Source organism: Citrobacter sp. GW821-FHT07H02 (assembly GCF_059418505.1).
Genome location: NZ_JBWKPZ010000014.1, coordinates 1 through 114,212, shown reverse-complemented (window position 1 = coordinate 114,212; position 114,212 = coordinate 1). Strand labels below are relative to the sequence as shown.

At 51.7% G+C, this 114,212-nt stretch carries 114 protein-coding genes, 2 tRNA genes, 1 other RNA gene and 1 pseudogene (1 of these 118 running past the window's edge); 61 read left to right on the top strand and 57 right to left on the bottom strand.

The window, feature by feature from the left end:
- Window positions 1–636, bottom strand: the 5' portion of a protein-coding gene (locus AC07NP_RS14965) for a methyl-accepting chemotaxis protein (RefSeq protein ID WP_494660930.1). Its footprint begins 885 nt before the window's first position; the window shows 636 of its 1,521 coding nt (coding positions 1–636); it begins with the start codon at window positions 634–636; its stop codon lies beyond the left edge, outside the window.
- A gap of 430 nt (window positions 637–1,066) precedes the next feature.
- On the opposite strand from AC07NP_RS14965, the gene ygjG reads away from it, so the two are divergent.
- On the top strand, window positions 1,067–2,446 hold the full coding sequence (ygjG, locus tag AC07NP_RS14960; RefSeq protein WP_192613541.1) for a putrescine aminotransferase: 1,380 nt from the start codon (window positions 1,067–1,069) through the stop codon (window positions 2,444–2,446).
- Window positions 2,447–2,548: 102 nt separating this feature from the next.
- Here the strand turns inward: ygjG and AC07NP_RS14955 are convergent, their stop codons facing one another.
- Complete coding sequence (locus AC07NP_RS14955; protein WP_301702343.1) at window positions 2,549–2,881, bottom strand: tRNA-binding protein; 333 nt, start codon at window positions 2,879–2,881, stop codon at window positions 2,549–2,551.
- A 217-nt stretch (window positions 2,882–3,098) separates the two neighbouring features.
- Between AC07NP_RS14955 and ebgR the strand changes: the two genes are divergently transcribed.
- From ebgR to AC07NP_RS14930, 5 genes are all read left to right on the top strand, one after another.
- A complete protein-coding gene (gene ebgR / locus AC07NP_RS14950) occupies window positions 3,099–4,082 on the top strand; it encodes a transcriptional regulator EbgR (RefSeq protein ID WP_276293822.1) in 984 nt (327 codons plus the stop codon).
- Window positions 4,083–4,289: 207 nt separating this feature from the next.
- Window positions 4,290–7,382 (top strand): beta-galactosidase subunit alpha, encoded by a 3,093-nt coding sequence (gene ebgA / locus AC07NP_RS14945; RefSeq protein ID WP_494660929.1) that lies wholly within the window; start codon window positions 4,290–4,292, stop codon window positions 7,380–7,382.
- Window positions 7,379–7,828, top strand: coding sequence for a beta-galactosidase subunit beta (locus AC07NP_RS14940; RefSeq protein WP_276293820.1), 450 nt, complete (start codon window positions 7,379–7,381; stop codon window positions 7,826–7,828). The genes ebgA and AC07NP_RS14940 overlap by 4 nt, the downstream gene beginning before the upstream one ends.
- Before the next feature lie 58 nt (window positions 7,829–7,886).
- The gene (locus AC07NP_RS14935) at window positions 7,887–9,320 is read left to right on the top strand and encodes an amino acid permease (RefSeq protein ID WP_203359911.1); all 1,434 of its coding nucleotides are present in this window, start codon (window positions 7,887–7,889) and stop codon (window positions 9,318–9,320) included.
- A gap of 171 nt (window positions 9,321–9,491) precedes the next feature.
- Window positions 9,492–11,510, top strand: coding sequence for an oxidoreductase (locus AC07NP_RS14930; RefSeq protein WP_494660928.1), 2,019 nt, complete (start codon window positions 9,492–9,494; stop codon window positions 11,508–11,510).
- A gap of 85 nt (window positions 11,511–11,595) precedes the next feature.
- On the opposite strand, the gene rlmG is transcribed toward AC07NP_RS14930, so the two are convergent.
- Window positions 11,596–12,732 carry a 23S rRNA (guanine(1835)-N(2))-methyltransferase RlmG gene (gene rlmG / locus AC07NP_RS14925; RefSeq protein WP_494660927.1) on the bottom strand — a complete coding sequence of 379 codons (1,137 nt, stop codon included), beginning with the start codon at window positions 12,730–12,732 and terminating at the stop codon, window positions 11,596–11,598.
- 86 nt (window positions 12,733–12,818) lie between these two features.
- On the opposite strand from rlmG, the gene AC07NP_RS14920 reads away from it, so the two are divergent.
- From AC07NP_RS14920 to sstT, 4 genes are all read left to right on the top strand, one after another.
- Window positions 12,819–13,319 carry a M48 metallopeptidase family protein gene (locus AC07NP_RS14920; protein WP_494660926.1) on the top strand — a complete coding sequence of 167 codons (501 nt, stop codon included), beginning with the start codon at window positions 12,819–12,821 and terminating at the stop codon, window positions 13,317–13,319.
- A gap of 72 nt (window positions 13,320–13,391) precedes the next feature.
- Window positions 13,392–14,390, top strand: a complete 999-nt coding sequence (locus AC07NP_RS14915; RefSeq protein ID WP_494660925.1) for a Gfo/Idh/MocA family protein — start codon at window positions 13,392–13,394, stop codon at window positions 14,388–14,390.
- Between the two features lie 272 nt (window positions 14,391–14,662).
- The gene (locus tag AC07NP_RS14910) at window positions 14,663–15,631 is read left to right on the top strand and encodes a TerC family protein (protein ID WP_276293814.1); all 969 of its coding nucleotides are present in this window, start codon (window positions 14,663–14,665) and stop codon (window positions 15,629–15,631) included.
- Between the two features lie 252 nt (window positions 15,632–15,883).
- On the top strand, window positions 15,884–17,125 hold the full coding sequence (sstT, locus tag AC07NP_RS14905; RefSeq protein ID WP_301702353.1) for a serine/threonine transporter SstT: 1,242 nt from the start codon (window positions 15,884–15,886) through the stop codon (window positions 17,123–17,125).
- 16 nt (window positions 17,126–17,141) lie between these two features.
- Here sstT and AC07NP_RS14900 read toward each other — a convergent pair whose 3' ends face one another.
- The 3 genes from AC07NP_RS14900 to uxaC all read right to left on the bottom strand — a co-directional run bounded on the left by AC07NP_RS14900 (window position 17,142) and on the right by uxaC (window position 20,687).
- The gene (locus tag AC07NP_RS14900; protein ID WP_494660924.1) at window positions 17,142–17,696 is read right to left on the bottom strand and encodes a YgjV family protein; all 555 of its coding nucleotides are present in this window, start codon (window positions 17,694–17,696) and stop codon (window positions 17,142–17,144) included.
- 77 nt (window positions 17,697–17,773) lie between these two features.
- Window positions 17,774–19,261, bottom strand: coding sequence for a UxaA family hydrolase (locus AC07NP_RS14895; RefSeq protein WP_494660923.1), 1,488 nt, complete (start codon window positions 19,259–19,261; stop codon window positions 17,774–17,776).
- Window positions 19,262–19,274: 13 nt separating this feature from the next.
- Window positions 19,275–20,687 (bottom strand): glucuronate isomerase, encoded by a 1,413-nt coding sequence (gene uxaC, locus AC07NP_RS14890; protein ID WP_494660922.1) that lies wholly within the window; start codon window positions 20,685–20,687, stop codon window positions 19,275–19,277.
- Between the two features lie 475 nt (window positions 20,688–21,162).
- Between uxaC and AC07NP_RS14885 the strand changes: the two genes are divergently transcribed.
- The 11 genes from AC07NP_RS14885 to AC07NP_RS14835 all read left to right on the top strand — a co-directional run bounded on the left by AC07NP_RS14885 (window position 21,163) and on the right by AC07NP_RS14835 (window position 28,490).
- The gene (locus tag AC07NP_RS14885) at window positions 21,163–22,464 is read left to right on the top strand and encodes an MFS transporter (protein ID WP_203359901.1); all 1,302 of its coding nucleotides are present in this window, start codon (window positions 21,163–21,165) and stop codon (window positions 22,462–22,464) included.
- Window positions 22,465–22,596: 132 nt separating this feature from the next.
- Entirely contained in the window at window positions 22,597–23,373 is a 777-nt protein-coding gene (gene exuR / locus AC07NP_RS14880; RefSeq protein WP_203359900.1) for a transcriptional regulator ExuR, read from the top strand.
- Between the two features lie 346 nt (window positions 23,374–23,719).
- Window positions 23,720–24,382, top strand: a complete 663-nt coding sequence (gene yqjA / locus AC07NP_RS14875) for a DedA family general envelope maintenance protein YqjA (RefSeq protein WP_203359899.1) — start codon at window positions 23,720–23,722, stop codon at window positions 24,380–24,382.
- Window positions 24,383–24,385: 3 nt separating this feature from the next.
- Complete coding sequence (gene mzrA, locus AC07NP_RS14870; RefSeq protein ID WP_494660921.1) at window positions 24,386–24,769, top strand: EnvZ/OmpR regulon moderator MzrA; 384 nt, start codon at window positions 24,386–24,388, stop codon at window positions 24,767–24,769.
- 147 nt (window positions 24,770–24,916) lie between these two features.
- Entirely contained in the window at window positions 24,917–25,285 is a 369-nt protein-coding gene (locus tag AC07NP_RS14865) for a DUF1090 domain-containing protein (RefSeq protein WP_203359897.1), read from the top strand.
- Between the two features lie 41 nt (window positions 25,286–25,326).
- A complete protein-coding gene (locus tag AC07NP_RS14860) occupies window positions 25,327–25,632 on the top strand; it encodes an ElaB/YgaM/YqjD family protein (protein ID WP_162379426.1) in 306 nt (101 codons plus the stop codon).
- Window positions 25,633–25,634: 2 nt separating this feature from the next.
- Window positions 25,635–26,033 (top strand): phage holin family protein, encoded by a 399-nt coding sequence (locus tag AC07NP_RS14855; protein WP_494660934.1) that lies wholly within the window; start codon window positions 25,635–25,637, stop codon window positions 26,031–26,033.
- Window positions 26,030–26,329, top strand: coding sequence for a YqjK-like family protein (locus AC07NP_RS14850; protein WP_494660920.1), 300 nt, complete (start codon window positions 26,030–26,032; stop codon window positions 26,327–26,329). The genes AC07NP_RS14855 and AC07NP_RS14850 overlap by 4 nt, the downstream gene beginning before the upstream one ends.
- 220 nt (window positions 26,330–26,549) lie before the next feature.
- Complete coding sequence (locus AC07NP_RS14845) at window positions 26,550–26,942, top strand: DoxX family protein (RefSeq protein ID WP_193568566.1); 393 nt, start codon at window positions 26,550–26,552, stop codon at window positions 26,940–26,942.
- A 71-nt stretch (window positions 26,943–27,013) separates the two neighbouring features.
- The gene (locus AC07NP_RS14840; protein WP_494660919.1) at window positions 27,014–28,000 is read left to right on the top strand and encodes a glutathione S-transferase family protein; all 987 of its coding nucleotides are present in this window, start codon (window positions 27,014–27,016) and stop codon (window positions 27,998–28,000) included.
- Window positions 28,001–28,124: 124 nt separating this feature from the next.
- A complete protein-coding gene (locus AC07NP_RS14835) occupies window positions 28,125–28,490 on the top strand; it encodes a DUF805 domain-containing protein (RefSeq protein ID WP_203359894.1) in 366 nt (121 codons plus the stop codon).
- 39 nt (window positions 28,491–28,529) lie between these two features.
- On the opposite strand, the gene yhaJ is transcribed toward AC07NP_RS14835, so the two are convergent.
- Window positions 28,530–29,426: a DNA-binding transcriptional regulator YhaJ gene (gene yhaJ / locus AC07NP_RS14830; RefSeq protein WP_192613565.1), complete on the bottom strand. Its 897-nt coding sequence runs from the start codon at window positions 29,424–29,426 to the stop codon at window positions 28,530–28,532.
- 104 nt (window positions 29,427–29,530) lie between these two features.
- On the opposite strand from yhaJ, the gene AC07NP_RS14825 reads away from it, so the two are divergent.
- Together AC07NP_RS14825 and AC07NP_RS14820 are read left to right on the top strand one after the other, a co-directional pair.
- On the top strand, window positions 29,531–30,232 hold the full coding sequence (locus AC07NP_RS14825) for a pirin family protein (RefSeq protein ID WP_494660918.1): 702 nt from the start codon (window positions 29,531–29,533) through the stop codon (window positions 30,230–30,232).
- Between the two features lie 25 nt (window positions 30,233–30,257).
- The gene (locus tag AC07NP_RS14820; protein ID WP_203359892.1) at window positions 30,258–30,419 is read left to right on the top strand and encodes a protein YhaL; all 162 of its coding nucleotides are present in this window, start codon (window positions 30,258–30,260) and stop codon (window positions 30,417–30,419) included.
- A gap of 84 nt (window positions 30,420–30,503) precedes the next feature.
- Here the strand turns inward: AC07NP_RS14820 and AC07NP_RS14815 are convergent, their stop codons facing one another.
- From AC07NP_RS14815 to tdcA, 9 genes are all read right to left on the bottom strand, one after another.
- The gene (locus AC07NP_RS14815; RefSeq protein WP_494660917.1) at window positions 30,504–31,814 is read right to left on the bottom strand and encodes an L-cysteine desulfidase family protein; all 1,311 of its coding nucleotides are present in this window, start codon (window positions 31,812–31,814) and stop codon (window positions 30,504–30,506) included.
- Window positions 31,815–31,841: 27 nt separating this feature from the next.
- Window positions 31,842–33,173, bottom strand: a complete 1,332-nt coding sequence (locus AC07NP_RS14810; RefSeq protein WP_494660916.1) for an SLC5/6 family protein — start codon at window positions 33,171–33,173, stop codon at window positions 31,842–31,844.
- A gap of 310 nt (window positions 33,174–33,483) precedes the next feature.
- On the bottom strand, window positions 33,484–34,848 hold the full coding sequence (gene tdcG / locus AC07NP_RS14805) for an L-serine ammonia-lyase (RefSeq protein WP_494660915.1): 1,365 nt from the start codon (window positions 34,846–34,848) through the stop codon (window positions 33,484–33,486).
- Between the two features lie 94 nt (window positions 34,849–34,942).
- Window positions 34,943–35,332: an enamine/imine deaminase gene (locus AC07NP_RS14800; RefSeq protein WP_494660914.1), complete on the bottom strand. Its 390-nt coding sequence runs from the start codon at window positions 35,330–35,332 to the stop codon at window positions 34,943–34,945.
- 13 nt (window positions 35,333–35,345) lie between these two features.
- Entirely contained in the window at window positions 35,346–37,640 is a 2,295-nt protein-coding gene (pflB, locus tag AC07NP_RS14795) for a formate C-acetyltransferase (RefSeq protein ID WP_203359888.1), read from the bottom strand.
- A 33-nt stretch (window positions 37,641–37,673) separates the two neighbouring features.
- Window positions 37,674–38,882 carry a propionate kinase gene (tdcD, locus tag AC07NP_RS14790; protein ID WP_494660913.1) on the bottom strand — a complete coding sequence of 403 codons (1,209 nt, stop codon included), beginning with the start codon at window positions 38,880–38,882 and terminating at the stop codon, window positions 37,674–37,676.
- A 26-nt stretch (window positions 38,883–38,908) separates the two neighbouring features.
- Entirely contained in the window at window positions 38,909–40,240 is a 1,332-nt protein-coding gene (gene tdcC, locus AC07NP_RS14785) for a threonine/serine transporter TdcC (RefSeq protein WP_203359886.1), read from the bottom strand.
- Between the two features lie 20 nt (window positions 40,241–40,260).
- Entirely contained in the window at window positions 40,261–41,250 is a 990-nt protein-coding gene (gene tdcB / locus AC07NP_RS14780; protein ID WP_203359885.1) for a bifunctional threonine ammonia-lyase/L-serine ammonia-lyase TdcB, read from the bottom strand.
- A 95-nt stretch (window positions 41,251–41,345) separates the two neighbouring features.
- Window positions 41,346–42,284, bottom strand: a complete 939-nt coding sequence (gene tdcA / locus AC07NP_RS14775; RefSeq protein ID WP_203359884.1) for a transcriptional regulator TdcA — start codon at window positions 42,282–42,284, stop codon at window positions 41,346–41,348.
- Window positions 42,285–43,360: 1,076 nt separating this feature from the next.
- On the opposite strand from tdcA, the gene AC07NP_RS14770 reads away from it, so the two are divergent.
- The 6 genes from AC07NP_RS14770 to AC07NP_RS14745 are packed head-to-tail and all read left to right on the top strand — an operon-like array spanning window position 43,361 to window position 47,269.
- A complete protein-coding gene (locus AC07NP_RS14770) occupies window positions 43,361–43,831 on the top strand; it encodes a PTS sugar transporter subunit IIB (protein ID WP_203359883.1) in 471 nt (156 codons plus the stop codon).
- Between the two features lie 5 nt (window positions 43,832–43,836).
- Window positions 43,837–44,616 carry a PTS sugar transporter subunit IIC gene (locus AC07NP_RS14765; protein ID WP_203359882.1) on the top strand — a complete coding sequence of 260 codons (780 nt, stop codon included), beginning with the start codon at window positions 43,837–43,839 and terminating at the stop codon, window positions 44,614–44,616.
- 1 nt (window position 44,617) lies between these two features.
- Entirely contained in the window at window positions 44,618–45,430 is an 813-nt protein-coding gene (locus AC07NP_RS14760) for a PTS system mannose/fructose/sorbose family transporter subunit IID (protein WP_203359881.1), read from the top strand.
- Window positions 45,430–45,867 carry a PTS sugar transporter subunit IIA gene (locus AC07NP_RS14755; RefSeq protein WP_494660912.1) on the top strand — a complete coding sequence of 146 codons (438 nt, stop codon included), beginning with the start codon at window positions 45,430–45,432 and terminating at the stop codon, window positions 45,865–45,867. The genes AC07NP_RS14760 and AC07NP_RS14755 overlap by 1 nt, the downstream gene beginning before the upstream one ends.
- On the top strand, window positions 45,857–46,570 hold the full coding sequence (locus AC07NP_RS14750; protein ID WP_494660911.1) for a GntR family transcriptional regulator: 714 nt from the start codon (window positions 45,857–45,859) through the stop codon (window positions 46,568–46,570). The genes AC07NP_RS14755 and AC07NP_RS14750 overlap by 11 nt, the downstream gene beginning before the upstream one ends.
- 3 nt (window positions 46,571–46,573) lie before the next feature.
- A complete protein-coding gene (locus tag AC07NP_RS14745; RefSeq protein ID WP_494660910.1) occupies window positions 46,574–47,269 on the top strand; it encodes a 6-phosphogluconolactonase in 696 nt (231 codons plus the stop codon).
- Window positions 47,270–47,547: 278 nt separating this feature from the next.
- Here the strand turns inward: AC07NP_RS14745 and rnpB are convergent.
- The 3 genes and pseudogenes from rnpB to AC07NP_RS14730 all read right to left on the bottom strand — a co-directional run bounded on the left by rnpB (window position 47,548) and on the right by AC07NP_RS14730 (window position 48,877).
- An RNA gene (gene rnpB, locus AC07NP_RS14740) (RNase P RNA component class A) lies at window positions 47,548–47,925 on the bottom strand.
- A 32-nt stretch (window positions 47,926–47,957) separates the two neighbouring features.
- Window positions 47,958–48,053 (bottom strand): annotated as a pseudogene (locus AC07NP_RS14735) (hypothetical protein); the annotation flags it as partial.
- A gap of 14 nt (window positions 48,054–48,067) precedes the next feature.
- Entirely contained in the window at window positions 48,068–48,877 is an 810-nt protein-coding gene (locus AC07NP_RS14730; protein WP_203359877.1) for a DeoR family transcriptional regulator, read from the bottom strand.
- 249 nt (window positions 48,878–49,126) lie between these two features.
- On the opposite strand from AC07NP_RS14730, the gene kbaZ reads away from it, so the two are divergent.
- From kbaZ to AC07NP_RS14700, 6 genes are all read left to right on the top strand, one after another.
- The gene (gene kbaZ / locus AC07NP_RS14725) at window positions 49,127–50,404 is read left to right on the top strand and encodes a tagatose-bisphosphate aldolase subunit KbaZ (protein ID WP_494660909.1); all 1,278 of its coding nucleotides are present in this window, start codon (window positions 49,127–49,129) and stop codon (window positions 50,402–50,404) included.
- 32 nt (window positions 50,405–50,436) lie between these two features.
- Window positions 50,437–51,570, top strand: coding sequence for an N-acetylglucosamine-6-phosphate deacetylase (gene nagA, locus AC07NP_RS14720; protein WP_494660908.1), 1,134 nt, complete (start codon window positions 50,437–50,439; stop codon window positions 51,568–51,570).
- A gap of 308 nt (window positions 51,571–51,878) precedes the next feature.
- Window positions 51,879–53,033, top strand: coding sequence for an AgaS family sugar isomerase (locus AC07NP_RS14715; protein WP_494660907.1), 1,155 nt, complete (start codon window positions 51,879–51,881; stop codon window positions 53,031–53,033).
- Between the two features lie 12 nt (window positions 53,034–53,045).
- Entirely contained in the window at window positions 53,046–53,918 is an 873-nt protein-coding gene (kbaY, locus tag AC07NP_RS14710) for a tagatose-bisphosphate aldolase subunit KbaY (RefSeq protein WP_494660906.1), read from the top strand.
- A gap of 121 nt (window positions 53,919–54,039) precedes the next feature.
- Window positions 54,040–55,611, top strand: coding sequence for a maltose/glucose-specific PTS transporter subunit IIBC (gene malX / locus AC07NP_RS14705; protein ID WP_494660905.1), 1,572 nt, complete (start codon window positions 54,040–54,042; stop codon window positions 55,609–55,611).
- A 12-nt stretch (window positions 55,612–55,623) separates the two neighbouring features.
- Entirely contained in the window at window positions 55,624–56,796 is a 1,173-nt protein-coding gene (locus AC07NP_RS14700) for a MalY/PatB family protein (protein WP_494660904.1), read from the top strand.
- A gap of 226 nt (window positions 56,797–57,022) precedes the next feature.
- Here the strand turns inward: AC07NP_RS14700 and AC07NP_RS14695 are convergent, their stop codons facing one another.
- Window positions 57,023–58,024, bottom strand: coding sequence for a Fic family protein (locus AC07NP_RS14695; protein WP_494660903.1), 1,002 nt, complete (start codon window positions 58,022–58,024; stop codon window positions 57,023–57,025).
- A 2-nt stretch (window positions 58,025–58,026) separates the two neighbouring features.
- Entirely contained in the window at window positions 58,027–58,890 is an 864-nt protein-coding gene (rsmI, locus tag AC07NP_RS14690; RefSeq protein WP_203359869.1) for a 16S rRNA (cytidine(1402)-2'-O)-methyltransferase, read from the bottom strand.
- 62 nt (window positions 58,891–58,952) lie between these two features.
- On the opposite strand from rsmI, the gene AC07NP_RS14685 reads away from it, so the two are divergent.
- Genes AC07NP_RS14685 through dolP form a run of 4 tightly spaced genes read left to right on the top strand, consistent with a single transcriptional unit; the run spans window position 58,953 to window position 62,553 of the window.
- Complete coding sequence (locus tag AC07NP_RS14685; protein WP_494660902.1) at window positions 58,953–61,004, top strand: penicillin-binding protein activator; 2,052 nt, start codon at window positions 58,953–58,955, stop codon at window positions 61,002–61,004.
- Window positions 60,962–61,357: a YraN family protein gene (locus AC07NP_RS14680; protein ID WP_494660901.1), complete on the top strand. Its 396-nt coding sequence runs from the start codon at window positions 60,962–60,964 to the stop codon at window positions 61,355–61,357. The genes AC07NP_RS14685 and AC07NP_RS14680 overlap by 43 nt, the downstream gene beginning before the upstream one ends.
- Window positions 61,358–61,377: 20 nt before the next feature.
- Complete coding sequence (gene diaA, locus AC07NP_RS14675; RefSeq protein WP_203359866.1) at window positions 61,378–61,968, top strand: DnaA initiator-associating protein DiaA; 591 nt, start codon at window positions 61,378–61,380, stop codon at window positions 61,966–61,968.
- 9 nt (window positions 61,969–61,977) lie between these two features.
- Window positions 61,978–62,553: a division/outer membrane stress-associated lipid-binding lipoprotein gene (dolP, locus tag AC07NP_RS14670; protein ID WP_203359865.1), complete on the top strand. Its 576-nt coding sequence runs from the start codon at window positions 61,978–61,980 to the stop codon at window positions 62,551–62,553.
- 49 nt (window positions 62,554–62,602) lie between these two features.
- Here the strand turns inward: dolP and AC07NP_RS14665 are convergent, their stop codons facing one another.
- Complete coding sequence (locus AC07NP_RS14665; RefSeq protein ID WP_192613599.1) at window positions 62,603–63,238, bottom strand: NAD(P)H-binding protein; 636 nt, start codon at window positions 63,236–63,238, stop codon at window positions 62,603–62,605.
- 37 nt (window positions 63,239–63,275) lie between these two features.
- Window positions 63,276–63,716 (bottom strand): YhbP family protein, encoded by a 441-nt coding sequence (locus AC07NP_RS14660; protein WP_203359863.1) that lies wholly within the window; start codon window positions 63,714–63,716, stop codon window positions 63,276–63,278.
- A 50-nt stretch (window positions 63,717–63,766) separates the two neighbouring features.
- On the opposite strand from AC07NP_RS14660, the gene AC07NP_RS14655 reads away from it, so the two are divergent.
- Window positions 63,767–64,069 (top strand): GIY-YIG nuclease family protein, encoded by a 303-nt coding sequence (locus AC07NP_RS14655; protein ID WP_494660900.1) that lies wholly within the window; start codon window positions 63,767–63,769, stop codon window positions 64,067–64,069.
- On the opposite strand, the gene AC07NP_RS14650 is transcribed toward AC07NP_RS14655, so the two are convergent.
- Window positions 64,056–64,559: a GNAT family N-acetyltransferase gene (locus AC07NP_RS14650; RefSeq protein WP_203359861.1), complete on the bottom strand. Its 504-nt coding sequence runs from the start codon at window positions 64,557–64,559 to the stop codon at window positions 64,056–64,058. The genes AC07NP_RS14655 and AC07NP_RS14650 overlap by 14 nt on opposite strands.
- The gene (gene ubiT, locus AC07NP_RS14645) at window positions 64,553–65,077 is read right to left on the bottom strand and encodes a ubiquinone anaerobic biosynthesis accessory factor UbiT (protein ID WP_203359860.1); all 525 of its coding nucleotides are present in this window, start codon (window positions 65,075–65,077) and stop codon (window positions 64,553–64,555) included. Before ubiT ends, AC07NP_RS14650 begins: the two co-directional genes overlap by 7 nt.
- 220 nt (window positions 65,078–65,297) lie before the next feature.
- Here ubiT and ubiU point away from each other — a divergent pair, with 220 nt between their 5' ends.
- The 3 genes from ubiU to AC07NP_RS14630 all read left to right on the top strand — a co-directional run bounded on the left by ubiU (window position 65,298) and on the right by AC07NP_RS14630 (window position 68,266).
- The gene (gene ubiU / locus AC07NP_RS14640) at window positions 65,298–66,293 is read left to right on the top strand and encodes a ubiquinone anaerobic biosynthesis protein UbiU (protein WP_203359859.1); all 996 of its coding nucleotides are present in this window, start codon (window positions 65,298–65,300) and stop codon (window positions 66,291–66,293) included.
- Window positions 66,294–66,301: 8 nt separating this feature from the next.
- Complete coding sequence (locus AC07NP_RS14635) at window positions 66,302–67,180, top strand: U32 family peptidase (protein ID WP_494660899.1); 879 nt, start codon at window positions 66,302–66,304, stop codon at window positions 67,178–67,180.
- Between the two features lie 78 nt (window positions 67,181–67,258).
- Window positions 67,259–68,266, top strand: a complete 1,008-nt coding sequence (locus AC07NP_RS14630) for a luciferase-like monooxygenase (RefSeq protein WP_494660898.1) — start codon at window positions 67,259–67,261, stop codon at window positions 68,264–68,266.
- 84 nt (window positions 68,267–68,350) lie between these two features.
- Here AC07NP_RS14630 and mtr read toward each other — a convergent pair whose 3' ends face one another.
- The 12 genes from mtr to AC07NP_RS14570 all read right to left on the bottom strand — a co-directional run bounded on the left by mtr (window position 68,351) and on the right by AC07NP_RS14570 (window position 82,128).
- Window positions 68,351–69,595, bottom strand: a complete 1,245-nt coding sequence (gene mtr, locus AC07NP_RS14625; protein ID WP_494660897.1) for a tryptophan permease — start codon at window positions 69,593–69,595, stop codon at window positions 68,351–68,353.
- A 153-nt stretch (window positions 69,596–69,748) separates the two neighbouring features.
- On the bottom strand, window positions 69,749–71,674 hold the full coding sequence (gene deaD / locus AC07NP_RS14620) for an ATP-dependent RNA helicase DeaD (RefSeq protein WP_203359855.1): 1,926 nt from the start codon (window positions 71,672–71,674) through the stop codon (window positions 69,749–69,751).
- Window positions 71,667–71,747 (bottom strand): protein YrbN, encoded by an 81-nt coding sequence (gene yrbN, locus AC07NP_RS14615; RefSeq protein ID WP_010723222.1) that lies wholly within the window; start codon window positions 71,745–71,747, stop codon window positions 71,667–71,669. The genes deaD and yrbN overlap by 8 nt, the downstream gene beginning before the upstream one ends.
- A 106-nt stretch (window positions 71,748–71,853) precedes the next feature.
- Entirely contained in the window at window positions 71,854–72,738 is an 885-nt protein-coding gene (nlpI, locus tag AC07NP_RS14610) for a lipoprotein NlpI (protein ID WP_003024982.1), read from the bottom strand.
- Between the two features lie 109 nt (window positions 72,739–72,847).
- A complete protein-coding gene (gene pnp, locus AC07NP_RS14605) occupies window positions 72,848–74,983 on the bottom strand; it encodes a polyribonucleotide nucleotidyltransferase (protein WP_494660896.1) in 2,136 nt (711 codons plus the stop codon).
- Between the two features lie 243 nt (window positions 74,984–75,226).
- Window positions 75,227–75,496, bottom strand: coding sequence for a 30S ribosomal protein S15 (gene rpsO / locus AC07NP_RS14600; protein ID WP_003861789.1), 270 nt, complete (start codon window positions 75,494–75,496; stop codon window positions 75,227–75,229).
- A gap of 151 nt (window positions 75,497–75,647) precedes the next feature.
- Window positions 75,648–76,592: a tRNA pseudouridine(55) synthase TruB gene (gene truB, locus AC07NP_RS14595; protein WP_494660895.1), complete on the bottom strand. Its 945-nt coding sequence runs from the start codon at window positions 76,590–76,592 to the stop codon at window positions 75,648–75,650.
- Window positions 76,592–76,993, bottom strand: a complete 402-nt coding sequence (rbfA, locus tag AC07NP_RS14590) for a 30S ribosome-binding factor RbfA (protein ID WP_203359852.1) — start codon at window positions 76,991–76,993, stop codon at window positions 76,592–76,594. Before rbfA ends, truB begins: the two co-directional genes overlap by 1 nt.
- 167 nt (window positions 76,994–77,160) lie before the next feature.
- The gene (gene infB, locus AC07NP_RS14585) at window positions 77,161–79,851 is read right to left on the bottom strand and encodes a translation initiation factor IF-2 (protein WP_494660894.1); all 2,691 of its coding nucleotides are present in this window, start codon (window positions 79,849–79,851) and stop codon (window positions 77,161–77,163) included.
- Window positions 79,852–79,875: 24 nt separating this feature from the next.
- On the bottom strand, window positions 79,876–81,363 hold the full coding sequence (gene nusA / locus AC07NP_RS14580) for a transcription termination factor NusA (RefSeq protein WP_192613612.1): 1,488 nt from the start codon (window positions 81,361–81,363) through the stop codon (window positions 79,876–79,878).
- Between the two features lie 28 nt (window positions 81,364–81,391).
- Window positions 81,392–81,844: a ribosome maturation factor RimP gene (gene rimP, locus AC07NP_RS14575; RefSeq protein ID WP_203359850.1), complete on the bottom strand. Its 453-nt coding sequence runs from the start codon at window positions 81,842–81,844 to the stop codon at window positions 81,392–81,394.
- Window positions 81,845–82,051: 207 nt separating this feature from the next.
- Window positions 82,052–82,128: transfer RNA gene (locus AC07NP_RS14570), tRNA-Met, on the bottom strand.
- A gap of 347 nt (window positions 82,129–82,475) precedes the next feature.
- On the opposite strand from AC07NP_RS14570, the gene argG reads away from it, so the two are divergent.
- Window positions 82,476–83,819: an argininosuccinate synthase gene (gene argG, locus AC07NP_RS14565; protein WP_494660893.1), complete on the top strand. Its 1,344-nt coding sequence runs from the start codon at window positions 82,476–82,478 to the stop codon at window positions 83,817–83,819.
- A gap of 224 nt (window positions 83,820–84,043) precedes the next feature.
- On the opposite strand, the gene AC07NP_RS14560 is transcribed toward argG, so the two are convergent.
- From AC07NP_RS14560 to rlmE, 6 genes are all read right to left on the bottom strand, one after another.
- Window positions 84,044–84,130 (bottom strand) — tRNA-Leu (locus tag AC07NP_RS14560).
- Between the two features lie 13 nt (window positions 84,131–84,143).
- Window positions 84,144–84,476 carry a preprotein translocase subunit SecG gene (gene secG / locus AC07NP_RS14555; RefSeq protein ID WP_494660892.1) on the bottom strand — a complete coding sequence of 111 codons (333 nt, stop codon included), beginning with the start codon at window positions 84,474–84,476 and terminating at the stop codon, window positions 84,144–84,146.
- Between the two features lie 227 nt (window positions 84,477–84,703).
- Window positions 84,704–86,041, bottom strand: a complete 1,338-nt coding sequence (gene glmM / locus AC07NP_RS14550; protein ID WP_494660891.1) for a phosphoglucosamine mutase — start codon at window positions 86,039–86,041, stop codon at window positions 84,704–84,706.
- Complete coding sequence (gene folP / locus AC07NP_RS14545; protein ID WP_494660890.1) at window positions 86,034–86,882, bottom strand: dihydropteroate synthase; 849 nt, start codon at window positions 86,880–86,882, stop codon at window positions 86,034–86,036. Before folP ends, glmM begins: the two co-directional genes overlap by 8 nt.
- 98 nt (window positions 86,883–86,980) lie before the next feature.
- Window positions 86,981–88,912 carry an ATP-dependent zinc metalloprotease FtsH gene (gene ftsH, locus AC07NP_RS14540; protein ID WP_203359846.1) on the bottom strand — a complete coding sequence of 644 codons (1,932 nt, stop codon included), beginning with the start codon at window positions 88,910–88,912 and terminating at the stop codon, window positions 86,981–86,983.
- A gap of 99 nt (window positions 88,913–89,011) precedes the next feature.
- Entirely contained in the window at window positions 89,012–89,641 is a 630-nt protein-coding gene (gene rlmE / locus AC07NP_RS14535) for a 23S rRNA (uridine(2552)-2'-O)-methyltransferase RlmE (RefSeq protein WP_192613617.1), read from the bottom strand.
- Between the two features lie 126 nt (window positions 89,642–89,767).
- Here rlmE and yhbY point away from each other — a divergent pair, with 126 nt between their 5' ends.
- Window positions 89,768–90,061: a ribosome assembly RNA-binding protein YhbY gene (gene yhbY / locus AC07NP_RS14530; protein WP_004139797.1), complete on the top strand. Its 294-nt coding sequence runs from the start codon at window positions 89,768–89,770 to the stop codon at window positions 90,059–90,061.
- 155 nt (window positions 90,062–90,216) lie between these two features.
- On the opposite strand, the gene greA is transcribed toward yhbY, so the two are convergent.
- Window positions 90,217–90,693: a transcription elongation factor GreA gene (greA, locus tag AC07NP_RS14525; protein WP_192613618.1), complete on the bottom strand. Its 477-nt coding sequence runs from the start codon at window positions 90,691–90,693 to the stop codon at window positions 90,217–90,219.
- A gap of 250 nt (window positions 90,694–90,943) precedes the next feature.
- Here greA and dacB point away from each other — a divergent pair, with 250 nt between their 5' ends.
- Window positions 90,944–92,377: a serine-type D-Ala-D-Ala carboxypeptidase gene (gene dacB / locus AC07NP_RS14520; protein ID WP_494660889.1), complete on the top strand. Its 1,434-nt coding sequence runs from the start codon at window positions 90,944–90,946 to the stop codon at window positions 92,375–92,377.
- An 81-nt stretch (window positions 92,378–92,458) separates the two neighbouring features.
- On the opposite strand, the gene cgtA is transcribed toward dacB, so the two are convergent.
- The 4 genes from cgtA to rplU form a co-directional block, all read right to left on the bottom strand.
- On the bottom strand, window positions 92,459–93,631 hold the full coding sequence (gene cgtA / locus AC07NP_RS14515) for an Obg family GTPase CgtA (protein ID WP_203359844.1): 1,173 nt from the start codon (window positions 93,629–93,631) through the stop codon (window positions 92,459–92,461).
- 15 nt (window positions 93,632–93,646) lie between these two features.
- Window positions 93,647–94,612 (bottom strand): DMT family transporter, encoded by a 966-nt coding sequence (locus tag AC07NP_RS14510; protein ID WP_192613621.1) that lies wholly within the window; start codon window positions 94,610–94,612, stop codon window positions 93,647–93,649.
- Window positions 94,613–94,740: 128 nt separating this feature from the next.
- The gene (gene rpmA / locus AC07NP_RS14505) at window positions 94,741–94,998 is read right to left on the bottom strand and encodes a 50S ribosomal protein L27 (RefSeq protein WP_003025030.1); all 258 of its coding nucleotides are present in this window, start codon (window positions 94,996–94,998) and stop codon (window positions 94,741–94,743) included.
- 19 nt (window positions 94,999–95,017) lie between these two features.
- Complete coding sequence (gene rplU / locus AC07NP_RS14500) at window positions 95,018–95,329, bottom strand: 50S ribosomal protein L21 (RefSeq protein WP_203359842.1); 312 nt, start codon at window positions 95,327–95,329, stop codon at window positions 95,018–95,020.
- A 257-nt stretch (window positions 95,330–95,586) separates the two neighbouring features.
- Here rplU and ispB point away from each other — a divergent pair, with 257 nt between their 5' ends.
- Both ispB and sfsB read left to right on the top strand, forming a co-directional pair.
- Entirely contained in the window at window positions 95,587–96,558 is a 972-nt protein-coding gene (gene ispB / locus AC07NP_RS14495; protein ID WP_192613622.1) for an octaprenyl diphosphate synthase, read from the top strand.
- A gap of 228 nt (window positions 96,559–96,786) precedes the next feature.
- Window positions 96,787–97,071 (top strand): DNA-binding transcriptional regulator SfsB, encoded by a 285-nt coding sequence (gene sfsB / locus AC07NP_RS14490; protein WP_203359841.1) that lies wholly within the window; start codon window positions 96,787–96,789, stop codon window positions 97,069–97,071.
- Window positions 97,072–97,129: 58 nt separating this feature from the next.
- Here sfsB and murA read toward each other — a convergent pair whose 3' ends face one another.
- The 7 genes from murA to mlaF all read right to left on the bottom strand — a co-directional run bounded on the left by murA (window position 97,130) and on the right by mlaF (window position 101,935).
- Window positions 97,130–98,389, bottom strand: a complete 1,260-nt coding sequence (murA, locus tag AC07NP_RS14485; protein ID WP_203359840.1) for a UDP-N-acetylglucosamine 1-carboxyvinyltransferase — start codon at window positions 98,387–98,389, stop codon at window positions 97,130–97,132.
- A 53-nt stretch (window positions 98,390–98,442) separates the two neighbouring features.
- Complete coding sequence (gene ibaG / locus AC07NP_RS14480; RefSeq protein WP_192613625.1) at window positions 98,443–98,697, bottom strand: BolA family iron metabolism protein IbaG; 255 nt, start codon at window positions 98,695–98,697, stop codon at window positions 98,443–98,445.
- A 126-nt stretch (window positions 98,698–98,823) separates the two neighbouring features.
- Window positions 98,824–99,117: a lipid asymmetry maintenance protein MlaB gene (mlaB, locus tag AC07NP_RS14475; RefSeq protein ID WP_203359839.1), complete on the bottom strand. Its 294-nt coding sequence runs from the start codon at window positions 99,115–99,117 to the stop codon at window positions 98,824–98,826.
- Window positions 99,117–99,752: a phospholipid-binding protein MlaC gene (gene mlaC / locus AC07NP_RS14470; RefSeq protein WP_494660888.1), complete on the bottom strand. Its 636-nt coding sequence runs from the start codon at window positions 99,750–99,752 to the stop codon at window positions 99,117–99,119. The genes mlaB and mlaC overlap by 1 nt, the downstream gene beginning before the upstream one ends.
- An 18-nt stretch (window positions 99,753–99,770) precedes the next feature.
- Entirely contained in the window at window positions 99,771–100,328 is a 558-nt protein-coding gene (gene mlaD / locus AC07NP_RS14465) for an outer membrane lipid asymmetry maintenance protein MlaD (RefSeq protein WP_203359837.1), read from the bottom strand.
- A gap of 4 nt (window positions 100,329–100,332) precedes the next feature.
- Window positions 100,333–101,115, bottom strand: coding sequence for a lipid asymmetry maintenance ABC transporter permease subunit MlaE (mlaE, locus tag AC07NP_RS14460; protein WP_045448070.1), 783 nt, complete (start codon window positions 101,113–101,115; stop codon window positions 100,333–100,335).
- Window positions 101,116–101,122: 7 nt separating this feature from the next.
- Entirely contained in the window at window positions 101,123–101,935 is an 813-nt protein-coding gene (gene mlaF, locus AC07NP_RS14455) for a phospholipid ABC transporter ATP-binding protein MlaF (protein WP_192613628.1), read from the bottom strand.
- 212 nt (window positions 101,936–102,147) lie between these two features.
- Here mlaF and AC07NP_RS14450 point away from each other — a divergent pair, with 212 nt between their 5' ends.
- From AC07NP_RS14450 to yrbL, 12 genes are all read left to right on the top strand, one after another.
- Entirely contained in the window at window positions 102,148–103,125 is a 978-nt protein-coding gene (locus AC07NP_RS14450) for a calcium/sodium antiporter (protein WP_203359835.1), read from the top strand.
- 13 nt (window positions 103,126–103,138) lie between these two features.
- Window positions 103,139–104,125 (top strand): arabinose-5-phosphate isomerase KdsD, encoded by a 987-nt coding sequence (kdsD, locus tag AC07NP_RS14445; protein ID WP_203359834.1) that lies wholly within the window; start codon window positions 103,139–103,141, stop codon window positions 104,123–104,125.
- A 19-nt stretch (window positions 104,126–104,144) separates the two neighbouring features.
- Window positions 104,145–104,711: a 3-deoxy-manno-octulosonate-8-phosphatase KdsC gene (gene kdsC, locus AC07NP_RS14440; RefSeq protein WP_192613631.1), complete on the top strand. Its 567-nt coding sequence runs from the start codon at window positions 104,145–104,147 to the stop codon at window positions 104,709–104,711.
- Entirely contained in the window at window positions 104,708–105,283 is a 576-nt protein-coding gene (gene lptC / locus AC07NP_RS14435) for an LPS export ABC transporter periplasmic protein LptC (protein ID WP_203359833.1), read from the top strand. The genes kdsC and lptC overlap by 4 nt, the downstream gene beginning before the upstream one ends.
- Window positions 105,252–105,806, top strand: coding sequence for a lipopolysaccharide ABC transporter substrate-binding protein LptA (lptA, locus tag AC07NP_RS14430; RefSeq protein WP_203359832.1), 555 nt, complete (start codon window positions 105,252–105,254; stop codon window positions 105,804–105,806). The genes lptC and lptA overlap by 32 nt, the downstream gene beginning before the upstream one ends.
- 6 nt (window positions 105,807–105,812) lie before the next feature.
- Window positions 105,813–106,538 (top strand): LPS export ABC transporter ATP-binding protein, encoded by a 726-nt coding sequence (gene lptB, locus AC07NP_RS14425; protein ID WP_203359831.1) that lies wholly within the window; start codon window positions 105,813–105,815, stop codon window positions 106,536–106,538.
- 47 nt (window positions 106,539–106,585) lie between these two features.
- The gene (rpoN, locus tag AC07NP_RS14420) at window positions 106,586–108,019 is read left to right on the top strand and encodes an RNA polymerase factor sigma-54 (protein ID WP_301702413.1); all 1,434 of its coding nucleotides are present in this window, start codon (window positions 106,586–106,588) and stop codon (window positions 108,017–108,019) included.
- 22 nt (window positions 108,020–108,041) lie between these two features.
- On the top strand, window positions 108,042–108,329 hold the full coding sequence (hpf, locus tag AC07NP_RS14415; protein ID WP_192613636.1) for a ribosome hibernation promoting factor: 288 nt from the start codon (window positions 108,042–108,044) through the stop codon (window positions 108,327–108,329).
- Between the two features lie 118 nt (window positions 108,330–108,447).
- Window positions 108,448–108,939, top strand: coding sequence for a PTS IIA-like nitrogen regulatory protein PtsN (gene ptsN, locus AC07NP_RS14410; RefSeq protein ID WP_162379339.1), 492 nt, complete (start codon window positions 108,448–108,450; stop codon window positions 108,937–108,939).
- Window positions 108,940–108,984: 45 nt separating this feature from the next.
- Complete coding sequence (rapZ, locus tag AC07NP_RS14405) at window positions 108,985–109,839, top strand: RNase adapter RapZ (RefSeq protein WP_162379338.1); 855 nt, start codon at window positions 108,985–108,987, stop codon at window positions 109,837–109,839.
- Complete coding sequence (gene npr / locus AC07NP_RS14400) at window positions 109,836–110,108, top strand: PTS phosphocarrier protein NPr (RefSeq protein ID WP_012135339.1); 273 nt, start codon at window positions 109,836–109,838, stop codon at window positions 110,106–110,108. The genes rapZ and npr overlap by 4 nt, the downstream gene beginning before the upstream one ends.
- A gap of 308 nt (window positions 110,109–110,416) precedes the next feature.
- Entirely contained in the window at window positions 110,417–111,049 is a 633-nt protein-coding gene (gene yrbL / locus AC07NP_RS14395; protein ID WP_203359829.1) for a PhoP regulatory network protein YrbL, read from the top strand.
- Between the two features lie 108 nt (window positions 111,050–111,157).
- Here the strand turns inward: yrbL and AC07NP_RS14390 are convergent, their stop codons facing one another.
- Both AC07NP_RS14390 and pgtP read right to left on the bottom strand, forming a co-directional pair.
- The gene (locus tag AC07NP_RS14390) at window positions 111,158–112,036 is read right to left on the bottom strand and encodes a hypothetical protein (RefSeq protein ID WP_494660887.1); all 879 of its coding nucleotides are present in this window, start codon (window positions 112,034–112,036) and stop codon (window positions 111,158–111,160) included.
- 66 nt (window positions 112,037–112,102) lie between these two features.
- A complete protein-coding gene (pgtP, locus tag AC07NP_RS14385; RefSeq protein WP_494660886.1) occupies window positions 112,103–113,491 on the bottom strand; it encodes a phosphoglycerate transporter PgtP in 1,389 nt (462 codons plus the stop codon).
- Window positions 113,492–113,957: 466 nt separating this feature from the next.
- Between pgtP and AC07NP_RS14380 the strand changes: the two genes are divergently transcribed.
- Window positions 113,958–114,152 (top strand): hypothetical protein, encoded by a 195-nt coding sequence (locus AC07NP_RS14380; RefSeq protein WP_494660885.1) that lies wholly within the window; start codon window positions 113,958–113,960, stop codon window positions 114,150–114,152.
- The last annotated feature ends 60 nt before the right edge of the window (window positions 114,153–114,212 follow it).

The window sequence follows — 114,212 nt, the reverse complement described above, 5'->3', positions numbered from 1 at the left end:
AATCGGACGCACAATTTGCCACTCAAACATCGCCGTCCCCAGCAGCATGACCAGCGCGCCGATCACGAGTGACGCCACAGGCGCATTTTGCTGCATCAGGCTCGCCGCCAGTACCGCGAAGATAAACGCCATCACACAACGTACCCGCCAGCGGATGGGGAGCGCCGGAAGTTTGCCTAACCAGCCCTTACGCACCACCAGCCCCTTGTGGAGGCGTTTACGGCAGCGCCCTTCCTTCAGAGCGTGATACAACGGCTCAACCGCCGCAATTTCATCTTCCGTCGCGCGGATACGAATGGACATATACCCGGTCACTTTTCCCTCGCGAACCATCGGCACCGCATTGGCGCGGATCCAGTAGTGATCGCCATTCTTGCAGCGATTTTTAACGATGCCGCTCCACGGTTCCCCTTGTTGCAGGGTGTACCACATATCCGCAAATGCCGCTTTCGGCATATCTGGATGACGCACAAGGTTATGTGGCTGCGCCTGGAGTTCGCTCAACGAATAGCCGCTCACCTGCACGAAGGTGTCATTCGCATGCGTGATATAGCTGTGTAAGTCAGTCGTGGACATGAGGGTCGTATCGTCGTCCAGTGGAATGCTTTTCTGGCTGACGTAGAGATGAGAAGACATGATCGCGTCCTATGCAGGTTATTTTGATGTTAACTTTTCTGTCAGATGTTATTTCGGCGCTAATCGATTTATCTTTAGTTGTTAAAATTGATTTAGATCGCAATTTGCGATTAAACCTCAATATTTGTACGCAATCTAATCCATTGATTTAAATTACTTTCATTGCGTAACTATCAAGCCGTGCTGAATCCTCCGCCCTATTTTTGGGCGTTTTTTGCACTTTTTCGGGGCGTTTTGCGGGTAAAAATGGGCGCATCTGCGTACGTAAAGTCGGTTATGCCGTCTCGATTGTTAACAAATAAGATTAAATGTTGCGTAAATGCGATTATTCCTGGTGTTTATCCCGATTTTCATGAACGCCTTCGGGATGGCGCAATCCCTGCAATACTTAAATCGGTATCATGTGATACGCGATCCCCGGGAGCACATTTTGAACAGGTTACCTTCCAGCGCCTCAGCCTTAGCCTGCAGCGCGCACGCACTGAATCTCATTGAGAAGCGAACGCTTGATCATGAGGAGATGAAAGCACTGAACCGAGAGGTGATTGAGTATTTCAAAGAGCACGTCAATCCGGGGTTTTTAGAGTACCGAAAATCTGTGACTGCAGGCGGGGATTACGGAGCCGTAGAGTGGCAAGCAGGAGGTCTGAATACGCTTGTCGACACTCAGGGACAGGAGTTTGTTGATTGCCTGGGTGGTTTTGGAATTTTCAACGTGGGGCACCGTAATCCAGTTGTGGTTTCCGCCGTACAGAATCAACTCGCGAAACAACCATTGCATAGTCAGGAATTACTTGACCCGCTTCGTGCCATGCTGGCGAAAACACTCGCCGCACTGGCGCCCGGTAAACTGAAATACAGCTTCTTCTGTAACAGTGGAACAGAGTCTGTGGAGGCCGCGCTGAAACTGGCGAAGGCGTATCAGTCACCGCGTGGCAAATATACCTTCATCGCCACCAGCGGCGCGTTCCACGGAAAATCGCTGGGCGCACTATCCGCTACGGCAAAATCCACCTTCCGTAAACCGTTTATGCCGCTGCTGCCGGGGTTCCGTCATGTGCCTTTTGGTAACGTTGAGGCCATGCGTACCGCGCTTAGCGAGTGTAAAAAAACCGGTGATGATGTGGCCGCCGTCATTCTGGAACCGATCCAGGGCGAAGGCGGGGTGATCCTGCCGCCGCCAGGTTATCTGACCGCCGTACGTAAACTCTGCGATGAGTTCGGCGCGTTGATGATTCTGGATGAAGTGCAGACCGGGATGGGACGCACCGGCAAAATGTTCGCCTGTGAGCATGAGAATGTGCAACCCGACATTCTGTGCCTGGCAAAAGCGCTGGGGGGCGGTGTGATGCCGATTGGCGCCACTATCGCAACCGAAGAAGTGTTTTCGGTGTTATTCGACAACCCCTTCCTGCATACCACGACGTTTGGCGGTAACCCGCTGGCCTGTGCGGCGGCGTTGGCCACCATTAACGTGCTGCTGGAGCAGAACTTACCGGCTCAGGCGGAACAGAAAGGCGACATTCTGCTGGACGGTTTCCGCCAGTTGGGTCGGGAATATCCGGATCTGATCCAGGAAGCGCGTGGGAAAGGGATGCTGATGGCGATTGAGTTTGTCGATAACGAGATCGGCTACAACTTTGCCAGCGAGATGTTCCGCCAGCGCGTACTGGTTGCCGGAACGCTCAACAACGCGAAAACGATTCGTATCGAACCGCCGCTCACGCTGACTATTGAGCAGTGTGAACTGGTACTCAAAGCGACTCGCAAAGCGTTGGCGGCCATGCGCGTCAGCGTGGAGCAAGTGTGACAGATGCCGGATGGCAGCGACGTTCTTAACCGGCCTACGCAGGCACCGCACCGTAGGCCGGATAAGATGCGTTAGCATCGCCATCCGGCCTGTTCACAGCACTCACACAATCCGCACACCGGCGGGCATCACACGTTCCGGCGTCAACAGGACGCTTTCGCTACCATCGTCGGTTTCGGCGCAAAGCAACATGCACTCCGAGGTTTCGCCGCGCATTTTGGCTTTGGCGAGATTACACAGCACCACCACCGTTTTCCCTGTCAGTTCCTCCTCACTGTAGTAAGGCACCAGGCTGGTGACGGTTTGCAACGTCCGCTCGCCAACATCGACCTGAACGATATAAAGCTTATCGGCGTTTTCATGGCGCTTAACCTGGACAATTTTTCCAACCCGTATTTCCAGTCGGGCGAACTCCTCAAATGCGACAGTATCCATTTTTCCTCCGTTAGTAAAAATTTACTAAATCATAGCAAAATGTTTTCCTTTCACTTCGCTGAAATAAGGGAAAATGACGCGCTGATCACACTCTTCAGGCAAGGATTTACCCCGTGCGAGTCAAATAAACACGCTTTATTTACTGAAAACAGATGAATAGATAAGCACTTCCTTTACAATGAAAACGCTACTCAGGGAAAAGTCGAAAAAGGTAATTATGGCAACACTTAAAGATATTGCACTCGAAGCTGGCGTATCCCTGGCGACCGTGTCGCGGGTTTTAAACGATGACCCCACGCTGAATGTCAAAGAAGAGACCAAACATCGCATTCTGGAGATTGCGGAGAAGCTGGAGTACAAAACCAGCAGCGCCCGTAAGAGCCAGTCTGCCACGGTGAGTCTGCAACATATTCTGGCGATCTACAGCTACCAGCAGGAGCTGGAGATTAACGATCCTTACTATCTCGCGATCCGTCACGGGATTGAAACGCAATGCGAAAAACTCGGGATCGAGCTGACCAACTGCTATGAGCACAGCGGACTGCCGGAAATCAGGAACATCACGGGCATTTTGATCGTCGGTAAACCCTCTACCGAACTGCGTGACGCGGCAACGGCGTTAACTGACAATATCTGCTTTATCGACTTTCATGAATCCAGCAGCGAATATGACGCCATTGATATCGACCTGGCGCGGATAAGCAAAGAAATTATCGACTTTTTCATCGCGCAGGGCATGAACCGTATCGGCTTTATTGGCGGAGAAGATGAACCCGGCAAAGCGGATATCCGCGAAGCGGCATTTGTGGAATATGGCCGCCTGAAGAAGGTTGTCCGTGAAGAGGATATCTGGCGCGGCGGCTTCTCCAGCTCATCGGGATATAAGTTGGCAAAACAGATGCTGGCCAAAGACGATTTCCCCAGCGCGCTGTTTGTCGCCTCCGACTCTATCGCCATTGGCGTGCTGCGTGCCATCCATGAACGCGGACTGGAGATTCCCCGCGACATTTCACTGATCAGCGTAAACGACATCCCAACCGCGCGGTTTACCTTTCCTCCGCTTTCCACCGTACGTATTCATTCCGAAATGATGGGCAGCCAGGGCGTCAACCTGTTGTATGAAAAAGCCCGCGACGGGCGCGCACTCCCGCTTTTAGTCTTCGTTCCCAGCAAGTTAAAGCTGCGCGGCACCACCCGCTAATCCCCCTTTTCTCCCGCCTGGCGACTCAGCACGCCGGGCGCGCATTTTCATTCATCCGCAGTCGGCTTACACGCTGGTTTTGTGATCAAGTTAAAGTTAATCATTTTTATTACTATATTTTAGTAAAACTTTTACTAAAATCACCTCCAATAACACTTACTCACCATCTACATGAATGGTTCCGATTTCTCTCCACCGGGAGGCCCTATGAATCGCTGGGAAAACATTCAGCTCACCCACGAAAATCGACTGGCGCCACGTGCGTACTTTTTTTCTTATGATTCGGTTGCCCAGGCTCGCTCATTTGTTCGCGAAACCAGCAGCTACTTTTTGCCGTTGAGCGGTCAGTGGAACTTCCAGTTCTTTGACCATCCGCTGCAGGTACCGGACGCGTTTACCACTGAGTATATGAATGACTGGGGGTCTATTACGGTTCCCGGCATGTGGCAGATGGAAGGCCACGGAAAGCTCCAGTACACCGACGAAGGGTTCCCGTTCCCGATCGATGTGCCTTATGTTCCCAGCGATAACCCCACTGGCGCATACCAGCGTATTTTTACCCTTAGCGAAGACTGGAAAGACAAGCAGACGATTATCAAGTTTGACGGTGTCGAAACCTATTTCGAAGTCTACGTTAACGGCCATTATGTTGGGTTCAGCAAAGGCAGTCGTCTGACAGCAGAGTTCGATATTAGCGCAGTCGCCACAACAGGCGACAACCTGCTGTGCGTGCGGGTCATGCAGTGGGCGGACTCCACCTATATTGAAGATCAGGATATGTGGTGGTCTGCGGGGATCTTCCGCGACGTTTATCTGGTCGGTAAGCATGCAACCCACATTCAGGATTTTACCGTCCGTACCGATTTTCACGACAACTACCGCGACGCCAAGCTGAGCTGTCAGATGACGCTGGAAAACCTGGCTTCCGTCCCTGCGCTCACCTCGCTGGAATATACGCTGTTTGACGGCGAGAGCGTCGTTCACACTGGCGTTATCGAAACGCTAAACGTAGACGAGCTCACCCACGCTGATTTTGCGATTGAAGTGAACGCGCCACAACAGTGGTCCGCAGAGTCGCCGTATCTCTACCATCTGGTGATGGTGCTGAAAGACGCCAACGGTAATATCCTGGAAGTGGTGCCACAGCGCGTCGGGTTCCGCGACATTAAAGTCCGCGACGGGCTGTTTTACATAAACAACCGCTATGTGATGCTGCACGGCGTCAACCGTCACGATAATGATCATCTCAAAGGCCGCGCGGTCGGGATGGATCGCGTCGAAAAAGATCTGCTGCTGATGAAGCAGCACAACATCAACTCGGTCCGTACCGCACATTATCCTAACGATCCCCGTTTTTACGAACTGTGCGATATCTATGGCCTGTTTGTGATGGCGGAAACCGATGTCGAATCGCATGGATTTGCCAACGTCGGCAATATCAGCCAGATCACCGACGATCCGGCCTGGGAGCACGTGTATGTCGAGCGCATTGTGCGCCACGTCCACGCGCAGAAAAACCACCCTTCGATCATCATCTGGTCACTCGGTAACGAGTCCGGATACGGCTGTAATATCCGCGCCATGTACCACGCCGCCAAAGCGCTGGACGACACACGACTGATTCATTACGAAGAAGATCGCGACGCGGAAATCGTGGATATCATCTCCACCATGTACACCCGTGTACCGCTGATGAACGAATTTGGTGAGTATCCTCATCCCAAGCCGCGCATTATCTGCGAATACGCCCACGCAATGGGCAACGGCCCTGGCGGACTGACGGAGTATCAAAACGTTTTTTACCAGCATGACTGCATCCAGGGCCACTATGTCTGGGAATGGTGCGATCACGGCATTCAGGCAAAAGATGACGACGGTAACGTCTGGTACAAATTCGGCGGTGATTACGGTGATTACCCGAACAACTACAACTTCTGTCTCGACGGTCTGATTTATTCCGATCAAACACCGGGGCCGGGTTTGAAAGAGTACAAACAGGTCATCGCGCCGGTGAAAATTCACGCGGTGGATCTGGCGCGCGGCGAACTGCGGGTGGAAAATAAGCTGTGGTTTACCCCCCTCGACGATTACACCCTGCACATTGATGTTCGCGCAGAAGGCGAAACGCTCTCCACACAGAGCATCAAACTGCACGGTGTCGCGCCAGACAGTGACGCGCTCGTGACATGCGCGCTGCCGACGCTGGACGCCTGCGAAGCGTTCCTCAATATCACCGTGACGAAAGATTCCCGCACGCTCTACAGCGACGCCGGACATCACATCGCCACTTACCAGTTCCCGCTGAAGGCCCGCACCACCGCACCGGTGCCGTTCAGCCAGAAAAATGCGCGTCCTCTGACTCTGGAGGAAGATCGACAGCACTGTACCGTTGGTGGTTTTAACTTCGCGCTGACCTTCTCAAAGCTGAATGGAAAACCCACCTCCTGGCAGGTTAACGGTGAGGAGCTGATCACCCGCGAGCCGAAGATTAACTTCTTCAAACCGATGATTGATAACCACAAACAGGAGTTTGAGGGTCTCTGGCAACCGAACCATCTGCAGATCATGCAGGAGCATCTGCGCGATTTCGCCATTGAACAGGCTGACGACGCAATTCTTATCACCAGTCGCACCATCATCGCGCCGCCGGTGTTTGATTTCGGGATGCGCTGCACCTATCGCTGGCGCATTGCGGCAGACGGCCAGGTGAATGTCGAGCTTTCGGGCGAGCGTTACGGCGAGTACCCGCACATTATTCCGTGCATCGGTTTCACGTTGGGCATCAACGGCGCGCTCGATCAGGTCGCCTGGTATGGCCGTGGGCCGGGTGAAAACTACGCCGACAGTCAGCAGGCCAATATCATCGACATCTGGCGTGCCACCGTGGATGAGATGTTCGAGAACTATCCCTTCCCGCAAAACAACGGCAACCGCCAGCATGTGCGCTGGGCTGCGCTGACCAATCGTCACGGCAATGGCCTGCTGGTTGTGCCGCAACAGCCGATCAACTTTAGCGCCTGGCACTACACGCCAGAGGATATTCATTCCGCACAGCATTGTAATGAGTTGCAGCGTCGCGATGACATCACGCTGAATCTGGACCACCAGCTGCTCGGGCTTGGCTCCAACTCCTGGGGAAGCGAAGTGCTTGATAGCTGGCGGGTCTGGTTCAGACCTTTCCACTACGGCTTTACATTGCTGCCGGTTTCTGGCGGAGAAACCACCGCTCAGACCTACGCTTGTCACGCCTTTGGCGCGGGTTTCTTTTCCACGAATTTGCACAGCGAGAATGAAAAATGAGAATCCTCGATAACTTAGAACAGTTCCGACAACTCTACGCCTCCGGTCGGAAATGGCAGCGCTGCGTCGAAGCGATCGAAAATATTGATAACATTCGACCCGGTGTCGCCCATTCCATCGGCGATTCGCTCAGTTATCGCGTGGAAACCGATTCAGCCACCGATGCGCTATTTACCGGGCATCGTCGTTATTTTGACGTGCATTATTACTTACAGGGACAGCAAAAAATTGAATTTGCGCCCAAGGATGAATTGCAAATTGTTGAATATTACCGTGATGAAACCGATCGCGAATACCTGAAAGGGTGTGGACAAACCGTTGAAGTGCATGAAGGCCAGATGGTTATTTGTGAAAACCATGAGGCTTACCGCTTTATTTGCAATAACGCAGTCAAGAAAGTTGTCCTCAGAGTAACCATCGAAGACGGTTACTTCCATAACAAATAAAAAAAACGGGCGATGTCAGAATGGCATCGCCTACCCTACAAATGTTCGGAGATGTGTTATGTCTGATACCAAACGTAATACAATCGGTAAATTCGGTTTACTGTCACTCACGTTTGCCGCCGTTTATAGTTTCAATAACGTCATCAATAATAATATTGAGCTTGGGCTGGCATCCGCACCGATGTTTTTCCTGGCCACGATTTTTTATTTTATTCCCTTCTGCTTAATCATCGCGGAATTTGTCTCGCTGAATAAGAACTCAGAGGCCGGGGTTTATGCGTGGGTAAAAAGTTCGTTGGGCGGTCGCTGGGCGTTTATTACCGCCTACACCTACTGGTTCGTCAATCTGTTCTTTTTCACTTCGCTGCTGCCGCGCGTTATTGCCTACGCCTCTTACGCGTTTCTCGGCTACGAATATATTCTGACGCCGATCGCGACCACCGTCCTGAGTATGGTGCTGTTCGCCTTCTCGACCTGGGTCTCCACTAACGGGGCGAAAATGCTGGGTCCCATCACTTCAGTCACGTCCACGCTGATGCTGTTGCTCACCTTGTCCTATATTTTACTGGCAGGCACCGCGCTGGTTGGTGGCGTCCAGCCTGCCGATCCGATTACCGTTGATGCGATGATCCCGAATTTCAACTGGGCATTCCTCGGCATTACCACCTGGATTTTCATGGCCGCAGGCGGTGCAGAATCCGTCGCCGTTTACGTTAACGACGTCAAAGGCGGTTCGAAATCGTTCGTAAAAGTGATCATTATTGCCGGGATCTTTATCGGCGTGCTGTATTCCATTTCATCGGTGCTGATCAACGTCTTTGTCAGCAGCAAAGAGCTGAAGTTTACCGGCGGCTCTGTGCAGGTATTCCACGGCCTGGCCGCGTATTTCGGTCTGCCGGAACTTATCGTCAATCGTTTTGTTGGTCTGGTCTCCTTTACCGCCATGTTCGGCTCCTTGCTGATGTGGACCGCAACGCCGGTGAAAATTTTCTTCTCTGAGATCCCGGAAGGTATTTTCGGCAAGAAAACCGTCTCGCTGAATGAAAACGGCGTACCGGCTCGAGCCGCCTGGATCCAGTATCTGATTGTTATTCCGCTGATGATCATCCCAATGCTCGGCTCCAATACCGTGCAGGATCTTATGAACACCATCATTAATATGACTGCCGCTGCCTCCATGCTGCCGCCGCTGTTTATTATGCTGGCTTATCTGAATCTGCGGGTAAAACTGGATCATTTACCGCGCGACTTCCGCATGGGATCACAACGCACCGGCATTATTGTGGTTTCCATGCTGATTGCGCTTTTTACCGTCGGATTTATCGCCTCTACGTTCCCTACCGGCGGGAACATCATGACCATTATTTTTTATAACGTGGGTGGCATTGTTATCTTCCTCGGTTTTGCCTGGTGGAAATACAGCAGGTACATAAAAGGGTTAACCAAAGAAGAGCAAGCAATCGAAGCCGCCCCCGCTTCAAACATTCAGTAACGACCAGCACACTAAAAAAAGCACCATCTCCGGTTCGCTCTCCCTTCGGGGGGAGCATCTTTTTTGAATCCCATCACAATCATTACATTCCTCTTTTCCCTTTTGCGCGCCGACAGCTAAATTAGAACTCATCCGACCACATAACAATAATTTTACATAATGGACACCCTTATGAGCTATCCGTCGCTGTTCGCCCCACTCGACCTGGGCTTTACCCAGCTTAAAAACCGCGTGCTAATGGGTTCAATGCATACCGGCCTTGAGGAGTATCCCGACGGCGCACAACGTCTGGCGGCCTTCTACGCCGAGCGCGCGAAGCATGGCGTCGCGCTGATTGTCAGCGGCGGTATCGCCCCTGCGCTCTCCGGCGTGGGAATGGAAGGCGGCGCAACGCTGAATGACGCCAGGCAATTACCATTCCATCGCACCATCACCGATGCGGTTCATGATGAAGGCGGTAAAATCGCCCTTCAGATCCTGCATACCGGGCGTTACAGCTACCAACCGCACCTGGTGGCGCCCTCCGCGCTACAGGCGCCGATAAACCGCTTTACGCCTCATGAGCTGACCCATGACGAGATCCTGCAACTGATTGACGACTTCGCGCGCTGCGCACAACTGGCGCGCGAAGCAGGATACGACGGCGTGGAGGTGATGGGCTCTGAAGGGTATCTGATTAACGAGTTTCTCACCGTACGCACCAACCAACGCCAGGACCAATGGGGCGGCGACTATGTCAACCGTATGCGTTTTGCTGTAGAAGTCGTGCGGGCAGTACGCCAGCGCGTCGGCAACGATTTCATCATTATCTATCGCCTGTCGATGCTGGATTTGGTGGAAAACGGCGGCACCTTTGAGGAAACCGTACAGCTGGCGCAGGCCATTGAAGCCGCAGGCGCAACGATCATTAACACGGGCATCGGCTGGCATGAAGCCCGCATTCCTACCATCGCCACGCCGGTCCCGCGCGGTGCATTTAGCTGGGTAACCCGCAAGCTGAAAGGTCTCGTGACAATCCCGCTGGTCACCACCAACCGCATCAACGATCCGCAGGTGGCCGACGATATTCTGGCCCGTGGCGATGCCGATATGGTGTCGATGGCGCGTCCGTTCCTCGCCGACGCCGAACTGCTTTCAAAGGCGGAGTCCGGGCGTGCCGATGAGATCAACACCTGCATCGGTTGTAACCAGGCGTGCCTGGATCAGATCTTCGTTGGCAAAGTCACTTCATGCCTGGTAAACCCACGCGCCTGCCACGAAACAAAAATGCCTGTCTTGCCGGCGGTGGTGAAGAAACAACTGGCGGTGGTAGGGGCCGGGCCAGCAGGTCTTGCTTTTGCGATCAACGCCGCCGCGCGTGGTCATGCTGTCACCCTGTTTGATGCCAACGCCGAGATCGGCGGGCAATTTAACATTGCCAAACAGATCCCCGGCAAAGAAGAATTTTATGAAACGCTGCGCTATTACCGCCGAATGATCGACGTCACTGGCGTCACGCTGAAACTGAATCAGTTCGTGAGCGCCGACGCCCTTCAGTCCTTTGATGAAGTGATCCTCGCCAGTGGGATCGAACCGCGTAAACCGCCGATCGCCGGTATCGATCATCCGAAAGTACTGACCTATCTTGACGTCTTGCGCGACAAAGCCCCGGTCGGGAAGCGCGTGGCCATTGTTGGTTGCGGCGGGATCGGTTTTGATACCGCCATGTACCTGAGTCAGCCAGGCGATCCCACCAGTCAGAGCATTGCCGAGTTTTGCGTGGAGTGGGGTATCGACACCAGCCTGCAACAGGCGGGCGGCCTGCGCCCGGAAGGCCCGCATTTATCACGCAGTCCGCGACAAATCGTGATGCTGCAACGTAAGGCCAGCAAACCCGGTCAGGGGTTGGGGAAAACAACGGGGTGGATCCACCGCACGACCCTGCTCTCTCGCGGGGTAAAAATGATCCCGGCGGTCAGTTATCAGAAGATCGATGATGAAGGGTTACACGTATTGATCAACGGCGAGCCGCAACTTCTGGCCGTCGACAACGTGGTGATTTGCGCCGGGCAGGATCCAAGACGCGAACTGGCCGATCCGTTGCACGCAGCAGGTAAAGTGGTGCATTTGATTGGTGGATGCGATGTGGCAATGGAGCTGGATGCCCGGCGAGCCATTGCGCAGGGCACAAAGCTAGCGCTGGAAATTTAACCTATTGCCCGGTGGCGCTACGCTTATCGGGCCTATAAAACCTCGTAGGCCGGAGCAAGCGAAGCGCCGCCCGGCATACAATAGTTTAGCGGCGACGCCCCAGCTTCACCGCTTTGAGCACCACAAATTTATTGTTGGTGGCGATGGTGGTGCAGTTGCCAAAAATCTTCTTCAGCTTGTGGAAGTAATCCAGGTGACGGTTCGCCACAATATACAGCTCGCCGTTGATCTTCAGGCAACGACGCGCGTGATGGAACATCTCCCACGCGACGTTATCCGTCAGGGCGTGCTTCTGGTGGAACGGCGGATTACAAATGACCGCGTTGAAGCGGAAAGGCTCCACGCCGGACAGCGCGTTGTTAATCATAAACTCGCAGCGATCCAACGCTTCCGGCATGTTGGTTTCTACGTTCAGACGACTGGACGCCACCGCCATCGGTGATTCATCGGTAAAGATGACGCTGGCTTCCGGGTTTTTCTCCAGCAGCGTCAGACCAATCACCCCGTTGCCACATCCGAGATCCACGATCTCCCCTTCCAGATTGTCGGGCAAATTCTCAATAAAGAAACGGGCACCGATATCCAGCCCCGTGCGCGAGAAGACGTTGGCATGGTTGTGAATGGTCCAGTTGGTTCCGTCCAGCTTCCAGCTCAGCGTCTCTGGTGCATCGGCAAGTTCGGGCTTCGTGAACGTTGGGTTGATCAGACGCGCCTTTTTCCAGGCCAGCGTGGTGGTCGTTGGGCCCAGCACTTTTTCGAACAGCTCAAGCGTGGAGTTGTGAATATCACGCGCTTTAGCACCCGCAATAATCCGCGTTTCTGGGGTGACCACCTGACGCAGTGCGCGCAGTTGCTGTTCCAGCAGGGCCAGCGTTTTAGGAATTTTAATCAGCACAACGCCCGGTGCCTGCGGATATTGTGCCGTGCTGTCGAGAAACTTGACGCTGGATTCCGCAATCTCGTTGTGACGCAGGTTTTCGCGCGTCGCGAGTTCGCTTAAATAGGAATCACCGATGCTGTAAGGCGTGTGTTCAGCCAGCGCGCAACCCAGTGCTCCGAAGGTATCATTCAGGATCAGAACCGGACCGACAATTTCAGTGTCATCCAACTGTTGCAGCAGATATTCATCCGCCGCTTCCCACGCCTGAAGCGGGTTAACGTCGTCCGTTTCCGGGAAACGTTTAAGATTGAGTGAACGGAAACCGTTGTCTAAGTGGCTCATCGGCCCTCCTGAGTGGTAAAATTTGGCGTTATCCCTGAAAAGGGTGCGTGAGTATACCTTTTTATTATTCAGTTGGGGCGTTGTTGATGAGCAATCTTAGTTATCTGCAGGGCTATCCGGAGAACTTACTTTCCCAGGTACGCACCTTAATTGCCGAAGAGCGGCTGGCCAGCGTTCTTGAAAAACGTTACCCAGGCACACACAGCTTCGCGACCGATAAGGCGCTCTGGCAGTACACCCAGGATCTGAAAAGCCAGTTTCTGCGTAATGCGCCACCGATCAATAAAGTGATGTATGACAATAAGATCCACGTGCTGAAAAACGCACTGGGTTTGCATACCGCCGTTTCACGCGTCCAGGGTGGAAAGCTGAAAGCGAAGGCGGAAATCCGCGTCGCCACGGTTTTTCGCAACGCGCCGGAGCCGTTCCTGCGGATGATCGTCGTCCATGAACTGGCGCATCTGAAGGAAAAAGAGCACGACAAAGCGTTCTACCAGTTGTGCTGTCATATGGAGCCGCAGTATCACCAGCTTGAGTTTGATACCCGCCTGTGGCTGACGCAGTTGTCGTTAAAGGAAACTGCGTAGTCGCGCACTGGCTTTGCCATAAAGGCGTGATACATTGGCGCGAGAATCCCTTTATGGAGCCTGAAGGCGTTTATGATACGTTTCGCTGTTATTGGCACAAACTGGATCACCCGCCAGTTTGTCGATGCCGCTCATGAAACCGGCAAATATAAGTTAACTGCAGTCTATTCCCGCAGCCTCGAACAGGCGCAAACGTTCGCTAACGACTATCCCGTCGAACATCTGTTTACCTCGCTGGACGCCATGGCAAAAAGCGAGGCGATTGATGCGGTCTATATTGCCAGCCCAAATTCACTGCATTTTTCCCAGACCCGGCTCTTTCTCAGTCACCAAAAACATGTGATTTGCGAGAAGCCGCTGGCATCGAATCTGGCTGAGGTTGAAGCGGCTATCGCCTGTGCCCGCGAAAATCAGGTCGTGCTCTTTGAAGCCTTTAAAACGGCCAGCCTGCCCAATTTCCTGCTGCTACAACAAGCCTTGCCGAAGGTGGGGAAAGTACGTAAGGCCTTTATCAATTACTGCCAGTACTCCTCGCGTTACCAGCGCTATCTGGACGGTGAAAACCCCAACACCTTTAATCCGGCGTTTTCAAATGGCTCGATCATGGATATCGGCTTTTATTGCCTGGCGTCCGCCATCGCACTCTGGGGTGAACCTTGCAGCGTGCAGGCTTCTGCCAGCCTGCTGGAAAGCGGCGTTGATGCCCACGGCGTCGTGGTGCTGAATTACGGTGATTTCAGCGTGACCTTGCAGCACTCCAAAGTCAGCGACTCTGTGCTGGCCAGCGAAATTCAGGGTGAAGCGGGTTCTCTGGTGATTGAGAAAATCGCCGAGTGTCAGAAAGTCTGCTTTATTCCACGCGGCGGCAAGACGCAGGATCTCACTGCGCCTCAGCATATTAATACTATGCTCTATGAGGCAGAGGTCTTTGCACATTTGGTTGAAACGCATGAGGTGAACCATCCCGCTCTGGAAGTCAGCCGCATTACCGCGAAACTGCAAACGGAAATTCGTCGCCAGACTGGGGTAGTATTCCCGGCGGATGATCAAAACCCCGCAGCCACTGCGTAAATCAATGTAAAACAGATGTAACAGGCCATTGACTGGAAGCATGGCCTGTCATATTTTGTTACCCGCAAAGGGGAGTAACTTCATTGCCGGTGGATCGTCATTACGATGTGTGAAAAACCACATCCGGTCACCGGGCAACAAAACAGGAATGCGTCGTCGTATTCCTGTTTTGTTGTAAGTGAGACCTTGCCGGAAGGCGAGGTCTATGCATATAAAAAGCAACGGCTGTCGTCTTCTGACGTCAGCCGTTTTTTTATGTGTAAGGAAATTTTATGAATACTGTCGGCACACCGTTGTTATGGGGTGGATTCGCTGTCGTTGTGGTGATTATGCTGGCTATTGATCTTCTGCTACAGGGGCGTCGTGGCGCACATACGATGTCAATGAAGCAGGCGGCAATCTGGTCCCTGGTCTGGGTAACGCTCTCATTATTGTTTAACGCCGTATTCTGGTGGTATCTGGCTCAAACGCAAGGACGTGCGGTTGCCGATCCGCAGGCGCTGGCGTTTCTGACCGGTTATTTGATCGAAAAATCACTGGCGGTGGATAACGTCTTTGTCTGGCTGATGCTCTTCAGCTACTTCTCTGTCCCGCCCGCGCTGCAACGTCGGGTGTTGGTCTATGGCGTACTGGGTGCGATCGTACTGCGTACCATCATGATCTTTACCGGAAGCTGGCTGATCGCGCAGTTCGAGTGGCTGCTGTATGTGTTCGGTGCCTTCCTGCTGTTTACCGGTGTAAAAATGGCGCTGGCGAAAGATGATGCGTCCGGCATCGGCGACAGACCGGTGGTTCGCTGGCTACGTGGGCATCTGCGCATGACCGACACCATCGAGAACGAGCATTTCTTCGTGCGTAAGAACGGCCTGCTGTTCGCAACGCCGCTGATGCTGGTACTGATTCTGGTTGAACTGAGCGACGTCATTTTCGCCGTCGACAGTATTCCGGCTATCTTTGCCGTGACGACCGACCCGTTCATTGTACTGACCTCTAACCTGTTCGCGATTCTGGGTCTGCGTGCGATGTACTTCCTGCTGGCGGGTGTCGCGGAGCGCTTCTCAATGCTCAAATATGGTTTGTCGATAATCCTGGTGTTCATTGGTATCAAGATGCTGATTGTCGACTTCTATCATATTCCTATCGCCATCTCGTTAGGTGTGGTGTTTGGCATCCTGATCGTCACACTGCTCGTTAACGCATGGGTAAACCATCAAAACGATAAGAAACAGCAAGCGCAGTAACCTCCATGGCCCGGCAGTATGCCTGCCGGGCCAGCAAAAATACGTTCCGCAGACCGACAAACGTAGCGCCCCCTGGCAATACGTAAACAAATAGTTAAAAAATATGATGTGACACGTAAATTTCAGCATTTTACGCTTCCCCAGAGCGCATCTTTCCTTATACTCACTCAGGCAAACATTTATTACATCCGGGCATAAACGTAACAAAGAGTACGTTCCAGGATGGACGCAATATCACTTAAGGAAATCTCCATGAAGTCATCAACTTCAGGCCTGCTTGCGCGCCTGTCGCAAGGTAGTCTCGTAAAACAAATCCTCGTAGGTTTAGTGCTCGGCGTTTTGCTGGCGCTGGTGTCTAAACCTGCGGCAGAAGCGTCGGGCCTGCTGGGAACGCTGTTTGTTGGCGCCCTGAAAGCCGTTGCCCCTGTCCTGGTGCTAACGCTGGTTATGGCGTCTATCGCCAATCACCAGCAGGGTCAGAAAACCAATATCCGTCCGATTCTGTTCCTGTATCTTCTGGGCACATTTTCTGCTGCCCTGGCGGCGGTAGTGTTCAGTTTTGCCTTTCCGTCAACGCTACATTTATCCACCAGCGCTGGGGATATCGTACCGCCCTCCGGCATTGTAGAAGTGTTACGCGGCCTGCTGATGAGCATGGTCACCAACCCGATTGATGCCCTGCTCAATGCGAACTACATTGGTATTCTGGTCTGGGCCGTGGGCTTAGGCTTTGCGTTTCGCCACGGTAATGAGACGACAAAAAATCTCGTTAATGACATGGCAAACGCCGTGACTTTCATGGTGAAACTGGTTATCCGTTTCGCCCCTATCGGTATCTTTGGGCTGGTTTCATCCACGCTCGCCACGACCGGTTTTGCAACGCTCTGGGGTTACGCTCAACTGCTGGTCGTACTGATTGGCTGTATGCTGCTGGTCGCGCTGGTCATTAACCCGCTGCTGGTATTCTGGAAGATTCGCCGTAACCCGTATCCCCTGGTCATGGCCTGTCTGCGTGAAAGCGGCGTTTATGCCTTCTTTACCCGCAGTTCAGCCGCCAATATCCCGGTAAACATGGCGTTATGCGAAAAGCTGAACCTGGACCGGGATACCTACTCCGTCTCTATCCCGCTGGGCGCGACCATCAATATGGCCGGAGCGGCGATCACCATTACCGTCCTGACGCTGGCCGCGGTTAACACGTTAGGCGTTCCGGTGGATCTCCCGACAGCGCTGTTACTAAGCGTGGTTGCCTCGCTGTGCGCGTGTGGTGCGTCGGGTGTGGCAGGTGGCTCCCTGCTGCTGATCCCGCTGGCGTGCAATATGTTCGGTATTCCTAACGATATTGCCATGCAGGTGGTTGCCGTCGGCTTCATCATCGGCGTACTGCAGGACTCCTGCGAAACGGCGCTGAACTCGTCGACTGACGTCCTGTTCACCGCGGCAGCATGCCAGGCAGAAGACGAACGTCTGGCTAACAACGCACTGCGCGGTTAATCTCTTCCCCCCTCCGTTAGCGTGCGGAGGGGTTTTCCTGCGACGCTGCATTCTCCATTCTGAAAGGATCAATACCGCGTTTTTGCATACGTCTGAAGCGGATGATATTGAGACCATTTATCACCAAAAAGCTGCCCTCAATAAGCGTACCGCCAATCGATCCCAACCAGAAGTTATGAATGACCCAACAGGCCGTGGCACACCACATCACGCAACGCACGGTTAATCCTTTGCAGCGAAACAGCGCCCAGGTGCTGGCGAGCGTGCCCATAATGGGCAACAGTTCCATCGCATGTTGCAGTTTTGCCATGCCGAGAACCAGCGTGAGCACGATGAAAACGGTCATCACCCAAAGCCGCCGGGTATACATCGAAATCAGCGTACGTACGGTGTTCAGTTCAGCACTCATCCCGGCTGGGGCGGCCCCCATCAAAAAGAAATGCACGCCAATGGTGGCGCTATAGACGGCAAGTTGCAGTTTGAAGCGACGTTCGTCGCGGTTGAAAAAGGTGGTAATACCAATCAGAAAGGCGATGACGCCAACGCCCTGAGCCAACCAATACGCGGTCATGAAGAGTCCCTGTAGACAGGCAAAAAGAAACGGCGCCTCATTATATGAAACGCCGTTTCAATTTTAAAGCGATCGTTTTATAACGTCACGCCGCTTTTAAAGATCGCCAGTTCCCGGAAGTCATTACGCTCATTGCAGGTCTGCTTACCATTGGCAAAATCAACGATCGTATCGACGAACTCATTGAGTAGCTGCGGCATCGCTTTACCGTGGATCAGTTGCCCGGCATCAAAATCGATCCAGTGCTTTTTCTTCGCCGCCAGCTCGCTGTTCGTGGCGATTTTCACCGTCGGTACAAAGCCGCCGTAAGGCGTGCCGCGACCGGTACTGAACAGCACCATGTGACAGCCAGCCCCCGCCAGCGCACTGGTGGCGACAGCATCATTACCCGGTGCGCTCAGCAGATTCAGGCCCGGCGTTTTCAGGCGCTCACCGTAGCGCAGCACGTCCACTACCTGACTGGCTCCCGCTTTCTGAGTGCAGCCCAGCGATTTATCCTCAAGCGTGGTGATACCGCCCGCTTTGTTGCCCGGCGAAGGGTTCTCGTAGATCGGCTGGTCATGGGCAATGAAGTACTGTTTGAAGTCATTAACCATGGTGACCAGTTTTTCAAACGTCTCTTCATCACGGCAATGCGTCATCAGCAATTGCTCTGCGCCAAACATTTCCGGCACTTCCGTCAATACGGTCGTTCCGCCATTGGCAATCACGTAATCGGAGAAGCGTCCCAGCATCGGGTTGGCAGTGATGCCGGACAGGCCATCTGAACCCCCGCACTCCAGACCGAACTTTAATTCGCCCAGTTTGCCCGGTTCGCGCTTGTCGTAACGCATCACGTTATACAACTGATGGAGATGCTCGAGGCCCGCTTCCACTTCGTCGTCCTGGTGCTGACAGATCATAAAGTGAACGCGATCGGCATCAAACTCACCCAGCGTTTCGCGGAAGGCATCCACCTGGTTGTTTTCACAGCCCAGGCCAATCACCAGCACCGCTCCGGCATTCGGATGGCGCACCATATTTTGCAGCATGGTGCGGGTATTGATGTGATCGTCACCCAGTTGAGAGCAGCCGTAAGTGTGGCTGAAGAGATGCACGCCGTCAGTACCTTCGGCGTCGTTGGTCTCCTTCAGGAAGCGAGTCTGGATCTGGCGTGCAATACCGTTCACGCAGCCGACCGTCGGCAAAATCCACAATTCGTTGCGCACACCCACCTCGCCGTTGGCGCGGCGATAGATCTGCACATTGCGATCGGCAGGCTGTGCTTCTTCGGCCTGAAAATCGGGTTGATAGCGATACGTATCCAGATCGCTCAGATTGGTACGGGTATTGTGGGCGTGAATGTGCTCCCCCGCCGCAATGTCCGCCAGAGCATGACCGATCGGCTGGCCATATTTAATAACGTTTTCGCCCTTTGCGATCTGGCTTAACGCAAATTTATGTCCGCGGACAATGTCCTGACCAAGCGTCACGATGTGGCTATCAATGCTGACTTCTGTGCCCTGCGCCAAATCGGCCAGGGCAACTGCAACGTTATCCAGCGAATGGATCCTGATGTATTGCATATCAACCCAGACCTTAGTTCAGTTCAATGGCGAAGTAGTCACGCGCATTGTTAAAGCAAATATTACGCACCATCTCACCCAACAGCTGGATATCCGCCGGTGCTTCGCCAGCCGCGACCCAGCGGCCAATCATCTGGCACAGGATGCGACGGAAATATTCATGGCGCGTATAGGACAGGAAGCTGCGGCTGTCGGTCAGCATACCTACAAAGCGGCTCAGCAGGCCGAGCTGCGCTAGTTGGGTCATCTGACGTTCCATGCCGTCTTTCTGGTCGTTGAACCACCAGCCGGAACCGAACTGCATTTTGCCCGGCATCCCTTCGCCCTGGAAGTTACCGATCATCGTGCCCAGCACTTCGTTATCGCGCGGATTCAGGCAGTAGAGGATGGTTTTCGGCAGCAGGTTCTGCTCGTTTTGCTTGCTCAGCAGTTTGGAGAGCTCTTCCGCCATCGGGCGGTCGTTGATGGAATCAAAGCCGACGTCTGCGCCCAGCAGTTTGAACTGACGCTGGTTGTTATTACGCAGCGCGCCAATGTGGTACTGCTGTACCCACTCGCGACGCGCGTATTCTGCGCCAAGGAACACCAGCACAGCCGTTTTGAACTGCGCGACTTCGTGCTCGCTCAGAGTTTCGCCAGCCAGACGACGCGCCAGGATGCTGTCCAGTTCCGCGTCGTTCGCGTCAGCAAACATCACGACATCCAGCGCATGGTCGGAGACTTTACACCCGTGTGCGGCGAAGTGATCCAGACGTTTGGTCAGTGCAGTTTGCAGGTCAGTGAAACGACGAATATCGGTATCGGAAACTTCACCCAGCTTCGCCATGTAATCGTTGAAGGTCGCCTGCTCAATGTTGAAGGCTTTATCCGGACGCCAGCTCGGCAGCACTTTAACGGAGAAGGTGCTGTCTTTGGCCACCGTTGCATGGTGTTCCAGAGTGTCGATCGGGTCATCGGTGGTACCGACCATTTTCACGTTCATCTGCTGCATGATACCGCGCGCGGAGAATTGATCCTGCGCCAGCAACTCGTTGCACTGGTTCCAGATTTCGTCGGCGGTAGACGGAGAAAGCAGTTTGCCAGTGATGCCAAACGGACGACGCAGCTCAAGGTGCGTCCAGTGGTATAACGGGTTGCCGATAGTGTGTGGAACGGTCGCTGCCCAGGCATCAAACTTTTCACGATCGGAAGCGTCGCCGGTACACAGACGTTCAGCGACGCCGTTGGTACGCATGGCACGCCACTTGTAGTGATCGCCTTTCAGCCAGATGTCATACAGGTTGTTGAAACGGTAGTTTTCGGCGATTTGCTGCGGCGGCAGATGGCAATGGTAGTCGAAGATGGGCTGGTCTTTGGCGTAATCATGGTACAGACGACGGGCAAATTCGGTATCCAGCAGAAAATCTTCAGTCATAAACGGAGTCATTTATCGTCTTCCTCTCAACGAGTGCGTCAGATTGCTTATGTTTAGATGCTGCAAAGTTATCACACCAATTTCCAGTCACTGAAGAATTTTTCGTGAGATAGATCAATAAACCTAAACAATTAAATTCCCCTTTACGGAGTAAACAGTGCTCCAGGCCGCACCAGCACTGGCTTCGTGGAATCAAAATAATACCCCTGCGAAGATTCATACTTTTGTGATGTCACTCACCTTTTGAAGTTGTATGACAAGTTATCTTTTTTTCGTCGCGATATATAAACCGACTGAATATAAAAATATCGAGGGTTCCCCCTCGAATTAAACGGTACGGAAACCGAATTAGCACGATGACTTAAATGGCAAGGTTCGGGGAGTATCTCATTTTACGGCTACCCCCCTTTCGTTAAAGAACATCCTCCGCCCCGAGCAGGAGGATAGCCGCATTTTTTGCGGAAATAACAAAACGATGAGGCTTTACATGCGTAAAATTAAAGGGTTACGTTGGTACATGATCGCACTGGTGACCTTAGGCACCGTGCTGGGTTACCTGACACGTAACACGGTTGCGGCCGCTGCGCCAACGCTGATGGAAGAGTTACACATCTCCACCCAACAGTACTCCTATATCATCGCAGCCTATTCTGCTGCTTACACCGTTATGCAACCTGTCGCGGGCTACGTCCTGGATATACTCGGTACGAAAGTGGGCTACGCGATGTTTGCCGTACTGTGGGCCATTTTCTGCGGTGCGACAGCGCTGGCAGGAAGCTGGGGCGGTCTGGCCCTGGCGCGTGGTGCTGTCGGCGCCGCTGAAGCTGCCATGATCCCGGCAGGTCTGAAAGCCAGTTCTGAATGGTTCCCGGCAAAAGAACGTTCCATTGCCGTGGGATATTTCAACGTCGGTTCCTCGATTGGCGCGATGATAGCTCCGCCTCTGGTGGTCTGGGCGATCGTCATGCACAGCTGGCAAATGGCGTTCATTATCTCCGGCGCGCTGAGCTTTATTTGGGCGATGTCATGGCTGGTTTTCTACAAACATCCTCGCGATCAGAAAAAACTGTCTGACGAAGAGCGTGACTACATCATTAATGGTCAGGAAGCACAGCACCAGGTCGGGGCGGCGAAGAAAATGTCCGTTGGCCAGATCCTGCGTAACCGCCAGTTCTGGGGTATTGCACTGCCGCGTTTCCTGGCTGAACCGGCCTGGGGTACCTTCAACGCATGGATCCCGCTGTTCATGTTTAAAGTCTACGGCTTTAACCTGAAAGAGATCGCCATGTTCGCCTGGATGCCAATGCTGTTTGCCGATCTGGGCTGTATCGTTGGGGGTTATCTGCCGCCGCTGTTCCAACGCTGGTTTGGCGTGAATCTGATCGTTTCCCGTAAAATGGTCGTCACCATGGGCGCATTCCTGATGATTGGCCCGGGAATGATCGGCCTGTTTACCAGCCCCTATGCCGCCATCGCGCTGCTTTGCGTCGGCGGCTTTGCCCACCAGGCGCTTTCCGGCGCACTGATTACGCTCTCTTCGGACGTCTTTGGTCGTAACGAAGTGGCGACGGCAAATGGCCTGACCGGGATGTCCGCCTGGATGGCGAGTACGATGTTTGCGCTGGTGGTTGGCGCATTGGCCGACACCATTGGCTTTAGCCCGCTGTTTGCGGTGCTGGCGGTGTTCGACTTGCTGGGCGCGCTGGTCATCTGGACCGTACTGCAAAACAAATCTGCGGACGATTCAGGTTCAGGCGAATCGCTCAACGAACCTGCCCCGCAAAATTGACCCGACACAATCTGTCATCAATTACCGCCACAGCCGCCTGTTCACAGGCGGCTTTTTCATCAGTACAAGTGGAGCCAGACTCGCAAAAGTGGTATAACAAATGTAGCCTGCCGTATCATGCCTGGAGCGCATATGGAAATCACCGAACCACGACGTTTGTATCAACAATTAGCTGCTGACCTTAAAGAGCGTATCGAAAAAGGCGCTTATCTCGTGGGCGAAAAACTGCCTGCAGAACGTTTTATTGCCGATGAAAAGAATGTCAGCCGCACTGTGGTTCGCGAAGCCATCATCATGCTGGAAGTTGAAGGCTATGTAGAAGTGCGTAAAGGTTCCGGTATTCACGTCGTTTCGAACCAGCCAAAACAATATGTTACGCCAGACGAAAACCTTGAGTTCGCCAGCTATGGTCCGTTTGAACTGCTCCAGGCTCGACAACTCATCGAAAGTAATATTGCCGAATTTGCTGCCACCCAGGTGACCAAACAAGACATCATGAAATTGATGCAAATTCAGGAGAATGCGCGTAACGAAAAATGTTTCCGCGACTCCGAGTGGGATCTCCAGTTTCATGTTCAGGTCGCACTGGCCACACAAAATACCGCACTGGCCGCTATCGTTGAGAAAATGTGGACTCAGCGCGTGCATAACCCCTACTGGAAGAAACTTCACGATCACATCGATCTCCGCACCGTGGATAACTGGTGCGATGACCATGATCAGATCCTGAAAGCGCTGATTCGCAAAGATCCCCACGCGGCCAAACTGGCGATGTGGCAGCATCTTGAGAATACAAAACAGATGCTATTCAATGAAACCAGCGACGATTTTGAGTTCAACGCCGACCGTTATCTTTTTGCGGAAAATCCCGTTGTTCATCTCGATACTGCGGCCAACGGCGCAAAATAAACACTCTGACTTCGGCAGGCGCGGCAATGCGCCTGTCTGCGGTATTCAGTAAGCGGAAGGTATAAAGTGTCAGCCTGTGTAAATCCTCTCGCCACCCTCCTTTGCGATAAGCAAAATCAGCGTGTATCAACGGCAATTTCTATAACGGACTACGTTGACCTTTGTTACACTTAGATGTTTTTTAAATTATGTGTGTTAGTGCTTGCTTACTTCATAACTTAACAATGAATTGTGCAAGCCCGTGACTTTGCACCCTACAGCGACCCATACAAAAAACGAAGAATGTCGCAATGTTGCAAACTCCAGAAAACCGGCATGACGACAACCGATTCTCCAGGAATACTGAATGGAACTTTTTACCCAATTGCTGCATGCCCTCTGGGCGCAGGACTTTGAAACACTGGCCAACCCTTCGATGATTGGCATGCTTTATTTAGTCTTGTTTATGATTTTGTTCCTGGAAAACGGGTTGCTTCCTGCTGCCTTTTTGCCTGGCGACAGCCTGTTGGTTTTGGTCGGCGTACTCATTGCAAAAGGCGCCATGGGATTCCCACAAACGATTCTGTTACTCACCACCGCCGCCAGCTTAGGCTGCTGGGTCAGCTATATACAGGGTCGATGGTTAGGCAACACCCGAATCGTACAGAACTGGCTGTCTCATTTACCGGCGCACTATCACCAACGCGCGCACCACCTTTTCCACAAGCATGGCTTATCGGCATTATTGGTCGGCCGCTTTATTGCCTTTGTGCGTACATTACTGCCCACCATCGCCGGTTTGTCCGGCCTCAATAATGCACGTTTTCAGTTCTTCAACTGGATGAGCGGCTTATTGTGGGTGCTGATACTGACCACCCTGGGCTACATGCTGGGCAAAACGCCCGTCTTCCTGAAGTACGAAGATCAGTTGATGTCGTGCTTGATGTTACTTCCCGTGGTCCTGCTGGTATTTGGGCTGGGAGGTTCGCTGGTCGTGGTGTGGAAAAAGAAATACGGTAATCGAGGGTAAGTGATGCTGAAACCACGCCTGACGCTTCGACAACTGGGCTGGACAACCTCATTTTTGGTGCTGCTGACCGTACTGATTCTGGTGTGGTCAGCGATTCGTCAACAAGAGTCGACGCTGGCTATCCGTGCAATTAATCAGGGTGCCAGCATGCCGGATGGCTTTTCAATTTGGCATCATCTGGATGCCAATGGCATTCGTTTCAAAAGCATCACCCCGCATAACGACACCTTACTGATCACATTCGACTCCCACGCGCAAAGCGCAGCAGCCCGGGCGGTGTTAGTCAGAACATTGCCCCATGGCTACATCATTGCCCAACAAGATGGCCAAAACTCAGCGGTGCAGTGGATTTCCCGTTTACGAGATACCCCGCTTCGCTTCGGATAATTTCAAACAATCCGAATCATATCACTCACTTTGGTGATTTCGCTGTTTACTGGCTATGATTAAGTGAGCGGGTACATTACCCGCCGCTTTGTTATTTGGATCATCGCGCCCGAAAAATGGGTACGAGTCACAATGGAAGGTTCAAGAATGAAATACCGCATTGCTTTAGCTATTACCCTTTTCACGCTCAGTGCAGGCAGCTACGCCAACACCCTCTGTCAGGAAAAAGAGCAGGATATTCAGCGGGAAATCAGCTATGCCGAGAAGCACAACAACCAGAACCGCATCAACGGTCTGAATAAAGCACTCAGTGAAGTCAGAGCAAACTGTAGCGACAGTCAGTTGCGTGCTGACCATGAGAAAAAAATCTCAGAACAGAAAAAAGAGATTTCTGAGCGTCAACGTGACTTAGCAGAGGCTAAGCAAAAAGGCGATGCGGATAAGATTGCAAAACGCGAACACAAGCTTGCGGAAGCTCAGGAAGACCTGAAAAAACTGGAAGCTCGCGACTACTGATTTATCTGTAACAATCACTACTCACTCACCTGGAGAAAACTATGTCGAATGATAACACTACGGAACATCTGCGCGCTGAGTTGAAATCCCTGGCCGATACGCTTGAAGAGGTGCTCAGTTCCTCTGGCGATAAGTCAAAAGAAGAGCTGAGTAAGATTCGTAGCAAAGCCGAGCGCGCGCTGAAAGAAAGCCGCCATCGTCTGGGAGAAACCGGAGACGCGATTGCAAAACAGACCCGTGAAGCTGCGGCCCGCGCCGATGACTATGTGCGTGAAAATCCGTGGACGGGCGTCGGCATCGGCGCTGCGGTAGGTGTCGTGCTGGGCGTACTGCTGACGCGTCGTTAATGATGGCGGATTCCCATCAAACACCAGGACCGGGTAAAAGCGTTCTGGGGATTGGCCAGCGAATTGTCACTATTCTCGTTGAGATGGTGGAGACCCGTTTGCGACTGGCGGTTGTTGAGCTGGAAGAAGAAAAAGCAAACCTCATCCAGCTTTTGCTGATGCTGGGTCTCACCATGCTGTTTGCCGCTTTCGGTCTGATGAGCCTGATGATTCTGATCATCTGGGCCGTTGATCCTCAGTATCGACTCAATGTCATGATCGCCACGACAGTGGTGCTGCTGGTGATGGCATTGATCGGCGGAATCTGGACGTTACGCAAGGCGCGTCGTTCTACCCTGTTGCGCCACACACGACGCGAACTGGCGAACGACAGACAAATCCTTGAGGATGATGCCCAATGAGCAGCAAAGTCGAACGCCAAAAGCGTAAGGCCATCCTGCTTAGTCAGATCCAGCAGCAAAGGCTGGATCTGTCTGTCTGTCGCCGGGACTGGCTTGAAACCACCCGTGCGTACGATCGCGGCTGGAACACGCTGCTCAATCTACGCTCATGGGCGCTAGTGGGCAGCAGCGTGATGGCCATCTGGACACTTCGTCACCCCAACAGGCTGGTGCGTTGGACGAAACGAGGATTCGGTCTCTGGAGTGCCTGGCGCTTGGTTAAGTCGACGCTACGGCAGCAGCATTTACGTAATTAACCTTGCCACACCTCAAGCCTGATAACGCTTCGTTTATCAGGCTACACACCCTTTCTTCTGCGCATCACTCAAATTTTTTGAAAAATACTGACAGTTTTCCTTGCTAACAATTGTCATTAGCCACGTTTATGATTCCCTCCATCGACAGCAACGACGCGCTTTACCGCGTAATAGCATAAAAAACATAATCAGCAGCCTGAGTGGTTTCCTGGAGAGTAAAATGAAAAAATTAGAAGATGTTGGTGTACTGGTAGCGCGCATTCTGATGCCAATCCTGTTTATTACCGCAGGATGGGGAAAAATCAGCGGATATGCGGGTACCCAACAATATATGGAAGCGATGGGCGTCCCTGGCTTTATGTTGCCGCTGGTGATTTTGCTTGAGTTTGGCGGCGGTCTGGCAATCCTGTTTGGTTTCCTGACCCGTACGACCGCGCTGTTCACTGCGGGCTTTACACTGTTAACGGCATTCCTGTTCCACAGCAACTTTGCTGAAGGCGTAAACTCGCTGATGTTCATGAAAAACCTGACCATTTCAGGCGGCTTCCTGCTGCTGGCTATCACGGGTCCGGGCGCATTCAGCATCGACCGTGTGCTGAATAAAAAGTGGTAAGCGCACTATAATTAAGAATCAAAAAACGAGGAGGTTTACTCCTCGTTTTTACTATCCGCAGGAGAGAAAAAATGGGACAACTGATTGACGGCGTCTGGCATGATGTCTGGTATGAAACCAAATCTACCGGAGGGAAATTTCAACGTTCCGTATCGGCTTTCCGCCACTGGCTCACTGCGGATGGCGCACCGGGTCCATCTGGCAACGGGGGTTTTGCCGCGGAAAAAGACCGCTATCATCTGTACGTCTCTCTTGCCTGCCCCTGGGCGCACCGCACACTGATTTTACGTAAACTCAAAGGTCTGGAACCGTTCATCTCGGTGTCGGTCGTCAATCCGCTGATGCTGGAAAACGGCTGGACGTTCGACGATGATTTTCCCGCGGCGACGGGCGATACACTCTATCAGCATGAATTTCTTTACCAACTCTACCTGCACGCCGACCCGCATTACAGCGGTCGCGTCACCGTGCCGGTGCTGTGGGATAAAAAGAATCACACCATCGTCAGTAACGAATCGGCGGAAATCATCCGTATGTTCAACACGGCGTTTGACGCGCTGGGCGCGAAAGCGGGCGATTACTACCCTCCGGAACTGCGCACTGAAATAGACGAACTGAACAGCTGGATTTATGACAATGTGAACAACGGTGTCTATAAAGCCGGTTTTGCCACCAGCCAACAGGCTTATGATGACGCCGTGACCCACGTCTTTGACTCGCTGGCGCGCCTGGAGCAGATTCTGGGGCAGCATCGCTATCTGACCGGAGATCGGTTAACAGAAGCAGACATCCGGCTGTGGACGACATTAGTGCGCTTCGACCCGGTGTACGTGACACATTTCAAGTGCGACAAGCACCGTATCAGCGACTACCTGAATCTGTACGGCTTTTTGCGCGATATTTATCAAATTCCGGGCATCGCGGAAACGGTCAATTTCGACCATATTCGCCACCACTATTTCCGCAGTCACAAAACCATCAACCCAACCGGCATTATTTCTGTCGGCCCGTGGCAGGATCTTAACGAGCCTCACGGACGCGATCTCCGTTTTCGCTAGTTTACAGGGCACCCTTCAGGGTGCTTTGTTTATTCACACCTCAAATATTTACCACTTTCCCATTCGCGGCTATTCTTGGTTTGATTACTTTAAAAACAAGTGATTGACCACGATTGAGGAAAAAATGGACTGGTATTTAAAAGTATTAAAGAACTACATCGGTTTTGGCGGTCGTGCGCGCCGCAAAGAGTACTGGATGTTTGTTCTGGTCAACGGCATCTTTACAGTGGTACTGGCGGTACTGGACAAGATGTTTGGCTGGGAGGGCACTGCGGGAGAAGGCATGCTGACCAGCATTTATGGGGTTCTGATCTTTTTACCCGGCTTAGCGGTACTGTTTCGCCGTCTGCATGACACCGACCGCACAGCATGGTGGCTATTGATATTACTCATCCCCATCATCGGCTGGCTGGTCATTTTTATCTTTACCTGCCAGAGCGGCGTGTCGGGCGAAAACCGTTTCGGAGCGGATCCGAAGCTTAACGCCTGATGTCATCTTCGCACCTCTCGTCAGAGGTGCGTTTCACTTTTACTTTCCGGCAAACAGCTTGGGGATCTCCCGCAGACACCAGGACTTCGCTTCTCCCATGCTGTCACGTCGCCACGCCATGATGATATCGATCTCGCTGGTCGATTCCGGGCTGACAACACGTAGCCGCCCTTCGGCGATATCCTGCTCCACCAGCGGATACGGCATCGTTGCGACACCAAGTCCGGCCAATAACGCCTGACGCTTATCCTCAATGGTGCTCACCGTCAGACGAGGCTGTTTATCCAGAAGCTGAACGGTTAACACCGGACGCTCACGGGCGGTATCCGCCACCGCAATCCCACGATATTTGACACGCGTAACTTCCGATAAAGGTTCAGGCTCCTGATGAATCGGGTGGTCAGGTGCCGCCACGTAGACGTTCATCAGGGTGTACAGCTTGCGGGAGTTAATTTCTGACGAGGAACGAAAATGCATATCCGGCGCGATGACAATATCGGCACGCCCCTGCTCCAGACGTTCCCATGCGCCCGCCAGCACTTCGGTAATAACCGAAAGCTGGGTATTCGCTTTACCGGCCAGCCTGTCGATAAGCGGGAAGAACGCCGACGTCGGCACCAGAGCTTCAGTCACTAACGTCAGATGCGTTTCCCAGCCACGCGCCAGCGCTTCCGCATCCGTCGTGAGCTTGTCAGCCGCTTCCAGCAGTACCCGCCCGCGCTCCAGCAACATACGCCCGACATTGGTGAACTTTGTCCGGTGGCCCGAACGGTCAAACAGCACCACATCCAGCTCTTCTTCCAGTTTTTGCATGGTGTAGCTGAGCGCAGACGGCACGCGCCCCAGCTCATCCGCCGCGGCAGCAAAGCTGCCACGCCTGTCAATCGCATCCATTACACGTAACGCTTCCAGCGTTAACGCCCTTTCTTTGGCCATAGCGTTCTCATTCAGGAAATTTGAACATACCGGGCAGAATATCTGGCTAACAATGCAGCGTCCAGCCCCTTAACATAAAAGGAAGTAAAGAGAGGTCAAGAATTATGATTACTACCCGAACAGCCAAACAATGCGGCCAGGCAGATTATGGATGGTTGCAGGCCCGTTACACCTTTTCTTTTGGACACTACTTTGACCCCAAACTGTTGGGATACGCCTCGCTGCGCGTCCTGAACCAGGAAGTCCTTGCGCCGGGCGCCTCTTTCCAGCCGCGCGCCTATCCGAAGGTGGACATTTTAAATCTGATTCTGGAAGGCGAAGCCGAGTATCGCGACAGCGAAGGAAACCATGTCCAGGCGAAAGCGGGAGAGGCATTACTGCTCGCCACCCAGCCGGGAATCAGCTACAGCGAACACAATCTCAGCAAAGAGAAGCCACTGACCCGGATGCAGCTGTGGCTGGACGCCTGCCCTGAAAGGGAAAATGCGCTGGTACAAAAAACCGCGCTAACCCTGGGCAAGCAGCAACTGATCGCGTCCCCGGACGGCGCGCAGGAAAGCCTGCAACTGCGTCAACAGGTGTGGGTGCATCACATCATGCTCAATCAGGGTGAATCCGTGAGTTTTCAACTGCATGGTCCACGCGCCTACCTGCAATCGATTCACGGTACGTTCCATGCGGTGACCCATAACGAAGAAAAAGAAGCGCTAACCTGCGGTGACGGCGCATTTATTCGTGATGAAGCTAACATAACGTTAGTGGCCGATACGCCATTGCGCGCATTGCTGATAGATTTGCCTATATAGTCTGGAAAAACAAGGGAGTATGACTATGAGCAAAAAGTCGGCTAAACAGCGTCAATCCGTATCAAAAAAAAGCGTGCAGGAAACCGTGAGCAAACCTGCTCCGTTTGGTTATGAAGAGATGTTGACCGAGCTGGAAGCGATTGTCGCGGATGCCGAAATCCGGCTGGCGGAAGAAGACGCCGCCTGACAACCCGATAAGCGCAACGCCATCGGGGAGTCAGACGGTAAATTGCCGGATAGTGACGCCAACGCATCTTATCCGGCCTGGCGATTAATGTGCCTTACTGGCCATAATCTCAATGATCTGCTTGTCCGTTTGCTGCATGGAACGAGACGCCAGCGCGCACAGGTTCGAGATAGACTGTTCGACGTTATGCGCCACAATCCCCTCATTACCGGTCACCGCCGTATCATCCAGTGCCATTAACACCGCTTTCCATGCCGACGATGCGCTGGTGGACACTTTCATTGCGCAGCTGTTCGACGCACCGTCGCAAATCATCCCACTGACGTCGCCGATCATACTGCCGATCGCCATCGCAATGGTGTTGTAACGCCCGTCAATCAGCCACGCCATTCCTGCTGCCGCGCCCATCGCCGCCGTGGTCGCCGCACACAGGGCAGACAAACGCGGCAACTGGTAATGGATGTAAATCGCGCTCAGGTGTGACAGCATCAACGCACGCGCGAGACGCTCCTCATCGGCGCCGAAATGCTCTGCAACCACCATCACCGGCACCGTCGCGGTAATCCCCTGATTACCCGAACCAGAGTTACTCATTGCAGGTAACGTTGCGCCCCCCATCCGCGCATCTGACGCCGCACTGGTGCGGATCAGAATGGCGGTGGACAGATCGTTTGCCAGCAGACCCCGTGCACACTGTTTCTCCATCGTCGCCCCGATATGCAACCCCCAGGCGCCACGCAGGCCTTCCTGAGACAGCGCGCCGTTGAGCTTCGCGGCGTCGAGAATAAAACAGATCGATTCGAACGGAACCGCGTTCACAAAGGCTAAAATCTCCTCCAGCGACGTCTCTGCAAGTACGTCCAGCGGCGACGCCTGATCTTCATGCTGACGGCATTCATCCTGCGTAAACACCACACCCTTGTTTGTTTCAACATGCACAATGTTGGTATGACCGCCGACGATCGTCACGCATGCCCATCCTGAGGCGCTATAAACTTTAGCGCGTGAGAACAGGATATCTTCGCAAGGCTCCTGCAACATCACCGAAACCTTTCCAGCCGCCAGCAGGTTTTTCGCCTCTGCAATCGTCTCAGCAGATGCGTCTTTCAGCACTTCAAGACCGGCATGAGCATCGCCCCCCAGCGCACCCAGCGCTGCCGCGACGGGCAACCCGACCATCCCCGTGCCCGGTACGGTAACTCCCATGCCGTTTTTCATCAGGTTTGGCGAGACCCACGCATCAATGCGTTCGACCGGGCCTTCAAGCTCAGAGACCGCAACGGCCGCCGCCAGGGCCAGTGAAATCGGTTCAGTACATCCCAGCGCCGGTTTGACTTCTTCCTGCACCGCCAGGATAAAACGCTGCCATAATGGATTTACTGTAGTCTCAAACATAACAATGACCTTAAAATTTCATCAATATCAAGAAAATGCCAGGAACGGAGAAACGCACAGCAACAGGCCAGTGAAGATAATCAGATATAACGACGCGCCTTTGTATTTGTGCAGTGCAGGAACTTTGTAGACCAGCCACGCGGGGATCAAACATCCCACCATGCCGAAGATTGGGCTACAGATTGAGGTAAAGCTAAGGACGGGCGCATTCAATACAATTGCGCTCCAGGCCAGTAAGATGGCGAACAGCATAATGCCGCGCTGGACGAGGGTTTCGTTGATCTTCTCGGCAGGCATTTTGCGACGCAGCAGGTTCATCACAATCCCTTGCGTGGCTTCACGAAAGCCCAGGTAAACCCCGAAGAACGCCGTCATCACAGCAAAGATGTTCAGAATAACGCTGACCACTTTGACCCAGCCGGCCCCTGCGCCACTGATAAACTGCGCGGCAATCGCGAGGGCGGAAATATTCTGCTCATACGCTTTCACCGCTTCATCGTGGCCCATCGCCAGTGTGAAAGAGACTGCATAGAAGAAGACCGTGACAAACAGGATCCCGAACGCAATATTCATGGCGCGCAGCGCTTTATGACGCGCCACTTCGATGGATTTTGCACGTGAACGGTAAGAGATCACCATCGGGCTTAAGGTTTGGATAAACAGAATTGAGGTCAGCGTAAAGGGCAACGTGATGATAGCGTTTTTTACCAACAGCGCCATCGGCGGCAGCGCGCCAATGTTATACAGACGCCACATCCCGACCATAGAAACCCCTAACGCCGCCACCACTAACAGCTTGGTCAGCACCATGCCGGTAGAGATTTTAAACAGGAGCTTTTCACCACGTGATGAGATGGCCACCAGAGCACAAATCAGCACCAGGCCATAGAACGGGCTGTCAGAGAGTAAACCTTCGGTGACGCCGAACGTGTGCAGGTATGACGCGCTGTCATTGGTTATGGCGGTGGAGTACACAAACATCCAGATAACCAACATCACAAAGTAAAGCGCGCCTAACAAGATCCCCCAGTTTTTACCCAGATAGCCACTGATGACGCTGGGGTAGTCTTTGCATTCAGGGGATTCCGCCAGGGTGTTAATAAACAAACGCTGAAACAGGTACATCGCCGGGTAGCCAATAACGGAGGAGAGCAAAAAGACCCACAGCCCCATTAATCCCACCTGGACGGGGAGAAAAACAATCCCCGCGCCAATCGCCATGCCGATACTCATAATGACCCAGCCAGTGTCCATGCTGTCGAATTTAATCGCTTCACGCCACTCACTTTCACTCATTCCAGCCCGGCGCGCTGGAGTCGATGCGTCGAGTATGACGCTATTATTCGTTGCCGTTTCCATAAGGTTCTCGCTTAATGTCCAGGTAGAGGTATTTTTTTATTTTTTTCGTGCCGCATCAAGGCGATACGCGGTACGTTTTCTGCAGGCGAGCTTTTGTAATGAAGAAATCATACGCGCAGGGTCAGAGAAAAACTTCACAATAAAACCCCTACAATTTCTAAAAGTTAAGAAATATTTTCTATTTAAAAAGCAATAAGTGAGTACAATTTCTCTATTTGAAGGGGATCACAACATGAATTTGACGGAGATCACAACATAAAAAAAGGCGCACCAGGATGCGCCTAAAGGGGGAAGAGAAGAAGGGGTTCTGTCAGGTACAAACGACTTTAATTGCCAGACCGCCACGTGAGGTTTCACGGTATTTATCGTTCATATCTTTACCGGTCTCATACATCGTCTCGATGACTTTATCGAGAGAAACCCGTGGTTCAGATGTCCGGCGCAACGCCATGCGCGCCGCATTCACCGCTTTTACAGCATTAATCGCGTTACGTTCAATGCACGGAATTTGTACCTGTCCGGCTACCGGATCACAGGTTAATCCCAGGTTGTGTTCCATCGCGATTTCCGCCGCAATACAGACCTGCGCCGGGCTACCGCCCAGCAATTCCGTGAGTCCTGCCGCGGCCATCGAACAGGCGACGCCTATCTCGCCCTGACAGCCGACTTCGGCCCCGGAGATGGAAGCATTCATCTTGTACAATGCGCCGATGGCGCCAGCCGCCAGTAAATAACGAGCAATTGAGTTTGCATTCACCGGACGGCGGAACTTGTCATAATAGGCCAGTACGGCAGGGATAATGCCACACGCACCGTTCGTGGGCGCAGTCACGACCCGTCCTCCCGCCGCGTTCTCTTCACTCACGGCTAAGGCGAACATGTTGATCCAGTCGATGACATTCATCGGATCGCTCGACAGGCTGTCGCTGGAGACCAGTAACCGACGCAGCGCGACCGCACGACGCGGCACATTAAGCGGCCCAGGCAACACGCCTTCGGTGTTCATGCCACGTTCTATCCCTGCATGCATCACCTCCCAGATACGCGCAAATCCCGCATCCACTTCGTCTTTACTGCGCATCGCCAGCTCATTTTGCATCATCAAGCCAGAGACGGAGAGGCCATTTCTTTCACACAGTTTCAGGAGTTCGCTGGCGGAGTGAAAGCCATAAGGAACCGACGTTTCAACGTCATGCGCCTGACCAAAACGCTCCTCTTCGACGATAAAGCCACCGCCAACGGAGTAATAGGTTTTGCTTAACAGTTTTTCCTGCCCGTTCCACGCAGTGATGCGCATCCCATTCTCATGGCGCGGGAGCGTTTCTTCATGGAAAAGAATACTGTCTGCGACGGGAAAATCGACCACGTGAGCGCCGTCCGCCACGAGCAGGCGTCCGGTACGGGTAGCTTCCTGAATAAACGCAGGAATACCATCAATATCAACATCCTGTGGGCTATTCCCAGCCAGTCCCATCATGATGGCGATATCGGTCGCATGCCCTTTACCGGTCAGCGATAACGATCCATACAGATCGACCACCATACGCGTTGTCTGCAGCAGTGCCCCAGAACGGGTCAGTTGATCAATAAAACATTTTCCAGCATTCATTGGCCCTACGGTATGCGAGCTGGAAGGTCCAATGCCAATCTTAAAAATTTCGAATGCGCTAATCATATCCACACCCTCGGATTGCCGTTCAGTGGAGACCAGGTTTCACACTCATTATTGGGATCGGGGCGATCCTGACGATCGCCCCGCAGAGGATGACTTACGCGCTGCGTACCGCGATAGCTTCAATCTCCAGTTTCACGTCCTTCGGCAGACGGGCAACCTGAACGCAACTGCGCGCGGGATAGATAGCCTGATGTTCGTCAAAGAACTGCTGGTAAACCTGATTGATGGTGGCAAAGTCATTCATATCGGTAATGAAGACAGTTGTTTTCACGATGCTGCCCACCTCTAACCCGGCTGCAATCACGATTGCCTTCACGTTCTCAAGGCTCTGACGTGCCTGATCGGCAACGTTTTCTGCGACCGCGCCCGTTTGTGGGCAAACCGGGATCTGACCCGACGTCAGCACCAAACTGCCTAAATCAACGCCCTGTACGTAGGGGCCGATGGCCCCCGGTGCACGTTGGGTCTCAATACTCTTTCTCATATCGCCTCCGGCGTTAAATCGCCTGGGTGAAAGTACGCGAAATGACATCCTGTTGCTGCTCGCGGGTCAGCGCATTGAAGCGCACAGCGTAACCGGAGACACGGATTGTCAGGTTTGGATAGTTTTCCGGGTGCTCAATGGCATCCAGCAGCATTTCACGGTTCATCACGTTCACGTTCAGGTGCTGTCCACCTTCAACGTGCGCTTCATGATGGAAGTAACCGTCCAACAGGCCAACCAGGTTGGTTTTGCGTACGCCGTCATCTTTACCCAGCGCCGCTGGCACAATGGAGAAGGTGTACGAAATACCGTCTTTGGCGTAGGTGAACGGCAGTTTTGCTACCGATGTCAGCGACGCCACTGCCCCTTTACGGTCACGGCCATGCATCGGGTTAGCCCCTGGTGCGAACGGCGTACCGGCGCGACGACCATCCGGGGTGTTCCCGGTTTTCTGGCCATACACCACGTTGGAGGTGATGGTCAGGATGGACTGCGTCGGCACTGCGTTACGGTAGGTTGGCAACACTTTAATTTTCTTCATAAAGCGTTCAACCAGATCGCAGGCAATGCTGTCTACACGTTCATCGTTATTCCCGTACTGCGGGTAGTCGCCTTCAATTTCAAAGTCGACAGCCAGTCCGTTTTCATCACGAATCGGTTTCACACGCGCATACTTGATGGCAGAGAGGGAATCCGCCGCGACGGACAGGCCCGCCATTCCGCACGCCATCGTCCGATAAACATCGCGATCGTGCAGTGCCATCAGTGACGCTTCGTAGCTGTACTTGTCATGCATGTAGTGGATGATGTTCAGGGCGCTGATGTACTGCACCGCCAGCCAGTCCATAAAGTGGTCCAGGCTCTCCATCACCGTGTCATATTCCAGCACGTCATCCATCAATGGCGCCGTTTTCGGTCCAACCTGGATTTTCAGCTTCTCATCAACACCGCCGTTAATTGCGTACAGCAGGGTTTTCGCGAGGTTGGCACGGGCACCAAAGAACTGCATTTGCTTGCCGATCACCATCGGGCTCACACAGCAGGCGATGGCATAATCGTCGCTGTCGAAGTCAGCACGCATCAGATCGTCATTTTCATACTGTAACGATGAAGTGACGATAGAAACCTGCGCAGCATACTTTTTAAACGCAATCGGCAACGCTTCCGACCACAGCACGGTCAGGTTTGGTTCTGGTGCTGGCCCCATGGTGTGCAGCGTATGCAGGTAACGGTAGGAGTTTTTGGTCACCAGGGTGCGACCATCCAGCCCCATCCCGCCGATCACTTCGGTCGCCCAGATAGGGTCGCCGGAGAACAGGGTGTCGAATTCCGGCGTACGCAGGAAGCGCACCATACGGATCTTCATGATGAAGTGGTCGATCAGTTCCTGTGCCTGCTGCTCCGTCAGGACGCCGGCTTTAAAGTCGCGTTCGATGTAGATATCAAGGAACGACGCGGTACGGCCCAGTGACATTGCACCGCCGTTCTGCGATTTCACCGCGGCCAGATAGGCGAAGTAAACCCACTGTACGGCTTCCTGCGCATTACGCGCCGGACGGGAGATGTCACAACCGTATTTGGCAGCCATTTCTTGCATTTGCAGCAGCGCGCGACGGTGTTCAGACAACTCTTCACGCAGGCGAATGGTCGCCTCAAGATTCTGCCCCCACTCCAGATTCGACTGGAGATCGGCAAATTGCTGTTCACGCTCACGCACCAGATAGCGGATACCGTACAGCGCGACGCGACGGTAATCGCCAATGATGCGACCACGACCATAGCCGTCTGGCAGACCGGTCAATACACCGGACTTACGGCAGCGCAGCATATCCGGGGAATAGGCGTCGAACACGCCCTGGTTATGGGTTTTACGCAGTTCAGTATATTGGTACTCAAAATCGGCATCCATCTCGCGACCATAAGCATCGAACGAGCTTTTGATCATATTGATGCCGCCAAACGGGTGCAGGGCGCGCTTCAGCGGTTTATCCGTTTGCAGACCGACGATCTTTTCCAGCTCTTGTTCAATATATCCCGCATCATGGGCGGTTATCGTTGTCGCGATATTGGTATCGAAATCAACCGGGGCATGGGTTGAGTTTTCAATACGAATTCCCGCCATGACTTTTTCCCACAATGCTGTGGTTGCCGGGGTCGCTTCTGCTAGGAAAGATTCATCCCCTTCATATGGCGTATAGTTGTGCTGAATAAAATCACGGACATTAATTTCTTCTTTCCAGTCCGTACCTTTAAAACCAAGCCAGGCGTCGGCATACAGCATATCGCTGGTATCGATATTTACCTTCATGAAAAATAATCTCTCTACAGAACAACAAATAAGTTATGCAAATTCCACGGGGGCGTTAACTTTGCCTAAATGAATAGCATCAAGTGCAATCATTTTTTCTTCATTCGTTGGAATGACGGCGCAAATAACACGGGCCTCTTTGCCTGAGATAATTCTTTCGCCATGGGAATTAGGCAGACTGTTCATATCGCTGTCTACACTCACGCCCAGTACGGCCAGATGTTCAATCACCAGGCGGCGAATTAACACGGAGTTCTCACCGATACCGCCAGTGAAAATAATGCCGTCCAGACGATGTAACGACGCAGCGTGACCAGCAATATGGCGTGCAATGCGATGCACAAACGTTTTGATCGCCAGCTGTGCGCGTTCATGGCCTTCGCTCCAGGCTTTTTCCAGCACGCGTAAATCAGAAGACAGACCCGAAATGCCCAGTAAGCCGGACTCTTTGTTGACCACTCGCTCAAGGTCGCTCAGCGTCTGGTTGGTTTCGCTGGCTACCCACGCCATGGCGCCAAAGTCCACGTCGCCGCTGCGCGTGCCCATCATCAGCCCTTCCAGCGGCGTCATCCCCATTGAGGTATCGGCGCTCTGTCCGTTACGGACCGCGCAGATTGACGCGCCATTGCCGAGATGAGCAATCACCAGACCGGAATCCTGCTCCTGCAGTTCAAGGAGATCGAATGCACGTTGTGAAACGTAGCGATGCGATGTGCCATGAAATCCATATCGGCGCACACCCAGCTCTTCAAAATATTTCCACGGTAAACCGTACAGGTAAGCTTCAGGTGCCAGCGTTTGATGGAAGCTGGTATCAAAAACGGCCACCTGCTGAACACCAGGGAACAACTGCTTTGCCGATTCAATTCCGCTTAAATTCGCGTAATTGTGTAATGGTGCTAAAGGAGAAACCCGGCGAATATTTTCAATAACCTCATCAGTGATAATGGCTGACTCAGTAAAGATATTTCCGCCGTGGGCGATACGGTGGCCAATTAAGGCCACGCTATCGATTAATTTACGTTTTTCCAGCTCAACGGCTATCGCCTGGAATGCACCTTCGTAGCTGTGGTGAGCCAGCTGCGCTGGCTCTCCCCCATTCACGACCAAAAAAGCATTTTCAGAATTAATTCCGTCCGCAATACCCGCCATCAAAACATCACAATGGGTTGCATCCAGCACTGAAAACTTAATTGAAGATGATCCACAGTTAATAACCAAAACTACCGGGAATTCATTCATTTCACTACTCATCCTGCGTTTAAGGATTAAAACAGTTTGTACACGATGTTCAGAATGGTCAGCAGACCAATGACGGTAACAAACACGTTATCCAGACGACCACGGTACTTCGCCAGAGACGGCGCTTTACGGATGGCGTACATCGGCAGCAGGCAGAGCAGCGATGCAATGATCGGCGCACCCATGGCTTCAATCAGGTCCAGAATGTTCGGGTTGGCGTAGGCCACAACCCAGGTGGAACCCATGATGAAGATCATGCTGATGGTGTTAAGTTTGCCGGAGGAAACTTTGGTTTTATCGCCTTTATAACCAAACTTCAGTACCAGACCGTTCAGACCTTCCAGGGTGCCCAGATAGTGGCCGAAGAAAGATTTGAAGATGGCAACCAGTGCGATAATAGAAGCACCGTACTCCAGAACCGTCGCGAAAGTCGATTTCGTGCCGGACAGTGAAGCAAAGTGGTTTGCCAGGTAAGAAAGCACCGGAATGTTCTGCGCTTTGGCTTCCGCCATGTTTGCCGGAGAGAGCGTGAACAGGCAGCTGAAGGCGAAGAACATCACCACGGCAACCATCAACATACTGGCGCGGGAGATGATCTTGGAACATTTCTGCTCAGTGAACTCACGACCAAAGTCTTTCTCATACTCTTCGCGTTTAGAGACCACGAAAGAAGAGACAATCGGCGAGAAGTTGAAAGAGAACACCATGATGGAAATACCCAGCCATACGGTAACCAGGATACCGTCATGCCCGGTCAACGCGATATTACTGAGATCCACCTGATCAATGACTGCAGAGTTCCAGTAAGGGATCAACGACATGGAGATCAGCACCAGGCTGGCAATGAACGGCCATACCAGGTAGCTCATCACTTTAACCATCAGATCTTTACCGAACCAGATGACGAATGCCATCAGCAGCAGCAGGAACAGTGCCACGAAGCCACGGTTAAGCGCTGGCATCTGCAACTGGTTTTCCCAGAAAGTCATAAAGGTGTTGGTGATGGTGACACCATAAATCCACAGCAGTGGACAAATCGCAAAGAAGTAGAGGAACGTGATAACCACGCCACCTGTTTTACCAAAATGCTCTTCAACCGTTTCTGTAATGTTCCCGGATGGATTAGAACCGGAAAGACACAGGCGTGCCAGTGCGCGGTGGCAATAGAACGCGATGGGGTATGCTAACACCAGCATCAACAAAATGGGGATCAGTCCGCCAAAACCTGCGCGGATAGGGAAGAACAATACCCCTGCGCCGATGGCTGTACCAAATAAACCCAGTGTCCAGGTGGTGTCCGATTTGCGCCAGGACGACTGTTTTGTCTGGCTGGATACAATGCTATCAGTAGTACTCATATCCTATCCTCAACGAAATATTAAGCGTCAACTAAACCAGTAATTTGAGATACACGAGAAAGATCGATATTACCGCCAGAAATAATGCAGACTGTTTTTCTGTTCTGGATATAGCTATCTAATTTCCCGCTTAATAATGCTGCACAAGCCAGAGCACCAGCGCCTTCGGTGACAACTTTATTACGCTGTATTAACGCAATCATACTGCTGCGAATTTCGTCCTCGCTGACCAGTACGATGTCGTCAACTAATTCACGAACAATTTCATAGGTCAAATTACCCGGGCGAGAGACATCACAACCATCCGCCAGGGTGCCGGTCGTTCGATGCGTGGTTATTTCACCGGCATGGTAAGATGCCGCCATACCGTGTACGTTTTCAGACTGTACGCCGATAATTTTAATGGTCGGGTTGATGGATTTAATTGCAATCGCAATACCTGCAATTAAGCCGCCGCCGCCGATTGGCACAATCACGTTATCGACATCATATAAATCTTCCATGATTTCCAGGCCAATTGTACCCTGACCGGCAATCACTTTCGGATCATCATAAGGTGGAATAAAAATACGCCCTTCGGTTTCAACAATTTCACTGACTTTGGCAATCGTGTCGTTGAAGTTGTCGCCGTGCAGGATCACTTCTGCAGAATAGTCACAGGTGGCTGCGACTTTAGACTTCGGCGCGCCCTTAGGCATGACAACCTTGCCGTCAATACCGAGCATGGCGCAGGAGAGAGAAACCCCTTGCGCGTGGTTACCCGCTGAACAGGCCACGACACCTTTGCGTCTTTCAGCTTCCGTTAAAGAGCTGAGTTTATTAAATGCGCCACGGATTTTAAATGAGCCGGTACGTTGCATATTTTCAAACTTCAGGAATATTTCACCTTTGCAACGTTCACTCAAATAATTGGAGCGAGGCATCCCCGTTTTATAGATTTTGCCCGCAAGTCTTTTTTTCGCTTCGATGACATCTTCAATAGCAACCGGGAGATCGTATGTAATGTGCATGAAAACCTCTTACCTGGGTATTAAACTAATATGAATAGCTGTTACCACTGCCTGATATTTAGACACATGGCGTCAATTGCGTATTAAAACTAAATTCAGTTAATTTCGATTAATTGCTTTCGTCTGCAACCATTATATGATGAATATTCTTTGGCTAATTCAACCAAAACCGATGCTGCCTTTTTAATTCGATAATTCTTAGACCATACCGCGGCATATCGCGCAACCGGTAAAGTCTCCTCAACTGGAATAGTAATAAACTGATTTGAACCAAAAGGTGTGGTCATATCGCAAGGAATGACTGTCAGAAAATCAGCATTGAGAACAAGATTATAAATGGTGACAACAGAATCTGTTTTAACGATGTTTTCACTGTTGATGCCATTTCTTTGTAACGTGGTGAGGAGTTCGCTGTAGTAGCCCATATTCGTTTGTGGCAACACCCACTGTTCGTTCTTTAACGATTCCAGCGTAGTGATGCCGGTGCATGTTCGGGACTTGCTGGCAACTAACACAAACTCGGATTCAAAGAGCGGCTCCACATGCAGATCTTGCAGTTTCATCTCATCGCTCAGCGTACCGATAGCGAAATCCAGTCGGCCATCACGAATCGCAGGTAGAAAAGAGGAAAGCTGCGCTTCGTACATCGAAACCTGCGCTTTCGGAAACACCTCTTTAAACTTGTGAATCATGTCTGACATGAACGTAAAGCCAATTAGCGAAGGAAAACCAAACGAGACGTCGACGACCGTATTGCAGGTCATGCTGTTCATCTCACTCACCATTTTTTTCATTTCGCGGGTGATTGTTTCGGACCAGGATAACAATACCTGACCCGCACTCGTCAACGTCACCCCCGTATTTTTACGAACAACTAACTCAACACCAAAATAGGCTTCAACATCACTAACAATTTTGCTGACCGCTGGCTGAGTTAATCCTAATTCTTTTGCAGCCGAGCCGATAGAACCGCTTCTAATGACTTCCTGAAAGACCACTAAGTGCTGTGTTTTAGGGAGAAGAATAGTATTCATATCGGCCTACACTAATTACTTTATTGACGGCAGGAAGTGTACCAAATAAAAGTTATGTGGTTATGTGCGACCACTCACAAATTACCTTACCTTACATTTGCCAGACCTATGATTTTCAAAATAAACACTTATAAATCATAGTCATATGCATTTCACCAGAGACTTTTGATGGGCTTTTATCAAGAAAAAACACAGGGGATAACGATATTTTATGGCGATAACATCTGCGTTTTAGAGGTTATTTTAAAAAGCCCACACAGACGATAATTCAAGCAATTACGGCGTAATTATCACGCAAATTTACATTTAAATTTATAAAGTAATTTATCAACTATCTGTATAAGCAGGACAAGATTGCCGTTAAAAATTGTGGCACATCACATTTTTCTACCTTGTTTGTGTGTGAATAAATATTATATTTATCATTTACTAAACTATTTCGCTCTTTTTATTATCATTTTAAACAATATTTTAACACTTTATTTGTTAGTTTTTGCAGCGCGTAATTTTGTGATTTTGATCATCAGCATTTCTTTTGTCTGGCAAAAATCCTCGGTGGTAGCGTTTTGTGTTAATCGTCACAAAACAAGAAATCTCTCCAGATGAATACTGCCCACGTTATTTCAAATATGCCGATTTATTACCCTGTCCTTCCCGTTTATTGCACTCCAGGAGCGCTAAATTCATGCAAGCAACGAGTACATTACCCGCTAATAAAACGTTTATCGGACGCAGTGCTGGCTTCCAAAGGTAAGCACGTCCCTCCCCCTGACTCATTTCTTTCACCACAAAACCGCAAAATGATCGGAAATTCTCGCCGATTATCCGTTGCCTTTACGCCACAAAGAAGGCCAGACAAGGTCCCCTGAGCAGCACAATTCACTGTGTTCATGTGCTATCAGCCCCTCCACACCTCACCACTGAATTTTTCAGCGATCTCCATCCTGGTCTGAAATGGTTTTTCATTTTGTTCTCTTTTTTGACCACGTTCTCATTTTTACTCTGGGTTATGGTTGATAATTGCACTTGTCCGGACATCCGGACAAATAATCACTCAACGGTCTGGAGAATGAACCATGGTGAATATCGTGCACACCCGCTTAGATGACCGCTACATTCACGGTCAGGTTGCGACGGGATGGATTCCGCATACACAGTCAAATCTGGTTGTTATCTGCAATGACGCTGTAGCCGGAGATGAATTGAGGAAACAGTTGATATCCATTGCCGCGCCAGAGGGAGTTGGGGTTCGCTATTTTTCAGTCCAAAAAACGATCGATGTCATTCACCAGGCCTCGCAGAAACAACACATTCTGCTGATGACGGACAACCCGCTGGATGCATTAAAGCTTGTTGAAAACGGCGTGCCGATCAAAGAGATCAACCTGGGGAATCGCGCCTGGTCCGCCGAGCACGACATTAAAGTTTACAAGTCCTATCACGTAAGCTCTGAAGAGAAAGCCGCCCTGGACACGTTGGTCAGCAAGGGAATTACTGTGTACTACGCGCTGACGCCTAATGACAGCAAACAAGTCTACAAAGGTTAAATTTCATGGAATTAACAACAGTTTTGCTCATTGCGCTTGTTGCCGCATTTACCGGTGCAGATTCGTTTGCTGAGCAGTTTCAAACCTATCGCCCGGTGGTTGTTGGCTTTTTGGTTGGCCTGGTGCTGGGTGACGTCAAAACAGGTTTGATGGTCGGTGCGATTCTGGAATTGGTCTTTCTGGGTCAGACTGCGGCATTTGGCGGCGCCCAACCCCCTAACATGGTGATCGGTACCGTTATCGGCGTAACGTTCACGATTGTGAGCGGGCTCGATCCAAAGGTATCTGTTGCGCTGGCGGTGCCATTCGCCATCCTGATGCAGGCGATCATGACCGCATTTTGTACTTTCCTTGCGGTGTACATGCATAAAAACGATCGCTATATCGAAACCATGAATTTCTCTGGTTTTGCCCGTACTCAATGGACGGGTCTTAGCCTCGCCTTCATCTTGTATTTTGTTGTCGCTTTTATTCCGATTTACTTTGGCGCCGAACAAGCTTCCGGTTTCATCAAATCGTTACCTGAGTTTGTCATCCACGGTCTGAGCGTCGCTGGCGGGATCCTGCCTGCCGTTGGTTTCGCCATGCTGCTTAAAATGATGTGGCAACGCCAGCATATCCTGTTCCTGATTGCCGGTTTCGCCGCAGTGAGTTACCTGAAGATGCCGATCCTTGCACTGGCTATCTTTGGGGGTTGTTTCGCCGCTTACGATTTCTTTTCTAATCAACATCGTCAGCAGACTATGACTAAAACGGCACCAGAAGCCGAAGAGGAAGGGATCTAAGATGAGCGATTTTATCGACCAAACTGAAGCGCCTGAGTTAACCAAAGCAGACTTAAATAAGGTGTGCTGGCGCTCAATGCTGTTGAATACCAGTTTTAACTACGAGCGTATGCAGGCAGGCGGTGTCATTTACTCAATGCTGCCCGCATTGAAGAAGATCCACACCAATCCTGACGATCTTAAAAAGTCGTTGAATTTGCACAGTGAGTTTTTCAACACCAACACCTTTGTGCCCACATTTGCTTTTGGCCTGGCGTTGGCCGCCGAACGTAAGAAAGCGGCGCCTGACGTTATCCGTAGCATTAAAATCAGCGCAATGGCGCCAATGGCAGGTTTAGGCGACTCGTTACTGTGGGCGACGGCGATCCCCATCATTGCCGGTATTGCCGCGAGTCTGGCAAGCCACGGTAATGTGTTCGCGCCGTTCTTTTATCTGATCAGCTTCTTCGTGATTCAGTTTTCGATCCGTTTTGGCCTGATGCACTTTGCCTACAGAAATGGCACAAAGGCCTTTGCCAACATCAAGACGGTTTCTGCACAGCTTTCACGCACCGCCACCATTCTTGGGATGACAGTAATAGGCGGTCTGATGGCCTCCTATATATCGATATCGACACCGCTAACGCTCGATGCCGGAGACATGGTGGTTAAGCTGCAAAGCGATCTGCTCGACGCAGTGATGCCTAACTTACTGCCTGCACTGGTCGCCATCGCTGTGTTCTATGCCGTTAAGGTGAAAAAAATCAAACCGCTGGTCATGATTGGCGCCATCACTGCACTTTCAATTCTTGGCGCAGCAGTGGGGATTGTGTAATGAACGTTGTGGTGATCATTAGCGGCCACGGAGAATTCTCTCAAGGGCTACAGAGTCTGATTAAAGGCGTATTGGGTGATATAGACAATTTTTATGCCGTTCCCTATGCCTACGATATGTCTTCCGCCGTGTTCAGGGATCAACTGGAATGTCTGGTGACATCTCAGGAACCGAACTCTGCATTTTTAGTCCTCACTGACATGAAGGGTGGTACCCCTTTTAATAAGTCAGTAGAGTTAAAACTAAAAGGTTATGACATTGAGGTTCTAACCGGTACAAATTTCAATATGGTGGTGGCCGCTATCGAGGCTCGAGATGACGTCGGTACCATGCCTGAGCTTGTTGAAATAGTGTTAGAGCAGGGGAAAGAATCAATATCTGCGTTTGTTATAGAAGATACGCAGATATCCTTTGAGGAAGAAGACGATGGAATCTAAACATTTATTGCCGAAGTATCTGCAGATTTCTGAACTGATTTTAGAAGAGATTCGCGGTTTACAGGAAGGTGATAAATTAACGTCAGAATTGATGCTAAAAGAAAAATATCAATGCAGCCGCTCAACCATACGTAGCGCTATTGCCTACCTGATTGAACGTGGCTACCTCGTCTCGAAACAGGGCATTGGTAATATTGTGACCATTCCGATGCTCCGTGAGGAAGTCGAACCTGAGTTGAGCTTTACTCAGGATGTCGATAAAAAAGGGCTGAAACATAAAACCATTATTGAGAAAGTTGATTTTCTAACGTCTGCGTTTGTCGCAAATATTTTTGGTGTTGCCGCAGATGAATGTTTTGCAGTCATATCCCGTCGTCGTTATGTCAACGACGCTCTGGCTGTGCTTGAAGATACCTATCTTCTGCAATCAACATTTAACTTGCTTAATATTGAACATGTTGAACAGGTTGGCTTGTACCGGGCCCTTGATGATATCGGCAAGAGCGGCGAAATGAGCATTAAAGAAAAGCTCACGCCCATTATTCTCAATGAAGAGCAGTGCAAAATTTTTGAGGTGAATGAACCCACTCCCATGATGAGCGTTATTCGCATCGGTTCAAATGAGAATGGCGTATTTGAATATACCGTCTCAATCACTGATTCAGGCATTCTTGAATTTACACGAAATATGAAAAGAGGTTAACTGATGCAATTGGTTAAATTAACGACCCAGGAAGATGTTGCGGCCCATGTAGCGCAACAGATTGCCGACACTATCGCGAGAAAAGAAGACGCTTCATTTATTCTTGCTTCAGGTGGAACACCGACTAAAGCATTTGATATGGTACCGTCAATGCTGTCCAGTCCTGCCAGCAACGCAAAAATCATTAAGTTAGATGAATGGGTGGGTCTCAGTAATTCGGATAAAGACTCGTGTGAACACTATTTAACTGAACATGTTGTTAAGCCATGGGGTATTCAACCCGAAAATTACATCGCGTTCGATGGCGGTGAATTACCGGAAACCGAAGTTGAACGTATTCAGGAAGTCATGGACTCCATGAAAAATCCTGACCTGTGCATTATTGGTCTGGGTATGAACGGGCATATTGGTTTTATCGAACCTAACGACGGCTTGCCAGTGAACGTCAGTAAAGTTACGCTGCACTCGGCTTCAAAAGCGCATCCGATGGTATCAGGTAAGAATAATATTGAATTTGGTATCTCATTAGGATTGCAGGAAATTATGTCAGCCAAAAAAGTCATTTTGATGGTGACTGGCGAGCATAAAAAGGAGATCTTTGACAAGTTACTTAAAAGTAACGTGACGACATCCCTACCTGCATCGCTGGTGAAAATACATCCTAATGCTGAAATAGTGTATTCCGAAGATGTAATTTGATTTCTACACCATCCCCTGAAAAGCAAAAACCCCGCCGAAGCGGGGTTTTTTAATAGGTGAAACGGACCGATAAGCCGCTTTCTTTTGAGTATAGCGTCGTGGACAGTCATTCATCTTCCCTGTCCCGTAAAAGTAAAAACCCGCCGAAGCGGGTTTTTACTTAATTAGGTGAAACTGACCGATAAGCCGCGTTCTTTTGGGTACAGCGTCGTGGACAGTCATTCATCTTCCCTGCCCCATAAAAGTAAAAACCCGCCGAAGCGGGTTTTTACATAATTAGGTGAAACTGACCGATAAGCCGGGTTCTGTCGTTGGACAGTCATTCATCTAGGCCAGCAATCGCTCACTGGCTCAAGCAGCCTACCCGGGTTCAGTACGGGCCGTACCTTATGAACCCCTATTTGGCCTTGCTCCGGGTGGAGTTTACCGTGCCACGGACTGTTACCAGCCGCGCGGTGCGCTCTTACCGCACCCTTTCACCCTTACCTGATCCCACTTGCGTGGGCCATCGGCGGTTTGCTCTCTGTTGCACTGGTCGTGGGTTTCCCCCCCAGGCGTTACCTGGCACCCTGCCCTATGGAGCCCGGACTTTCCTCCCCTCCGCCCGTCTCCCCCGAAAGGGACGACGACGAAGCGGCGACTGTCTGGTCAGCTTCGGCGCGAAGTATAGAGGGTTTGCGTGCCCTTGTCACCCCGCACTGTGCATCCCGACGGCCAGCGTGGCCGCAATATTGCGCGAGGCACGATAAATATTGTCAAATACGCCCCGGAAGGTCTCTTTCAGTGCAAGAGGGAGCTTTAATTCTCGACCAGAATCACATCAATACCCATTTTCCGTAATGCTTCCAGACACTCAACGGGAATGCCTTCATCAACAATAATCATATCAATACGCTGCATATCAATAATTTTGTGCAGGCTGGAGCGGTTAAATTTGCTGGAGTCTGTGACGACGATAATCCGTTCCGCCACTTCACTCATTCGGCGATTAAGTCTGGCCTCATCTTCGTTGTGCGTGCTGACGCCGCGATCTAAATCGATCGCATCGACGCCGAGAAACAGCATATCAAAGTGGTAATTTTGCAATGACTGTTCCGCCTGATCGCCGTAAAACGACTGCGACTGGCGACGCAAATGCCCGCCCGTCATCAGCAGTTCAACCCCTTCCGCTTCGAGTAACGCATTGGCAACGTTCATACCGTTGGTCATCGCAATCACATCGGTATGCTGGCGTAGCATGCGGGCAATTTCACAGGTGGTAGTACCGGAGTCAAGGATCACGCGATGCCCGGGTTTGATCAGTTCCGCGGCCGCTCGGGCAATACTGCGTTTCACCGCCGTATTAAGCGAACTTTTATCTTCAACAGAAGGTTCCGCGGCCGGCATATTGCTATCGCAAATCAGCGCACCGCCGTATGCTCGAACGGCAATGCCCTGTTTTTCCAGAAACGCCAGATCGTTGCGGATTGTAACCGTGGAAACCCCGAACAATGCTGAAAGATCGTTTACCTGCACACTTCCCTGCTGTCGCAACCGCTGAATAATCTGCTCACGCCTTTCGCTGGTACCCGTTACCCGCTTATCTGCAGAAGCGTCGGTATTACTCATAAAAAATCCTTTAGTAAATCTTTCGTTTCATTTCGTTTTTCTTATTAACGCCTTTCCTTTAGCGGAATGCAAGTCCCATAAGCCTGTCATGCCCCCGTCAACGCACCACTGAAACCTTTCATTATGTTTCTTTTGTGAAACAGATCGAAAAACCAGTATCTTTCGTTTTATTTTTACGACACCATAAAGCAGTATCAATCGAAACAAAACGAAAGATTAATGTCATAGATATCTGACCGGGAGAGGGAAGTGAAACATCTGACAGAAATGGTGGAACAGCATAAACGGGGAAAAACAAACGGGATTTATGCCGTTTGTTCCGCACATCCACTGGTGCTTGAAGCCGCAATACGCTATGCCCACGAACACCAGGCTCCGTTGCTGGTAGAGGCAACGTCGAACCAGGTTGATCAGTTCGGTGGCTACACCGGTATGACGCCCGCCGATTTTCGAGGTTTTATTTGCAGTCTTGCCGACTCACTTGGCTTCCCCCAGTCGCAGCTCATTCTGGGAGGCGATCATCTCGGCCCAAACCGCTGGCAAAATCTCCCCGCCGATCAGGCCATGGATAATGCAGACGTGCTGATCAAAAGCTATGTTGCCGCAGGATTCAAAAAGATCCACCTTGATTGCAGTATGTCCTGTGCCAACGATCCTGTTCCGTTGACTGACGAGATTGTCGCAGAGCGCGCCGCTCGCCTCGCGAGGATCGCGGAAGAAACCTGCTGCGAACATTTTGGCGAAGCCGATCTGGTTTATGTCATCGGAACCGAAGTCCCCGTCCCCGGCGGCGCTCATGAGACACTCACCGAACTTGAAATCACGACACCAGATGCGGCACGCGCGACACTGGAAGCCCATCGACACGCATTTGAAAAGCAAGGGTTAAATTCCATCTGGCCCCGCATCATTGGACTGGTGGTACAACCCGGCGTCGAGTTCGATCACACGCATGTTATTGACTACCAGCCGCAAAAAGCAGAAGCACTCAGCACGATGGTAGAAGCGTACGACACGCTGATCTTTGAAGCACATTCAACGGACTATCAAACACCTCAGTCGTTGCGCCAACTGGTGAAAGATCATTTCGCGATCCTAAAAGTAGGACCGGCTCTCACCTTCGCTTTGCGCGAGGCTCTTTTCTCGCTGGCGGCCATTGAAGAAGAATTACTCCCTGCAAAAGCAGGTTCCGGACTACGTCAGGTCCTTGAGAGCGTGATGATTGACCGCCCTGAGTACTGGCAAAGCCACTACCACGGCGATCGCAATGCGCGTCGGTTTGCTCGCGGTTACAGCTATTCCGACCGCATCCGCTATTACTGGCCGGATCAACACATTGATGACGCTTTTGCCCGTCTGGTGCGCAACCTGGCTGACGAACCGATTCCACTGCCGCTCATTAGCCAATATTTACCGCTGCAGTACGTCAAAGTCCGCGAGGGGGTTCTCAAGGCTGCGCCACGAGACCTCATCATCGACCATATCCAGGACATCCTGCGACAGTACCATGCAGCCTGTCAGGAATAGCATCCCGTCACAGACAGAGGATTAGGAAAAATATGGCCATGCTACTGCGCGCAAGACGCCTGCTCACTGAAGAGGGCTGGCTCGATGATTATCAGCTAAGGGTCGATAACGGCGTTATCACCGCCATTGAACCTATTCCTACGGGAATCAGTCAGCGCGATGCGGAATTACTCTGCCCTTCGTACATTGATACTCATGTTCATGGTGGTGCAGGTATCGATGTTATGGATGAGGCACCCGATACGCTCGACAAACTGGCGCTGTATAAGGCACGTGAAGGCGTGGGCGGCTGGTTGCCCACGACCGTTACGGCTCCGTTGAGTGCTATCCACAACACGCTGGCGCGTATCGCACAGCGTTGCCAAAACGGAGGACCTGGCGCGCAGGTGTTGGGTAGCTATCTGGAAGGTCCGTATTTCACGCCGCAGAACAAGGGCGCGCATCCGCCTGAGCTGTTTCGCGAACTGAATATCGCCGAGCTGGACGCACTGATTTCTGTCTCGCAACACACGTTACGCGTGGTGGCGCTGGCCCCGGAGAAGCCGGGGGCGCTGGCGGCTATTCAGCATCTCAGGCAACAAGGCATTCGGGTAATGCTTGGACACAGCGCAGCCACCTATGAGCAAACGCGTGAGGCATTTGATGCGGGGGCCGATGGGTTAGTGCACTGCTTTAACGGTATGACCGGACTGCATCATCGTGAACCTGGGATGGCCGGCGCCGGACTCATTGATTCGCGTGCCTGGCTGGAACTTATTGCAGACGGACATCATGTCCACCCGGGCGCTATGCAAGTTTGCTGCTGCTGTGCAAAAGAACGGGTGGTACTGATTACCGATGCAATGCAAGCCGCAGGGATGCCTGATGGGCGTTACTCGCTGTGTGGCGAGCAAGTAGAGATGCGTGATGGCATTGTGCGAACCGCCGCAGGCGGACTCGCTGGCAGCACACTCTCACTTGATGCGGCGGTACGTAATATCGTTGAACACACAGCTGTCTCGCCAGAAGATGCCATCCACATGGCCTCGCTTCACCCGGCCCGATTACTCGGCATAGAGCGCCAACTCGGATCGTTAAGAGCAGGCAAGTGCGCCAACATTATCGCCCTCGATAGTGGGCTCCATCTTCAGCAGATCTGGATTCAGGGTCACCCCCACTCTCTTTAGCCCTGATACGTTGTCTCACACAGGCCTTCGGTGTTTACCCGAAAGGCCTTTTCTTTCTTTTCCTTTCGTTTAATCAACTTTATCTGGGTCCAGAGTCCAAATTCAATAGATTAAATTTCAATGAGATAGATTTCACTTTCATTTCATTGATCACAATTTTCGTTTTATTCCTTTTTCTTTCATTGAAGTTTCGATTTCTTTCTTATAGATTTCATTCAATTGACCATGTGAACAAGTGAAATGAAACGAAAGGCCATGGTCTTTTGACCAGCGTCTGATGTGGAATTCACACGACTAAGGATTGAGTTATGCCCGAAACCTATACTTCCGCCACCGCCGCAACCGGCACCTGGACTGAAGAAGAGATCCGCCAGCAACCCGCAAGCTGGATCCGCTCGCTCAAGAACATCGACACTCTTCGAGCCGCTATCGACGATTTTCTTACGCCGCTGTTGCGTAAGGATGATCTGCGGATCATATTGACCGGTGCAGGCACCTCGGCTTTTATCGGCGACATCATCGCTCCCTGGCTCGCCAGTCATACCGGAAAAAACATCAGCTCCGTACCGACTACTGATTTGGTTACCAATCCGATGGATTACCTGAATCCTGCACACCCTCTGTTGCTGGTTTCTTTCGCCCGCTCTGGCAACAGTCCGGAGAGCGTTGCCGCCGTTGAACTGGCAAATCAATTCATCCCCGAGTGCTACCACCTTTCCATCACCTGCAATGAAGCCGGAAGCTTGTATCGAAATTCCGCCGAAAGCGATAACGCCTTCGCTCTGCTGATGCCTGCAGAAACCCACGATCGTGGGTTTGCAATGACCAGCAGCATCACCACCATGATGGCCAGTTGCCTGGCTGTTTTCGCCCCTGAAGCTATTAACAGCCAAACGTTTCGTGATGTGGCCGATCGTTGCCATGCGATCCTCACTTCCCTCGGCGATTTCAGTCACGGCGTGTTCGGCAATGCGCCATGGAAACGCATCGTTTATCTCGGTAGCGGTGGACTACAGGGTGCTGCGCGCGAATCGGCATTGAAAGTGCTGGAACTGACGGCGGGTAAACTGGTTGCGTTCTACGACTCCCCTACCGGTTTCCGCCACGGTCCAAAATCGCTGGTCGATGACGAAACACTGGTTGTGGTGTTTGTCTCCAGCCATCCATACACACGCCAGTACGATCTTGATCTGTTGGCTGAATTACGTCGCGACCAGCAGGCAATGCGCGTCATGGCGATTGCGGCTGAAAGCGACGCCATCATCGAGGCAGGTCCACATATCCTGCTGCCCCCTTCGCGCCCATTTATCGATATGGAGCAGGCATTTTGCTTCCTGATGTACGCGCAAGTGTTTGCCCTGACGCAATCCATCAGCGTCGGTAATACCCCAGATACACCTTCCGCCAGCGGCACGGTAAATCGTGTTGTGCAAGGCGTCGTTATTCACCCCTGGAATGCGTAAGAGGATCCCGCGATGAGCATTATTTCCACCAAATATCTTCTTCAGGATGCCCAGGCAAAAGGTTATGCGGTTCCCGCCTTCAACATCCATAACGCCGAAACGATCCAGGCGATCCTCGAGGTCTGCACTGAAATGCGATCGCCGGTGATCCTTGCCGGGACGCCGGGCACCTTCAAACATATCGCACTGGAAGAGATTTACGCGCTGTGCAACGCCTATTCCACGACCTATGACATGCCGCTGGCGCTGCATCTTGATCACCATGAATCGCTGGACGACATCCGCCGTAAAGTGAATGCAGGCGTTCGTAGCGCCATGATCGACGGCAGCCACTTCCCGTTCGAGGAAAACGTGAAACTGGTGAAATCGGTTGTCGATTTTTGCCACGCGCGTGACTGCAGCGTGGAGGCAGAACTGGGACGTCTGGGTGGTGTAGAAGATGACATGAGCGTTGATGCAGAAAGCGCCTTCCTGACCGATCCACACGAAGCGAAGCGTTTTGTTGAGCAGACCGGTGTCGACAGCCTTGCCGTTGCAATTGGTACTGCACACGGGCTCTACACCAAACGCCCCAAAATTGATTTTCAGCGCCTGGCGGAAATACGCGAAGTGGTTAATGTGCCGTTGGTTCTTCACGGCGCAAGCGATGTTCCAGACGAGTATGTGCGCCGCGCTATCGAACTGGGGGTATGTAAAGTCAATGTCGCGACAGAGCTGAAAATCGCCTTCGCCGACGCTGTCAAAGCATGGTTTGCTGAAAATCCGCAGGGTAACGACCCGCGCTACTACATGCGCGTCGGTATGGATGCCATGAAAGACGTGGTGAGAAGCAAAGTTAATGTCTGCGGCTCGGCTAACCGCCTGCTGCTCACTGCTGAAGCCTGAAAAATATCAGGTACCAGAATCACGACATAAAAAAATAATTCTAAACCTCTCAAATATGAAGGTGCGTTCTTAATACAAGGCGGACCTTCAATTAATATTATCGATTCCGAGGAGTCCCTACATGACGCAGGTAAAGTCGTTTAAATCGAAGGCGTGGGAGTTTTTTCAGAGTCTGGGAAAAACATTTATGTTCCCAGTATCCCTCCTTGCATTTATGGGTTTATTACTGGGCATTGGTAGCTCAGTCACCAGTCCTTCAACAATTAAAAGTTTCCCTTTTTTGGGAGGAGAGCTCACCCAATTAACCTTCGGCTTTATTGCTATGGTTGGTGGGTTCGCCTTCAGCTATCTTCCTATCATGTTTGCCATGGCTATCCCTATGGGTCTCGCCAAACGTAACAAAGCCGTAGGCGCCTTTGCCGGTTTTGTGGGTTACATGCTGATGAACATGAGCATTAACTACTATCTTAGCGTTACTCACCAACTTGCTGATCCTGCGGCAATGAAACAAGTGGGTCAGTCAATCGTGTTAGGTATCCAGACTCTTGAGATGGGGGTACTTGGCGGTATTGTGGTTGGTGTAATTACCTATTTTCTCCATGAGCGTTTTCAGGACACCGTGCTGCATGATGCTTTCGCATTTTTTAGCGGCATCCGTTTTGTCCCGATTATTACTGCATTAACGCTCTCGCTGGTGGGTCTGTTTATTCCTCTTCTGTGGGAGTACGTCGCGCTTGGCATTGCAGGGATTGGTCATCTCATTCAGGGTACCAGCGTCTTTGGGCCATTCTTGTACGGCGTGGGTGTACTGTTGCTCAAACCCTTTGGCCTGCACCACATTCTGCTCGCGATGGTGCGTTTCACCCCAGCGGGTGGCATGGAGATTGTTAACGGTCATGAGGTCGCTGGGGCACTGAATATCTTCTATGCGGAGCTTAAAGCGGGCTTACCGTTTAGCCCACATGTTACGGCATTTCTGTCACAAGGGTTTATGCCAACGTTCATTTTCGGCCTGCCTGCCGTGGCTTACGCCATTTATCGCACTGCTCGCCCGGAAAACCGCCCGGTGATTAAAGGTCTGTTACTTTCTGGCGTGCTGGTGTCAGTGGTAACGGGGATTTCTGAACCTATCGAATTCTTGTTCTTGTTTATTGCCCCAGCGTTGTATGTCTTCCACATTGTGATGTCAGGCCTGGCCTTGATGGTCATGGCGCTGTTAGGCGTCACAATCGGTAACACCGACGGCGGTATTCTTGATTTACTGATCTTCGGTGTCATGCAGGGCTTGTCAACAAAATGGTACCTGGTCTTCCCTGTTGGGATTGTATGGTTTGCCACCTACTTCTTTGTCTTCCGTTGGTACATCCTCAAACACGATATCAAAACACCAGGACGCGAGGAGGATCAACAAGGGGCATCGCAAGCGGTTGAAGCTAACACCAAAGCACGAGGGAAATCGAAATACGATCATGGTCTGATTCTCCGCGCCCTTGGCGGGAAAGAGAACATTGATTCGCTGGACAACTGCATTACTCGCCTGCGTCTGGTAGTGAAAGATATGAGCAAAATTGATCAGCAAACACTAAAGGATGCCGGTGCATTGTCAGTGGTTGTCCTTGATGCGCACAGCGTGCAGGTCATTATCGGACCACAAGTCCAGAGCGTAAAAACAGGCATTGAAGCGTTAATCTAACAGGAGGTTGTTGTGTTTGATTTTGATAAAATCATCGAACGAAAAAGCGATAAATGCCGGAAATGGGATCACGCTTTTGTCTGTTCTCGCTTTGGGGAGGTTCCTGCGGACTTTATTCCACTGTGGATTGCCGACATGGATTTCACTTCACCGCCTGAGGTTATTGAGGGTTTCCAGCGGATAGTCACGCACGGGACTTTCGGATACACATGGTGCTTTGACGAATTTTACGATGCCGTTATTAATTTCCAGCGGCAACGTCATCACGTCAGTGTTGAAAAATCATGGATAACATTAACCTACGGTACCGTTTCTACATTGCACTACACGGTTCAGGCATTTTGCCAGCCTGGTGATTACGTAATGATGAATACGCCAGTCTACGATCCGTTTGCAATGGCAGCGCAGCGACAGGATGTACGCGTCCTCGCTAATCCACTGCGTGTAGAGGACAATCGCTATCAATTGGATTTTGATCTCATTGAAAGCCAGCTCAAAACCTATCACCCGAAACTGTGGTTCTTCTGCTCTCCGCATAACCCGTCAGGGCGGATATGGCGCGCCGCTGAAATTCGTCAGGTTTCAGAACTGTGTATACGCTACGGTGTGATACTGGTCGTCGATGAAGTGCATGCTGAGCATATTCTTGACGGGGAGTTTGTCAGTTGCCTGACATCGGGGTGCGCAGCGCCAGATAACCTGATTGTCCTCACGTCACCTAACAAAGCCTTTAACTTAGGTGGGTTGAAAACCTCTTACTCAATGATTCCGGATGCAACACTCCGGCAGCGTTTTCGCCAGCAACTGGAGAAAAACTCGATTACCTCTCCAAATATCTTTGGCGTCTGGGGAATTATTTTCGCCTATCAACAGGGACTTCCGTGGCTGGATGCGTTAAATGGCTATCTACGCAGCAACGCGTTATACCTGACGGATGCCATCAGATCACATTTCCCTGACTGGAAAATGATGAATCCAGAATCTTCATATCTGGCGTGGATAGATGTCAGTGCCGATAAACGCAGTGCGACGCAATTAACTCAGCATTTTGCCCGGCAGGCGGGAGTGGTAATTGAGGATGGCAGCCATTATGTACAGGATGGTGAAAACTACTTACGCATTAACTTCGGTACTCAGCGTTACTGGCTGGAACAGTCAATAGACAGAATGCTGAAGCATTACTGATCCTCGTACGGCAGTGCTGTCCCTTTTGGGGCAGCACTGTTTATCTTAAAAAACGAAAACCAGCACTCACCGTGAAACGAAACCAACTGCAAAATACACTTCAGGCTATAGCGGTGAAAAATACTTGACCACTGCCGTGACGACGGCCATTCCGGCCTCGTTTTTGTGGCTGCATGACAATACGACATGCTTACTGGAAGGCTTGCGTTATTCAGACCGATAGCTTTCAGCACACTCGCCACGTCCCGCCTTTCTTCGCGCCAACGCGTTGCAACTTTCCTTTTTGCTGCAACGCTTTCAGATATCGTTCAACGGTTCGGGATGAGATTTCGCATCCATCAGCAATATTTTTAGCGGTTAACTTAGGCTGAGTCGATAAGAGCTGTAGAATGCGTCTTTCTATTTCCACCAACTCAAACGGCATTTCTTCCGACATTTCTTCCGACATTTCTTCCGACATCGTCGGAGCTTGCCCTAATCCTTCTTTCAACGCGGAGATGATATTGCCCAAAATAAATTCTATAAATGGCGTACAACTACTTTGCCGATCGCACTGCCCTAACACCTGATAATACCGATCCTGCTGGTAATGAATCAGTGTTTCTACCGGCAGCCATGCCAATTCGGTACGCCACTCACGGAGAATTAATGTTTGCCACAACCGCCCCATTCGCCCATTACCATCAGCAAAAGGATGAATAAATTCAAATTCATAGTGGAAAACAGCCCCTGCAATAAGCGGGTGGTGTTCTGTCGTTTTTAACCAACCCAGCAAGTCATCAACCAAACGCGGAACTTGTGAGGCAGGAGGGGCCATATGAATAAGATGATTTTCCCTGTAGACACCGACATTCCCGGAACGCAATTGGCCGGGGTTGTCGACCAGCCCTAGCATCAGGACCCGGTGGGCAAGTAGGAGATCGGATAGCCGTTCACTTTTCCACTCCGACATTTTTTCATAGGCCAGAATGGCATTTCTGACTTCCTGTATATCTTTAGCCGGCGCCAGAATTCGCTTACCTTCCATCAGAGCGGTAACCTGCTCTGTCGTCAACGAATTATGTTCAATCGCCAAAGAAGCTTGAATTGTACGAATGCGATTCTCTTTGCGTAAAAGAGGGGATGTTCTACCCGCCATCGCCGCCCAGTGTCCCATAAGCTCACCAATCTCAATCACTTGATTGAGTATCAATGGGGTAACAACGAAAGGAGGCTGATATCCACCCACTCTTATTCTCCCTGCTGCTCCAGCGCATACTTATACAGCGCATTTTTTTTCACGCCGTGAATTTCGGCGGCCAACGCGGCGGCCTTTTTCAGCGGCAGTTCCGCCTGTAATAATGCCAGCGTGCGTAGCGCATCGGCGGGAAGATCGTCGTCCTGCGCCTTATGCCCTTCGACAATCAGGACCATCTCACCTTTGCGACGGTTTTCGTCCTCTTTAACCCACGCAAGCAATTCACCCACCGGCGCGCCGTGAATCGTTTCCCAGGTTTTTGTCAGCTCACGGGCCAGTACCACATAGCGGGACTCCCCCCACACGGTGACCATATCTTCCAGGCTGTCTAATAAACGGTGGGTGGATTCATAGAAAATCAGCGTACGCGGTTCTGCTTCGATAGCTTTCATCGCATCGCGACGCCCTTTGGATTTTGCTGGCAGAAATCCTTCGTAGCAAAAACGGTCCGACGGCAGTCCGGCCGCACTTAAGGCCGCAATCGCGGCGCACGGCCCCGGTAAAGGCACCACGCGGATCCCTGCTTCGCGGCAGGTACGCACCAGGTGGTAGCCAGGATCATTGATGAGCGGTGTTCCCGCATCGGAAACCAGCGCAATGTTCTGCCCTTCTTTGAGTTTCGCCACCAGCGTTTCGGCCTTTTGCTGCTCGTTATGGTCATGCAGCGCAAACAGGCGAGCGTTAATCGCAAAGTGTTGTAACAATAAACCCGTGTGGCGAGTATCTTCAGCAGCAATTAAATCAACGGCTTGCAAAACTTCGAGCGCTCGTTGGGTAATATCAGCCAAATTCCCGATAGGAGTAGGTACAATAAAGAGCTGGCCTTGAGAATTATCCGCCGATTCGTGTTGTTTCATTGTGTCGTCCGTATTGCCGATTTAATATTGAGCATTGCGTAAAAAATATCACTGGATACAGTATGGTACCCTCAACATTTTGTCGTTTGAAAGCCGCGCGCTGTCTGCCCGTTATCCTGGCAGCCTTGATGTTCGCCGGTTGTGGCACCCAGGCGCCCGATCAGAGTGCAGCCCATATGCAGGGCACTGCACAGGCTGATTCCGGTTTTTATCTGCAACAGATGCAGCAAAGTTCAGATGATAGCAAGACCAACTGGCAATTACTCGCCATTCGTGCACTGCTGAAGGAAGGTAAAAGTCAGCAGGCGGTCGAATTGTTTAACCAGTTGCCGCAAAATCTGAACGATAATCAACGCCGTGAACAGTCTCTGCTGGCGGTGGAAATCAAGCTGGCACAAAAAGATGTGGCTGGCGCGCAGGCGTTGCTGGATAAGCTGACCCCTGCTGATTTCGATCAAAATCAACAGGCGCGTTACTGGCAGGCGCAAATTGATGCCAGCCAGGGACAGCCTTCCCTCTCTTTGCTGCGTGCCTTAATCGCTCAGGAGCCGTTACTGGCCGCTAAAGACAAGCAGAAGAATATCGATGCTACCTGGCAAGCGCTTTCGTCCATGACGCAGGAGCAAGCTCAGGCGCTGGTCATCAACGCGGATGAAAATGTCCTGCAAGGATGGCTGGATCTGCAGCGTGTCTGGTTTGATAACCGTAACGATCCGAACATGATGAAGGCTGGCATTGTTGACTGGCAAAAACGCTACCCGCAAAACCCGGGGGCGAAAATGTTGCCAACACAGCTGACTAACGTTCAGAGTTTTAAACCCGCCTCCACCAGTAAAATCGCCCTTCTGCTGCCGTTGAATGGCCAGGCTGCCGTCTTTGGTCGCACTATCCAGAAAGGCTTTGAAGCGGCAAAAAATATGGGGACTCAGCCGGTAGCCTCGCAACCGGCAGCAGCACCCGCCCCCGCAGCGGAACCTGTCGTAGCAGAGAGTCAACCGCAAGTCACCGACGGCGTTGCCAGCCCTTCTCAGGCCTCCGTCAGCGACCTGACGAACGAACAACAGACGCAACCCGACGCACCGGTTAGCGCGGTGCAAGCCGCACCTGCTCAACCGGTAACGGCAAGCGCCCCAGCGAACCCTTCGGCGGAACTGAAAGTCTATGACACCAGTTCCCAACCGCTGAGCCAGGTTCTGGCCCAGGTTCAGCAAGATGGCGCCAGCATTGTTGTCGGTCCGCTGTTGAAAAATAACGTCGAAGAACTGATGAAGAGCAACACGCCGCTGAATGTGCTGGCGCTGAATCAGCCAGAAGCGGTGCAGAATCACGCCAATATTTGTTACTTTGCCCTTTCGCCGGAAGATGAAGCTCGCGATGCGGCGCGCCACATTCGCGAACAGGGGAAACAAGCGCCCCTGTTGCTGGTTCCGCGTAGCGGGCTTGGCGATCGAGTGACAAACGCGTTTGCTCAGGAGTGGCAGAAATTGGGCGGTGGTACCGTGTTGCAGCAGAAGTTTGGCTCAACCGCTGAGCTGCGAATGGGCGTCAACAGCGGTGCAGGTATCGCGCTGAGCGGAAGCCCTGTCACCAGTAGCGCGTCACAACCTGGCGTTACCATTGGCGATCTGACGATTCCAGCCCCGCCGACTGACGCGCAAATCACAGGCAGCGGTGGCCGAGTGGATGCGGTCTATATTCTGGCAACGCCAGAAGAAATCGCCTTTATTAAGCCGATGATCGCCATGCGTAACGGTAGCCAGAGCGGTGCGACGCTGTACGCCAGTTCACGCAGCGCACAAGGTACCGCAGGCCCAGACTTCCGTCTGGAAATGGAAGGTCTGCAATACAGTGAAATTCCCATGCTGGCGGGCAATAATGCCCCGTTGATGCAGCAAGCGCTCAGCGCTGTGGGTAATGACTACTCTCTCGCCCGTATGTATGCCATGGGCGTTGACGCCTGGTCTCTGGCGAACAATTTCTCGCAAATGCGCCAGATGCAAGGTTTTGAGCTTAACGGAAATACCGGCACATTAACTGCCACGCCGGATTGTGTGATTAACAGGAAGTTATCATGGCTCAAATACCAGCAAGGACAAGTTGTTCCCGCCAGTTAACGCATAAACAGACCGGAGACGCGTGGGAAGCCGCCGCGCGTCAATGGCTGGAGCGCAAAGGACTGCATTTTATTGCCGCCAACGTGCGTGAGCACGGTGGCGAAATCGATCTGATCATGCGTGAAGGCAATACCACGGTTTTTGTTGAAGTCCGATACCGCCGCTCCGCCTTGTTCGGTGGAGCGGCAGCCAGTGTGACCCGGAGCAAACAACACAAATTATTACAGACCGCCCGCGTGTGGCTCGCGCGCCACAACGGAAGTTTTGATACTGTGGATTGCCGGTTCGATGTGTTAGCCTTCACCGGAAACGACGTTGAGTGGATTCAGGATGCGTTTAACGATCGCTCGTAATTGAAGATTTAAGGATTAGCGTGCTAGAAAGAATCAAAGTTTGCTTTACAGAAAGCATTCAAACTCAAATTGCTGCGGCAGAAGCGCTCCCGGATGCTATCTCCCGTGCCGCCATGACGCTGGTTCACTCCCTGCTCAATGGCAACAAAATTCTCTGTTGTGGTAATGGTACCTCCGCTGCCAACGCACAGCATTTTGCTGCCAACATGATCAACCGTTTTGAAACAGAACGGCCCAGTTTACCTGCCATTGCACTTAATACCGATAATGTGGTCTTAACAGCGATTGCAAACGATCGTCTGCATGATGAAATCTATGCCAAACAGGTCCGCGCGCTGGGACACGCGGGAGATGTCCTGTTGGCAATTTCAACGCGTGGCAATAGCCGCGATATCGTAAAAGCCGTAGAAGCTGCCGTCACTCGTGACATGACTATTGTGGCGCTAACCGGTTATGACGGGGGCGAACTGGCCGGATTGTTAGGGCCGCAGGATGTTGAGATTCGTATCCCTTCACACCATAGCGCGCGCATTCAGGAAATGCATATGCTGACGGTAAACTGCTTGTGCGATCTGATCGATAACACGCTTTTCCCTCACCAGGATGATTAAGGAGTACACATGAAGGCACTTTCGCCGCTCGCAGTCCTTATTTCTGCGTTGCTGTTGCAAGGTTGCGTCGCTGCTGCCGTTGTCGGTACTGCAGCCGTTGGAACAAAAGCCGTCACTGACCCACGTAGCGTAGGGACCCAGGTAGACGACAGTACCCTGGAGTTACGCGTGAGCAGTGCGCTGTCTAAAGACGCACAAATCAAGAAAGAAGCACGCATCAACGTAACAGCGTATCAGGGTAAAGTTCTGCTCGTCGGCCAGACGCCGAATGCTGAGCTTTCCTCACGAGCAAAACAAATTGCGATGGGTGTGGAAGGAACGACTGAGGTGTTTAACGAGGTCCGCCAGGGCCAGCCCATTAGCCTGAGTGAAGCTTCTAACGACACCTGGATTACGACCAAAGTACGCTCCCAGTTGCTCACCAGCGACCAGGTAAAATCGTCTAACGTGAAAGTGACCACTGAAAATGGAGAAGTCTTCCTGATGGGTCTGGTGACTGACCGTGAAGCGAAAGCAGCGGCGGATATGGCCAGTCGCGTCAGCGGTGTGAAACGCGTCACTACCGCCTTTACTTTTATTAAGTAGCCATCATCCATTGCCCGGTGACGCTTCACCGGGCATGTTTACGACACCTTCACGCCGCTCTTTCACGAAGCTGTGAAGAGTTCAAAATAGTCACCCCTTGTTGGTCCGGTGACAGGGCTTGTGCCAGCATCACGCTTGCCACATCACGCGCTTCAATCGATTTCCAGTTCCCTGGCAGCAGCCGAAACAACGGCGCAAAGATCGTTTCATTCATGCGTTGCTTCGATCTCTCGCCGAGCAGCATGGACGGACGCACAATGGTCAATCTTGGCCAGTTTTGCGCCATCAGCGCCTCTTCCATCTCGCCCTTTACCCGATTGTAGAAAAAAGGCGAATGGGCATTTGCCCCTATCGCGCTCACCACCAACATATGTTGCGCCCCCAGACGTTTCCCCGTCAGAGCGGTGTCCACCACCAGCGTATAGTCCGCATGGATAAACGCTTCTTTACTTCCCGCCTCGCGCCGGGTCGTTCCCAGACAGCAAAAGACGATATCAATCGGATCGGTGACCTGCGCCAGCGCATCGGTGAGTTGGGGATCGTGCGGGTTATAGATACCTGGCGTATCCGGGAGAGGACGACGTGTAGGCGCGGCGATTGAATGGATCTTCGGTTCGTTCAGCAACATTCGCAGTAGATGGCCGCCCACCAGCCCTGTCGCTCCCGTGATTAACACCTGGCTCATCGCATCTCCTGGTTTCTGGCATCAATACGCCTTCTAACTATAGAACACCGGCTTGCTCACGTAACCAGTGCATTTTTTTGCCAAAACCCATTGTGTTGTCAGTGAACTTGATTTCATCCAGGCGAATTTCCCAAACCGGTGCAGGCAGTACTCTGGCTACGGGGAAGCGGCGGTTGTAGAGCCTGCGCGCGGAGTCACTTTCCTCACCGTCAAGACGCCGGATTTCCCCTTTAAATTGTACGCCACGGATCAGGGCGACGGTTTTAGGCTGACCATTCACCGTCCCGGCGACGGGCGCTTGTGGTCCGGACATCCGGGCGTGGCGGGTTTTCTCCTCCGTCAGCACATAAAATGCCATTTTCTGAGCATCAAACAGGTAAAAGGCATTGGCGCACCACAGTTCGCCGTCATGGTGTACACACCAGGTCACAACGTGTTGTTTCGCCAACCAGCGTGATATAGCAGTCAGTGTTTCCATCTCTGTTCTCTCTTATACTGAGCGCCTGAACATTAACATATGATCATTCAATGACACCCTGGTATCTTTATCTCATCCGCACCGCAGACAACGCTCTCTACACCGGGATCACCACCGATGTGGATCGCCGTTACCGACAGCATCAAAGTGGAAAAGGGGCGAAAGCGTTACGGGGAAAAGGGGAATTAACGCTAGTTTTTGCGAAACAGGTCGGCGATCGCTCTCTCGCTCTGCGCATGGAATATCGGGTCAAGCAGCTGACAAAACCCCAGAAAGAGCGTCTGGTGGCGAAAGGGGAAGGGTTTGAGGCGTTGTTAGCCAGCCTGCAAACCCCATCGCTTAAAAACGATTGAAATGGTCGTGGTATTCCACCAGACCGGTGACGCCGTTTAGCGCGTCTTCTGCCAGTCGGTGCACCTGGAAGGCGCTTTCTGTTCCCGGCCAGCGGCAATGCAGATCGTAATGCGCTGCCAGTTCGAAGCCAAAGCGGCTGTATAATGCCGCATCGCCTAACGTAACGACGGCGGCATAGCCGAACTCATTAAGCGAATCCAGTCCTTCGTAGACCAGTTGACGAGCCAGCCCCTGTCCACGGTAGTTTTCATCCACCGCCAACGGCGCCATCCCTACCCATTGCAGATCCTCGCCCTGCACATCGACAGGACTGAATGCAACGTAACCAATCACCTGACCTTCATCGTCAGTGGCAACCAGGCCCAGCGTCAGAAAACCATCTTCACGCAGGTCATGGACCAGTTTCGCTTCCGCATCGCTTTCGAACGAGCGGCGTAACAGGGCATCAATACCAGGGGCATCAATGGGAATTTCTACTCGAATCAGCATGGTTCACCTACCGATGTCTGTTTGGTTTCCGGCGAGTGTTTCATGCCCGCCTCAACAAAATCTGCCAGTTGCATCAGCATAACGCGTAACGCTTTTGGCATCTGCTCCAGTTCGATTGCATCCATCAGGTTTTTCACATACAGCCCTAACTCGGTATCACCTTCGATCACCAGGCGGCGCTGAAAGAAAAGCGTATCCGGATCCTGTTTACGTGCCGCGATCATCAACAAATCACTGGCGTCGGCACTAAAACTCACGTCGGCCTCGGCATTCTGGCTAACGATAAGTTTGCCATTCTCAACAGAGGTATACCATCTGAGATCAATATCACGAACATGAATACTTAACCAACGGCCTTCGAGGAACTCCAGCTCCCCATCTGCCAGCGCCTGGCGAAATTGCCAGCTCAGGACCTGTTCCAGAACCTGGCGCTTTAACGCAAAGGGCGTCAGTTTAACCGGTACACTCATCAGAGAAGGACCAACATGTACTAAGCGTGAACGCAGTTTTTCCAACACGAGCTTTACTCCCTGTTTCATTAATCCTGCTATTTTGCCATATCAGATAAACAACGTAGCGGCGTAAATCAACAATTCCGCGTGAAATTGCTACCCCGTTATTGGTGTTACCAATACGACTTTAACTGCCTTAAATCAAAAATTGTCGCAGCAAGGTTAACTAAAATCCCTGTTCGTTAACAATTATGCGTCCCAGGCGGCGCAACCTTCAGGATAAATTATGGAGCTGCTCTGCCCTGCCGGAAATCTCCCGGCGCTTAAGGCGGCCATTGAGAACGGCGCTGATGCCGTTTATATCGGGCTGAAAGATGACACCAACGCCCGCCACTTCGCCGGCCTTAACTTTACCGAGAAAAAATTGCAGGAAGCGGTGAGTTTTGTCCATCAACATCGCCGTAAGCTGCACATCGCGATTAACACGTTTGCACACCCGGACGGTTACGCCCGCTGGCAGCGTGCTGTGGATATGGCGGCACAACTCGGTGCGGATGCGCTGATTCTGGCTGATCTTGCCATGCTTGAGTATGCCGCAGAACGTTACCCCCATATTGAGCGCCATGTCTCTGTTCAGGCATCTGCGACCAATGAGGAAGCGGTGAACTTTTATCATCGTAATTTCGACGTCGCACGTGTTGTACTCCCACGCGTACTGTCGATTCATCAGGTCAAACAACTTGCGCGCTCAACCCCTGTACCGCTGGAAGTGTTTGCTTTCGGCAGCCTGTGCATCATGGCGGAAGGTCGTTGCTATCTCTCTTCTTATCTGACAGGAGAGTCGCCTAACACGGTAGGCGCATGTTCCCCTGCCCGATTTGTACGCTGGCAGCAAACGCCGCAGGGCCTGGAATCCCGCCTGAATGAAGTGCTGATTGACCGCTATCAGGACGGTGAGAATGCCGGTTACCCAACACTGTGCAAAGGCCGTTATCTGGTGGATGGCGAGCGCTATCATGCGCTGGAAGAACCGACCAGTCTCAACACGTTAGAGCTGTTGCCGGAACTGCTGGCCGCCAATATCGCCTCCGTGAAAATCGAAGGCCGTCAGCGTAGCCCGGCCTACGTTAGCCAGGTGGCGAAAGTGTGGCGTCAGGCGATCGATCGCTGTAAAGCTGACCCACAAAACTTTGTCCCGCAACGCGCCTGGATGGAAACACTCGGTTCGATGTCCGAAGGCACGCAAACAACGCTTGGCGCATATCACCGTAAATGGCAGTGAGAAAAGCAATGAAATATTCATTAGGGCCGGTGCTGTACTACTGGCCGAAAGAGACACTGGAAGCGTTTTACCAGCAAGCCGCCACCAGCAATGCCGACGTGATTTATCTCGGCGAGGCGGTCTGTAGTAAGCGCCGCGCAACCAAAGTCGGTGACTGGCTGGATATGGCGAAATCGCTCGCCGGAAGCGGCAAGCAGATTGTGCTTTCAACGCTGGCGCTGGTTCAGGCATCGTCCGAACTGGGCGAACTGAAACGTTATGTCGAAAATGGCGACTTCCTGCTGGAAGCCAGCGATCTCGGTGTCGTGAACATGTGCGCTGAACGCAAACTGCCGTTTGTCGCCGGGCATGCGCTCAACTGCTACAACGCCGTGACGCTGCGCCTGCTGCTCAAACAGGGGATGGTGCGTTGGTGTATGCCGGTGGAGCTTTCACGCGACTGGCTAGTGAACCTGCTCAACCAGTGCGATGAACTGGGCATTCGCCAGCAGTTTGAAGTGGAAGTGTTGAGCTACGGTCATTTGCCGCTGGCCTATTCAGCCCGCTGCTTTACCGCCCGCTCGGAAGACCGTCCGAAAGATGAGTGTGAAACCTGCTGTATCCACTATCCGAATGGTCGCAATGTACTGTCTCAGGAGAATCAGCAGGTGTTCGTGTTGAACGGGATTCAGACGATGAGTGGGTACGTCTACAACCTTGGAAATGAACTGAACTCCATGCAAGGGTTAGTCGATATCGTACGCTTGTCGCCGCTTGGCACAGAGACGCTCTCCGTGCTCGACGCCTTCCGTGCCAACGAAAATGGTTTATCGCCGCTGCCTCTGACGGCTAACAGCGACTGCAACGGTTACTGGAAGCGTCTCGCCGGTCTGGAGCTACAGGCGTAAAAAAGCTCACTTTGTTAACAACGGTAATCAAATTTTAATGCAGTATTAAATGATTCACCGTCGACAAAGTGAGCCGTTATGACAGACAACACTATTCCCTTTTCGGTGCTGGACCTGGCACCGATCCCCGAAGGCTCCTGCGCCAAAGAAGCTTTCTCGCACTCTCTGGATCTCGCCCGGCTGGCAGAAAAGCGTGGCTATCATCGCTACTGGCTGGCAGAACATCACAACATGACCGGTATTGCCAGTGCGGCAACGTCGGTGCTGATTGGCTATCTGGCGGCGAATACGACCACCCTGCACCTGGGTTCCGGCGGCGTCATGTTGCCAAACCATTCTCCACTGGTGATTGCCGAACAGTTCGGTACGCTCAACACGCTTTATCCGGGGCGGATCGACTTAGGACTAGGTCGCGCGCCGGGCAGCGATCAGCCGACAATGCGCGCGCTGCGTCGCCATATGAGCAGCGATATCGATAACTTCCCGCGCGACGTGACCGAACTGGTCGACTGGTTCGACGCCCGCGATCCTAATCCGCACGTGCGCCCGGTCCCCGGTTACGGCGAAAAAATCCCGGTGTGGCTGCTCGGCTCCAGCCTGTATGGTGCTCAGTTGGCCGCACAGCTCGGTCTGCCGTTTGCGTTTGCCTCTCACTTTGCGCCAGATATGCTGTTCCAGGCGCTGCATCTCTACCGCACCCAGTTTAAGCCGTCTGAACGCCTTGAGAAGCCCTATGCCATGGTGTGCATCAACATTATCGCCGCCGACAGCAACCGTGATGCCGAGTTCTTGTTTACCTCGATGCAGCAGGCGTTCGTAAAATTACGCCGTGGCGAGACAGGGCAACTGCCGCCGCCGGTAGAGAATATGCATCAGTTATGGTCTGCGTCTGAGCAGTATGGTGTGCAGCAGGCGCTGAGCATGTCGTTGGTGGGGGATAAAGCGAAAGTGCGTCACAGTCTGGAATCCATCCTGCGTGAAACCCAGGCGGATGAGATCATGGTCAACGGGCAGATCTTCGATCACCAGGCACGGCTGCACTCGTTTGGGCTGGCGATGGATGTGAAAGAGGAACTGTTGGGGTAACTTTTGCCCGGTGGCGGCTACGCCTTACCGGGCCTACGAGATCTGTAGGCCGGATAAGGCGTAGCCGCCATCCGGCAAACGGTTTTACTGATACACTGGCAACAGATTAAAGCTCGACAGAATATGCACCAGCGCGTTACCGACACCAAATACCAGAATCAGCGCAATCATCGGCTTGCCACCCCAGACGCGGAACTTCGGGCTGCCAAAGCGCTTACGTGACGCACGTGCCAGCAGTGCCGGTACAATTGCCGCCCAGATGGTCGCCGCCAGTCCTGCATAGCCGATAGCGTACAGGAAACCGTTCGGCCACAGCAGGCCACCAATAATTGGCGGAACAAAGGTCAGCAATGCCGTTTTAAAGCGGCCCGATGCAGAATCATCAAAACCAAATAGATCCGCCAGATAGTCAAACAGTCCCAGAGTGACGCCGAGGAAAGAGCTCGCGACCGCAAAGTTAGAGAACACCACCAGCAGCAGATCCAGGCTACGGCTATTCAGTACGCCGCTAAGCGCCTGCACCAACACATCAATATTGCCGCCCTTCTGTGCGATGCCGATAAATTCCGGGCGTGGAATATTGCCCATCGTCCCCAGCAACCAAACGGCGTACAACACCAGCGCCAGTAGCGTTCCGTAGACCAGGCACTTAACGATAGTACGCGGATCTTTGCCGTAATACTTCATCAGGCTCGGTACATTACCGTGATAACCAAACGAGGCCAGACAGAACGGCAGGGTCATCAACAGATAAGGCGTATACGATGCGTGGCTTTCAGTCACGTTAAACAGGGTTGTTGGCGTCACGTGCCCCAACAGACTCCCGAAGGTCAGGAAGAATGTAATGACCTTCGCGCCCAGCACGATCGCCGTCATCCGGCTGACAGCTTTGGTACTCATCCACACCACAAACGCCACCAACAGCGCAAACGCCAAACCTGCCGCCCGCGCCGGAACGTTCAATGACATTTCGGCAAAGGTGTGGTGCAGAATCGAACCACTCGCAGAGATGTAGGCATAGGTCAGGATATACAGGACAAAGGCGATGGAAATGCCGTTGACCACGTTCCAGCTTTTACCCAGCAGGTCTTTGGTGATGGTGTCAAAGCTCGAACCAATCCGGTAGTTGAGGTTAGCTTCCAGGATCATCAGCCCCGAGTGCAGCATACAAAACCAGGTAAAGATCAGCGCCGCCATTGACCAAAAGAACCAGCTACCCGCCATCACCACCGGCAGGGAAAACATCCCTGCGCCAATAATGGTACCGCCAATAATCACGACGCCGCCAAGCAGCGAAGGGGACGTTTGGGTGGTGGTTAGTGTTGCCATTCAGCCATCTCTCCAGTGAATAATATTGCAACTGCATTTTATTGTGTTGCACTGTACCAGTACATGAGTACAAAGGAAATAAAAAAAGCCCCGATGATAAATATCGGGGCTGTATATTTTACTTTACAGTACGGGTGCGTTGATCAGCGTAAATTACGCGTCACCACCGAAACGACGACGACCAGTGGAATCATCGCGACGCGGCGCACGGCCTTCACGACGCTCACCGCTGAAACGACGACCGTCACCACGGCCACCTTCACGGCGCTCACCGCTGAAACCACGACCGCCTTCGCTACGACCGCCTTCACGACGCTCGCCGCTGAAACGACCACCGCCGCCACCACGACGCTCGCCACCGGTATGCGGAACTGCATCGCCAACCAGTTGCATGTTCATCGGCTTGTTCAGGATGCGGGTACGGGTAAAGTGCTGCAGCACGTCGCCCGGCATACCTTTCGGCAGTTCGATGGTTGAGTGGGAAGCAAACAGCTTGATGTTACCGATGTAACGGCTGCTGATGTCACCTTCGTTAGCGATCGCGCCAACGATATGACGTACTTCAACACCGTCATCACGGCCTACTTCAATGCGGTACAGTTGCATGTCGCCAACGTCACGACGTTCACGACGCGGACGGTCTTCACCACCACGTTCTGGACGGTCGCCACGCGGACCACGATCGTTACGATCGCCACGCGGAGCACGTTCATCACGGTCACGGAACTCACGCTTAGGACGCATTGGCGCGTCTGCCGGAACGATCAAAGTACGTTCGCCCTGTGCCATTTTCAGCAGTGCCGCAGCCAGGGTTTCAAGATCCAGCTCTTCACCTTCTACCGTCGGCTGGATTTTAGCCAGCAGCGCGCGGTATTGATCCAGATCGCTGCTTTCCAGCTGCTGCTGAACTTTAGCGGCGAATTTCTCCAGACGGCGTTTGCCCAGCAGGTCTGCGTTAGGCAGTTCCACTTCCGGAATGGTCAGTTTCATGGTGCGTTCGATGTTACGCAGCAGACGACGCTCACGGTTCTCAACGAACAGCAGAGCACGACCAGCACGACCCGCACGACCGGTACGACCGATACGGTGAACGTAAGACTCGGAGTCCATCGGGATGTCGTAGTTCACAACGAGGCTGATACGCTCAACGTCCAGACCACGTGCCGCAACGTCAGTTGCAATCAGGATATCCAGACGACCGTCTTTCAGACGCTCCAGAGTCTGCTCACGCAGCGCCTGGTTCATGTCGCCGTTCAGCGCTGCGCTGTTATAACCGCTACGCTCCAGCGCTTCAGCCACTTCCAGGGTCGCATTTTTGGTACGAACGAAGATAATCGCCGCATCAAAATCTTCTGCTTCCAGGAAACGCACCAGCGCTTCATTTTTACGCATACCCCAGACAGTCCAGTAGCTCTGGCTGATGTCCGGGCGAGTGGTAACGCTGGACTGGATACGCACTTCCTGCGGCTCTTTCATAAAGCGGCGGGTAATACGACGAATCGCTTCCGGCATGGTGGCAGAGAACAGAGCGGTCTGATGACCTTCCGGGATCTGCGCCATAATGGTTTCAACGTCTTCGATGAAGCCCATACGCAGCATTTCATCGGCTTCGTCCAGCACCAGACCGCTCAGTTTAGAGAGATCCAGCGTACCGCGCTTCAGGTGATCCAGCAGACGACCCGGCGTACCGACAACGATCTGCGGCCCCTGACGCAGGGCACGTAATTGCACGTCATAACGCTGGCCGCCGTACAGAGCAACCACGTTCACGCCGCGCATGTGTTTAGAGAAATCCGTCATGGCTTCAGCAACCTGAACCGCCAGTTCGCGGGTCGGTGCCAGCACCAGGATTTGAGGTGCTTTCAGCTCAGGATCAAGATTGTTGAGCAGCGGTAAAGAGAACGCTGCAGTTTTGCCGCTACCCGTCTGGGCCATACCCAGAACATCGCGGCCGCCCAGCAGATGCGGAATGCACTCTGCCTGGATTGGAGATGGTTTTTCGTAACCCAGATCGGTAAGGGCTTCAAGGATAGGAGCCTTCAGGCCCAGATCTGCAAAAGTGGTTTCGAATTCAGCCATGTAGTACGTGTGCCTCAAAATTAATGGCGGCCAGTCTACATAACTCATCATGAAATTGATCTGCAATTTTCATTGAAAAGTGTGAACCGGCTCAAAGTAGGTGTATTAACGAACAACAACGCCCTCACCCGCGAAGGTGATGGCAATCAAAAAAGATTACGGGCTGATGTGTACGTCAGCTATTGCTGGTCCGATTCTGCCAGGTCATCTTGGTCCTGGCCCAGGAGCGATAATTCCAACAATGCGTATCGGTGCTCAACAAAGTTATGAACGTTGTTAGCCACCGCCAGTTTGAACAATGCCGTAGCGTTGTCCAAATCCCCCAGACTTAGGTAGTACTTACCTAAATAGAAGTTGGTTTCACTGAGATGCTCAGCGAGCGAGGTGTTATCCGTTGCGTCTGCCTTGAGCCTTTCCATCAACGTTGCTTCGCTAATGTTGCCCAGGTAGAACTCGACAATGTTCCATCCCCATTGCTCTTTATCCGATTTCTCGAAACGTTGCTTTAACGCTTCTTTAGCCTGCTTCTCATCGAGCTTCTGCTCAGCGAGATAAAGCCACAGACTGCGGAAAGGATCATTGGGATCGTCTTGATAAAACGCCAGCAGATCATCTTGCGCTAACTTGTCGCGGCCGCCGTAATACAATGCGATACCACGATTTAAGTGCGCGTAGTTGTAAGTTGGATCAAGCTCAAGTACAGAATCAAACGCTTCATAGGCAGCATCAAAATTGCCTGCCTGCGTTAAATAAATGCCTAAGTAATTGAATACTTCAGGCATATCTGGTCGGATTGCCAGCGCTTGTGAAAAATCATTTCGCGCTAATGCCCTCAGACCGAGACTATCATACAACACTCCGCGCTCATATAAAAGCTGTGCGCGTTCGTCATCGGTTAAAGCCCGACTGGCAAGAATTTGTTCCATGCGTGCCAGAATCACTTCCTGCTGCAAAGTCGGTTGCAATGGCACTGCGAGGACTTCACTCTTACGCCAGGCAGAGTTGCTGCATCCTGCCAGCGTGAGTGCTGTCGCAACGAAACACCAGCGCAAAAAAGGCTTCATTTCCCACTCCCGAAGACAACGATTGAATGAACGTCCTGTTCCCCGGTTGCTAACAAGGCGTCCTGCCGGGTCAGAGGCCCTCCGCAATGGCGGAGGGCAAATGGCAACCTTACTCGCCCTGTTCTGCTGCCGGTGCTTCCGGCGCAGCAGCTGGCTGAGACTGCTCAGTTGCTTCTTTAATGCTCAGACGTACACGGCCCTGGCGATCAACTTCCAGAACTTTTACCGGTACTTCCTGACCCATCTGCAGGTAATCAGTCACTTTCTCAACACGCTTGTCGGCTATCTGAGAGATGTGAACCAGACCTTCTTTACCGCCACCGATGGCAACGAATGCGCCAAAGTCAACGATACGGGTTACTTTACCAGTGTAGATGCGACCCACTTCAATTTCTGCCGTAATTTCTTCGATGCGACGGATAGCATATTTTGCTTTCTCACCGTCGGTCGCCGCAATCTTAACAGTACCGTCATCTTCGATTTCGATAGTGGTGCCAGTTTCTTCGGTCAGGGCACGGATAACAGAACCGCCTTTACCGATAACGTCTTTGATCTTGTCTGGGCTGATCTTAATGGTATGGATACGCGGAGCGAACTGAGAAATGTCGCCGCGCGGCGCGTTGATCGCCTGTTCCATCACACCCAGGATGTGCAGACGCGCACCTTTAGCCTGGTTCAGAGCAACCTGCATGATCTCTTTAGTGATACCTTCGATTTTGATATCCATCTGCAGTGCAGAGATACCATCGCGGGAACCCGCCACTTTGAAGTCCATGTCGCCCAAGTGATCTTCGTCACCCAGAATGTCAGACAGAACAACAAAGTTATCGCCTTCTTTCACCAGACCCATTGCGATACCCGCAACAGCTGCTTTGATCGGCACACCTGCGTCCATCAGCGCCAGAGAAGCACCACACACGGAGGCCATAGAAGAAGAGCCATTGGATTCAGTGATTTCAGATACTACGCGAACGGTGTACGGGAACTTCTCGATATCCGGCATAACCGCCAACACGCCACGCTTCGCCAGACGACCGTGACCGATTTCACGACGTTTCGGAGAACCGACCATACCCGTTTCACCTACGCAGTACGGAGGGAAGTTGTAGTGGAACAGGAAAGTGTCAGTACGCTCGCCCATCAGTTCATCGAGGTTCTGAGCATCACGCGTTGTACCCAGCGTAGCAGTAACCAGCGCCTGAGTTTCACCACGGGTGAACAGTGCGGAACCGTGGGTACGCGGCAGAACGCCAGTGCGCACATCCAGGCCACGGATCATGTCTTTTTCACGACCGTCGATACGCGGTTCGCCAGCCAGTACGCGGCTACGAACAACGTTTTTCTCGATTGCGTGCAGGATTTCACCCAGTTCGTTAGCGTCCAGGGTTTCGTCTTCTGCAACCAGCGTCGCGATCACTTCAGATTTGATTACATCAACCTGAGCATAACGTTCCTGCTTGTCAGTGATGCGGTAAGCATCGCTCAGGCGGGATTCGGCCAGGGCTGCAACGCGCGCGTTCAGTGCGTCGTTTGCCGCTTCCGGCTGCCAGTCCCAACGCGGTTTACCCGCTTCTTTAACCAGATCGTTGATAGCCTGAATAACAGTCTGCTGCTGCTCGTGACCGAAGACAACGGCACCCAGCATGACGTCTTCGCTCAGCAATTCAGCTTCAGATTCAACCATCAATACAGCAGCTTCAGTACCGGCAACCACCAGATCCAGCTTGCTCTCTTTCAGCTCGTCCTGAGTCGGGTTCAGTACATACTGGTCATTGATGTAACCAACACGTGCAGAGCCGATTGGGCCGTTGAACGGGATACCAGACAGAGACAGCGCTGCGGAAGCACCGATCATCGCCACGATGTCCGGGTTAACCTGCGGGTTTACGGACACAACGGTCGCGATAACCTGAACTTCGTTAACGAAGCCTTCCGGGAACAGCGGGCGAACCGGGCGGTCAATCAGACGCGCAATCAGGGTTTCGCCTTCGCTTGGACGGCCTTCACGACGGAAGAAGCTGCCCGGGATACGACCAGCAGCGTAGGTACGCTCCTGATAGTTAACGGTCAGCGGGAAAAAGTCCTGGCCTGGCTTCGCTTTCTTCTGACCTACAACGGTAACGAATACCGCAGTGTCATCCATGCTAACCATCACAGCGGCAGTTGCCTGACGCGCCATCATGCCGGTTTCCAGCGTTACGGTATGTTGGCCGTACTGGAATTTACGAACGATCGGATTAAGCAAAATTCTATCCTTTCTCTAATTTTTGATAGCACCACCGGCGCCATCGTTAATACCCGATCTTCAGCGCATCCTCGCGACTAATGACAATCCTAACCCGTCATCGGGTCAAGCCTCTCATTAGCCGCGCGAACCTCTGCAACAGAAGATCATACTTAGCAACAATACATTAGTTTCCAGTGAATTGCTGCCATCAGCTTGAAAAAAGGGGCCATGAAGGCCCCCTCTTTCTGAAACTCGCAAGAATTAGCGACGCAGACCCAGACGCTCGATCAGCGCGGTGTAGCGTGCAACATCTTTACGTTTCAGGTAGTCGAGCAGTTTACGACGCTGAGAAACCATACGCAGCAGACCACGACGGCTGTGGTGATCTTTTTTGTGCTCTGCAAAGTGACCCTGCAGGTGGTTAATCTGTGCAGTCAGCAGAGCAACCTGAACTTCGGTAGAACCGCTGTCGTTAGTACCACGACCAAACTCAGAAACGATTTTAGCTTTAGCTTCAACGCTTAGAGACATGATGAACTCCAAAAATAATAAAAAATGAAAGGGTGCCAATCTCTAATTCAGCAACCCCAGGTAAACACCGCATGAACTGTTAAAAAATTTACGCGGTGTTAAGCGGCAGTATTCTACTCGCAGCGCCCTGTTATCGCAAGACTGAGCAGAGTTACGCCGGATACTCCACGACCAGACGACGAGGCGCTACACGGCCTTCATCATCCATTTCGCCCATCCCAATAAACTTACCGTCATCGCCTTCCGTCACGCGAACCAACCCTTCCAGCGGCGCGCCTGTCGTACGAACCGGATTACCATTTTTAAAGTAAACCGACGAGGTTAAAGGAAGATTAACGATGGGGTAGTCCGAAGCCGGACTGTCCATGGGCATCAGCAGCGGATCAAGCAACTGGGCTGCAGGGATCCCCTGCTGCTCGGCCTGCTCGATAAGATCGCGTAAATGCTCCAGGGTGACCATCCGATCAACCGGGTATTTACTGACAGCCAGACGGCGCAGGAAAGTCACGTGCGCGCCGCATCCCAGCTTCTCACCCAGATCATCAATAATGGTCCGAATATAGGTGCCTTTAGAACAGTGAACTTCCAGTTCCAGTTCGTTACCTTCGTGACGAATAAAGAGCAGTTCATAGACGGTAATCGGTCTGGCTTCCCGTGGAACCTCAATACCCTGGCGCGCATATTCGTACAGCTTTTTACCCTGGTATTTCAGCGCCGAATACATCGACGGTATCTGCTCGATATCACCTCTGAACGTTTCCAGCGCAGTCGCCAGTTGTTCCGGGGTAAACGTCACGGGACGTTCCTGTACGATTTGACCGTCTGCATCCGAGGTGTCGGTCCGCTGTCCCAGCCGGGCAATAACGCGATAACGCTTATCCGAATCAAGCAGATACTGGGAAAACTTCGTCGCTTCACCGAGACAAATCGGCAGCATACCCGTCGCCAGCGGATCCAATGCTCCGGTATGACCGGCGCGATTGGCGTTGTAAAGACGTTTTACTTTTTGCAGCACGTCATTGCTGGACATGCCCTGCGGTTTGTCCAGCAACAGAACACCGTGAATGTCGCGACCACGACGACGAGGACGACTCATTAGTCCTCCTTGCTGTCGTCCGGGTTCACACGACGTTCTTCGTCATGCTTCACCACGTTAGTCACCAGGTTTGACATACGCATCCCTTCTACCAACGAGTTATCGTAGAAGAAAGTCAGTTCCGGCACGATACGTAAACGCATCGCTTTCCCCAACAGGCTGCGGATAAAGCCAGAAGCTTCCTGCAACGCTTTGATGCCCGCGTTTACTGCGGCTTCATCTTTGTCGTTCAGGAAGGTGACAAACACTTTGGCATAGGCCAGATCACGCGACATTTCAACACCGGAAACCGTGGTCATCATGCCCAGACGAGGATCTTTAATTTCGCGCTGCAGGATGATAGCAATCTCTTTTTGCATCTCCTGAGCGACGCGCTGTGGGCGACCAAATTCTTTCGCCATAACAAATTCTCCAGAAAAAAGACAAAAAAGGGGCCAAAAGCCCCTTTTTAAAATGAGTTCCAGGTGGTTCGGGCTGTTCACCGTAGGCCTGATAAGCGTAGCGCCATCAGGCATCACATTACCGGATGTGGCGTAAATGCCCTATCCGGCCTACAACCCAGAAAACCTTAAGCAATCGTACGTTGGATCTCGATGATCTCGAACACTTCGATCATATCGCCAACGCGAACGTCGTTGTAGTTCTTAACACCGATACCACATTCCATGCCGTTACGGACTTCGTTAACGTCATCTTTGAAGCGGCGCAGGGATTCCAGCTCACCTTCATAGATAACCACGTTGTCACGCAGTACGCGGATTGGGTTGTGACGTTTAATCGTACCTTCGGTAACCATACAGCCCGCGATCGCACCAAATTTCGGTGATTTAAACACATCACGAACTTCAGCCAGACCGATGATCTGCTGTTTCAGTTCCGGAGACAGCATGCCGCTCATCGCCGCTTTCACTTCGTCGATCAGGTTATAGATGACGGAGTAGTAGCGCAGATCCAGGCTTTCGGATTCAATAACTTTACGTGCAGAGGCATCAGCACGAACGTTGAAGCCGACCAGAATCGCGTTGGATGCCGCAGCCAGGGTTGCGTCGGTTTCGGTGATACCACCTACGCCAGAACCGATGATCTTCACTTTAACTTCGTCAGTAGACAGTTTCAGCAAGGAGTCGGAGATCGCTTCCACAGAACCCTGAACGTCAGCTTTCAGAACGACGTTCACTTCGTGAACTTCGCCTTCGGTCATGTTAGCGAACATGTTCTCGAGTTTGGATTTCTGCTGACGAGCCAGTTTAACTTCACGGAATTTGCCCTGACGGTACAGTGCAACTTCACGGGCTTTCTTCTCGTCACGAACCACGGTAACTTCGTCACCCGCAGCCGGAACACCGGACAGACCCAGGATTTCGACCGGAATAGACGGACCCGCTTCCAGCACTTCCTGACCCAGTTCGTTACGCATTGCACGAACACGGCCATATTCGAAGCCACACAGCACGATATCACCCTTGTTCAGGGTACCTTCACGCACCAGGACGGTAGCCACTGGGCCACGACCTTTGTCCAGGAAGGATTCAATTACCGCACCGCTCGCCATACCTTTACGAATCGCTTTCAGCTCCAGAACTTCAGCCTGCAGCAGGATAGCGTTCAGCAGGTCATCAATACCGGTACCCGCTTTCGCAGAAACTGGGATGAACTGGGATTCGCCGCCCCACTCTTCCGGCATAACACCGTACTGAGACAGTTCGTTCTTAACACGATCCATATCGGCTTCTGGCTTATCGATTTTGTTCACTGCAACAACCATCGGTACCTGCGCTGCTTTCGCATGCTGGATAGCTTCGATAGTCTGCGGCATCACGCCGTCATCTGCTGCAACAACCAGAACAACGATATCCGTTGCCTGCGCACCACGAGCACGCATGGAGGTGAACGCGGCGTGGCCCGGGGTATCCAGGAAGGTGATCATACCGTTGTCGGTTTCAACGTGGTACGCACCGATGTGCTGGGTAATGCCGCCCGCTTCGCCAGAAGCCACTTTCGTTGAACGAATGTAGTCCAGCAGAGAGGTTTTACCGTGGTCAACGTGACCCATGATGGTCACAACTGGTGCACGCGGTTCAGCCGCTGCGCCAGTGTCACGGTCGCTCATTACCGCTTCTTCCAGCTCGTTTTCACGACGCAGGATAACTTTGTGGCCCATCTCTTCGGCAACCAGCTGTGCGGTTTCCTGATCGATGACCTGGTTAATGGTGGCCATTGCGCCCAGTTTCATCATCGCTTTGATAACCTGAGAGCCTTTAACCGCCATCTTGTTAGCTAAGTCGCCAACGGTGATGGTTTCGCCAATCACAACGTCACGGTTAACCGCCTGAGCTGGCTTCTGGAAGCCCTGCTGCAGAGAAGAACCTTTACGCTGCTTGCCGCCTTTACCGCCACGAACCGCTGCACGCGCTTCTTCACGGTCTGCTTTCGATTCAGCGTGTTTGTTGCCTTTTTTAGCCGGACGTGCCGCTTTCGTGGTGCGAGTACGGCCGCGACCGCCTTCGACTTCACGATCGTTTTCGTCTTCAGCCTGGCGAGCGTGCTGAGAAGTGGTGACGTGATAATCACTCTTATCTTCTTCCACTTTCTCTTGTTCAGCCCAAACACCGGCATTTTCTTCAGCCATACGGCGAGCTTCTTCAGCCACTCGGCGAGCTTCTTCTTCAAGCTTACGGCGTGCTTCTTCTTCCGCTTTGCGCTTCAGTTCAGCGGCTTCATTTTCACGGCGGGCTTTTTCTGCCTGGGCGGTTTTGGTCATATCGTCGGTCTGTTGATTGCTCACTTTGTCTTTTTCCGCAGCTTCACGTTTCGCTTTTTCAGCGGCTTCACGTTTAGCTTGTTCTGCGGCCTCACGTTCAGCTTTTTGTTGCGCCTCGCGTTTGGCTGTTTCTTCAGCTTCACGACGGGCTTGCTCTTCCGCTTCACGCTGCGCCTGCTCTTCCGCGGCAAGGCGTTCAGCCTCTTGCGGATCGCGTTTTACAAAGGTGCGTGTCTTGCGGACTTCGATTTGTACCGATTTGCTTTTTCCACCGGTACCTGGAATATTGAGAGTACTGCGCGTTTTGCGCTGCAATGTCAACTTATCTGGGGTAGAACCGTTTTCACGGTTCAGATGCGCCAGTAAGGTCTGTTTCTCTTGTGCGGACACAGAGTCATCAGCAGACTTCGGGATACCTGCATCAGCAAATTGCTGTACCAGGCGATCCACGGAGGTCTGTATCTCTGCAGCCAGCGTTTTTACGGTTACATCTGTCATACTGTTCCTTCCTGCTACAGTTTATTACGCTTCGTCGCCGAACCAGCAAATATTACGGGCAGCCATAATCAGCTCACCGGCTTTTTCGTCGGTCAACCCTTCGATATCAGCCAGATCATCAATGCCCTGTTCAGCGAGATCTTCCAGCGTACAAACACCACGGGCAGCCAGTTTGAACGCCATTTCGCGATCTAATCCTTCCAGATTCAGCAGATCGTCAGCCGGTTTGTTATCACCGAGGCTTTCTTCCTGGGCCAGTGCCAGAGTGGTCAGTGCGTTTTTAGCACGCTCGCGCAGCGTTTCAACGGTCTGCTCATCGAGGCCGTCAATTGCCAGCAGTTCTTTCATTGGCACATAAGCCAATTCTTCCAGCGTAGCAAAACCTTCTTCCACCAGAACAGTCGCGAAATCTTCATCGATATCGAGATATTTGGTGAAGGTATCAATGGCTGCATGCGCTTCAGCCTGATGCTTAGCCTGCAGGTCATCAACGGTCATCACGTTGAGCTCCCAACCGCTCAGTTGTGAAGCCAGGCGGACGTTCTGACCGTTACGTCCAATCGCCTGTGCCAAATTACCGGCTTCAACCGCGATATCCATAGTGTGTTTATCTTCATCCACCACGATAGAAGCGACGTCTGCTGGCGCCATTGCGTTGATCACGAACTGTGCCGGATTATCATCCCACAGGACGATATCGATACGCTCACCGCCCAGTTCGGTAGAAACCGCCTGAACACGCGCACCGCGCATACCCACACAAGCGCCAACCGGATCGATACGCTTATCGTTGGTTTTCACGGCGATTTTCGCACGAGAACCCGGATCGCGAGCAGCCGCTTTAATTTCAATCACTTCTTCGCCAATTTCTGGCACTTCAATGCGGAACAGTTCAATCAGCATTTCCGGTTTGGAACGCGTCACAAACAGTTGCGCACCGCGCGCTTCAGGGCGCACGGAGTACAAAACGCCACGAATACGGTCACCCGGACGGAAGTTTTCACGCGGCAGCATGTCTTCACGCTGGATCACGGCTTCAGCATTGCTGCCCAGATCCAGAGAAATGTTGTCACGATTTACTTTCTTCACGACACCGGTGACGATCTCACCTTCGTGTTCACGGAATTGATCAACAACCATCGCACGTTCAGCTTCACGAACTTTCTGTACGATAACCTGTTTAGCCGTCTGGGTAGTGATACGGTCAAAAGTGACAGATTCAATTTGATCTTCAACGTATTCGCCCACGTTCAGACTTTCGTCTTCATAACGTGCCGCTTCCAGCGTAATTTCTTTCGTCGGCTGAGTGACTTCTTCCACAATAACCCAACGGCGGAAGGTATCGAAATCACCGCTTTTACGATCGATCTCTACGCGAACGTCAATCTCTTGCTCATATTTTTTCTTTGTAGCTGTAGCCAGCGCACTTTCCAGCGCTTCAAAAATTTTCTCGCGTGGCAGCGCTTTTTCGTTGGAGACGGCTTCAACAACGGCCAAAATTTCTTTGTTCATCGCGGGCTTTTCACCTCAATCCAGACTGTTAAAAGTGGGGAACCAGGTTCGCCTTCTGGATATTACTCAGCGCGAACACTTCATCTTTACCTTCGACTGTGACAGTGATCATTTCACCGTCCACCGCTTTGATAACGCCCTGCCATTTACGACGGTTTTGTACCGCCATACGAAGCACCAGTGCAACTTCTTCACCCAGGAAACGTACGTAGTGTTCGGCAGTGAACATTGGACGGTCGAGGCCCGGAGAAGAAACTTCCAGGTTGTAGGCCACGGTAATCGGATCTTCGACGTCCATTACCGCACTGACCTGGTGGCTCACATCAGCACAATCATCAACATTGATGCCATCTTCACTATCAATATAGATGCGCAGTGTGGATGTGCGACCGCGAATAAATTCGATGCCGACCAGCTCGTAACCTAAGGCTTCAACTGGCGCTGTAATCATCTCTGTTAATTTTTGCTCTAATGTGGACAAGCCCACCCCCAAGACATAAAAAAAGGGCCTAAAGCCCAGTTATTCTGTAGTCAGATAACAAAAAACCCCGATAAATCGGGGCTTTAGATAACTGAACCCTATAACCGCAACTGCGGTCTGGAGAACCTTCCGAAAGAATTTTTTTCAAATCCAGCTACGAAGGCCATAGTCTTCACAGTATATTTGAAAAAGAACTCTAAGGGAAAGTGGTTGCGGGGGCCGGATTTGAACCGACGACCTTCGGGTTATGAGCCCGACGAGCTACCAGGCTGCTCCACCCCGCGCCTGAAACGTGGCAAATTTTACTCGCTTTGGGTAAAAAATGCAAATACTGCTGGGATTTGGTACCGAGGACGGGACGTAAAATCTGCGCACATTATAGTGATCCAGAGCGCATTATGTCAACCAGGTTAATAATATGCACATTAATGAATAGCCGTGTTCTCCCCGTAGTGTCGAAGCCAGATCAACGCAGAGATACAATCTGAGGCATTTATTAACGAAATTATCACGAAGCTCTTCCTGTCACCCGTAAAAGATGATTAAATGAAAACTCATTTATTTTGCATAAAAATTCACTGAGAACAGAAAACCGATCTCTTCATCAGTCAATCAAGCAGGATTTTATTTTATGACGACGATTCTCAAGCATCTCCCGGCAGGTCAACGTATTGGTATCGCTTTTTCCGGTGGTCTGGACACCAGTGCTGCGCTGCTGTGGATGCGACAAAAAGGGGCTGTCCCATATGCATATACTGCAAATTTGGGTCAACCGGATGAGGATGACTACGACGCCATTCCTCGCCGTGCAATGGAGTATGGCGCAGAGAACGCTCGCCTGGTTGATTGCCGTAAACAATTAGTTGCGGAAGGGATTGCTGCCATCCAGTGCGGTGCATTCCATAACACCACCGGCGGGCTCACCTATTTCAACACGACGCCATTAGGTCGCGCCGTGACCGGCACCATGCTGGTTGCCGCCATGAAAGAAGATGGCGTCAACATTTGGGGCGACGGCAGCACCTATAAAGGCAACGACATTGAGCGTTTCTATCGTTATGGTTTGCTGACCAATGCCGAACTGCAGATCTACAAACCGTGGCTGGATACCGATTTCATTGATGAACTGGGCGGTCGCCACGAGATGTCTGAGTTTATGATTGCCTGCGGTTTCGACTACAAAATGTCCGTTGAGAAAGCCTACTCCACCGACTCCAACATGCTGGGCGCAACTCACGAAGCGAAAGACCTGGAATTCCTTAACTCCAGCGTCAAGATCGTTAACCCGATTATGGGTGTGAAGTTCTGGGATGAAAACGTGAAGATCCCGGCAGAAGAAGTGACCGTACGTTTTGAACAGGGCCATCCGGTTGCCCTGAACGGCAAAACCTTCAGCGACGACGTTGAGATGATGCTGGAAGCCAACCGTATCGGTGGTCGTCATGGTCTGGGTATGAGCGATCAAATTGAAAACCGTATTATCGAAGCAAAAAGCCGCGGCATCTATGAAGCTCCAGGAATGGCGCTGCTGCACATCGCTTACGAGCGTCTGCTGACCGGTATTCACAACGAAGACACCATTGAACAGTATCATGCACATGGCCGCCAGTTAGGTCGCCTGCTGTATCAGGGTCGCTGGTTCGACTCCCAGGCACTGATGCTGCGTGACGGTCTGCAACGTTGGGTGGCAAGCCAGATTACCGGCGAAGTGACTCTGGAACTGCGTCGCGGTAACGACTACACGATCCTGAATACCGTCTCCGACAACCTGACCTATAAGCCAGAACGTCTGACGATGGAAAAAGGCGACTCCGTGTTCTCTCCTGACGATCGTATTGGTCAGTTGACCATGCGTAATCTGGACATCACGGATACCCGCGAGAAGCTGTTCGGGTATGCGCAGTCCGGCTTACTTTCCGCCTCTTCTACGACGGGTCTGCCGCAGGTTGAGAACCTGGAAAATAAAGCGAAGTAATCGCTTTCTCGAGAGAAGATTAAAGCCGCGAAAGCGGCTTTTTTATGGTGTGAAGCTGGGGAGACAGGCCTGATAAACATAGCGCCATCAGTCATTGCACTCTCTGCTAAATGTCGGATGGCGGCACAAGCGCCTTATCCGACCTACAAGTCAACAGATTAGGCCTATGCCCTACGCTACAGACGAAAAAAAAGACGCTTTTCAGCGTCTTTTTTTCGGAATATTGGTACTGAGGATGGGACTCGAACCCACAAGCCCGTTAGGGCACTACCACCTCAAGGTAGCGTGTCTACCAATTCCACCACCTCAGCACGGATACTACTATTAGTGTGGGATATCGCTGGTCGGCTTAGCCGGAGCAGCTGGCTGAGTTTGCTCAGTTTTCACTGGAGCACTCAGATTTTCCCACTCACTTCCTTTATTGGTTTTGTTGCTGTTGATGTTACCCAGCACCAGACTGATAACGAAGAACAAGGTTCCAAACAGCGCTGTCATTCGGGTCATGAAGTTACCAGAACCACTTGAACCAAACAGCGTACCGGAAGCGCCTGCTCCAAAGGAAGCACCCATATCAGCGCCTTTACCCTGCTGCAGCATGATCAAACCAACCAATACAATTGCTACGACAAGGAAAATACCTAAAAGAGCTTCGTACATAATCAACCTGTTCCTTGCGGAGTTGCCGCGTACCAATGCTTCAACCAATAAAGCGGGACCATTTACTGTTTCCCACTGAAGCGGGTGTGAATACTAACCAAAGCGAATGACCTTCGCAAGGGCAATTTAAGCGCATTGTATCAACTGCGGAAAAAAACAGCAAAACTGTCGTTTTCTGCAACTAAAAGGGCAGCAACTGCCGCCTTTTTAGTCACTTAATACCCGCATTAAGCCGCTTTTACCGCATCAGCGATACGGTGAGCGAATTCGGTCACCTGGGCTTCATCTTCGCCTTCAACCATGACACGAATTAACGGCTCAGTACCGGACTTACGCAGCAGCACGCGACCACGGTTGCCCAGTGCGGTTTCAACTTCAGCCATAACAGCCTTAACCGTTTCGTTTTCCAGCGGATCGCCACTACCTGCGGTGTAGCGCACATTCACCAGAATTTGCGGGAACATTTTCATACCGCTGCATAAATCGTGCAGACTCATATGATTACGTACCATTGCGGCGAGAACCTGCAGACCGGCCACGATACCGTCACCGGTGGTTGTTTTGTCCAGCAGGATCACATGACCGGAGTTTTCCGCACCGATACGCCAGCCTTTTTCCTGCATTTTCTCCAGCACATAGCGGTCACCCACTTTGGCACGGGCAAACGGAATGCCAAGCTGTTTTAACGCCAGCTCCAGTCCCATATTGCTCATCAGCGTGCCCACCGCGCCACCGCGCAACTGACCCTGACGCAAACCTTCACGGGCGATGATATACATGATTTGATCGCCGTCGACTTTATTACCTTCGTGGTCAACCATGATCACACGATCGCCGTCGCCATCCAGTGCAATACCAATATCCGCTTTTTCCGCGAGCACACGCGCCTGCAGCGCCCGCACGTCAGTAGCACCCACTTCTTCGTTGATATTGACGCCATTTGGCTCGCAACCGATCGTGATGACATTCGCGCCCAGCTCACGTAACACATTAGGAGCAATGTGATACGTCGCGCCATTAGCGCAATCCACCACGATCTTGAGCTCATTGAGGCTCAATTCGTTCGGGAAGGTCCCTTTACAGAATTCGATGTAACGCCCGGCAGCATCCACGATACGGCTGGCTTTTCCCAGCTCTGCAGAGTCCACACAGGTGATCTCTTTTTCCATCTCCGCTTCGATGGCTTCCTCAACCGCATCTGGCAGCTTGGTTCCGTCGATGGAGAAGAATTTAATCCCGTTGTCGTAGAATGGGTTGTGTGAAGCAGAAATAACAATCCCGGCTTCTGCACGGAAAGTGCGCGTCAGATAAGCCACCGCAGGGGTAGGCATTGGCCCGGTAAAGGACGCGGATAAACCTGCCGCCGCAAGGCCCGCCTCTAACGCAGACTCCAGCATGTAGCCAGAAATACGCGTATCTTTACCGATAATAATTTTACGGGAGCCATGGCGCGCCAGTACCTTCCCTGCGGCCCAACCCAGCTTAAGTACAAAATCAGGGGTAATCGGCGCATCGCCTACGCGACCACGGATCCCATCGGTACCAAAATACTTGCGATTACTCATAACGTTTATTTCCCTTCGCAGACAGGGTGGCCTCAACCACGCGCATCGCTTCAACAGTTTCTTTTACATCGTGGACGCGAACTATGTGCGCGCCCTGCATGGCTGCAATTACCGCACACGCCAGGCTGCCGCTAAGGCGCTCTGACGGCCCCACATTTAGCAGCTGACCAATCATCGATTTTCGCGACATCCCCACAAACAGCGGTAGTCCAAAATGATGAAACTCTGACAGGCGAGCCAGTAAAGCATAATTATGAGAGAGATTTTTACCGAAACCGAACCCCGGGTCGAGCAACAATTTATCTTTTGCGATGCCCGCCTGCTCGCAACGTGCGATCTGCTCGACAAAGTAGCGATTAACCTCCGCAAAAACGTCATCGTACTTCGGCGCATCCTGCATCGTTTTAGGGTTGCCCTGCATATGCATTAGCGATACCGGTAGCCCAGTTTCTGCCGCAGCTTCCAGCGCGCCAGGTTCGCTCAGCGAACGGATATCGTTAATGATGTGCGCCCCCACGCGGGCAGACTCACGGATCACTTCCGGTTTAGAGGTGTCGACTGAAATCCAGACTTCAAACCGTTGAGCAATCGCTTCAACGACCGGGATCACACGTTCCAGTTCCTCTTCCACACTGACATAGGCCGCGCCGGGTCGCGTTGATTCGCCGCCAATATCAATAATAGTTGCTCCGGCATTAATCATCAGATTCGCATGTTTCACCGCCTCAATCAGCGTGTTGTGCGTTCCACCATCTGAGAAAGAGTCTGGCGTGACATTCAAAATCCCCATGACGTGAGGATGGCTGAGATCCAGCGAAGTCCCCTGGGCAAAGAGTTTCATGGTGTTATCCCTGGTATGAAATGGGTTAAGCAGATAAGAAAAACCCCGGAGCAAGCCCCAGGGTTTTCGATAAAAACGCAGTCATCAACAACGCGAACTTATTTGTCGCCTAACTGCTCTGACATGTTGCCCGGGTTCGGCGTACGCGGCTCTTCAGTCGGACGCGGCGCACTCGGGGTGCCATTGTTGCCAGAGTTGTTAGAAGTACCGGACTCATCCCAACCCGCAGGCGGGCGCACATCGCGACGAGCCATCAGATCATCAATCTGCGGCGCATCAATGGTCTCATATTTCATGAGTGCATCTTTCATCGAGTGCAGAATGTCCAGGTTATCGTTCAAAAGACGACGCGCGCGGTCATAGTTACGTTCAATCAGCAATTTAACTTCCTGATCGATAATGCGCGCGGTTTCATCGGACATATGTTTTGCTTTCGCAACAGAACGTCCCAGGAACACTTCGCCTTCTTCTTCCGCGTACAGCAATGGACCCAGTTTTTCAGAGAAGCCCCACTGCGTCACCATGTTGCGTGCCAGGTTAGTCGCGACTTTAATGTCGTTCGACGCACCGGTAGAAACGTGTTCTACGCCGTAGATGATCTCTTCCGCCAGACGACCGCCGTACAGCGTAGAGATCTGGCTTTCCAGTTTCAGACGGCTGGCGCTGATCGCGTCGCCCTCAGGCAGGAAGAAGGTCACACCCAGCGCACGGCCACGCGGGATAATCGTTACTTTGTGTACCGGATCGTGTTCCGGTACCAGGCGACCGATAATCGCATGGCCTGCTTCGTGGTACGCGGTAGACTCTTTCTGCGCTTCCGTCATCACCATGGAGCGACGTTCCGCACCCATCATGATTTTGTCTTTCGCTTTCTCGAACTCAACCATTGATACAACGCGTTTGTTGCCACGAGCAGCGAACAGTGCCGCTTCGTTCACCAGGTTCGCCAGGTCTGCACCGGAGAATCCTGGGGTACCGCGGGCAATGATTGCCGCATCGATATCCGGCGCCAGCGGTACGCGACGCATGTGAACTTTCAGGATCTGCTCACGACCGCGAACATCTGGCAGGCCAACCACAACCTGACGGTCGAAACGGCCAGGACGCAGCAGCGCCGGGTCCAGAACGTCCGGGCGGTTAGTTGCCGCAATAACGATGATACCTTCGTTACCTTCGAAGCCGTCCATCTCAACCAGCATCTGGTTCAGGGTCTGCTCACGTTCATCGTGACCGCCGCCCAGGCCCGCGCCACGCTGGCGGCCTACGGCATCGATTTCATCGATAAAGATGATGCACGGTGCTGCTTTCTTGGCCTGTTCGAACATGTCACGCACACGAGATGCACCGACACCCACGAACATTTCAACAAAATCAGAACCGGAAATCGTAAAGAAGGGAACCTTCGCTTCACCCGCGATGGCTTTCGCCAGCAGGGTTTTACCGGTACCCGGAGGACCGACCATCAGGACGCCTTTCGGGATTTTACCGCCCAGTTTCTGGAAACGACTCGGTTCACGCAGATATTCAACCAGCTCAGCCACTTCTTCTTTCGCTTCGTCGCAACCAGCAACGTCAGCAAACGTGGTTTTGATCTGATCTTCTGTCAGCATGCGCGCTTTGCTCTTACCGAACGACATGGCGCCTTTGCCACCGCCGCCCTGCATCTGACGCATGAAGAAGATCCAGACGCCGATTAGCAACAGCATCGGGAACCAGGAAATGAAGATTGAAGCCAGCAGGCTTGGCTCTTCTGGTGGTTCGCCAACAACTTTAACGTTTTTAGTCAGCAGGTTATCAAGCAGCTTCGGATCGTTAACCGGTATGTAAGTCGTGTAACGGTTACTATCTTTCTTGGTAACGTTGATCTCACGTCCGTTGATACGCGCTTCACGAACCTGGTCCTGGTTGACCTCTTGCAGGAAGGTAGAATAATCCACCTTACGGCCATTAGACTCGCTGGGCCCAAAGCTCTGGAATACTGACATCAGCACGACGGCAATGACCAGCCAGAGTATTAGGTTTTTCGCCATGTCACTCAAGGGATTAACCTCTTATTACAACTGTGTTAAAAACAGCGTCAGGATACTCTATATCCAGTGTCTTTCAAACTTTCGTTTGAAATCTACCGGTTATGGTTTTCGCCCGGTCGCTACAATGTACACTTCACGTGAACGCGCACGAGAAGAGTCCGGCTTACGAACTTTCACCTTCGCAAACAGGGAGCGAATTTCTCTTAGATACTCATCGAATCCTTCGCCCTGGAACACTTTCACTACAAAACTACCACCTGGCGCTAATACATCACGAGCCATTCCAAGCGCCAGTTCTACCAGATACATCGCCCGGGGAATATCGACCGCCGGTGTACCACACATATTTGGCGCCATATCAGACATGACAACTTGTACTTTACTGTCACCGACACGTTCAAGTAACGCTTTCAGGACTAATTCATCACGAAAATCGCCCTGAAGGAAGTCTACACCAACGATTGGATCCATCGGTAAAAGATCACAAGCGATAATGCGACCACTGTTCCCTATCTGCGTAACCGCATATTGAGACCAACCACCGGGTGCAGCACCGAGATCGACAATCGTCATCCCCGGTTTAAAAATCTTGTCACTTTGCTGTATTTCATCAAGTTTAAACCAGGCACGAGAACGTAACCCTTTTTTCTGTGCCTGCTGAACATATTTATCGCTAAAGTGTTCCTGTAGCCAGCGACTGGAGCTGGCAGAACGCTTTTTACCTGTCATTTCACTTTCCCATCGGGGCAGTTCATCGTAACTAACGGTGTAAATTTCTACACGGCTATTTGGTGATATAAGGGAGATGGCGGTAGAATGACCCGTTTTCAATCCCAACCTAAGCAAAAATATACGATGAATCTGAGTACTAAACAAAAACAGCACCTGAAAGGTCTGGCACATCCGCTCAAGCCTGTAGTTATGCTTGGCAATAATGGTTTGACCGAAGGGGTACTGGCCGAGATTGAACAAGCGTTAGAGCACCATGAACTTATCAAGGTGAAAATCGCCTCGGAAGATCGCGAAACCAAAACCTTGATCGTGGAAGCTATCGTACGCGAAACCGGCGCCTGTAACGTACAGGTCATCGGTAAAACGCTGGTACTGTATCGCCCGACTAAAGAACGTAAAATCTCGCTGCCACGCTAAGAATATCCTAAAGTTGAACACGAAGTCTGTGTAAAACGAGGGGTTTTCTGCAAGCAGGAGAGCAAAATGCCACGCTCTGTTCGTTGATAAAAGGCCGCTATGCGGCCTTTTTCCTTTCTTTACAATACATCAACAACCTGAGTATTGGGTAATTCTTACAGGTATTCTACCTTAATCACTTCATATTCCACTTCGCCGCCTGGCGTTTTGATCACCACAACATCATCCTGCTCTTTGCCCACCAGGCCACGCGCGATAGGTGAGTTCACGGAAATCAGGTTCTGTTTAAAATCCGCTTCATCATCGCCAACGATGCGGTAAGTCTGCTCTTCGTCAGTATCGAGGTTCAGAACGGTGACGGTGGAACCAAAAATCACGCGACCATTGTTTGGCATTTTAGTGATGTCGATGACCTGCGCATTGGACAGCTTTGCTTCGATATCTTTAATGCGTCCTTCGCAAAAACCCTGCTGCTCACGCGCGGCGTGATACTCAGCATTCTCTTTCAGGTCGCCGTGTTCACGCGCATCGGCGATAGCGGCAATAATTTCAGGACGGCGCACAGATTTCAGAAAATCCAGCTCTTCGCGCAGTTTTTCAGCACCACGTAAGGTCATCGGAATAGCTTGCATTTGTTATACCTCTTGAACATTCCTGTAGGGGGGCGATAAACCCTGCCCCGGCTGCTAAGCCCGCCCTGGCATGACGCCACACCAGGACCAGAAGCAAAAAAATACCGACCCGGGGCGCAAGGTCCCAGGTCAGCTACAATTCTCTATTTGATAGTCATTTTACCCTGGAGTTCCCTATGGGTCATCGTTTACTTTTCAGGGCAATGCGCCGTAGTATGACGGCTTGTTTCCAGGTTGTTAGCGCGAGATTATGCGATTTTCCAGATTTATCATCGGATTGACCACCAGTATAGCGTTCAGCGTCCAGGCCGCGAATGTTGACGAATACATCAATCAACTTCCCGACGGGGCCAATCTTGCCTTAATGGTACAGAAGGTCGGTGCCCCCGCGCCCGCCATTGATTATCACAGCCAGCAGATGGCGCTTCCCGCCAGCACGCAAAAGGTGATCACCGCGCTGGCGGCATTGATCCAGCTTGGCCCCGACTTTCGTTTTACCACCACGCTGGAGACAAAAGGTTCGGTGGAAAACGGGGTATTGAGCGGTGACCTGATTGCACGATTTGGGGCCGATCCGACGCTAAAACGTCAGGATATTCGCAATATGGTCGCCACCCTGAAGAAATCTGGCGTGACGCAAATTTCTGGTAATGTCCTCATCGACACCTCCATTTTTGCCAGCCACGATAAAGCGCCCGGCTGGCCATGGAACGACATGACGCAATGTTTTAGCGCGCCACCCGCTGCCGCCATTGTCGACAGGAACTGCTTCTCGGTTTCGCTTTACAGCGCAGAAAAAGCGAATGATTTAGCGTATATCCGCGTGGCATCGTATTACCCGGTGACGATGTTCAGCCAGGTTCGCACGCTACCGCGTGGCTCTGCCGAAGCGCAATATTGCGAACTGGATGTCGTCCCCGGTGATTTAAATCGCTTTACGCTTACCGGCTGCCTGCCTCAGCGTAGCGATCCTCTTCCGCTGGCCTTCGCGATTCAGGATGGCGCCAGTTATGCCGGAGCAATCATCAAAGATGAGCTAAAACAGGCTGGGATCACGTACAGCGGTACGCTGCTGCGCCAGACATTGGTCAACGAGCCCGGAACGGTTATTGCCAGTAAGCAGTCAGCCCCTTTACATGATCTGCTTAAGATTATGCTAAAAAAATCAGACAACATGATCGCCGACACGGTGTTCCGTATGATTGGCCACGCGCGCTTTAACGTCCCAGGGACATGGCGTGCAGGATCCGATGCAGTTCGCCAGATCCTTCGTCAACAGGCAGGGGTTAATATTGGCAACACCATTATTGCCGATGGCTCTGGCCTTTCCCGCCATAACCTGATCGCCCCAGCCACCATGATGCAGGTGCTGCAATACATTGCCCAGCACGACAATGAACTGAACTTTATCTCCATGCTGCCGCTGGCGGGCCACGATGGTTCTCTGCAATACCGTGCAGGGCTTCATCAGGCAGGCGTAGATGGCAAGGTATCGGCGAAAACGGGTTCACTGCAGGGGGTGTATAACCTGGCGGGCTTTATCACTACCGCCAGCGGACAAAGGATGGCATTTGTGCAGTATCTTTCCGGGTATGCCGTAGAGCCAGCTGACCAACGCAACCGTCGTCTTCCACTGGTCCGTTTTGAAAGTCGTTTGTATAAAGATATTTATCAGAATAACTAGATGAGTGTTGCCGGATAGCGCTTATCCGGCCTACAAGACTGGCATAAAAAACCCCGGCATGGCCGGGGTTTTTTATGGAGATTAGCGTTTGTAGATGAACTCGACGCCTTCTTCGTCGTCTTCATCCCAATCTTCATCCCAGTCATCTTCCGCTTCGTCTTCGACTTCCGCGAGCTGCTGACGGTGATAATCGTCCCACATGAACTCGACTTTCTCTGGCTGTTTCGCTTCTTCAGCCTGAACAATCGGATTCTCAATGATAAAGGTCATCACATCCCAGCAGAGATCTTTCACACCTAACTGACTGGCTGCGGAGATCAGATAGTATTTATCTTCCCAACCCAGCGCTTCGGCGATAGCTTTCGCTTTTTCTTCCGCTTCCGCTTTGTCCATCAAATCAATTTTGTTGAACACTAACCAGCGCGGTTTGGAGGCCAGATCCTGACTGTATTTTTCCAGTTCGCCAATAATGATACGGGCATTCTCAACCGGATCAGAACCGTCAATCGGATCGATATCAATGAGGTGCAGCAGTACGCGACAGCGCTCCAGGTGCTTCAGGAAGCGAATCCCCAGACCGGCGCCTTCCGCAGCACCTTCAATCAGACCAGGAATGTCAGCAACTACGAAGCTCTTTTCGTTGTCCATACGCACAACGCCCAGGCTCGGCACCAGCGTGGTAAACGGATAATCCGCTACTTTGGGTTTCGCTGCAGAGACAGCGCGGATAAACGTCGATTTACCGGCGTTAGGCATCCCCAACATACCAACATCAGCCAGCAGCATCAGCTCCAGCATCAGATCGCGTTTATCACCCGGTGTACCCATCGTTTTCTGACGTGGAGTACGGTTCACCGAGGATTTGAAACGGGTGTTCCCCAGGCCGTGCCAGCCACCTTTGGCAACCATCAGGCGCTGACCGTGTTTGGTCATGTCACCCATTGTTTCGCCGGTACCCTGATCGATAACGCGCGTACCTACAGGCACTTTAACGGTGACATCTTTGCCGCGTTTACCGGTACAGTCACGGCTGGCACCATTCTGGCCACGTTCTGCACGGAACGATTTTTCAAAGCGGTAATCGATCAGCGTATTCAGGTTTTCGTCGGCTTCCAGCCAGACGTCACCACCATCACCACCATCACCGCCATCCGGGCCGCCTTTCGGGATGTATTTCTCGCGGCGGAAGCTGACGCAACCATTACCGCCATCACCTGCAACGACCAGAATCGATGCTTCATCAACAAACTTCATTTTACTCTCCGTAAATCATTCGCCTGAGCGGGGTTGCGAAACCACCGTTTCATGCTTACGTAATCCGCCCCAAATACGATGACCAATGGCGGAATACATCGCGCCCGCAACCACGACAAACGCACCGAGATAACCTAAAAGGTTTAACATCGGTCTGGCGAAGAAATCGGGCCAGGCCATAGATAATAGATCTGAAAATAACAGCGTAAACAGCGGCGTGAGCGTGATTAACGCGCTCACCTGCGCTGCTTGCCAGCGCGCCATCGCTTCCGCCAGGGCGCCATATCCTACCAGCGTATTCAGCCCGCAGAAAACTAAACACGCGAGCTGCCAGTCGCTAAGCTGCGATATCACCCCTGGCTTCGCCAAAGGCAATAACGCAATTGTACACAAAGTGTACAGCAAAAACAGAATCTGCTGTGAGGCCAGACGACGCAATAACACCTTTTGCGCGACGCCGTAGCTCACCCAGACTGTCGCCGCCCCGACACCAAAAATCACACCCCAGGTGTAATCCGTCAGTTTGGTAAATATCTCGAACAGACTGGTATTAAAGAACATCACCAGCCCGCTCAGAAGCATGATCGCGCCAACAACCTGCGTGCCACGCATTTTCTCCTTGAGGATAAATACGCTGGCGACCATCATGCCAACCGGTGACAGTTGACCGATAACCTGCGAGGCCGTGGGACTCAAATACTGCAGAGAAGAGCTGAACAGGATGAAATTCCCGAACAGCCCGCCTGTGGCAATGGCCAGTAATACCAGCCAACGCGGTTTACGAAAAATACGCAACGGCGGGAGCTTTCTTCTAACCGCAAGAATGGTCCCAAGACCGAGACTTGCCATTAGAAAACGGTAGAACACGACGGTAGGTGGTTCCATCACCTCCAGCACTTGCTTCATCGCGATTGGCAACGCACCCCAGCATATTGCGGTGGTCAGCGCCAAAAGAATACCAATGCCTGCCTGCTGCTTCATACCGTATTCCCTGCAAAACCTCGCTTTCCGAAAGATAACGGTACAGCGAGCATATTTACCGGTCGTCGAATGTAAAAAGCCCCGCAACACGTTGCGGGGCTTTTATCCGTTACCGGGACGCGAAAAATTTATTCAGCAACGATGCTGATGAATTTACGGTTTTTCGGGCCTTTCACTTCAAATTTCACTTTACCGTCTGCTTTGGCAAACAGAGTGTGGTCTTTGCCGCAACCAACGTTAGAACCAGCGTGGAATTTAGTACCACGTTGACGAACGATGATGCTACCAGCCAGAACTGTTTCGCCGCCGAAGCGTTTTACGCCCAGACGTTTAGCTTCTGAATCGCGACCGTTACGAGTCGAGCCGCCAGCCTTTTTATGTGCCATTTAATCTGCTCCCCTTAACTTAAGCGCTGATGCCAGTGATTTTCACATCAGTGAACCACTGACGATGGCCCTGCTGCTTACGGTAGTGTTTACGGCGACGAAACTTAACGATTTTAATTTTCTCGCCACGACCATGAGCAACAACTTCAGCTTTGATTACGCCGCCATCAACGAAAGGAACGCCGATTTTGACTTCTTCACCGTTTGCGATCATCAGAACTTCAGCGAACTCGATAGATTCGCCAGTTGCGATGTCCAGCTTTTCCAGGCGAACGGTCTGACCTTCGCTTACTCGGTGTTGTTTACCACCACTTTGGAAAACCGCGTACATAAAAAACTCCGCTTCCGCGCACACCTTTCAATGATTCAGAGTGCGCTATAAATATTCACAATAGGGCGCGAATATTACGCAAAACGCGAGCCTTTGACAAGAGCTAGCATCAATACATGAAGAAAAAAAACACAACACGTACGGTAACGTTTATCTATGGCGTTTTTTCAGTACAATCAGCATATATTCCTAACCCTAAACCCTAAGTTACCTTGTTGCACTGTGAGGTAATCGGGGCGATAAGCCCGGCTTTTGCGATGAATTTAGAAAAAATCAATGAGTTAACCGCGCAAGATATGGCGGGTGTCAATGCGACAATCCTTGAACAGCTCAATTCCGACGTCCAACTGATCAATCAGTTAGGGTATTACATCGTGAGTGGCGGTGGAAAACGCATCCGCCCGATGATCGCCGTCCTCGCTGCACGCGCCGTTGGTTACGAGGAGAAAAAACACGTCACGATTGCGGCCTTAATCGAGTTTATCCACACAGCAACCCTGCTTCATGATGATGTTGTGGATGAATCAGATATGCGCCGTGGGAAGGCAACGGCGAATGCGGCTTTTGGCAATGCAGCCAGCGTATTGGTGGGTGACTTTATCTATACCCGCGCCTTCCAGATGATGACCAGCCTTGGTTCGCTGAAAGTGCTGGAGGTGATGTCTTCCGCCGTCAACGTTATTGCAGAAGGTGAAGTCCTGCAGCTAATGAACGTGAACGATCCTGACATCACCGAAGAAAACTATATGCGCGTCATCTACAGCAAAACGGCGCGACTGTTTGAAGCGGCGGCGCAATGTTCAGGTATCCTGGCGGGTTGTAGCGACGAACAGGAAAAAGGGTTGCAGGATTATGGCCGCTATCTCGGCACCGCTTTCCAGTTGATTGACGATTTACTGGATTACAGTGCAGATGGCGAGCAGTTAGGTAAAAACGTGGGTGACGACCTTAACGAGGGTAAACCGACGTTACCTCTGCTGCATGCCATGCGTAATGGCACCCCAGAGCAAGCGCAGATGATCCGTAATGCCATTGAACAAGGTAATGGCCGACACCTTCTGGAACCTGTTCTGGAAGCAATGACCGCCTGCGGGTCACTGGAGTGGACACGTCAGCGTGCTGAAGAAGAAGCTGACAAAGCGATCGAAGCCCTTCAGGTTCTACCTGACACCCCATGGCGCGAGGCATTAATTGGCCTGGCGCACATTGCAGTGCAACGCGATCGTTAATCCCCTTTTCTCATCCCGTGCCATGCACGGGATGATTCATATACGTTCCATAAAATATCTAAAAACACCTCTACCACCCTTGATTCAACCGCTATTTTTCCTTGATATATTCTGAATATTCACCACCATTACATGAACATTTTAGAACATTCGTTCTCCGGGAGTATAGTGTCGATCACCTGCTGATTTTTCCAACCGCAAGTGACTGACCAAAGGAGTGAGGGATTGATGGAGAGCAAACTCATTGACTGGCATCCAGCCGATATTATTGCTGGATTACGTAAAAAAGGGACATCTATGGCTGCGGAATCACGCAAAAATGGGCTCAGTTCTTCTACCTTAGCGAATGCCTTAACCCGCCCGTGGCCTAAAGGTGAATTGATTATTGCACAAGCACTAGGAACGGATCCCTGGGTGATTTGGCCATCACGATATCATGATTCGCAGACACACGAATTTATCGACAGAACACGACTGATGCGCGCTCGCAGAGAGAAAAAGGTCGTAGAGTGAAGGGAAACGGTAATCCCCATCTTGTGTAATAAATGGGGATTACCGAAGCAGAAGACGATTATTCGCCTTTCACACGCTCAATGTTCGCACCCAGCGCACGCAGTTTATCTTCAATGCGCTCATAGCCGCGATCGATGTGATAAATGCGATCCACCACCGTGGTGCCTTCCGCAATACAACCCGCCAGCACCAGGCTCGCAGATGCCCGCAGATCCGTCGCCATTACCTGCGCGCCAGAGAGTTTTTCAACGCCATGGCAGATCACCGTGTTGCTTTCGATTTCTGCATGCGCGCCCATACGACTCAATTCAGGGACGTGCATAAAGCGGTTTTCAAAAACGGTTTCGGTGATGAATCCAGTCCCTTCCGCTACCAGGTTCAGCAGAGTGAACTGTGCCTGCATATCGGTCGGGAACGCCGGATGCGGCGCAGTACGCACATTGACCGCTTTCGGGCGTTTGCCGTGCATGTCGAGACTGATCCAGTCAGCGCCAACTTCAATGTCCGCGCCAGCATCGCGCAGTTTTGCCAGAACGGCGTCCAGGGTGTCTGGCTGCGCGTTACGGCAGACGATTTTGCCGCGAGAAATGGCCGCAGCCACCAGGAACGTACCGGTTTCAATACGGTCAGGCAGAACGCGGTAGACGCCGCCGCCCAAACGCTCAACGCCTTCGATGGTGATACGATCAGTGCCATGCCCGCTGACCTTTGCACCCATCGCAATCAGGAAGTTCGCGGTATCGACAATTTCAGGTTCACGAGCGGCGTTTTCGATAATGGTGGTGCCTTCTGCCAGCGTAGCGGCACACATGATAGTGACCGTCGCGCCAACGCTGACTTTATCCATCACGATATGCGCGCCTTTCAGGCGCCCTTCCACAGATGCTTTAACGTACCCTTCTTCCAGCTTGATGGTGGCGCCCAGTTGCTCCAGACCCGTGATGTGCAGGTCTACCGGACGCGCGCCGATGGTGCAACCACCCGGCAGAGAAACCTGGCCCTGACCAAAACGCGCCACCAGCGGGCCAAGTGCCCAGATGGATGCACGCATGGTTTTCACCAGGTCATAAGGGGCGCAGAAAACGTTCACATCACTGGCATCAATGTGCACAGAGCCATTGCGTTCAACTTTTGCACCCAGCTGGCTCAGCAGCTTCATTGACGTATCAACGTCTTTCAGTTTAGGGACGTTCTGAATTTCTACCGGCTCTTCAGCCAGCAATGCGGCGAAGAGGATCGGCAGTGCGGCATTTTTAGCGCCTGAAATTGTGACTTCGCCCTGGAGCGTGGTCGGCCCCTGAACACGAAATTTATCCATTATTCTGTTCTCTGTTAAGAATTCATACTCGCTACCGGTGAGTCACCCGTAGCTCAAAAACCGTTAAGTTTGCGATCGCGTGCCCACTCAGCAGGCGTAAACGTTTTGATCGACACGGCATGGATGCGGTTGTCCGCAATGTATTCCATCAACGGACCATAGACCGATTGCTGTTTCTTGACCCGGCTCATACCGTCAAACATCTCACCCACGGCGATAACCTGAAAGTGACTGCCATCGCCAGAGACGTGGACTTCCTGGAGGGAGAGTGCGTTCATCAGCACGCTCTGAATTTCATGATTTTCCATGGGCTCTTTATTCGTCAAATAGTGAAAACAGCCCAACATCTTAGAGCAAAGTGGCGCTGTCTTAAATAAGCAAAAAGCCCCGATGCGAAGACGATCGGGGCTTTCGATAGTAACGTACTGAAAAAATTAGCGTGGCAGCACGTCGTTGGGCAAATTGTAAAGCTCCGCCAGCGTATAAACTTTTTCGTCTACACCGCTAAGCGAAACGGTATTACCCTGCCGTTTTGCCTGATTAATGAGATGGACCAGTAACGCCAGCCCTCCCGAATCTACCCGGGAAACCTGGCTCAGATCGATGCAGGTGACACCTTTCATGACCTCCACACGTACATCCCATAACGGGTTTAGCACGTCCTGATCCAGTTCACCCGCTAACGCCAGCTTTTCACCTTCACGCGTCCAGCTGAGTGACTGCGTCATTATTTTTTCTCTTCCAGTGTGATTTTTTGTTGAGCAATGGATTTCAACTGTGCGGTCAGGCCATCAATGCCTTTGGTACGCAGCAGGTCGCTCCACTCATTCTGTTTAGTGGTGATCATGCTGACGCCTTCCGCGATCATGTCATAGGCCTGCCAGTGACCGGTTTGCGTGTTTTTACGCCACTGAAAGTCCAGGCGAACCGGAGGACGGCCGTTCGGATCATTGATGGTGACGCGAATCGGTACGATGGTTGCATCGCCCAGCGGTTGTTCCGGCGCAATCTGGTAAGTCTGACCATGGTACATCGCCAAAGCCTGACCATAAGCCTGTTTCAGGTATTCACGAAAGGCGACGAAATAGGCATCGCGTTGTGCCGGAGTAGCATCTTTGTAGTAACGCCCCAGAACCAGAGCGCCTGCGTATTTCACCTGTACATACGGCAGCAGTTCCTGATCAACGACATCACGCAGGTAATCCGGGTTAGCCCGGATTTTGGGCTGTTCATTTTTAAGACGGCTAAAAGTTTTTTGCGCCGCTTCGTCCATCTGTTTGTACGGGTTGGTCTGGTCAGCCGCCGTTGCAGCGCTCAGTGGTGCAATCACCAGCATCGCTACCATCATTAATCGTTTAAACATACGTCGATTCTCCTGAGATTATTTCGTTGCGCCCGCAGGCCCAGTAGCATCATTATTGCCTTCCGTTGCGCCAGGCGCATCGCCAGAATTCTTATTCTCATCACCTTTACTGTTGCTGTTGTAAAGGAACTGACCAATCATATCTTCCAGAACCATTGCCGATTTGGTGTCCTGAATGGTGCTGCCATCCTTGAGCATAGACGTTCCCAACTCTGGATCGTCGAAACCGACGTTCAGGGCCAGATATTGCTCACCAAGCAGACCGGAAGTACGGATGCTCAGGGAACTGGTATCAGGAATTTGGTTATAACGCTCTTCGATATCCAGCGTAACGCGTGGCAGATAGGTTTTCGGATCTAACGAGATGTCTGAAACCCGTCCCACAACCACGCCGCCAATACGAACAGGAGAGCGTTCTCTCAGTCCGCCAATGTTATCGAAAGTCGCATAAACCGTGTAGGTCGGCTCCGTACGCATGGAGGTCACGTTCGCCGCTTTCAGGCAGATAAAGAACGCCGCCAGCAGCGCAACCAACAAGAAGATCCCCACCCAAATTTCATTTTTTTTCGTTTGCATGAACTCAATTCCCAAACATCAGTGCGGTCAGCACAAAATCCAGACCGAGAACGGCCAGAGACGCGTGCACAACGGTGCGTGTCGTTGCCCGGCTAATCCCGGCAGAAGTCGGGATCGCGTCATATCCATTGAACAGTGCAATCCACGTTACCGTAATGGCAAACACCACGCTCTTAATCAAACAGTTCACAAGGTCCAGACGCCAGTCGACAGCGTTTTGCATCGCCGACCAGAAGAAACCAGCATCGATACCTTTCCAGCTTACGCCAACCAGCGATCCGCCCCAGATACCCACCGCCACAAAAATAATGGTGAGCAACGGCAACGAAATAACGCCAGCCCAGAAGCGCGGGGAAATCACCCGGCGCAATGGATCGACCGCCATCATTTCCATACTGGAAAGCTGCTCGGTCGCACGCATAAGACCAATCTCTGCGGTTAAGGCAGAGCCGGCGCGCCCGGCAAACAACAGCGCCGCAACAACCGGCCCCAGTTCACGCAGCAACGACAGCGCCACCAGCATACCGAGACTGGTTTCCGCACTGTACGTCGTCAGAACCAGATAGCCCTGCAGTCCCAGCACCATGCCAATGAACACGCCAGACACAATAATGATAAGCATCGACAAGACACCCACATTATAGAGCTGACGAATCAGTAACGGCGCATGCTTGCGAAACTCCGGCTTACCAACCACCGCATTGAATAACATTAACCCGGCCCGCCCGAACGTCCTGAGAGTTTTGATCCCTCTGTGTCCGAGTGATGCCAGCGCATTTAACAGCATGAGTGGCTTAACTCCCTGTTTCGAGTAAATCGGTGTGATAGTCGCCCGCGGGGTAGCGGAACGGAACGGGTCCGTCGGCGATACCGTCAAGGAACTGGCGTACGCGCGGGTCTGCGTTGTCTTGCAGCGCCTGAGCACTGCCATGAGCCACAATTTTTTTATCCGCCATGATAAAGGCGTGATCCGCAATACTCAGCACTTCGGGGACATCGTGAGAGACCACTACGCAGGTCACGCCCAGTGAGCTGTTCAGTTCTGAAATCAGCTTTACCAGCACGCCCATGGTGATAGGGTCCTGACCAACGAACGGTTCATCAAACATGATGAGATCCGGCTCCAGAGCAATAGCACGCGCTAACGCCGCCCGTCGCGCCATCCCGCCAGAAAGTTCAGAAGGCATTAATTTTGCGGCACCGCGTAGCCCAACGGCCTCAAGTTTCATCATGACGGTACTTTTGAGTAAAGCCGCGGGTAAATGCGTATGCTCACGCAGCGGATAGGCCACGTTATCAAACACATTCATGTCAGTGAACAGCGCCCCTGACTGAAACAGCATGCTCATACGCTTACGTACAGTGTATAGCCGTGAACGGGACATGGCGGGAACATTCTCGCCATCAAACAGAATCTCTCCTTTGTCAGGCGCGATCTGCCCACCGATCAAGCGTAACAGCGTGGTTTTACCGATGCCCGACGGCCCCATGATCGCTGTGACCTTTCCACGTGGCACCGTCAGGGAAATATTATCGAAAATACAACGATCGCCCCGGGTAAAGCTGACGTCGCGCATATCGACTAAATTCGCCACAGACTGACCCATTGATTCATCCTTCGTATTACTTTGTTGATCTCATCATGGCGTTGAATTTCACCATGAACCCAACATATTTACAGAATATTACCCGCCCCGGTTAGCTAAAGCTGGCATTTGTTTTACTTTTTAGCCGCATAAAGTCAAAATTAAGGACTCGTTACGGCCTCCGGGCAATCTCTCCCGTGGACCGGCGAGTATACCTGAAGAAAGGACTTTAGATGCTTTTAGCAACGGCGCTGTTAATTATTGGTTTACTTCTGGTCGTCTACAGTGCCGATCGCCTGGTGTTTGCCGCGTCCATTCTATGTCGAATGTTGGGTGTCCCTCCGCTCGTCATCGGGATGACGGTGGTCAGTATCGGGACCTCGTTACCGGAAATTATCGTGTCGGTTGCCGCATCGCTGCATGGACAACTCGATCTCGCTGTCGGTACGGCAATGGGTTCAAATATTACCAATATTCTGTTGATCTTAGGCCTGGCCGCGTTATTTCACCCTTTTACCGTGCATTCTGATGTTCTGCGTCGTGAATTGCCATTAATGTTATTCGTCAGCGTTCTGGCAGGTTATGTCCTGCACGATGGGCAACTCAGTCGCAGTGATGGGATCTTTCTCCTACTTCTGGCTGTGCTATGGCTGCTATTCATTGTTAAAATCGCCCGTCTGGCCGACAGTCAGGGTAATGACAGCCTTACCCGCGAACAGGTTGCAGAACTACCGCGCGAAGGCGGATTGCCCGTTGCATTTTTGTGGCTCGGCATCGCCCTGATTATTATGCCGATGGCAACCCGTATGGTGGTTGATAACGCGACTGTACTGGCCAATTATTTTGCCATGAGCGAGCTGACTATCGGGTTAACGGTGGTGGCCATCGGCACCAGCTTGCCTGAGCTGGCGACCGCTATCGCGGGTGTGCGTAAAGGGGAAAACGATATTGCCGTCGGCAACATCATCGGCGCTAATATTTTTAATATCGTGATCGTTTTGGGGTTACCGGCGCTGATAGCACCGGGTGGCGTTAACCTTTTAGCCTTTGGGCGTGACTACGGCGTCATGCTGCTGGTCAGCATTATTTTTGCATTACTCTGCTGGCATCGTTCGCGCCGAATTGGTCGGGGCGCGGGCGTATTGTTGACTGGCGGTTTTATCATATGGCTGGCGATGCTGTACTGGATATCGCCACTTCTCGTTGGGTAACTGGAAACGGATTATGTCTCACTTAGAGTTGCAACCGGGTTTTGACTTTCAGCTAGCAGGCAAAGAAGTCCTGGAAATTGAACGTGAAGGCCTGGCCGAGTTAGGCCAGTACATCAACCAGAATTTCACCCTTGCGTGTGAAAAAATGTTCTGGTGCTCGGGCAAAGTCGTCGTGATGGGAATGGGGAAATCAGGACACATTGGGCGCAAAATGGCGGCAACGTTTGCCAGTACCGGTACGCCGTCATTTTTTGTTCATCCTGGTGAAGCAGCCCACGGCGATCTCGGCATGGTGTCACCGCAGGATGTGGTTATTGCCATTTCAAACTCCGGCGAATCGAGTGAAATCACAGCGTTGATTCCCGTACTCAAGCGCCTGCATGTCCCGCTCATCTGTATTACCAGCCGACCAGAAAGCAGCATGGCGCGTGCCGCAGATGTGCATCTGTGTGTTAAAGTGCCCCGGGAAGCCTGCCCTCTGGGTCTGGCACCAACCAGCAGCACCACCGCCACATTGGTGATGGGGGACGCGCTAGCCGTCGCCTTATTAAAAGCCCGTGGATTCACCGCAGAAGACTTCGCGCTATCCCATCCGGGCGGGGCACTTGGACGTAAACTTTTGCTACGCGTTAACGATATCATGCATACGGGTGACGAAATCCCGCATGTGAAAAAGGACGCCAGCCTGCGTGATGCGCTGTTGGAAATCACGCGTAAGAATCTTGGGATGACCGTCATTTGCGATGACGATATGAAGATTAACGGTATCTTCACGGATGGTGATTTACGCCGCGTCTTTGATATGGGCGGTGATGTTCGCCAGTTAGGGATTGCCGATGTTATGACGCCTGGGGGCATTCGCGTACGTCCAGGCATTCTCGCCGTTGATGCTCTGAATTTGATGCAATCCCGCCATATTACCTCGGTGTTGGTTGCCGATGGCGACCAGTTACTCGGTGTGTTACATATGCATGATCTCCTGCGTGCAGGCGTAGTGTAGAAACTCAAGGATAATAAAAATGAGTACAGCAGGTGCGTCGCTTGCGACCTGTTATGGACCCGTCAGCACTCAGGTTATCGCCAGGGCGGAAAACATCCGTCTTCTCATCCTCGATGTGGATGGCGTACTGTCTGACGGTCTGATTTATATGGGCAATAACGGTGAAGAGCTGAAGGCCTTCAACGTCCGTGATGGCTACGGTATTCGTTGCGCACTCACTTCCGGTATTGAGGTTGCCATTATTACCGGACGAAAAGCTAAACTTGTAGAAGATCGCTGTGCCACACTTGGGATCACGCATCTTTATCAGGGTCAGTCAGACAAGCTGGTCGCGTTTGCCGATCTGCTGAATAAACTGGGCGTGGCGCCAGAAAACGTCGCCTACGTCGGTGATGATCTGATCGACTGGCCGGTGATGGAAAAAGTGGGACTGAGCGTTGCTGTGGCGGACGCTCACCCATTGTTGATTCCACGTGCCGATTACGTGACGCGTATTGACGGAGGTCGCGGCGCCGTGCGGGAGGTTTGCGATTTATTATTATTGGCACAAGGCAAACTGGATGAGGCCAAAGGGCAATCGATATGAGTAAAACCAGACGTTGGGTTATCATTGTGCTGTCGTTGGCCATTCTGGTGCTTATCGGTATCAATCTGGCCGATAAAGACGATGCGCCCCAAGTTGTCGTGAATAACAGCGACCCAACTTATAAAAGTGAGCATACGGATAGCGTCGTATACAGTCCTGAGGGGGCGCTGAACTATCGCCTCATTGCTCAACATGTTGAATACTATTCAGATCAGGCGGTTTCGTGGTTTACCCGCCCGGTGTTAACTACCTTTGATAAGGATAAAGTCCCGACCTGGTCGATTAAGGCCGACAAAGCCAAATTGACCGATGACCGGATGCTGTATCTCTACGGCCACGTTGAAGTCAACGCGTTGGTGCCTGACTCTCAACTACGCAGAATTACGACCGATAACGCGAAGATCAATCTGGTAACGCAGGATGTTACCTCTGACGATCTCGTGACGTTATACGGAACAACATTTAACTCCAGCGGACTGAAAATGCGCGGCAACTTACGCAGCAAGAACGCCGAGCTGATTGAAAAGGTTAGAACCTCCTATGAAATTCCAAAAAAACAAACTCAGCCTTAATCTTGTGCTTGCCAGCTCACTTCTGGCCGCCAGCATTCCTGCGTTCGCCGTCACGGGCGATACCGAGCAGCCGATTCATATTGAATCGGACCAGCAGTCCCTGGACATGCAGGGCAATGTCGTCACCTTCACCGGTAACGTCATTGTCACCCAGGGCACCATCAAAATTAATGCTGATAAAGTGGTCGTTACCCGTCCGGGCGGTGAAGATGGCAAAGAGGTGATTGATGGCTTCGGCAACCCTGCCACCTTCTATCAGATGCAGGACAACGGTAAGCCGGTAAAAGGCCGCGCCTCGAAAATGCATTATGAGCTGGCAAAAGATTTCGTCATCCTCACCGGAAACGCCTACCTGGAACAGCTCGACAGCAACATTACCGGCGACAAAATCACCTATCTGGTGAAAGAGCAAAAAATGCAGGCCTTTAGTGAAAAAGGCAAACGTGTGACCACGGTTCTGGTTCCGTCGCAACTGCAAGACAAAAACAAAGGCCAGGCCCCGGCACAGAAGAAGGGTAACTAATTCGTTATGGCAACATTAACTGCAAAGAATCTTGCAAAGGCCTATAAGGGCCGCCGGGTGGTGGAAGATGTCAGTCTTACCGTCAACTCCGGGGAGATCGTGGGTCTTCTCGGCCCGAACGGCGCGGGTAAAACCACGACCTTTTATATGGTTGTGGGCATCGTGTCGCGCGATGCAGGCAACATCATTATTGATGACGAAGATATCAGCCTGCTGCCGCTGCATGCGCGTGCGCGCCGCGGCATTGGCTATCTGCCGCAGGAAGCCTCCATTTTCCGTCGCCTGAGCGTATTTGATAACCTGATGGCGGTGTTGCAAATCCGTGACGATCTGTCGAACGAACAGCGCGAAGACAGAGCCAATGAGCTGATGGAAGAATTTCACATCGAGCACCTGCGTGACAACCTGGGGCAGTCGCTCTCCGGTGGTGAACGCCGTCGTGTGGAAATCGCCCGTGCGCTGGCGGCAAACCCTAAATTTATCCTGCTGGATGAACCTTTTGCGGGTGTTGACCCCATTTCCGTTATCGATATTAAACGCATCATTGAGCATCTGCGCGACAGCGGACTCGGCGTATTGATCACCGACCATAACGTCCGTGAAACGCTGGCGGTCTGTGAACGCGCGTATATCGTGAGTCAGGGACACCTCATCGCGCACGGTACACCGACTGAAATCCTGCAAGACGATCACGTTAAACGTGTATACCTTGGGGAAGACTTCAGACTCTGATAGGGTAGAAGATTGCGACGTCATAGCGGGAGAAAATCACTCTGAACATGAAGCAAGGTTTGCAACTCAGGCTCAGCCAACAACTGGCCATGACGCCTCAACTACAACAGGCTATCCGTCTGTTGCAGTTGTCCACGCTGGAACTTCAGCAAGAACTTCAGCAAGCGCTGGAAAGTAATCCACTGCTCGAGCAAACCGATCTTCACGAAGAAATCGACACCCAGGAAACTCAGGACAGCGAAACCCTGGACACCGCAGACGCACTCGAACAAAAAGAGATGCCGGAAGAGCTGCCGCTTGATGCCAGTTGGGATGAAATCTACACCGCAGGAACGCCGTCCGGCACCAGCGGCGACTATATCGACGATGAGCTGCCGGTCTATCAGGGTGAAACCACGCAGTCGCTACAGGATTACCTGATGTGGCAGGTGGAACTTACGCCGTTCTCGGACACTGACCGGGCGATCGCTACGTCGATCGTCGATGCGGTAGACGAAACCGGCTATCTCACCGTCTCGCTGGATGACATCCTCGAGAGCATGGGTGACGAAGAGATCGACCTTGATGAAGTTGAAGCCGTGCTTAAACGCATTCAGCGTTTTGATCCTGTCGGAGTGGCAGCAAAAGATCTTCGCGACTGTTTGCTGATCCAACTCTCGCAATTCGACACCGCGACGCCCTGGCTGCAAGAGGCTCGCCTGATCATCAGCGATCACCTTGATCTGCTGGCCAATCACGATTTTCGTTCATTGATGCGCGTCACTCGCCTGAAGGAAGAGGTGCTCAAAGAAGCGGTCAATCTTATTCAGTCGCTCGATCCCAGACCCGGACAGTCGATCCAGACAGGCGAGCCTGAATACGTGATCCCTGATGTGCTGGTCCGTAAACATAACGATCACTGGACGGTGGAACTGAACAGCGACAGCATCCCTCGTTTGCAGATCAATCAGCACTATGCCGCCATGTGCAATGGCGCGCGTAACGATGCTGACAGCCAGTTTATCCGTAGCAATCTTCAGGATGCGAAGTGGTTGATCAAAAGTCTGGAAAGCCGTAACGATACATTGCTGCGCGTCAGCCGCTGTATCGTTGAGCAGCAACAAGCCTTTTTTGAGCAGGGCGAAGAGTTTATGAAACCGATGGTGCTGGCGGATATCGCCCAGGCCGTCGAAATGCATGAGTCGACAATTTCCCGTGTGACCACGCAGAAGTATCTGCACAGCCCGCGTGGAATTTTTGAACTGAAATATTTCTTTTCCAGCCACGTCAATACCGAAGGCGGCGGCGAAGCCTCGTCCACGGCAATACGGGCGCTGGTGAAGAAGTTAATTGCTGCGGAAAACCCCGCGAAACCACTGAGCGACAGCAAGTTAACCTCTATGCTGTCAGAACAAGGTATCATGGTGGCGCGCCGTACCGTTGCGAAGTACCGAGAGTCTTTATCCATTCCGCCGTCTAACCAGCGCAAACAACTGGTTTGACCCAACCGATAAGGAAGACACTATGCAGCTCAACATCACTGGAAATAACGTCGAAATTACTGAAGCTTTGCGCGAGTTTATTTCAGGCAAGTTCGCTAAGCTTGAACAGTATTTTGACCGGATAAATCAGGTCTACATTGTGTTGAAAGTGGAGAAAGTGACCCACACCTCGGATGCGACACTACATGTGAACGGCGGCGAGATTCATGCCAGTGCCGAAGGTCAGGATATGTATGCCGCTATTGACGGATTGATTGATAAACTGGCCCGGCAATTAACGAAACATAAAGACAAACTGAAACAACACTAATTGTCCGGGCAGTTAACGGGTGCAGGACGGCCTGTTGTGAAGCACAACAGGCCATTTGTACAGTTAGCGCTCCGAATCTGACCCGTTAGTTGGATGGGGCAGGTTCTTAGGTGAAATTATGATAAATAACGATTCGACTCTACAACTGAGCAGTGTACTTAACCAGGAATGTACGCGCAGTGGTGTCCACTGCCAAAGTAAAAAACGCGCGCTGGAAATCATCAGCGAACTGGCGGCAAAACAGCTAAGCCTACCCTCTCAGGTGGTTTTTGAAGCCATTCTGACGCGTGAAAAAATGGGCAGTACAGGGATTGGTAATGGCATTGCAATCCCACACGGGAAGCTGGAAGAAGATACGTTACGCGCTGTCGGCGTGTTCGTACAACTCGAAACGCCTATTGCTTTCGACGCCATAGATAATCAGCCTGTCGATCTGCTTTTCGCCCTGCTTGTTCCCGCCGACCAAACCAAAACGCATTTGCATACGCTGTCTTTGGTGGCGAAACGTCTGGCGGATAAAACCATCTGCCGCCGCCTGCGTTCAGCCCAAAGTGACGAAGAACTCTATAAAATCATCACTGACACCGAAGGTGAACAGGATGAAGCATAACAACCCAATGGCATCTCTTTATGTCGTTGTGAGGAGAAACGGTACATGGTACTGATGATCGTCAGCGGTCGTTCAGGGTCAGGTAAGTCTGTCGCCCTGCGTGCGCTGGAAGATATGGGTTTTTACTGCGTGGATAACCTTCCCGTAGTGCTGTTGCCCGATCTGGCCCGAACACTGGCCGATCGCCAGATTTCTGCGGCCGTCAGCATCGATGTGCGCAACATGCCGGAATCGCCGGAGATTTTCGAGCAGGCAATGAACAACCTGCCGGATGCCTTCTCCCCTCAGTTGTTGTTTCTCGATGCCGATCGCAACACGCTAATTCGCCGTTACAGCGACACGCGCCGCCTGCACCCGCTGTCCAGCAAGAATCTGTCACTGGAAAGCGCCATTGATGAAGAGAGTGATTTGCTGGAACCCTTACGTTCCCGTGCAGATCTGATTGTTGATACGTCCGAAATGTCGGTGCATGAACTGGCAGAGATGTTACGAACTCGTCTGCTGGGTAAACGTGAACGCGAACTGACGATGGTCTTCGAGTCTTTCGGCTTCAAGCACGGTATTCCGATTGATGCGGATTATGTGTTTGACGTACGTTTCCTGCCTAACCCGCACTGGGACCCGAAACTGCGCCCAATGACGGGCCTGGATAAACCGGTTGCCGCATTCCTCGACCGGCACACAGAAGTACACAATTTTATTTATCAGACTCGCAGCTATCTTGAGCTATGGTTACCGATGCTGGAGACAAACAACCGCAGCTACCTCACCGTAGCCATTGGTTGTACTGGCGGGAAACACCGTTCGGTGTATATTGCAGAGCAGCTGGCAGACTACTTCCGTTCTCGCGGCAAGAACGTGCAGTCACGCCATCGTACGCTGGAAAAACGCAAAACATGACCGTGAAGCAGACTGTTGAAGTCACGAATAAGCTGGGTATGCATGCCCGGCCAGCAATGAAACTCTTTGAATTAATGCAGGGTTTTGAAGCTGAAGTATTATTACGCAATGATGAAGGGACTGAGGCTGAGGCAAACAGCGTGATTGCACTCCTGATGCTGGACTCAGCGAAAGGACGCCAGATCGAAATCGAAGCCACCGGCCCCCAGGAAGTAGAAGCGCTGGCGGCAGTCATCGCGCTGTTCAATTCAGGATTCGACGAAGACTAACCAGGCGTTCCTCTGCAATAGCGTCATATCTCCCGAAAAACACCGTCCCGCCCGGTATGTATAAGCTTACCGGGCTGGACTGCCTGTATACACACGGATACGGTTCGCCCCCTTCGGCAAACCTGCGATGTTCATCTCCTTCGTAGTGCCCTCCCCTATTTACTGTTACATTCAGACATTATTTGTACATTTAGTGCTCTTTTTTGCCCTATAACAATATTAAGAAAACCTTAAGACTGATCGTTTAGGATTCATTTAAGTTGGAAGGTCATACTGGATTTATGTCAGCAAACATTTCCAGAGATCTCATGATACGTTTATCCCAACAGATCCCACTGGGCACCGGAAGACATCGTAAATGTTATGCGCATCCGGATGATGCCCAGCGTTGTATTAAAGTCGTCTACCACAATGGGGATGGCGGCGATAAAGAAACCCGACGCGAGCTGAAATACTACGCGCACCTGTCACGCCACCTGAAAGACTGGAGCGGTATTCCGCGCTATTACGGTACGGTGGAAACCGATTGTGGCACAGGTTACGTCTACGATGTCATCGCCGACTTTGACGGCAAACCATCCGTCACGTTGACGGAGTTTGCTGCCCAGTGCCGCTATGAAGAAGACGCCGTTGTCTTGCGTCAACTCCTGAAAAAACTCAAACGCTATTTGCGTGACAACCGTATTGTCACCATGACCCTGAAGCCGCAGAATATTCTGTGTCATCGCATCAGCGAATCAGAGGTGATCCCGGTGATTTGCGACAATATCGGAGAGAGTACGTTTATCCCACTGGCGACCTGGTCGAAGTGGTTCTGTGAGCGTAAACAAGAAAGATTGTGGGAGCGGTTTATCGCCCAACCCGCACTCGCGGTAGCGCTGAAGAAAGACGTGCCGTCGAAAGACAGAAACACGCTGGCCCTGTCTTCCCGCGAAGCGTAACTCAACCAAACGCGGGTTAAGCTATGTTCGAACTTGAAGGTTTACGGACTAACCTTATCGGCATTGGTTTGCCATAATATCGGCAAACCAATGCACTATCTCAATCCATCACTTCATTGCGTCTACGGACTTCACTAACTTTTGCGGTTTTAGCAACTCCGCGGGAATACTGGGTATTTTACTTACGATCACTTCTTTGCTGTTGCGTGTGATGCCATAAATAATCCGCTCTGGTGAGCTACGATCCCAGGCCCAGGCCTGCCCTTCAAATGGCACGTTGATGGTAGTCACGTACTCCAGTATTGAACCAGTTTCCGGCAGCCGCAAAACATAGAGTTCTTTGGCGTCGTGACCCGTAACGTATAACAGGCCGTCAGGACCCCAACCGCCGCCGGAGCTACTTTTCGGCGCCATTTTTTCCAAAACGTTCGATGGAAAAGCCCAACTCTCCAGTACGCGACCTTCGTTATCAAATTTGACCAGCGCCGTATAGTTATGATCTTTCCCAGCCTCGGTTCCTTTTTCGTCATAGTTGGCGAATCCGGCCCACCAGTAACCGCGATAAGGAAAAACCCAGGTTACTGAACCGTAGTTGAATCCCATAAAACCAAAGCTGTGATTGCCAACGTGAGACATATCGTTGGTACTAAACATTTCCATTGAGCTTAACACCGGCCTGCTGGAATAGTTGGAGTGCGAACAATATAAAACGTTGTCTTGCGCGTAACAGGAGTTGAAGTGTTTGATATTATCGCCTTCCTTCCCATGCCATACAGAAAGGGGGTTGCTACCGCCCTTTTTCGGGTACTTGGCAATAGTTTTGTCATCAATGGCGTAAATATAGCTGGCATCGACTGCAACGCCCTGACGTGCCTCCTCAATGGGAAAACGTGATAACTCTGTCGCATTCAACGCATGATCTTCCGCTGATGCGAAAGATGCGGATAGCAGGGCCAACGAAAAAAGACCGATCTTCTTCAACATCATTATTCCCTCTTGAATAAGGATAAAAGAAATAGCGAGGTTTACATATTGAGCAAACCTCATTAAGAGTTAGTTTCTCTCGGGCTGAAGATCCTTAAGGTCAGTGCGTTCACCTTCATTCTGCCGCTGACGTTCCAGCTCCAGAGCGCCGAAGTGCGTTAGAACGCAAAAAATGATGCAAAATATGACGCCGACAAGCAGTAGGTAAAAACCCCCATCCCAACCTACGTGATCAACCATGACGCCAAACAGACTCGTTCCCAACGATGCGCCAAGGATATAACTCATAAAACCACGCAAGCCGACGGCGGAACCGACTGCGAAACCTGGAACAATCTCCATCGTCTGCACTGATGCCAGGAACTGTGGTACATAAATAAGACAACCGACACAGGCAGCGAAAATAGTAATACTCAGTAAAGAGTCACTCTTCCAGTAACCCAGCAGGCAGAAAAATATTAAAACCATGCTGATGATAGCTGGCGGCATACGACGACCACGGAACAGCTTATCGCTCAACCAACCCGCCAACAGCGTAGTAGGGATCGCTGCCCATTCAAAAATCAGAAATGCAGTACTCATTTCCGCTTTGGTGAAATGCTTAACGCTTAATAGGTAAATCGGTAACCAGCTGATAATACCGAAACGAACCATATAAACGAAAACATCGACAAAGGAAACAAACCAGGCATTTTTGTTTTTAAGCACGTAAGTACAAAAAATCTGCCATGAACTCATATCTTCTGGTGCGCGATCATCTTTTGCTTTGACGGTGACATCATCCGGAACAATAGTGCTCAAAGGTGGTAAACCTTCGCTAACTGGAGAGCCTTTCCCTGACATCAATACAACTGCCGACATCACAACAGCAACCACGGCGGGAACAACGTAAGTAGCGATTTTCCAGTGCTCTGTCCCTACCAGCGCGAAAGCACAACCGACAATGGGTGCAACAATACCACCACCGACGTTGTGAGAAATATTCCAGACCGCGCCGACAATACCGCGCTCTTTACGCGGGAACCAGTTAGCGATGGTGATAAACGATGGGCCGACCCCCATCCCCTGAAAGAAGCCATTCAGTATGACTAACCCAGCAAACATCCAGAAGGCAAAACTGAAACCGAGCGCTAAGTTAACCAACGCACAAAGTACCAACCCCACTGCCATATAAACTTTGGGATTTGCCTTATCCGCCAGACTACTCATAATACCTTTACTAATACCATAAGCTATCAGCATACAACTACTAAGTAGGCCGATTTGCGTGGCGGACAGATTCAATTCCTGTTTTAGATAGGGTGTGGAAAGTACGAAGTTATTTCTGACAATATAATAAGAGAGATAGCCGATAAATACGCTAAAAAGCGCCTGCATACGATAACGATTATAGGTATTTTTAATTTCGTTATCCGGCACTTTATGTGTGGCCACTTTTGGCTTTAATAAAGAGAGCATAGATCACCTTCCTATTTTCATAGGGTTAACATAGATAACACTTGCTTTATGTGAAAATACAAAATGCCGTTCGATAGAAATCACTTCAGAAACTCTCAGTTATTTTTCTGACTGCCAGCATTAATTTTCACATTTGACATTAACCGACCATAACCAAGTTCAATGGCCATGCTGATAATGAAGAAAGGCGGTGCAAAGTACAATATGCCAATAATGAGTCAAAAATAACTCAAAAAAGAAATCCACATATGCCAATTATTTCCCATAATGCGTTTACATACTGGATTATCACAACAGCTTAATCAATAATGTGCAATATAAGGTTCAATACAAAAAAATGAGTTCATTATCTATTATTTTATAATTTTGAGAGCAGTCACATATTTTACCTGTAGTCGTTGTCCGATAATAAAGCAGCCAGAAAACAAAAAAAAACATCATAAGCTTATCAGGGTTATACTCCGAAATGATTTACGTTTTACAAAGAGTGCTATTAGGTTGTTTCTTGTACGCCAGCGTCGCCTCCGCAGACGAACTGGTGATCGCCACAACGCTCTCATCGGAAGCGACGGAACATATTATCAATCAATGGCAAAAGCAGCCGCAGGCCGTCAAAATCCGCACATTGAACCGTACCAGTTCGTTGATCCTACCCACGTAATGTGGACACGGCCCTAAGCGAGGTTCTGGTTTTCAAACTGTTCCGGGCTGAGTCCGCCAC

Coding starts and splice junctions, on each gene's coding strand:
- AC07NP_RS14955 (WP_301702343.1), bottom strand. CDS start 2,881: ATGGATACTGTCGCATTTGAGGAGTTCGCCCGACTGGAAATACGGGTT.
- ebgR (WP_276293822.1), top strand. CDS start 3,099: ATGGCAACACTTAAAGATATTGCACTCGAAGCTGGCGTATCCCTGGCG.
- ebgA (WP_494660929.1), top strand. CDS start 4,290: ATGAATCGCTGGGAAAACATTCAGCTCACCCACGAAAATCGACTGGCG.
- AC07NP_RS14940 (WP_276293820.1), top strand. CDS start 7,379: ATGAGAATCCTCGATAACTTAGAACAGTTCCGACAACTCTACGCCTCC.
- AC07NP_RS14935 (WP_203359911.1), top strand. CDS start 7,887: ATGTCTGATACCAAACGTAATACAATCGGTAAATTCGGTTTACTGTCA.
- AC07NP_RS14930 (WP_494660928.1), top strand. CDS start 9,492: ATGAGCTATCCGTCGCTGTTCGCCCCACTCGACCTGGGCTTTACCCAG.
- rlmG (WP_494660927.1), bottom strand. CDS start 12,732: ATGAGCCACTTAGACAACGGTTTCCGTTCACTCAATCTTAAACGTTTC.
- AC07NP_RS14920 (WP_494660926.1), top strand. CDS start 12,819: ATGAGCAATCTTAGTTATCTGCAGGGCTATCCGGAGAACTTACTTTCC.
- AC07NP_RS14915 (WP_494660925.1), top strand. CDS start 13,392: ATGATACGTTTCGCTGTTATTGGCACAAACTGGATCACCCGCCAGTTT.
- AC07NP_RS14910 (WP_276293814.1), top strand. CDS start 14,663: ATGAATACTGTCGGCACACCGTTGTTATGGGGTGGATTCGCTGTCGTT.
- sstT (WP_301702353.1), top strand. CDS start 15,884: ATGAAGTCATCAACTTCAGGCCTGCTTGCGCGCCTGTCGCAAGGTAGT.
- AC07NP_RS14900 (WP_494660924.1), bottom strand. CDS start 17,696: ATGACCGCGTATTGGTTGGCTCAGGGCGTTGGCGTCATCGCCTTTCTG.
- AC07NP_RS14895 (WP_494660923.1), bottom strand. CDS start 19,261: ATGCAATACATCAGGATCCATTCGCTGGATAACGTTGCAGTTGCCCTG.
- uxaC (WP_494660922.1), bottom strand. CDS start 20,687: ATGACTCCGTTTATGACTGAAGATTTTCTGCTGGATACCGAATTTGCC.
- AC07NP_RS14885 (WP_203359901.1), top strand. CDS start 21,163: ATGCGTAAAATTAAAGGGTTACGTTGGTACATGATCGCACTGGTGACC.
- exuR (WP_203359900.1), top strand. CDS start 22,597: ATGGAAATCACCGAACCACGACGTTTGTATCAACAATTAGCTGCTGAC.
- yqjA (WP_203359899.1), top strand. CDS start 23,720: ATGGAACTTTTTACCCAATTGCTGCATGCCCTCTGGGCGCAGGACTTT.
- mzrA (WP_494660921.1), top strand. CDS start 24,386: ATGCTGAAACCACGCCTGACGCTTCGACAACTGGGCTGGACAACCTCA.
- AC07NP_RS14865 (WP_203359897.1), top strand. CDS start 24,917: ATGAAATACCGCATTGCTTTAGCTATTACCCTTTTCACGCTCAGTGCA.
- AC07NP_RS14860 (WP_162379426.1), top strand. CDS start 25,327: ATGTCGAATGATAACACTACGGAACATCTGCGCGCTGAGTTGAAATCC.
- AC07NP_RS14855 (WP_494660934.1), top strand. CDS start 25,635: ATGGCGGATTCCCATCAAACACCAGGACCGGGTAAAAGCGTTCTGGGG.
- AC07NP_RS14850 (WP_494660920.1), top strand. CDS start 26,030: ATGAGCAGCAAAGTCGAACGCCAAAAGCGTAAGGCCATCCTGCTTAGT.
- AC07NP_RS14845 (WP_193568566.1), top strand. CDS start 26,550: ATGAAAAAATTAGAAGATGTTGGTGTACTGGTAGCGCGCATTCTGATG.
- AC07NP_RS14840 (WP_494660919.1), top strand. CDS start 27,014: ATGGGACAACTGATTGACGGCGTCTGGCATGATGTCTGGTATGAAACC.
- AC07NP_RS14835 (WP_203359894.1), top strand. CDS start 28,125: ATGGACTGGTATTTAAAAGTATTAAAGAACTACATCGGTTTTGGCGGT.
- yhaJ (WP_192613565.1), bottom strand. CDS start 29,426: ATGGCCAAAGAAAGGGCGTTAACGCTGGAAGCGTTACGTGTAATGGAT.
- AC07NP_RS14825 (WP_494660918.1), top strand. CDS start 29,531: ATGATTACTACCCGAACAGCCAAACAATGCGGCCAGGCAGATTATGGA.
- AC07NP_RS14820 (WP_203359892.1), top strand. CDS start 30,258: ATGAGCAAAAAGTCGGCTAAACAGCGTCAATCCGTATCAAAAAAAAGC.
- AC07NP_RS14815 (WP_494660917.1), bottom strand. CDS start 31,814: ATGTTTGAGACTACAGTAAATCCATTATGGCAGCGTTTTATCCTGGCG.
- AC07NP_RS14810 (WP_494660916.1), bottom strand. CDS start 33,173: ATGGAAACGGCAACGAATAATAGCGTCATACTCGACGCATCGACTCCA.
- tdcG (WP_494660915.1), bottom strand. CDS start 34,848: ATGATTAGCGCATTCGAAATTTTTAAGATTGGCATTGGACCTTCCAGC.
- AC07NP_RS14800 (WP_494660914.1), bottom strand. CDS start 35,332: ATGAGAAAGAGTATTGAGACCCAACGTGCACCGGGGGCCATCGGCCCC.
- pflB (WP_203359888.1), bottom strand. CDS start 37,640: ATGAAGGTAAATATCGATACCAGCGATATGCTGTATGCCGACGCCTGG.
- tdcD (WP_494660913.1), bottom strand. CDS start 38,882: ATGAATGAATTCCCGGTAGTTTTGGTTATTAACTGTGGATCATCTTCA.
- tdcC (WP_203359886.1), bottom strand. CDS start 40,240: ATGAGTACTACTGATAGCATTGTATCCAGCCAGACAAAACAGTCGTCC.
- tdcB (WP_203359885.1), bottom strand. CDS start 41,250: ATGCACATTACATACGATCTCCCGGTTGCTATTGAAGATGTCATCGAA.
- tdcA (WP_203359884.1), bottom strand. CDS start 42,284: ATGAATACTATTCTTCTCCCTAAAACACAGCACTTAGTGGTCTTTCAG.
- AC07NP_RS14770 (WP_203359883.1), top strand. CDS start 43,361: ATGGTGAATATCGTGCACACCCGCTTAGATGACCGCTACATTCACGGT.
- AC07NP_RS14765 (WP_203359882.1), top strand. CDS start 43,837: ATGGAATTAACAACAGTTTTGCTCATTGCGCTTGTTGCCGCATTTACC.
- AC07NP_RS14760 (WP_203359881.1), top strand. CDS start 44,618: ATGAGCGATTTTATCGACCAAACTGAAGCGCCTGAGTTAACCAAAGCA.
- AC07NP_RS14755 (WP_494660912.1), top strand. CDS start 45,430: ATGAACGTTGTGGTGATCATTAGCGGCCACGGAGAATTCTCTCAAGGG.
- AC07NP_RS14750 (WP_494660911.1), top strand. CDS start 45,857: ATGGAATCTAAACATTTATTGCCGAAGTATCTGCAGATTTCTGAACTG.
- AC07NP_RS14745 (WP_494660910.1), top strand. CDS start 46,574: ATGCAATTGGTTAAATTAACGACCCAGGAAGATGTTGCGGCCCATGTA.
- AC07NP_RS14730 (WP_203359877.1), bottom strand. CDS start 48,877: ATGAGTAATACCGACGCTTCTGCAGATAAGCGGGTAACGGGTACCAGC.
- nagA (WP_494660908.1), top strand. CDS start 50,437: ATGGCCATGCTACTGCGCGCAAGACGCCTGCTCACTGAAGAGGGCTGG.
- AC07NP_RS14715 (WP_494660907.1), top strand. CDS start 51,879: ATGCCCGAAACCTATACTTCCGCCACCGCCGCAACCGGCACCTGGACT.
- kbaY (WP_494660906.1), top strand. CDS start 53,046: ATGAGCATTATTTCCACCAAATATCTTCTTCAGGATGCCCAGGCAAAA.
- malX (WP_494660905.1), top strand. CDS start 54,040: ATGACGCAGGTAAAGTCGTTTAAATCGAAGGCGTGGGAGTTTTTTCAG.
- rsmI (WP_203359869.1), bottom strand. CDS start 58,890: ATGAAACAACACGAATCGGCGGATAATTCTCAAGGCCAGCTCTTTATT.
- AC07NP_RS14685 (WP_494660902.1), top strand. CDS start 58,953: ATGGTACCCTCAACATTTTGTCGTTTGAAAGCCGCGCGCTGTCTGCCC.
- AC07NP_RS14680 (WP_494660901.1), top strand. CDS start 60,962: ATGGCTCAAATACCAGCAAGGACAAGTTGTTCCCGCCAGTTAACGCAT.
- dolP (WP_203359865.1), top strand. CDS start 61,978: ATGAAGGCACTTTCGCCGCTCGCAGTCCTTATTTCTGCGTTGCTGTTG.
- AC07NP_RS14665 (WP_192613599.1), bottom strand. CDS start 63,238: ATGAGCCAGGTGTTAATCACGGGAGCGACAGGGCTGGTGGGCGGCCAT.
- AC07NP_RS14660 (WP_203359863.1), bottom strand. CDS start 63,716: ATGGAAACACTGACTGCTATATCACGCTGGTTGGCGAAACAACACGTT.
- AC07NP_RS14655 (WP_494660900.1), top strand. CDS start 63,767: ATGACACCCTGGTATCTTTATCTCATCCGCACCGCAGACAACGCTCTC.
- AC07NP_RS14650 (WP_203359861.1), bottom strand. CDS start 64,559: ATGCTGATTCGAGTAGAAATTCCCATTGATGCCCCTGGTATTGATGCC.
- ubiU (WP_203359859.1), top strand. CDS start 65,298: ATGGAGCTGCTCTGCCCTGCCGGAAATCTCCCGGCGCTTAAGGCGGCC.
- AC07NP_RS14635 (WP_494660899.1), top strand. CDS start 66,302: ATGAAATATTCATTAGGGCCGGTGCTGTACTACTGGCCGAAAGAGACA.
- AC07NP_RS14630 (WP_494660898.1), top strand. CDS start 67,259: ATGACAGACAACACTATTCCCTTTTCGGTGCTGGACCTGGCACCGATC.
- mtr (WP_494660897.1), bottom strand. CDS start 69,595: ATGGCAACACTAACCACCACCCAAACGTCCCCTTCGCTGCTTGGCGGC.
- deaD (WP_203359855.1), bottom strand. CDS start 71,674: ATGGCTGAATTCGAAACCACTTTTGCAGATCTGGGCCTGAAGGCTCCT.
- yrbN (WP_010723222.1), bottom strand. CDS start 71,747: ATGAAAATTGCAGATCAATTTCATGATGAGTTATGTAGACTGGCCGCC.
- nlpI (WP_003024982.1), bottom strand. CDS start 72,738: ATGAAGCCTTTTTTGCGCTGGTGTTTCGTTGCGACAGCACTCACGCTG.
- rpsO (WP_003861789.1), bottom strand. CDS start 75,496: ATGTCTCTAAGCGTTGAAGCTAAAGCTAAAATCGTTTCTGAGTTTGGT.
- truB (WP_494660895.1), bottom strand. CDS start 76,592: ATGAGTCGTCCTCGTCGTCGTGGTCGCGACATTCACGGTGTTCTGTTG.
- rbfA (WP_203359852.1), bottom strand. CDS start 76,993: ATGGCGAAAGAATTTGGTCGCCCACAGCGCGTCGCTCAGGAGATGCAA.
- infB (WP_494660894.1), bottom strand. CDS start 79,851: ATGACAGATGTAACCGTAAAAACGCTGGCTGCAGAGATACAGACCTCC.
- nusA (WP_192613612.1), bottom strand. CDS start 81,363: ATGAACAAAGAAATTTTGGCCGTTGTTGAAGCCGTCTCCAACGAAAAA.
- argG (WP_494660893.1), top strand. CDS start 82,476: ATGACGACGATTCTCAAGCATCTCCCGGCAGGTCAACGTATTGGTATC.
- secG (WP_494660892.1), bottom strand. CDS start 84,476: ATGTACGAAGCTCTTTTAGGTATTTTCCTTGTCGTAGCAATTGTATTG.
- glmM (WP_494660891.1), bottom strand. CDS start 86,041: ATGAGTAATCGCAAGTATTTTGGTACCGATGGGATCCGTGGTCGCGTA.
- folP (WP_494660890.1), bottom strand. CDS start 86,882: ATGAAACTCTTTGCCCAGGGGACTTCGCTGGATCTCAGCCATCCTCAC.
- ftsH (WP_203359846.1), bottom strand. CDS start 88,912: ATGGCGAAAAACCTAATACTCTGGCTGGTCATTGCCGTCGTGCTGATG.
- rlmE (WP_192613617.1), bottom strand. CDS start 89,641: ATGACAGGTAAAAAGCGTTCTGCCAGCTCCAGTCGCTGGCTACAGGAA.
- yhbY (WP_004139797.1), top strand. CDS start 89,768: ATGAATCTGAGTACTAAACAAAAACAGCACCTGAAAGGTCTGGCACAT.
- greA (WP_192613618.1), bottom strand. CDS start 90,693: ATGCAAGCTATTCCGATGACCTTACGTGGTGCTGAAAAACTGCGCGAA.
- dacB (WP_494660889.1), top strand. CDS start 90,944: ATGCGATTTTCCAGATTTATCATCGGATTGACCACCAGTATAGCGTTC.
- cgtA (WP_203359844.1), bottom strand. CDS start 93,631: ATGAAGTTTGTTGATGAAGCATCGATTCTGGTCGTTGCAGGTGATGGC.
- AC07NP_RS14510 (WP_192613621.1), bottom strand. CDS start 94,612: ATGAAGCAGCAGGCAGGCATTGGTATTCTTTTGGCGCTGACCACCGCA.
- rpmA (WP_003025030.1), bottom strand. CDS start 94,998: ATGGCACATAAAAAGGCTGGCGGCTCGACTCGTAACGGTCGCGATTCA.
- rplU (WP_203359842.1), bottom strand. CDS start 95,329: ATGTACGCGGTTTTCCAAAGTGGTGGTAAACAACACCGAGTAAGCGAA.
- ispB (WP_192613622.1), top strand. CDS start 95,587: ATGAATTTAGAAAAAATCAATGAGTTAACCGCGCAAGATATGGCGGGT.
- sfsB (WP_203359841.1), top strand. CDS start 96,787: ATGGAGAGCAAACTCATTGACTGGCATCCAGCCGATATTATTGCTGGA.
- murA (WP_203359840.1), bottom strand. CDS start 98,389: ATGGATAAATTTCGTGTTCAGGGGCCGACCACGCTCCAGGGCGAAGTC.
- ibaG (WP_192613625.1), bottom strand. CDS start 98,697: ATGGAAAATCATGAAATTCAGAGCGTGCTGATGAACGCACTCTCCCTC.
- mlaB (WP_203359839.1), bottom strand. CDS start 99,117: ATGACGCAGTCACTCAGCTGGACGCGTGAAGGTGAAAAGCTGGCGTTA.
- mlaC (WP_494660888.1), bottom strand. CDS start 99,752: ATGTTTAAACGATTAATGATGGTAGCGATGCTGGTGATTGCACCACTG.
- mlaD (WP_203359837.1), bottom strand. CDS start 100,328: ATGCAAACGAAAAAAAATGAAATTTGGGTGGGGATCTTCTTGTTGGTT.
- mlaE (WP_045448070.1), bottom strand. CDS start 101,115: ATGCTGTTAAATGCGCTGGCATCACTCGGACACAGAGGGATCAAAACT.
- mlaF (WP_192613628.1), bottom strand. CDS start 101,935: ATGGGTCAGTCTGTGGCGAATTTAGTCGATATGCGCGACGTCAGCTTT.
- AC07NP_RS14450 (WP_203359835.1), top strand. CDS start 102,148: ATGCTTTTAGCAACGGCGCTGTTAATTATTGGTTTACTTCTGGTCGTC.
- kdsD (WP_203359834.1), top strand. CDS start 103,139: ATGTCTCACTTAGAGTTGCAACCGGGTTTTGACTTTCAGCTAGCAGGC.
- kdsC (WP_192613631.1), top strand. CDS start 104,145: ATGAGTACAGCAGGTGCGTCGCTTGCGACCTGTTATGGACCCGTCAGC.
- lptC (WP_203359833.1), top strand. CDS start 104,708: ATGAGTAAAACCAGACGTTGGGTTATCATTGTGCTGTCGTTGGCCATT.
- lptA (WP_203359832.1), top strand. CDS start 105,252: ATGAAATTCCAAAAAAACAAACTCAGCCTTAATCTTGTGCTTGCCAGC.
- lptB (WP_203359831.1), top strand. CDS start 105,813: ATGGCAACATTAACTGCAAAGAATCTTGCAAAGGCCTATAAGGGCCGC.
- rpoN (WP_301702413.1), top strand. CDS start 106,586: ATGAAGCAAGGTTTGCAACTCAGGCTCAGCCAACAACTGGCCATGACG.
- hpf (WP_192613636.1), top strand. CDS start 108,042: ATGCAGCTCAACATCACTGGAAATAACGTCGAAATTACTGAAGCTTTG.
- ptsN (WP_162379339.1), top strand. CDS start 108,448: ATGATAAATAACGATTCGACTCTACAACTGAGCAGTGTACTTAACCAG.
- rapZ (WP_162379338.1), top strand. CDS start 108,985: ATGGTACTGATGATCGTCAGCGGTCGTTCAGGGTCAGGTAAGTCTGTC.
- npr (WP_012135339.1), top strand. CDS start 109,836: ATGACCGTGAAGCAGACTGTTGAAGTCACGAATAAGCTGGGTATGCAT.
- yrbL (WP_203359829.1), top strand. CDS start 110,417: ATGATACGTTTATCCCAACAGATCCCACTGGGCACCGGAAGACATCGT.
- AC07NP_RS14390 (WP_494660887.1), bottom strand. CDS start 112,036: ATGATGTTGAAGAAGATCGGTCTTTTTTCGTTGGCCCTGCTATCCGCA.
- pgtP (WP_494660886.1), bottom strand. CDS start 113,491: ATGCTCTCTTTATTAAAGCCAAAAGTGGCCACACATAAAGTGCCGGAT.
- AC07NP_RS14380 (WP_494660885.1), top strand. CDS start 113,958: ATGATTTACGTTTTACAAAGAGTGCTATTAGGTTGTTTCTTGTACGCC.